Origin of the sequence: Rhodococcus sp. AQ5-07 (genome assembly GCF_009707305.1) — a bacterium.
Taxonomy (GTDB): domain Bacteria; phylum Actinomycetota; class Actinomycetes; order Mycobacteriales; family Mycobacteriaceae; genus Rhodococcus_F; species Rhodococcus_F erythropolis.
The window spans coordinates 6,109,674-6,223,262 of the sequence record NZ_CP046099.1; the positions used below are offsets into that span (position 1 = coordinate 6,109,674).

The window sequence follows — 113,589 nt, forward strand, 5'->3', positions numbered from 1 at the left end:
ACGCTGCATCTCTTGTTCAGTCGCCGGAGGGGCACTACTACTTCCCCGGCGTCATCGCCGCCGCTGAACTGCGACTGGCGCAACAAGACCTACCCCCAGTTCATCTCCCATGATTCCCGGGCCCGTTCGTCCTGTTCGGAGCGCTGACGAATCGGTCGGCAAATCCGCGTAGGCGAGGATTTTCGCGAAAGTCTGGGTTCAGTCCAGAAGATTGCGCAATAGTGGAAAGGTGCCTTCGACGCCGGATTATGCAGCCCAACTGCGTAACGCTGAGCTTCGCGTGACTCGTCCCAGAGTCACGGTGCTCGAGGTTGTGCATGCACGCCCACACGCAGCCACCGAGACTGTCTTCGATGCTGTGCGGGCTGTTCTGCCAGGGGTGTCGCGGCAGGCGGTCTACGACGTGTTGCACGCTCTCACCGACGCCGGGCTGATCAGGCGGATCCAACCGTCCGGATCGGTGGCGCTGTACGAGTCTCGCGTCGGTGACAACCACCATCACGTCGTCTGCCGGTCCTGCGGGGTCGTTGCAGATGTCGACTGTGCAGTCGGAGAGGCACCGTGCTTGACGCCGTCGGCGCACAACGGCTTCGTCCTCGATGAAGCCGAGGTCATCTACTGGGGCCTGTGTGCCGACTGTTCGACAACTCAGAGTTTGCGATCACACCCGTGATCGAAGTCCGTTCTACTCGCTCATGGAGGGATTACCGTGTCCGATAGTTGCCCGGTTGCTCACGATGGAAACACCGCGAGCACCAGCGAAAGTGAAAACCCCGCGATCCCGTCTCCGACACCGACCGGGAATCGTCCGAGAACCAACCGGGACTGGTGGCCGAATCAGCCGGATCTCTCTGTCTTGCATTCACATTCGTCGAAGTCGAATCCCATGGGTGCCGACTTCGACTACGCCCAGGAATTCGCCAAACTCGATGTCGAGGCGCTCAAGCGCGACGTCATCGCGCTGATGACGGCGTCGCAGGATTGGTGGCCGGCCGACTACGGACACTACGGCGGACTCTTCGTGCGTATGAGCTGGCATGCTGCCGGCACCTATCGCATCGCAGACGGCCGCGGCGGTGGCGGTCAGGGCGCTCAGCGTTTCGCCCCGCTCAACAGTTGGCCGGACAACGCCAGCCTCGACAAGGCACGTCGCCTGCTCTGGCCGGTCAAGCAGAAGTATGGAAAGCAGGTTTCCTGGGCCGACCTGCTGGTGTTCGCAGGCAACTGCGCTCTGGAGTCGATGGGGTTCAAGACCTTCGGCTTCGGCTTCGGCCGAGAAGACATCTGGGAGCCCGAGGAGATCTACTGGGGTCCTGAGGACACCTGGCTCGGCGACGAGCGCTACAGCGGAGACCGTGAGCTGTCCGGACCGCTCGGCGCAGTTCAGATGGGCCTGATCTACGTCAATCCCGAAGGACCCAACGGACAACCGGACCCGGTAGCGGCCGCCCGCGACATCCGAGAAACCTTCGCTCGCATGGCGATGAACGACGTGGAAACGGCCGCGCTGATCGCCGGCGGCCACACCTTCGGCAAGACACACGGTGCCGGTCCGGCCGACCTCGTCGGACCCGAACCGGAAGGCGCACCCGTCGAGCAACAGGGACTGGGCTGGAAGAGCGCCTTCGGTACGGGCGTGGGTAAGGACGCGATCACCAGTGGTCTCGAGGTCGTGTGGACTCCCACTCCGACGAAGTGGGACAACACTTTCCTGGAGATTCTGTACGGATACGACTGGGAGCTGACCAAGAGCCCGGCGGGTGCGTGGCAGTGGATCCCGAAGGATGGCGCGGGGGCCGGCACGATCCCGGATCCGTTCGATTCGACGGCCGGACGTACTCCGACGATGCTGACCACCGACCTCTCCCTACGCCTGGATCCGACGTACGAGAAAATCACACGGCGTTGGCTCGATCATCCCGAAGAATTCGCTGAAGAGTTCGCCAAGGCTTGGTACAAGCTCCTGCATCGCGACATGGGACCGGTCACGCGTTACCTGGGACCGTGGGTTCCCGAACCGCAGTTGTGGCAGGACCCCGTTCCCTCGGCCGATGATCAACTGATCGGGGACGCGGACATCGCGATCCTCAAGAGTCGACTTCTCGATTCCGGGCTGTCCGTCTCACAGTTGGTGTCGACCGCGTGGGCGTCGGCCGCGAGCTTCCGCAGCACTGACATGCGCGGCGGCGCCAACGGTGCTCGAATTCGCCTGGAGCCGCAGAAGAACTGGGAAGTCAACGAGCCCGCAGCCCTCTCCGCGGTGCTTCAGACCATCGAGCGAGTTCAGCAGGAATTCAACCAGGCTGGTGGAGCCAAGGTTTCACTTGCCGACCTGATCGTTCTGGGTGGTACAGCGGCAGTCGAGCAGGCCGCGAAGAACGCCGGACAAGACATCACGGTCTCGTTCACGCCGGGACGTACGGATGCGACTCAGGAGCAGACAGACGTCGACTCGTTCGAGGTACTCGAACCCCGGGCCGACGGATTCCGGAACTACCTCAAGGGAGGGGAGAAGATTCCGGCAGAGATTCTGTTGGTCGACCGCGCGTACATGCTGTCGCTGACCCCGCCCGAGGTGACAGTTCTGGTCGGCGGACTTCGCGCACTGAACGCGAACTTCGGCAAGACCGGCCACGGGGTGTTCACCGACCGTCCCGAGACGTTGACCAACGATTTCTTCGTCAACCTTCTCGACATGGGTACCGAGTGGAAGCCGTCGAAGACGGATGAGAACGTCTACGACGGGGTTGATCGGGCGACTGGAGATCCGAAGTACACGGCAACTGCGGTCGACCTTGTTTTCGGATCGAATTCGCAACTGCGCGCACTCTCCGAGGTGTACGCCAGCGAAGACGCGAAGCAGAAGTTCGCCGAGGACTTCGCTGCCGCCTGGACCAAGGTGATGGACCTCGACAGGTTCGACGTCAACTGATTCAGCAGATTAGCCGACGGCGCCCCGCGAGCTCTGTTCTCGCGGGGCGCCGCCGTTTCCCGCACGATAGCGTGGTCATGTGGCCGATCAATTTGCGCTGGTACCAGCGGTGTACGTGATGTTTCGTCGAAGCAACCCGGCGCAACGGCCGGAGGTGCTGTTGCAGTTGCGTGAGGGCACCGGTTTCATGGACGGATACTGGGCTCACGCTGCTGCGGGACACGTCGAACTGGGGGAGTCGGCACTCGATGCGGCTGTCAGGGAGGCCGCGGAAGAACTTGGCGTGGAGCTGCTTTCCTCGGAACTGAAGCCACTCACCGTGTTGCATCGCCGACATGCGGAAGGGGTCGACCCGGTGGATCATCGAGTGGACTTCTTCTACGAATGCCGCACGTGGTCGGGTGAACCACGCCGGATGGAGCCGTTGAAATCTGCAGATCTGCGGTGGTGGCCGGTTGACGAACTCCCGGAGAAGTTGGTCGACCACGAGCGTTTCGTGATCGAAGCCCACCACGCCGGTCAGCTCGCACCCATCCACAGTTACGGCTTCTGACCGAGCGAGGATCCAATTCAGGCTTCGCTCGCAACGATGACCGGGCAGTGAGCTTTTCGAATCATTGCACTGCTCGTGGTGCCGAGAGCGGTGTCGTCGAACGCACCTCGGCCGCGCCGGCCCACGACGAGAAGCCTTGCTTCGGTGGAGAGTTGTTCCAGAATGGCAACCGAGGGGCCGTCGAACTCGATCTGTCGGATGGTGACGCCGGGGTAGAGCGTGGCCCAACCTGACAGTTGCCACGTCAGCGGCGTCGAATGCTGGGGCGCGTGCCCGACTTCGAAGTTTCGACTCAGCTCGGCCTCCGGCGGGGCAGCGTGCACGACGACCAGTTCGGTGCTCGCCGCCTCGGCTTCCTTGAATGCAATGGCCAAAGCGCTTTCGCTGTAGGCGCTTCCGTCCAAACCGACGACAACGGGAAGATCAGCCGTAGCCTGGCTTTCACACGAAGTTCCGACTGTTGCGAATGAACATGCCGGGGCGGGTGCAGTGAGATCGTCCTGTGGTGTGACGATCAACGGGTTGACGATCAAGGCAGCCTCGGACGTCAACGCGGTGAGGATTGCGGTGTTCTCCCCGGAGATCAGATCGGTCCGGATCCGAAGATCTGGCGACACCGACTCTGCGATCTGAATGGCTTCCGTGAACAGGCCGGTCGGTGATGCCGAGGTATTCGGATCGCCGGTGTTCGGATCTGCGGAGTTCGGAGCTACGAAAACTATTCGCATCCAGAGACTGTGGCGATGCGCGAACTCGGCCGCCCACGTGATCACGTCGGTGCGCAGCGGGGATCCATCGATGCACACGACGACGGCTCCGTCTGCGGACCACTCCGAGGTGAAGACGTCAGTCGAAAGTTGGGAGGTCATTCCGAGCTCCTCGCGTTATGTCTGTCGAAGGTTCTGCTGAATGCGAACTGGCTTGCAGGACAGTGCCGAACAGCAATCCTGCAACTACTATCGAGCAAGCGGCAGTTGTCAGTGGCAACCACACGAGCGTCGTGACTGCGAACATGAGGAAGAGCAACGGCATCAGGAGATGGCCGGGTTTCGCTCGGCGTTCAACCTGCTGACTTTCTGCCCAAGCTCGATACTTCGTGCCGTCATTCATGTCGTTTCACCTCTGTGCTTACCGTGGAAACCGGCTTGTGACCAAGCAGTCCGACGTGCGCCTCGTCGCGCATCCTCTCGACCATGTGGGGGTAGTGCAGTTCGAATGCAGGCCGCTCACTGCGGATTCGGGGGAGTTCGGTGAAGTTGTGTCGTGGTGGCGGGCAGGACGTCGCCCATTCGAGTGAGTTTCCGAATCCCCAGGGATCGTCGACCGTCACGATCCGTCCGTACCGATAGCTCTTGAAAACGTTCCAGATGAACGGAATCGTCGAGGCTCCGAGCACAAACGCGCCGACGGTCGAGATCGTGTTGAGAAGAGTGAAATTGTCCGATGGCAGGTAATCCGCGTACCGCCGAGGCATACCCTGAGCGCCGAGCCAATGCTGGACGAGAAATGTCGCGTGAAAGCCGATCAGAGTCAACCAGAAATGGATCTTGGCGAGCTTCTCGTCCAACATCCGGCCGGTCATTTTCGGGAACCAGAAATAGATTCCGGCGTATGTCGCGAACGCGATTGTTCCGAAGAGGACGTAGTGGAAATGCGCGACAACAAAGTACGAGTCGGTGACATGAAAGTCCAGGGGCGGGCTTGCGAGAATTACGCCGGAGAGTCCGCCGAACAGGAATGTGACCAGGAAGCCGACGGAGAACAGCATCGGCGACTCGAAAGTCAACTGCCCCTTCCACATCGTGCCGATCCAGTTGAAGAACTTGACTCCGGTGGGAACTGCGATCAAGAAGGTCATGAACGAGAAGTAGGGGAGGAGAACGGCGCCGGTTGCGTACATGTGGTGCGCCCACACAGCGATCGACAGAGCTGCAATTCCCAGTGTTGCGTAGACCAATCCGGTGTATCCGAAGATCGGCTTGCGGCTGAAGACAGGGAAGATCTCGGAGACTATGCCAAAGAACGGAAGCGCCAGAATGTAGACCTCGGGATGGCCGAAGAACCAGAACAGGTGCTGCCACAACATGACTCCACCTGTCGCGGGGTCGAACAAATGCGCTCCCAGGTGCCGGTCCACCCACAGCCCGATCAAGGCAGCAGCGAGCAGCGGAAAAACGAGGAGGATCAGCATGCTGGCGACCAGCGCATTCCACGTGAAGATCGGCATGCGGAACATCGTCATCCCGGGGGCCCGCAGGCAGACGATCGTCGAAACGATGTTGACTGCGCCGAGGATGGTGCCGACGCCGCCGAGAGTAAGCCCGATGATCCACAGGTCGGCACCCATACCGGGGGAGTGGAGTTCGCTGGTGAGTGGCACGTAAGCGGTCCAGCCGAAATCTGCTGCACCACCGGGTGTTACGAACCCGGCGGAGGCGATCAGGCCGCCGAAGAGATACAACCAGTAGCTGAACGCATTGAGCCGCGGGAAACACACGTCCGGCGAGCCGATCTGCAGCGGCATGAGGTAGTTGGCGAATCCGAAGAAGACCGGGGTCGCGTACAGCAAGAGCATGATCGTGCCGTGCATGGTGAACAGCTGGTTGTACTGCTCGTTTGACAGGAATTGCATTCCCGGGACAGTCAATTCCATGCGCATGAGCAGCGCCATCAGTCCGCCGATCAGGAAGAAGGCAAACGATGTCACGATGTACATCAGCCCGATCATCTTGTGATCGGTGGTCCTCAGGATCTCGACCAGTTTCGAACCCTTCGGAGCGGTCCGGGGAATTGCGCCGAGGTGGATATCGACCTCGTCGACCGGCCGGGGCGCGAGATCAACCACGACGGCCGCCTGTGTGCATCGACGTGACGAAATACCGAGAATTATTGGGACTGTGGAACATAAACGCAATGATCGCGGCGGCCACGACCTCGGACGAGGGGAAAAGGTCCCGAGGATCGGACAGGGCGGCATGGCGTAGATCACGTGGTCCGGTACGGTCGAAAGACAGTTGTCCTTGCGGATGGAAGCGAGTTGTCATGGCATGTCGTATCAGTGAATTGGTGCTCGGTTGCCGGGATCCTGAGGTTCTGGGGCGGTTCTGGTGCGAGGTCCTGGACTTCGTCGTGCTCGATCGAATGCACGACGGTTCTCTGGAGATCGGCCCGCGCGAAGGGTTCGGCGGTCCGCAGCCGACGATCATCCTCAGTCGCAGAGACGAACCGGAGAAGGGTAAGCCCCGCCTGCATATCGACGTCAACGCCACCGACCGCGATCAGGAAGCCGAACTGGAACGCCTATTGGGCCTTGGTGCGCGGCCGGCCGACATCGGCCAGACGGGGCAGGAACAATGGCATGTCCTGGCCGATCCAGAAGGTAACGAGTTCTGCCTGCTCAAGGCCCAACTGGATCCGCTCTGACGCTCAACCGTGCTGGATTGACAACGGACTTCGCCTGGGGCTCAGCGGAACTCGCCACACCAATTCGGTGACGCCGTTCTCGCTGGTGATGTTGCTCGAGCCGCCGCACTGACGAGCGCGGGTCGCCAGGTTGTCGAGACCGTGGATTCTGGTTGCCTGGTCGATTCCCACACCGTCGTCGACGATGCTGATGACAAGATCTTCCGTTGCCCGGATGGTGACGTCGATGGCGTTGGCATGGGCGTGCCGCAGAGCATTGCTCAACCCTTCGCGCACAACGGCTTCGGCGTGCGGGGCGAGTCGAGCCGGGACGGAACTGTCGATGGTCCCCTCGAAAGTGACGCTGGGAGTGATCGACGAGTGACCGGACAGACCGTTGACGGCGTCGAGTAATCGGCGTCGCAGGCTTGTGGGAGTCGACATCTCGCTCGTGTGGAGGTCGAAGACTGCGGTGCGGATTTCGCGGACCGTTCGATCGAGTTGATCAACGGAGTTGTCCAACACCGTGCGAATGGTTTCCTCGTCGCCGGGACGTTGCAATGCCCCCTGCAAACTCAATCCGGTGGCGAACAACTGCTGAATGACGTGGTCGTGAAGATCACGCGCGATTCGGTCTCGATCTTCGAGGACGTCGACCAGTCGCTCTTTTCGTTGCTGTTCGGCGAATTCGACAGTGACAGCGGCGATGTCGGCCATTGCCGTCAGCTGCTCGATCTCATCGACGCCCCACGGACGATCGCTGCGGCGTGATGCGAAGAGGACGCCGCCGCCGAACGAGGTTCCCGACAATGGGAGTGCGACGACGGATTCCTCGCTGGAAACATGCAGTGCCGGAACAGCACTGGCGCTGGGGGCGGAAATCGTTCGCCGGCTGCGGGCAGCTTCGTCGATCACGGTTCCGGAAAGATCGAGAACTGTGCCGTCCGAGGCGGTCGTCCCGCGAGTCCGGGATTCTGCGACGTGAACACCCGGCCCTTCGCCGAGGTCGTAGCGAACTATGCACACCAGATTGCCGTCGGTGAGACGGCGCGTCGTGCGAACCAGTTCGGCCAGTGTCTCGTCGCGAGATCCTCCACTGAGCAGGCGTGCGTTTACGGCGGCGACGGCCTTGAGCCACGCTTCCCGCGTTTGGGATTCCTCGAACAGACGCGCATTGTCGATGGCGATGCTCGCAGCGTTTGCCAGAATCTGGAGTACGGCCTCGTCACGGTCGTCGAATGCAGTCCGTTCCGAGCTGTCCGCGAGGTAGATGCTGCCGAACACCTCGCCCCTGACGAAGATCGGAACACCGAGAAACGTGTCCATCGGTGGGTGATTGGTTGGAAACCCCGCCGAGGACGGGTGTGAGGCGATTCGGTCGGTTCGAACCGGACAAGGTTCTTGAACGACCAGGCCCAGCAGTCCGTGACCTTCGGGAAGATGCCCGATCTTGGCAACCTGCCCCTGATTCAAACCGGAATGGATGAAGCGGGACAAGCGGCCGTCGGGAGACTTCACGCCGAGCGCACCGTAGTCCGCTTCGAGCACATGTCTTGCGACATCGACTATCTGTTGCAGCGTTTCGTCGAGTTGGAGGGTGGACCCGACGGTCAGTACGGCACTGAGCAGCTTGGGAATTGCAGTCGGGTTGAGGGCAGTCAGCTCTGCGCTTCCGGCGATGTCGCCGAAAAGGCTGAGCATGAGCGCGTCGCGGCTACCTGGCATGGTGTGTGCCTGTAGTGGCGGAGAATGGTGAACCGGACGGCGTCAGCAGGTGAGTGGTCGCCTGGCCCGAAGGATCCGGGTGAGCAGTGCCCGCACGAAGCTTTGTCGCCAGAACTGCAGCCTGAGTTCGACGTTCGAGACCTAATTTTTCGAGGATGCGTGAGACATAGTTCTTGACTGTTTTCTCCGAAAGTTCCGCGTGCGTGCTGATCTCTCGATTGCTCAGCCCCTTGCCGATCAACTCGAAGATCAACAGTTCCTGATCGGTCAACAGTGCTGCCGCAGTGCCCGACTCCTGCTCGGATCGGATGCGCCGGACCAAACCGATCACCGCCTGAGTGTTCAACAGCGATTTGCCGGTGGCGACCGTACGGATCGCGGATACCAGGTCGTGGCCGCGGATGTTCTTGAGGACGAATCCGCGTGCGCCGGCGATCAGGGCGTCGAGTAGGGCGTCGTCGTCGGAGTACGACGTGAGCATCAACGTGGCCGCTTCCGGACAGGTCGACGCCAGTTCCCGGCACAGTTCCACACCGTTGCCGTCGGGAAGTCTGACGTCCATGACGACCACGTCGGGTCGGCATTCGGGTATTCCGTCCGAAGCTTCGCGAACACACGACGCCTCGCCCACAACGTTGAATCCCGATACCTGATTCAACAGGTCTGCCAATCCACGACGGACGATCTCGTGGTCGTCGACCAGATAGATGCCGATCGTCACGGTGGTCACCTCTTCCAGCTCGCGCCTGCCATCGATGTTACCGGACGGTAATGTACTGGCAAGGACGGGTTGTTCGTCAAACGGTCGACAAAAAACCCGCGTCGAACGGTGCGAGACCGAGTGTCGATTGCACAGAGTCAAAGGTCCCGATCGCGACGAGATATGGATCACCGAGGTACGGCTAGGCGATCAGTGTGAAGTGAATGTGATTGCGCCGGTGCCGTTTCGATCGTTTCAGTCCGTAGGCGCGAGTTCGACCGAAACGTAAACTCCCTTGCCTTTTCGATGTGCGAGGGCTTCGCCAGGACGATCGATACCGTCCAGTTGGAGAACGATGGGGCCTTGTTCCGGATAGAAATTGCGCCACCAGCTTTTCTTGTCCGGCATGGCAACTCCGATCGTCACATGGTCGCCTTTTCTTTTGTAGGACACGGGCGCGCTGAAGGTACGTCCCGATTTGCGGCCGACGTAGGTGATGACGGTCATTGAACGGCCGAGTAATTTGCCCACGATCGGAGCGCCGATCAGTGGTTGGACCACTACGTTGACGGCGGCGGATACATGTTGGAAAGTGTTCACAAGAAGCCCTTTCGCTTCGGATGCTGCACGGATTCGAACGCTGCACGGAAATGGTGCGTGCTGTAGTTCTATCCTGCTCGACGGTGATTGTCGTGTGGCAGAAATTGGTACAAACCGGTGCGCCGAAGCGAGTAGCGTGGGGGTACGTCGAGGGTCATTCGTATATGCGCGGTCAAGCCATGTCGTCCTCGACGCCAACCCGGTCTGTGGTCGAACGGCCGAGAACTGGAGCGCCTGTATGGCGTCGAACCCGTCCGATGTGTCGAATGCACCAGGGCAAGCCGAGTCGACAGACGCGGATCAGAAAACGCCGTCCATCTGCCCTGCGTGTCAGCACAGTATGGAATCCCACGATCCGCTCGGCGTTCGGTTCTGCGCAGTGACAGCCGACCGCGGTCTCGATCGAAAGTGCATCTGCGCTGCCGATCGTGAGGAGATGCAGCACTATTCGCGATACTGAGCTTTCGGGCTGAACAGCGCCCGAGATCCTTCAATTCGCAACGCCTGAACCGCTATTGACGGCGGTACAAACGCGGTCTAGATTAATCGAATCAAATTCGATTAATTGCGGAGGTGCTGGAAGTGGAGGCCGAACTTCTGTTCGTCGGAGGCACGATTCGTACGGGGGACTCGGCCCGCGGTGTCAGTGACGCATTGGCCGTTGCAGGCGGCAGAGTTGTTGCTTTGGGGGATGCGGCCAGGGCGTTGGAGTCGGCCCGTACGGAAGTTGTCGACTTGGCAGGGGGAGCGCTTCTACCGTCGTTCGGCGACGGCCATGTTCACCCGTTGATGGCTGGCCTGGAAATGCGCGGCGCCAAGATTCGTGATTGCGACAGCATCGACGAGGTAGTGCGGGAAGTGCGTCGCTGGGCGGACGCGAATCCGGACGCCGAGTGCATCTTCGGAGAGGGCGTCTCTCCCACTCTGGCGCCCGGCGGACTGTTCGACGCCCACTGGCTCGACGATGTAGTGCAGGACAGGTCCGTCGTCTTGCGCACGATGGACTATCACACCGCGTGGGTCAACAGCGCCGCGCTTCGGAGCGCCGGTCTGACGCGCGATACCCCGGATCCGGTCGGCGGGGAAATTGTGCGAACAGCTGACGGCGAGTTGCTGGGGACACTGCGTGAATGGGGAGCGATCAACCCGGTACTGGCTCTTCTTCCCGAAGTAACACTTCACGACGGAGTCGATTCGCTTGCTGCAGCATCGAAAATGCTTGCGGCAGCGGGTATCACTTGGGTTCAGGATGCATGGACCGAGTTGGACGATGTCGAGATCTGGCTGGCCACCGCTGAAAGCGGGCGCCTGTCGACGCGAGTGAATCTTGCCTTCCGAGCAACACCTGAGAGCTGGAAAGCCGACCTACCGGCGTTTGTCGAGGCTCGGCAGAAAGTTGCAGAACGGGGCGGTGACACAGTCAGAGCCGAAACGGTGAAATTCTTCGCCGACGGTGTCATCGAGGCCGGCACGGCAGCGCTCCTTGCGCCGTACTCGGACTGCCCGCATTCGCACGGAATCAGTAACTGGACGACGGATGAACTCGGTCGGGTTGCAGCTGAAGTGGACCGGTTGGGCTTTCAGATCCATATCCATGCCATCGGTGATGCAGGTGTACGCATGGCGCTCGACGCGATCGAATACGTCGATCGATGTAATGGCCCGCGTGATCGGCGCGCCACGATCGCGCATCTGCAATTGGTTGACGGCGACGACCTCGACCGGTTCGAATCATTGGGCGTGATTGCCAATTTCCAGCCGCTCTGGGCTCAGCTCGATCCTCTGATGACGGAACTGACCATTCCGCGTATCGGCGTCGACCGCGGTGAGCTGCAATATCGCATCGGAAGTCTCGCCGAGCGAGGCGCGCGAGTGGCATTCGGCAGCGATTGGCCCATCACGGCCCACGAACCGATCAAGGGAATTGCCACCGCAATTCACCGCCAGACGTCTGCAGGAGTTCCGAGCGAAGGATGGCTGCCTCGTGAACGCGTCGGCCTCGACTGGGCCCTCGCGACATATTCGGCCGGTATCGCCTATCAAGGGTTCGAAGAGAACTCGTGGGGTCGCCTCCTTCCGGGCATGCGAGCCGACATGATCCAGCTGCCCGTCGATCCCCGCCACCTTGCTTCGTCCAAGGAGCTCAGTGACCTGGTCGTGTCCCGAACCTGGTTGGCGGGTAAGCGCGTTCATTGACCTCCCGGCCGGATTCGCGAAGGCTACTCGTGCACCTCATGCAAGAGGCGTCGAAAACCTGAAAGCAATGCCGTCCAGCCGAGTTCGAAGGCTTGCTCGGCCCTGGCCGGTCCCCTCGGTGCCGCGGCAAGTGCCCGAGTCAGGGCGTCGTCGGGTGTTGTCGCGTCCGCTTCGATCATGACCTCCGGTGCGGCCGCATCCAGTGCCGCTCCGAGCAGAAAATTCTCCGATGCAGTGATGACGGCCAAGATGTGGTCGTCCGGGAATCCCGCCTCGCACAGACCCGCAGCGGGAGCGCGGTACACCGACAGTGACGTGGGGTCGCGCACCGTCTCCGTGGCGAGGAGGCGGATGGAAGTGGGGTGGCGACTGAACGCGGCTCGATACGACCTCGCCCACTCGGAGAACGCTTCGTCCCATGGCAAGCGCTCGAACGCCGACCCGTCGATTTCACGTACGACGCGATCACGAACCAGGTCTACGACCGCGGCGCGGCCCTTGGCGTGGTGATAGATCGACGAGACTTGAACATTCAGGTGTTTCGCCAGGTCAGGCATCGTGAAGTCGCCGTCGCGGTCGACTAGTTCCAGTGCAGCCTTTGCGATCCGTTCGCGGTCCAGGCGTGCGATACGAGGTCTACCCACGGTCCCACCTCTCTAATCGAAGTTGATTCGATTATGCCCTTGTGGCGCCGGTCACAAGGATCTATCATAATCGAAACTGATTCGATTAATCCGGTCGGTGATTCCCGTTCCTGTTTTCTCCTCGTCATGCCCCCTTCCTTCACTGGAGAAGTGCCTCATGAAGAAATCTGAAACCTTGCCCACCGTGCAGCTGCAAGGAGGCGTCCTGGGCACTGCCGGGATCGTTTTCTTCGTCGTGGCCGCCGCGGCTCCATTGCTGGTGATGGCAGGGGTCGCGCCGCTGGCCTTGAACATTGCAGGCATCGGGGCTCCGGGCGGATACATCTTGGCGGGGCTCGCGTTGGGAGTGTTCGCAATCGGTTTCACTGCGATGAGCAAGTACATCCACAATGCAGGCGCCTTCTACGCCTACATTTCAGTTGGACTCGGGCCTCGCTGGGGGCTCGCCGCAGCAGTACTCGCGTTGGTGTCCTACAACGCTCTCGAGATCGGAATCTTCGGGGCTCTAGGATATTTCGCCCAAACCACTATGGCGGACCTGGTCGGGGTAGATCTGCCGTGGGGATTGTGGTCGCTGTTGGGTGTTGGATTGGTGTGGTTCCTCGGATCTCGATCGGTACACCTCGGGGCGCGATTTTTGATCCTTTTGCTGACCGCGGAGACAGGGATTCTGGTTCTGCTCGCAGGAGCGGTCCTCTTTCAAGGCGGAGCCGTCGGAATCGATGTCGAATCCTTTGCTCCTTCCAATGTTTTCAGTCCAGGCCTCGGCGGGGTGTTGACTCTGGCCTTCGCTGCGTTCATCGGATTCGAAGCCACCGCCCTGTATCGGGAGGAAGCTAAAGATCCCGCTCGGACGGTTCCGCGGGCAACGTACATTGCCGTCGCGTTCCTCGGACTCTTCTACGCATTCATGGTGTGGATCATCATTCAGGCGTACGGCCCGGATCAGGCTCTCGCGCTTGCTGCTTCCGACCCCGCCGGCATGTACTTCAACGCGATCGAGCAGTACGTCGGCGGTTGGGCGAGCACCTTGATGGAACTGTTGATCATCACGAGCATTCTCGCCAGTCTGCTCGCGTTCCACAACGCGATCACCCGCTACGTCTTTGCGCTCTCGCGTGAACGCGTGCTGCCCCGAGCGTTGGGCAAACTACATCCGGTCTACAAGTCGCCCTACGTTGCCAGCGCAGTCCAGAGTTTCCTCGCGATGGTGGTGATCGTCGTGTTCGTGATCATCGGCGCAGACCCGTACCTCGAACTCCTGCTGTGGGTGAACTCGCCAGGCATTGTCGGCATCGTCGTGCTTCAGGTCATGGCGGCCGCGGCTGTCATCGCTTTCTTCTGGAAAGATCGCCGTGGGCATTCGGTGTGGAGAGTCTTGATCGCGCCCGCATCCGCTCTCCTGATGTTGGTCTACGCAACGTATTTGATCGTTGATCAGATGGAGCTGATCACTGCCGCCGGCACGGCAGTGAACGTGGTGCTCGTTGCCGTCACACCGGTCAGCTTGGCTGTCGGCTGGCTACTCGGCTCCCGACTCGAACGACGTGACCCGGCGCAGTTCGCCCGGCTGGGAACTACCGACGTCGACGCCGGTCCTTCGGCCTGACTCGGCCTTTACTCCACCAGTGGTGTTCTCCTATTTGTTCGTCTTCGGGAGGCCAGGGGGATTGACCAGCGACTTGTCGACTGCCTCGTTGGTGATCTTCCATCGCTCGAGAACTTGCTCGTATGTGCCGTTTTCGATGAGATGATCTATCGCTTCGCTGATCGGTTGTACCAAGCCGTTGTCTTTCTTGACCAGTACACCGATCTGGCCCAACGCGGCCTCACCGGCCCCGGAGAACTGGCCGATCACTTCGTTCTCGCCAGTCTGTGCAGCGTGAAACTGCGATGACGGGTTGGGGCCGAAGTAAGCATCGATTCGACCGGAAGACAGCGGCAGGTAGTAGTCAGTGGTCTTCTGGTACACGGTGATTTCAGCGGGAGCACGCCCGGCCGCGACGTTGTCCTCGTTCCACTTCACAAGCAATGCCTCCTGATTGGTGGCAGCGCCGACTCCGATCTTCAGTCCGGCGATGTCTTCCGGCTTCTCGAGTGAGAGATTCTTGTCCTTTCTGACTTCGAATGCGAGAGTGTCGAGGCGGTACGTCGCGAAGTCGTACTTCTCTTTACGCTCTTCGGTGACCGTCACGTTGGAGATGAACGCATCTGCATCTCCCGAATCGATCCGCACTGAATTCTGCGCCCAATCCGCGACCTGAAGGTCGATTTTCAGCCCGAGCACCTCTGCAATCAAATACGCGAAGTCGGTCTCGGAACCGATGACCGTCTTGTCGTCGTCGGCATAGAAGCGCAACGGCGGCGCGGTTCCAGCGTTGCCGGTGATTCGGATCGTGCCCCGGTCGCGGAACTCCTGAGGGACCTTCGCTGCGATCGAATCAACCTTGTCGGTACTGATGCGGTTCTGCTCGGCCGACAAGTTGATACCGGATGTTGTTGCACCGGAGTGTTGCTCGGTCGATTCTTCATCTGGGCTTCCGCAAGCGGTACCAAGGAGGGCAACTGTGGCCAGGGCAGAGATCAGAAGCGTCGCGGTGCGAGGACGGGTGAACATCGGGTTCCTTCCGAGAAAAGGGTTTGTCGAAGCAGGTTGTCGAGTTGAGGAAGTGTGAACTAGCTCTTCCACGCATCCACGAAGTCCACCGAGTAGAGATCGGCTTGGATGCGCAGGTCGTGAACCGCGGGAGTCGTCGCGTAGATCAACGAAGAGGCGTGCAACGGGATCGCCAGTGCCTGATCGGCAATCAGCTCCTGAATCTCCTTCAACACTTCGTTTCTCGCATCGATGTCAACGGTCTGAGATTGTTTGACCAGCAACGCATTCAGCTCGGGAGTCGAGGCGATGCCTTTGGTCGAGCCGAGAGTGGGACTGAACACCAGCAGTACGTCACCGTCGGCGCGCAAGCTCTGGAAGTAGATCGATTCCCACGTGCCGTCGGTTCTCGCGGCGTTGTCCTCGGCAGTCGAGCGAGGTTGCAAGTTCACCGTGACTCCGATGTCGCGCAGCTGAGATTGGATCAGTTCGAACTGCGATTGTGGGAGGTGGTTGCGGTAGGCCAATTCCACGGTCAGTTTCTCACCATCCTTGGTTCGGAATCCGTCACCGTCGACTGTCCATCCACTGGTGTCCAGCAGTGACTTCGCACCCGACGGATCATAGGTGTACTCGGACGAGAGATCGGTGTAGCCGGGCGCTTTCACAGACAGGATGCTGCGTGCTTTCTCGTCACTCGGTGTGTAGGTGGTATCGATGATCTGTTGGGTATCGATGCCCTTCACCAAGGCGCGCCGCACGTTCAGGTCCGCAAGTACCGGCGCGAACGTGGGGTTGAGCAAGAGCGAGTCGTTGATGCCGGCAGCAATGGACGGGATGACAGTGAGTCCGGCGCTTTGTGCGCGGTCGACGTCTGTGCTCGGAATGTCGATCGCGGCGTCCAGTTGTCCTGACGTCAAACCGCCGATTCGCACCGAGGATTCGGGGACCACCAAAAAGGTGATCGAATCCAGATATGCCTCTCCCTTGTTCTTGTTGAGTGAGGATCCCCAGTGGTACCCGTCCCGACGGGCGAGTACGACCTTCGCGTTGGTCTCCAGTTCTTTCTGTACGAACGGACCTGAAGCGATAACGCCCTGGGCGCAGCGTTCTTCGGGCGTCTTCTTCAAGGATTCCGGTGCGATGATGGCGAGCGTGTCGGAGCGGGCGGCTTGAAGGAATCCTGCCGATGGTTCCGAGAAATCGAGTGCGACGGTCGAGGGGTCGAGTACCTCGGCCCCGATGAAGGTCGCGAGATGAGATTTCGCAGTGGTTGCGAAACCGCTGTCTCCCAGTCTTTTCTGGCTCTCGAAGTTATCTGCCACGACCTGTGCATCCAGACGTTCGCCGTTGCTGAAGGTAACTCCGTCCTGGAGAGTGAAGACGAATCGTCGACCGTCGTTCTGGACCTCCCAGGACGTCGCCAACCAAGGAACGATCTCCCCGGTGTCGAGATTCTGGTCGACGAGTTTGTCGTAGAGGGGATGGAACGCCGTGGCGGTTTGACCGTTCAGGGTCTTGTCGATGCACGGTGGAAACGTATTGATGGCAAAGGTCAGATCGCCCCCGGACGCGGGCTCGGAGTCCGCGCTGGCAGTTGGTGTTGCAGTGCTGCAACCAGCCGCAACTGCAAGCGTCGACGCCAGGATGGCGACTCGGATCGGTGTGGATGAAAGCCGCGACGTCGTCATGGACTGAGTTCCGTTCATCGTGTGGAAGTGCGAGTGGAATCGAAGATGTTGGACCGCAAGGTCGTTCCGGTGTATTCGCGCCGGAACACGCCCCGATCTTGCAGAAGTGGCACAACGGAACTGGCGAAGTCGTCGAGCCCCCTGGGGAAGTGGGTAGCCGTCAGGATGAAACCGTCAGCTGCTCCCGATTCGAAGAGATGGGTCAACTCGTCCGCTATCTCTTGCGGCGAGCCGACAATCTCGGGAGTGAGATCGTTACGCGCGAACAACTGTGCGGCTTCGGCGATAGTGAGATCCTGGGCGTCGATCAGCCGCGCCAGACGACGCGACGGACCTTTTCCCTGATCGACGACGTCGTTGATCGGAGTTGTCGGATCGAACTGCGACAGATCGAGTCCGGCGGAGTGGGAGACCCACTCGATTGCTGCATCCGGATGGATCAGGGATCGCAGATACTCCTGCCGTTCCTTCGCGATGCTCGTCGTCTCGCCGACTATCGGTTGCACGGCGGCGACGAGGCGCACCGAATCAGGGTCGCGTCCAGCCTCTTCCGCGTAGCCGCGAATTGCCTGGCGCTTCGCTCGAAGATCTTCCTCCAACGGGTCGATCGCAAAGACCAGATCTGCCCACCGCCCACCGAACTCGCGCCCTCGCGCCGATTCACCTGCCTGGATGAAGACCGGGCGGCCCTGAGGTGATTGTGGCAAGGTGAGTGGACCCTGCACCGACAAGTATTTGCCCTTGTAGTCGGCCGCGTGAATCTTGCTTGTGTCTGCGTAGATTCCGCTGTCGCGATCGGCCAACACGGCGTCGCCGTCCCACGATGACCAGAGTGCGGTGGTCGCTTCGAGAACCTCGTCGCCGCGCTCGTACAGTTCTTCTCTCGGAAGCCGATCGACTTCGGGAAAGTTGTCGTTTGCCGGACCGGGCGCCGTCATCACGATGTTCCAGGCCGCGCGCCCACCGCTGAGTATGTCGAGGCTGCCCAGAGTTCGCGCCAGGTTGTACGGGCTGTTGAAGCTTGCCGAAAGGGTTACGCCGAGACCGATACGATTTGTTACGCCGGCCACCACTGCAGCCAACTGCGTCGGATCATGTTGAAAGCCGGTCAGCAGACCGTATTTGGTGTGGCCGTCGACGTAGTGCACACGCTCAGGTATCAGTACCAGGTCGAATTTCGCTCGTTCCGCGGCTTGCGCGTATCGCTCGTAGAGCGCTCTGTCCTCGAAGGCATTCTCCGAGTACGAATGTCGCCACATTCCGGCACTGTGCATACTCGGAAACACCATGTAGGCGCCGAGGATCATCTGTCGTGTCATCGCTGGTCCGGATTCCTTGGTGTGTGATGGATGTCAGTGGAGACGGGTCGTTCGGGGTCGGCGCTCCACCCCGACCACGACGCGACGTAGACCGCGGATCTGATGCCGACCGCTGCAAGCGCCAGTGCGTTGTGCGACGCGGCAACTCCGCCGACGCAATAGGACACGACGGTGCCACCACGCTCTATTCCGAACTGGTGGAAGTATTCTCGTAACTCGCGGTCGGGAAGTAGGAAGCCGTTGTCGTCGAGTAGGTCAGTTGCCGGCGCTGAGATAGATCCGGGGATGTGGCCGGCGCGGAAACTGCTCGATCCTCGGGCGTCGAGCAATCTGCCGGCCGATGCCGCGCGCAGGGCGCCTTCTGCGTCGGCGAGTGTCGTGCTAGCGGTGGAAGGTGGTACGGGCATCGAATCGTTTGTCGATATGGGTTTTCGGGATGAAGCCCATGCGGACGATCCGCCGTCCAAGTACCGCACTGAACGTCCCGCCCAGCGAAGCGTGAACCACGCGCGGGCCGCAAGCAGGGGGCTGTCCGAACTGTAGACCACGATGTGAGCATCGGCGGGTACTTTCAGATCGTTCAGTGTTCTTCCGAATGCGTCGAGATCTGGCAGCGGTCGATTCCCTTCAGTCCCGCCGCCACTGCTTTGAAAGTTGTTGATCGACAATGTGATGGACTGCGGCGCAGTAATGATTCCGGCTCCGCCCTCGCTGTTGTCTCGTACCACGTTGACGACGACGAGCGTCCGATCGGAACGAATGAGTTCGCGGAGTTCGGTTGCGGAAACAATGACTGCGCGACGCTCGATTCCCCCTGCTTCTGACATGAAAGATATTGTGTAACAATTGCTTCAGTCAAGAAAGAGATAAGATCGTGGCAATCTTTACTCATGGCGCCACGGCTGCCAGCACTTGTCCGGCATCGATGACATCTCCCACCGTTACTGTCACCGCCGAGACGATTCCGGGTGAGGAAGCACGAAGGGCAGTCTCCATCTTCATTGCTTCTACGACCGCGACGACATCACCTTCCGACACCCGCGTTCCAGTCTGCAGCACTGCCAGCACGGTTCCCGGCATCTTCGATGTGATCTCTCCGTCACTGAGATCGGAATCCTTTGCTGTATAGACTTTCTCGATTACCTTCACGGTCCAGCCACCAACGCACACCCATGTACCGGTGCCGACTCCGAGGCGTCCAGCGGTGGTTGTCAAACCATCGGCGACCAGGCTGAGTGTCACTTCGTCGGTTCCGCCCCTGACGACCACCGAAATGTTCCGGCCGTCGGCGGCGACAATCCAGTGGTTGCTTCGTTGTGAGATGACCGTGGTCGGCACGACGCGGCCGTCGGCAATGAGTTCGCGTCCGATCGGGTCGGATCCCACCTTGCGCAATGTCTCTCGATGTAGTCCGTGGGGGCCGGTCCATGACGACCCGGTGACCGGCGATTGTTCCTCGACGGAAGTCCACACCATCGCAACAGCAGCGGCGGTGGCCTGGAGCTCTGCAGAATCCGGGATCAACCGAGGGAGGTGCTCGTCGACGAAGGAAGTGTGAATGTCATCCGCGCGCACAGCCGGTGTCGCCAAGAGAAGTCGGAGGAAACCGATATTCGAGGTTCCACCGAAGTAACTGGAGTCGGCCAAAGCTCGGTCCAGTGATTCCAGTGCGGTTGACCGCGTCGGACCGCTTGCTATGACCTTTGCGATCATCGGATCGTAGAACGGCGGAATGCTGCCGGCACCCTCGAAAGCACTGTCGATGCGAACCGTCGACGGCCAGGCTACGTCCACAGAATGTGAAGGTGCGGGCCGAAATCCGTTCGACGGATCCTCGGCGTAGATTCTGGCTTGCACCGCGAAACCCCGCAGCGCGATATCGCGCTGCTGTAACGGCAAACGGGCGCCGAGGGCGATGTCGAGTTGCAGTTCGACGAGATCGACGCCGGTCACTTCCTCGGTGACCGTGTGTTCGACTTGCAGGCGCGTGTTGACTTCGAGGAAGTAGTAGCGGTTTTCGGCGTCAACCAGAAATTCGACGGTTGCCGCATTCACGTAGCCGACGCCTCCGAGTAGTCGCAGAGCGTCGTGCTGCATGGCTCCCAGGACCGATTCGGGGACAGAACTTGCCGGTGCCTGCTCGATGATCTTCTGGTTCCGACGCTGTAGGGAGCATTCACGGGTGAAGAAGTGAACTCCTGTACCGAAGGAATCGAAGAGGACCTGAACTTCGATGTGACGCGGACGCTCCACCAGCGTTTCGATCATCAGGTCGCCGCGGCCGAAGTTCCTTTCGTTCAAACCGATTGCAGAGGTGATGACCTCTCGTGCGTCATCACCCGGATGTAGTCGAACCATCCCCTTGCCGCCGCCCCCGAACACCGGTTTCAGCAGCACCGGCACGTCGAGAGATCGAACGTGACCGAGGACGGTATCGGGATCGGCGCTTGCCTCGCCCCACGCGGTGAGAGTCGGGATGCCGGCGTCAGCGGCGGCCTTCTTCGCTCTTGCCTGGTCTCCGAGTAGAGCGATGGATTCAGCGGCAGGACCGACGAATGTCAGACCTGCAGCGACGACGGCTTCAGCGAAATCGGAGTCTTCGGAGAGAAATCCGTAACCCGGGTGCACGGCGTCGCAATCCGCGGCCAGCGCGGCCGCAATGATTTGATCCGAATTGGTGTAGGACTCCGAGGGGATGTCTCCGTCCAGAAGCACGGTGTGATCGGCGAGGCGATGCCACTGTGCGTGTGAATCGACGGGGGAGGAGATCGTCACTACCGACATGCCGAGACGACGGGCCGTGCGCGCGATGCGCGTGACGATTTCGCCCCGATTGGCGATGAGAAGTCGAGTCATGTTCTCACATCCTGAAGACGCCGAAGCGCGTAGTTCCGTGATTGCGGGGAAGCATGGACAGCGCGAGTGAAACCCAGGATCGCGTGTCGACCGGGTCGACGATCGCGTCCACCCATAGCCTGGATGCGACGTACACCGACTCGCCCTGCCGGTCGTAACCTTCGCGTATCGGCCGTTTGATTTCCTCGATTTCCTCTTCCGTGAGCGGAGTTCCGCGTGTGCGCGCAGATTCGATCTTCATCAATGCCATCACCGACGCTGCTTGCTCGGAACCGACCACGGTGGTCTTCGCGTTCGGCCACACGGCCATGAAGTCAGGACCTATCGAGCGTCCGCACATCGCGAGGTTTCCCGCCCCGTAGCTTCCGCCGATGACGATGCTGAGCTTGGGAACCCTGGCGCAAGCAACGGCATTGACCAGTTTCGCTCCGTGTTTGGCGATACCTTCCGCTTCGTACTGCTTCCCGACCATGAATCCGTTGACGTTGTGCAGGAACAACAATGGGATGTCTCGTTGTGAGCACAGTTCGACGAAGTTCGCGGCCTTGAGGGAGTCCTCCGAAAAGAGCACACCGTCGTTCATGATGACCCCGACGGTGTACCCCTCGATGTGGCCGGTCCCGCAGACGATGGTTCGGCCGTAATTCGCTCGGTACTCGACTAATTCGCTGGCATCGAGCAGGTGGGCCAGAACGTCGCGCGCGACGATCGGGGTTTTCGAGGAAGCCGGGATCACCGTGTCGAGCGATTCGGGGGAGTGAAGAGGTGGTCGCGGAGATCGTGACGGCGCCCGTACCTCCCGTCGATCACCGCGGGCGACGATGTCGGCGATCATGCTCAGAGCCTCGATGTCGTCGTTGGCGATGTGATCGACGACGCCGCTGATCACCCCGTGCACGTCGGCGCCGCCGAGCTCTTGCGGTTCGACGTCGACACCGGTTGCAGCCTTGACCAACTGAGGGCCGCCCAGATAAACGGTGCCGGTACCGCGGACGATGACGGTCTCGTCGCACATCGCTGGGATGTATGCACCTCCAGCCGTGCAGGAACCCATGACCGCTGCGATCTGAACGATGCCGTCCGCCGACATTTCGGCGATGTTCTTGAACATCTCGCCGAAATGGTGCTCGTCGGGGAAGATCTCGTCCTGCATCGGAAGGAAAACACCTCCGGAATCGACGAGATAGACACACGGCAGCCTCAGCCGACGAGCGACGGATTGCAATCGCAGTTGCTTCTTGACGGTCAGCGGGTAGTAGGTGCCGCCCTTGACGGTGGCGTCGTTCGCGAAGATGGCGCAGAGTGAGCCGCGGATGAGCCCTACGCCCGTGACCAGACCAGCCGACGGGAGTTGCTCGTCGTACACCTCGAATCCGGCAAGTTGTCCGATCTCGAAGAACGGGGACTGCACGTCGAGAAGAGCATCGATGCGTTCGCGAGCGGGCAATTTGCCGCGAGCCCGGTGCTTGGCGACCGACCGCTCGGGTGCCCCGTGAACGGACAAGTGTTGCGCGTCCGCAACTCGCTCGCGAATTTCCTTGTATGCCAGTAAGTTCTGCTCGCGGGTACCGGGGTCGAGTTGTGCGGTGCGTTCAATGACGGGCATGGGACGTACCTACTGTCGGTTCGGAGGAAGCTGTGCGGAGGGAGAATACGAGCGCAGTCGCTGCTGCAGTGATCAGTGCGACGATTGCCGACCACACGTGTTCATCGGATGCGAGAGGTCCGACTACAGAGGCGATGCCGGCAATCCCCTGCTGTACGAGTCCGCAGTACGCGACGGCGATGGCTCCGCCTTCAGCAAAATGCGTCACTGCTGATGCTGCCGAGTTCGGGAAGAGAAGTGATTGCCCAAATGTCAGTGCGATGTATCCGAGCAGGAAGACCGCGAGCAACGGCGTGGAACCGAGTGGGGCATACCAGCAGAGCATGAGGACGAGGCCGGCAAGCAGCATGCACAGCGCACCTCGACGCATTAACTTCTCTGAACCGACGGTTGTGGCCCTTCGATTGACGTAAAGCGCGCCGCTGAAGTAGGCGGTTCCGTAGAGGATTCCGAAGGCTCCGAATGCCCACGGTTGCAAGTCGAATCGATCGCTGAACAGGAAGGGGCTCGATTGCTGCACAAGGACTATCGCGCCGAAACCCAGGCCCCCCGCAATGGCTGGTTTGTAGAACTGCGGTGTCAGGACTATGGCATTCCACCGAACAACGCGTTCGTTGTTGTCGCGGACTGTGGTGTTCTCGGTCCTCAGTGCCACCGCAGCGAGTGCTGCTCCGAATACTCCGAGCACGCCGAAGCCGGTTCGCCACGAGGTGAACGACGCGAGAGCGCCGCCGATCAGTTGGCCACCGCCCAGTGCCACCACAAATGCCATCGACAACAGCGACAATCGACTAGCCAACTCCGAACCGGTGAACTTGTCCTTCACCATCATTCGCACGATGATGGCCGCACCCCCTGCTCCGATGCCTTGAACGATCCGGCCGATCAGTAGTACGGCGGCGCTCTGGACCAAAGCCAATGCAACGCAGGCAATCACGAACAGTATTAAGCTGGACAACAGTGCCGTCCTGCGTCCGAGTCGATCTGCCAACCGCCCCCACACGACCACCGGAAGTGCGGCACTGATCACGAAGAGTGTCACAGACCACTTCACCACGGAATCTTCGATGCCCAGATCCGTCGCGATCTTCGGCAGTGAAGGGAGGTAGATGGTCGTGGCCATTTGTGCTGTCAACACGACGGCACAAGCCAGAGGTGTCACTGCGACAGTGCGGTCGTCGCTCATTCCGTGACTCTTCGTAGGACGTCGGCGAAGCGCTCGATCGTTGCATGTGGAAGGTCCGCCCGAAGCATCAGTCTCAGCCCGGCTTTGCCCCGGCCGATGACAGGGAAGAAGACCGCCGATGTGTAGAAACCGCTAGCCAGCAGTTTCTGTGCTGCGGTGATGGTTTGTTCTTCCTCGTGGAGCGTGACGAAGCGGATCGGGAGTCCATCGCCCGATGCCGGCGTGTCGACGAGCGAATCGAACAGTTCGACAACCGTGCGGAGTTGCCGCTGCCGCTTGTCGACCTCTCCGCTGCGGTGGAGCTCCACGGACGCCGCAATAGCACCCAGCCCGGCTACGTTCACACGCTGCGACCACGTCAACGGGCCGCCGTAGCGAAGTGCGAGATCACGATTTCGGCTGCCCCCGTTCCGACCGAGTGCGATCGCGCCGCCGGAAGCACCGAATCCCTTGTTCAGTGATGTCAGCAAGAATGTTCGATCATTGAGGCTGCCGATGAGATCCAGGACCGCGCCACGCCCGTTGTGTCCGATGACCGAGGTGCTGTGCGCCTCGTCGAGAACGAGAATCAGTCCGTATTTGGCCTGTAATGCAAACAGTTCGTTCAGCGGCGCCTTCCCGCCTGTGCTGTAGACGGTGTCCGCCACGTATGCCACCTGAGAATTTGTTCGGCAAAGACTTTCGAGTTCATCGACGTCGTCGTGCCGAATGGTCACGATCGTCGTTTCGTCGGCGACGCTCGCCTTCATGGCATTGAGGCAGAAGTGTGCGTTCTTGTCGAACACCATGAGGGGAGGTTCACCGCCGGTGAGCAACCCGGACGCGACGAGGGGGAGCAAACTCCACGCAGCGTTTGCGGCGGATCCGAGGGTGAGCACATGTGCGTCAAGCAGTTCGCTCAACGCGGCCTCTGTGTCGTCGAGAAGGCTGGAGTGGACTCTCATCCGCGAGATGGAACTGTTCAACGTTCGTTCGCGCTCGAGAGCGGCGATCGCACCCGAACGAATTCGGTCGTCGGTGTCGAGCCCCAGATACGAGTACGTGGAGAAGTTCTCGAATTCGTATCCTTGGATCGTCCGGTGTTCGAAACCTGCGACGCGATCGGCGGTGATATCGGCCAGACCCTCACTGACTGCGCGATCCCAGAATGGGTTGCTCAAATCAGCAGCACGCCTGAGGTTGGAGTACAGATTCCTATCTTTCAAGCTCTCGGCAACCGTCATTTCGCGGCTGGTCCCTTCACTGGATTCGATAGCGGAATTACTGCGTTGATGCACTGAGATGCATCATCGTCAGTTGACATCGCTCATTGAGAACGAAAGACAATTCGATGTCAAGCATTACGGAATCGAGACGCCGAGAAAAAGGAAGAAACCCTATGGTTTGGAACTAGTTGAATCTGTAACTTAAGGCGTTGTTGCAGTTCAGTGACGGTGATGATTTATCACGATTTCCCGTGATAAATCGGATAATGCCGTGAGTCACAGACTTGTGTGCACTTCCGCGTGATGTTCGAAGAATATTATGATCCGCATGCGTCAAAGGGTTGGCACGGAAGCGATAAGGCTTCTGTCTCATATTTTTCGAGGATCTCGTGGAGGTTCGGCAATCAGGCGATCCTGTATCTGGAATCGATTTTCTTCTTAATGAATTTCAAAACGTGTTAGGTCCGCTTATCGAATTCTTTACTCGGAGGATGGATGATCCGGCAATGATTCATCCTCGTCGCGACCACTTGCCGCGCAGAAGCATCAGTGCGGTAAGGGTGAGGCCCCATCCGATCGTGGACAGTGCGACGCCCACGCCTGCCTGTCCGGTGACATCAGTACTGGCGTCGATACTGAATGCTGTGGTGAATCCCGCAGCCGTGCCGGCAGCTGCAGTCAGGCCGCCTGCCTTCATCCATCGCGACCGATGCGCGGAAACGAAACACGCGAGGATCACCGTTAATCCGCAGGCAAACACCTGCCAGGGAGGAAACTGCGTCGGGGCAGGCAGGCCGGGGCCGCGGAATCCGCCTTTGTAGTCGGCTGACCAGCTGAGCCAGCCCACACAAGACAGAAAGCCCAGCGCAAAGGCCAACAGACCGGTGCGCCACAGTCCGAGTGGGCCCGATCCCGTGCGCCCGGCGTCGAGGGCGGTCGTGGAGTGCTCCACGCCAGTTCGTTCCGAACGCCAGATTGTCCAGATGATGCTTGCGCCGATAGTTGTGGGTACGCCGACGAAGATGAATGCAATCCAGAGAAACTGCGGCCAGGAAAACTCGAGATCGACAGTCATGATCGGAGTATGCGCGAACTTCGAATCCTGTGCGCCCATCTACCGATCTGGCGAGTTGCGGGTCAGCCTTCCTCGACCTTCTCCACATGTGTACTTGCCGGGTCCAGGTCGATATTCCGTGCGTTGATCAGTCGAAGCCTGGGCACCGGATCGCCCGTGGTGTCGTCGATCAAGATCGAGTGTGGCTCACCGTCATCGAAGGCGTGGCGCTCTCCCCATTGCCGCAGGCTCGTGATCACGATGAACAGATCCATACCGCGTCCGGTCAGGATGTACTCGTTGCGGGTCCCTTGTTCGTTCGGTCGGACTTCGAAAATTCCTTGCTCGACAAGGGTTTTCAGCCTGTCCGTCAAGATATTCTTTGCGATGCCCAGGTTTCGCTGAAACTGACTGAACCTCGACGACCCGTCGAAGGCGTCTCGCACGATCAACAGCGACCATCTGTCGCCGATGATGTCGGCCGCTCGGGCCGTCGGGCAGTGCGGGTCCGTCCATTGCGTGCGATCAGGCATCGGGTTCCTCATTGGTTGCGTTTTGAAACTGTATTGACATAGTCTTCAAATGGTATCAAAACGCAACCAAATTGAGGTAGAAGTGACTGCACGTCAATCTGTCGAGAACGCACGGGACAAGTTCAAAATGCCTCGTGGACTTCGCCTGTTGCTCGCGGTGCTCTGCGGTGTCTCGGTAGCCAATATCTACTACGCACAGCCGCTCCTCGGGCAAATCGGTTCAGATCTTTCCATCCCTCCGGCCGGCCTCGGCTTCGTAGTCGCACTCGCCCAAATGGGTTACGTGGTGGGGTTGATCGTGTTGGTGCCACTGAGCGATCTCGTGAATCGCAAAAAATTGATCGCAATCCAGATCGTCTCTGCTGCAACAGGAACGATGCTTGTTGCTCTTGCAGCCACGAATCTGCAACTGCTGATCGGGATGGCTGTCGCAGGCACGTTCTCGGTCGTCGTTCAAGTCGTAGTCGCCTACGCTGCGGCAATCAGCGACCCAGATGAGCGGGGCGCAAACATCGGTGTGATCACCAGCGGCGTTGTCGTCGGCATCATCCTCGCTCGGACTGTCGCCGGCGCAGTTGCGGATCTGGCAGGCTGGCGGGCTGTCTACGCGGGATCCACCTTGATTTCGGTCCTGATCGCGGCGCTCGCGTTGACGATGCTGCCGAAAGACCCTCGTTCGCAATCGGATCGGGGTTCGTACGTGGGTGCAATGGGATCGGTCGTGACATTGACTCTTACGAACCGACTATTTCGCACGAGGGCTCTGATCACCCTGTTCCTGTTCGCGTCCTTCGGTGCGCTCTGGAGCGGTATGGCATTACCACTGAGCGAGGAGCCATGGCGATTGTCGACCACACAGATCGGGCTCTTCGGAATCGCCGGATTGGTCGGAGCATTGGGCGCGATCGGTGCCGGACGTTGGGCCGATCAAGGCAAAGCCCAACGCGTCACCGGGGCGTCGTTGGTCGTTCTCTTGCTGTCGTGGGTTTTCAACGCGCAGGCGACGCACTCGCTGGTGTTACTCGTAGTCGGTGTTGTTGCTTTGGACTTCGCCGTGCAGGCTGTTCATGTCTCGAGCCAGAACCTGATCGTCGCGGATGAACCGGAATCGGCCGGGCGGACCATCGGTAGTTACATGGTGTTCTATTCGTTGGGCAGCGCGGCTGGGGCGGTTTCCACCACTATGGTTTTCGACGCGGCAGGGTGGGGCGCTGCAAGTATTCTCGGCGGCGCCTACGCGTTTGCAGCCTTGATCGTGTGGACGGTCGATCGATTGCGGACCCGCAACACCCTAGGGAGTTGGGAGCCACGTCCTGGCCGCGACGACCAAGGCGTTCACACCGATGGTCAGGGTCGGCTCGATCACGGGAGCGTAGTGCGGGGAGTGGTTCGACGGCACGGTTCGCAAAGCCGGATCGGTCATGTCACCTGTCGTGAACAGTGAAGGGTCGGTACCGCCCAACAACCAGTACGACAGTGGCGCACCGGCACTGGTCGCGAGAATGCCGACGTCTTCACTACCTGCTCCCGCACCGGGATCGAGAATCTTGTTCGTCCCCAACCATTCGGCGAAGGCATCGAGTGTCTTGTCCAGCGCCGCCGGGTCATTGACGACGATCGGAAAGTGCTCCGTCTCGGTGATGGTCGGTGGGGTGGGAGCGCCGGCGGTGGCCGCTTCGCCCTGGACGATGCGGTCGACGCTGTCCAGGATGCGCTGACGCACAACTGCGTCGTAGCTGCGGATGTTGAGTTGCAGTTCTGCTTCGCCGGGAATGACGTTGGCGGCATCTCCAGCATGGATGGAGCCGACGGTGAGGACAGCTGTTGCAGTACTCGGGACCTCGCGTGAGATGACAGTTTGCAAACGCAACACGGTTTCGGCCGCCATGACCACGGGATCGACCGAGTTCTCCGGCATAGATCCGTGGGCGCCCTTTCCGACCAGTCTCACACGAAGTGAGTCCGATCCCGCATACGAGGGGCCGGCGTGCCCGGCGATCGTGCCTGCCGGTAGCGGCGATACGTGTTGGCCGAGAACGATGTCGGGCTTCGGGAATCGCTCGAACAGTCCGTCGTCGACCATGGCTTGCGCACCCGCGCCAAGTTCCTCCGCCGGTTGGAAGACGAGGACAAGAGTGCCGGACCAGGTCGTCGTGTCCTGCGAGAGGATCCGGGCTGCACCGAGTAAGCAGGTCGTATGCAGGTCATGGCCGCACGCGTGGCTGACCGAGACGGTCTTCCCCTGGTCGTCGGTCGTTGTCACGGTGCTGGCGTAGTCCAATCCGGTTTCTTCCCGAACCGGGAGGGCGTCCATGTCCGCACGCAGCAGCGCTGTGGGGCCCGCTCCGTTCTTCAGGACTCCGACGACTCCGGTTGTCCCGACGCCGGTAGTCGTGTCGAATCCCAGTGCTGTCAAATGTCCTTCCACCAGACTGGATGTTCGATGCTCGTGAAATCCAAGTTCCGGGTTGCCGTGGAGGTCTTTGTACAGGTCGATCAAATCCAGATCCACTGCGATCGTTTCGTGCACTGACGAGGTCATGAGAGTCCTCTCGGTAGCGTCTTTTCAGGCTAACCGGGATGACGGGTCGGTAAACAGGACCTTAGGCCCCACCGCGTCCGCGATGCGGAGTTCTGGTGCTACGGCACGTAGAACGATGCGACACCTGGGGTGATGATGGATCCGGCCACAGACGTCACGGCGACAGCGACTTGACCGGTCCCGGTCTGCACGATCGCCCCTGCCGGGACTCCGTTCAGACCGTCCGAGAGACGAGCGGAGCCGGAGACCCCGGTCGAAAGGTTCAGCCAGCGCACTTCGGACGAGAGCAGGCATCCCCAGCGGTCTTCCTTGCCCCCGGTGATCGTCACTGTGCCGGGTAGTTCGCCGACTACAGCTACACAGCGGACCGCCGGCGCGTCGAAGCTGCCGTTCGGGTTGCCGTACGGCGCAGGGTTGATCTGGAATGGAATGGTCACCGCAGCGGATGCGAGTGCTACCGACGTCAGAGCCGACGTGATCACGACGGATGTGCAGACGCTCAGTCGGCGAACGAGATTCATCACGGAGGCCTCCAGCCATATCAAGGCGATTTGCTTATTCCCCGACATAACGTCTTGGTCGTAACTTCCCTTCTTGCACCGCCGCATTGAAGACGACAGCCTCACCATATCCGGTTGCACAGGAGAATTCAGGTACTCGTCGCTATTCGATACCTGTAGCGGCCTCAGATGCCGTCCGTCGAACCGCTCGAGGGGATCAGAACGCGCGGATTCAAGATGTTGTTGGGGTCGACAGCGTTCTTGATGGTCCTGTTCAGTTTGCTGACGACGGGATCGAGCGAGTTCGACACGCGATCTCGTTTGTCTTGTCCTACACCATATTCTGTTGCTGCGAATCCGCCCAGAGTGCTCACGAGTTGATAGATTTCTTGTCGTGCCGCGGAGGCGGATTCAGCGGCGGCCACGTCTCCGATGGGGTAGTTGAGGACTGGGTGCGTGAGTTCGTCGGCGGCATGGGTGTAGCTGACGATAGTGGTGCTGTAGCGCTTCGCGATGTCGGCTATACCGTCGGTGAGCTCGGGGAGTCTGTCGATGGGTACCGCGACGTCGTCGCCGATGACCACCCCTTTCTGCTCGAAGGCTTCGTAAACGGCATAGCGGGGGCGGATGAACAGTTCGCCTTCGTGAGGGTCGTCGGTAGCGTATGTAGCTGTGGCTCGATGCTTTTCGCAGAGAGTGCTCATCAAATTCATCTCTGTCTCTGCGCCGTTACCGGCGTCGGATCGCCCGATCAGGAGTGCTCCGGCATCGGTGTCCAGTTCCATGTTGAGGAATTCTTCCGCCACCTTGATCGCTGCGTTGTCGAGGATTTCGAGTTCTGAAGGGCGTATAGAACTTGTGATATCTCGGGCAGCGGCAACTGCGTCGGCCATGAGTGGAAAGAAGGCCACCAATGTGTGGGGAGTCGGAGGCTGAGGGATGAGTCGCAGCGTCAGTTCGGTTATCACACCGAGCGTTCCTTCACTGCCGACGAATAGCTTGGTCAACGCAAGCCCTGGGGTGTCTTTGATCCGTTTTCCGCCCAGTTCGGCGACGGATCCATCAGGCAGCACAACCGTCATACCCAGGATGTAATCACTGGTGACGCCGTATTTTATGCAGCACGGTCCGCCTGCGTTGGTGGCGGCATTACCGCCGATGGAACAGATTTCATAAGACGACGGGTCTGGTGGATAGTACAAACCTTCGCGCGCGGCAACAGCCTTGACGTCATTGGTGATTGCCCCTGATTCGACGATCGCGGTTCGTGACGAGACGTCCACTCGAATAGATTTCATTCGCTCGAGGCTGAGGGTGATAGCGCCGTCGACGGCGGTGGATCCGCCGACGACGCTCGTGCCGGCGCCCCGTGGAATGACCGGGACATTGTGACTGTTGGCGAAGCGCAAGGTCTCCTGGACATCTGCCGTCGTCGAAGCACGTACGACGGCGATCGGAGTGCCGGCTGCGGGATCGAAACTCCAGTCCTGCCGATAGGACTGGAGTAGATCTGGATCTGTGATCATCGCACCCGGCGACAATCGTCGGGCGAGCGTGTTCAAAGCGTCGACATTGACCATGATCTGGCTTCAGCCTTCCGATCCGAGATGTGAAACTCATTGTGTCCAGGGCATGTCTGTGGACCTAAGAGTTGAAAGTTAGTATCTCGAGTGCGGTTGAGATCCACCGAATGTGGCGTACGTCATATGTTGCTGAGGTCGGTCAGTACCTGATCGAAGGCACCGGTACGTCCAGGTGTCACTACCTTCTGAAACAGTGTCAGGACACATTCGTCAAGGGCGTCGGTTGCCGTGAGGGTTCTTCTGGTGACGATACTTCTACCGGACCATCGCCCACGTTCCATGTGTGCCAATACGATTCCGTCACGCCGGGCTGTTGCCTTTCGGCCCGAGGAATGAACGAAGAGGTATCTTCTGCCCGCGATATCGACTTCGCACAGCTTGTTCTTGCGGCGCATGGCCTTGGGTCTCTGGTCGATCAGAGTCCCGATCGTTCCGTCGGACAACCGAAGTGATGCAGGTCGGCCTTTGCGGAATGTGAGCCTTGGTCGATCCTGCTCGGCTGTTGACGATTTCCTCTTCCGCCCGCCGGAAACGCTTACTAATTCGTCGTCTGGTGCGGGAATCAGTTCGCCTTGGACGCTCCCCGACGGATCGAATATCGATACGGCCGAACCACCTTCGGCAAGGTTCACGAACCAGCCGGTCTCTGTAGGGGTGTTCCATTTCATGTAGATGATTATTCTTCATCGGTGCCGAGGAACGTCAGCAGATAGTCCGAGACGAGGATCGCAGTTGTCGGGAAAGACCTCGACGGACTCGAGCACCAAATCGCGCAGTGCATCGATCACTTCGCCTCGTGACGGAGCTTCTTCGCTGAATTCGTTGACAATCGCTTCGACGGCCAGACGATGAAGAGCCTGGTGCTGGTCGACGACGTGGCGTAGGCGGGGAAGCATGCCGCGTACGGTGTCAGGCTCGAGTGAGTGGGCGATAAATCCGACGGCTCGCCCGTCGAGGTTGCAGGTCAGGCTGTAGTAGTCGTCGTCCAATCGCTCACTGTCGGACAAGATGTAGTGCCCGCGGACAAGGGTGCCGAGCGCTTCGTCAGTGATGCCGAAGCCGGAGTCTGTCGTCACGAGAGCAGCCTAAAGGTCGACGAGGGCAAGGCGTAGTTCTGCTGAGACGGCCACAACGTCCGAACCGTGGCAGGAGCTGTTTTTCGCCAATCCACTCGCAATGTCCCGCTGACTGGGCATCCGGAACCTTCTGCGCCGCGACTGCCTTAGCGTTCTACGTCGATAACCACGTGAAGGGATTTGTTCAATGGCTAAGAATCAGGCACCCCCCGCGACACAAGCCAAGGACATCGTTGTCGATCTACTGGTGATCGGGTCCGGTACCGGCATGGCTGCCGCCCTCACCGCGAACGAACTCGGCTTGTCCACGCTGATCGTGGAGAAGACGCAGTACGTCGGCGGTTCGACGGCGCGGTCCGGTGGTGCGTTCTGGATGCCTGCCAACCCGATCTTGGCGAAAGCCGGTGCGGGCGACACCGTTGAGCGAGCAAAGACATACGTGCGTTCGGTGGTCGGTGATACTGCCCCTGCCCAACGAGGAGAAGCATTCGTCGACAACGGTGCGGCCACTGTCGACATGCTCTACCGCACGACGCCCATGAAGTTCTTCTGGGCCAAGGAATACTCCGATTACCACCCCGAACTGCCGGGCGGTAGCGCCGCCGGACGTACCTGCGAGTGCCTGCCGTTCGACGCGTCGGTACTGGGAGCGGAACGCGGTCGCCTGCGCCCAGGTTTGATGGAAGCCGGACTGCCGATGCCGGTGACGGGTGCGGATTACAAGTGGATGAACCTGATGGTGAAGAAGCCGAGCAAGGCTTTTCCCCGCATCATCCGCCGCCTGGCGCAAGGCGTTTACGGCAAGTACGTCCTCAAGCGTGAATACATCGCGGGCGGTCAGGCGCTCGCCGCCGGACTGTTCGCCGGTGTGGTCCAGGCCGGAATCCCGGTGTGGACGGAAACGTCGTTGGTTCGGCTCATCACCGAAGATGGCCGCGTAACGGGTGCAGTTGTGGTGCAAGACGGACGTGAAGTGACGGTGACCGCTCGGCGCGGTGTCGTCCTGGCAGCCGGCGGGTTCGACCACAACATGGAGTGGCGCCACAAGTACCAGTCGGAGAGCCTCGGTGAGCATGAGAGCCTGGGCGCAGAGGGCAACACCGGCGAAGCGATCGAGGCAGCACAAGAGCTCGGTGCAGGTATCGGATCGATGGATCAGTCCTGGTGGTTCCCCGCGGTGGCAAGCATCAAGGGCCGCCCGCCGATGGTGATGCTCGCAGAGCGTGCGCTGCCCGGCTCTTTCATCGTCGACCAGACCGGTCGTCGATTCGTGAACGAGGCGACGGACTACATGTCGTTCGGCCAGCGCGTGCTCGAACGGGAAAAGGCTGGCGATCCGGCCGAGTCGATGTGGTTTGTTTTCGACCAGGAGTACCGCAACAGCTACGTGTTCGCAGGCGGTATCTTCCCCCGCCAGCCGCTTCCGCAGGCGTTCTTCGAGTCGGGCATCGCGCACCAGGCGAGCAGTCCGGCCGAACTCGCCCGAAAGGTCGGTCTCCCCGAGGATGCGTTTGCCGAGTCCTTCCAGAAGTTCAACGAGGCCGCTGCTGCAGGTAGCGATGCGGAGTTCGGTCGCGGCGGCAGTGCATACGATCGGTACTACGGCGACCCGACAGTGTCTCCGAACCCGAATCTGCGCCAGCTCGACAAGAGCGCCCTCTATGCGGTGAAGATGACGCTCAGCGACCTGGGCACCTGCGGCGGTGTGCAGGCGGACGAGCATGCACGCGTGCTTCGTGAGGACGGCAGCGTCATCGACGGCCTGTACGCGATCGGCAATACCGCGGCCAACGCATTCGGTCACACCTACCCAGGCGCCGGCGCGACGATCGGCCAGGGGCTGGTTTACGGATACATCGCGGCCCATCACGCAGCAGAGAAGTAGCTCAAACCGTAGATGCACTAGCTAGTAGATCGACCTGACGGGAGATCAGCGCGCGTTTCCGATGCCGGAACGTGCACTGGTCTCCCGTTCGGCGTGTAGCAGCAATGCCAGCTGTATGTCCCATCTCGGTAACGCTGACGTGCCGGGTGACCGAGGCGCGGTATCGTCTCCAGAAGTGATGTGAGGCACTGATTTTTTCACCAGATGCCGTGGAATGAAGTGGCGCCTGATATCGACCGGTCGGGTCGAAAGCGCAAAAACAGGTACGTACCCAGGTAATTCAACCGTGGCGTGGAGCGTCGTGAAGCGACAGCGTATGAGGTGATTCCTCATCCGCAACGCAAGGATCTCCATGTTCCACCCCATTTCCGACCATCCGGGTAGACACCCACCCTGTCGATCTTCGAACGAAATGCCCTCAGTTCGGTCCGGCATTCGTAGTCCTCGATCAACGATCGATTCAGGCACTGCCTCGATGTAAAACCCGTATCTCCTGTGCTGTCACCAGGAGATACAGACCTGCGGGTCTATGCGCGCGATCGCGTTCGAGAGTGGTCACCGTACTTCTCTCCATGGCGCAATCCGAAAATTTCACTCCAACGGAGTCTCGGTGCGATGCACCGCGTAGCTCAGCACGTACTGAGTGCTGTCTGGCGGTAGAGCCTGCGCCGGCTCCGAGCACATCAGTCAAGGAAAATATGAGTAAGCACAGAAAACACAAGCCTTCCAGCACAAAACGATTCATCGCCGTAACTGCAGGACTGGGCGCCCTTGTGGGGGCCGGAGCAGTTGTCAATGCAGGTACCGCCGGTGCGCAGGGCTGGTCGGCGAGTTGCAGTTGGGAGTGGCCGGTAAGCGGATCACTTTCGCAGGGGTACCACGCGGGACATGACGGAGTCGACTTCGCTGTCAACGTCGGCACCGCGCTTCACGCGCCGACATCGGGCACGATTTCTGTTGCCGGACCCAATGATCCGGGTGGATACGGAACGTACATCCAGTTGGAAGCGGACAGTGGCGAGCAGATTCAGATGGGCCACCTCTCCGAAACCTGGGTCGGTGTGGGGCAGCACGTCGAGGTAGGCGACCAGATCGGGGCAACGGGTAACACCGGTAGCTCCACCGGTCCACATCTGCACCTCCGCATTCACAGTGGTGGCGCCGTCGATCCCATGTCCTTCCTGAGTTCGATCGGGGCGTGCGATACCGGGTCGAGCATCGTGCCCGCACCCGCGCCCGTGCCGGCACCGGAAGTAGCACCCGAATCCGCACCGGAACCGGCGCCAGTTCCCGTCGTCTACTCTGAGGCAGCCGAATCTGCACCGGTAGAGAGCATTCCGGAGTCGAAGGCTCCAGCGTCTGGCGAAGAGGTAGTCGTTGCGGCCGGTGATACATTGTTCGGCCTCGCTGCAGAACGAGGTCTCACCTGGCAGCAGCTGTGGGACATCAATCCACAGATCGCCGATCCCGACCAGATCTTTGTGGGCGACGTAGTCAATCTGTGAGAGTGGATAATTCGATACTGATCCTGGGGTGAGTCAAAGATTCGTATACGACCGGTTCCAGTACCCGAGTTAACTCCGAGTTCCAGTTGGTGCGTGTGAGCGCTGCAGCCGGGCCGTGTATTTCACGGTCCGGCTGTTTGCGCGCTCCGAGAAGTGATTCCTACCGAAGTGCTGATGCGTGGCGGTTCGCTTCTTGGGCAGCCACGGCCAATCGCGGGGGATCTTGCCGATACTATTGAGCCCGTGAACCGGTCCGCGATCACCTCCCTACGTCGACGTTGGTCAGATGAGGGCGTCGACAATTTACGGGCGCAGCTGCTCGATCAGTCGCGGATCGTCAAGCCGCCCCACACTCTCGTCTCCCCCTGGGCGGAGACCGATGACGGGCTGATCGACGTGCGTGGCCTGACAGCGGGTAGCGGTGGATTGGACATCCGGTATCTCACGTTGGAACGGATTGATCTGAGTTTCGCTCGGGGTGCGATCTCCGTCTTCGAATCCGAATTATTCGACTGTCGTTTCGATTTCGTGGCACTGACCGGACAGACCCGTTTCAATCGCCGATTCGAACGGTGCAGTTTCCGGGGTGCCACGCTCTCGCGTCTGGCGCTCGGACCGAGGGTCGTCGATTGCGATTTCACTGGAGCCAAAGCACGCGGGCTCCGCTCCGTGCACAATACTGTGTTCGAACGATGTGCATTCGACGACACAGACCTGCCTGGTGCGCAGTTCGCCGATACCTCTTTCGTGGAGTGCACTTTCGGCGGCGCACGATTCTCGGCGGCCACGAGTTTTGTGCGGTGTTCCTTCACCCGGACCGCTGTCGAGTTCTCCGAGGCGCGAGTGTCGCGAACAACATGTGACGGCACCGCGATTCCGGATCAATGGGCAGGTGAGGCTGATTCAGCAGTCGCACTGGAGCGGTATGCCGGTCGATATGCCCGAGCACTCGGCGTGGGGGACACAGAGGGTATGGCCCTCGATCCTGAAATGGATGATTCGTAAAGGGGGCAGATCGATGACCCGCGGGGTCACGTTCAGAACAGTATTCGGTGGACCGTCGGTGCCGCTCGACTTCATTGAGGAGTTGACTCGGCTCAGACACCGGCTGAGGGGCATCGCGATGCAGTACGACTTCGATCTGTTTGTTGTCGTTGGTGGCGACATCACCGTGGTGACCGATCCGACCGGGATCCGGCTTCCACGTGTGTTTCTGGGCAGGCGTACCGCTACGGCGCAGGTTCAGATGAACACTGACGACGTGATGGGGGTGTCCGAGCCCCGCACATTTCTGTACACGACGATCCATGCGGCACTGACGGAGCTGATTGCGCGTGTCTCATACCGCGACAACGACTTCGATGCGGACGGGGAGCGGGCGAAGATCGAGTTCTTGATCCTCGATGACAGTGGCGAGCGCGAATCAAAGCTGTGATGGCAATGACAAATGCTGCGCTCCCAAATTCGTCAGGCTGTTGTCGCTCTCTGGCATCAAACACTGCGGTGGGCCCAATGAATCCGGACATTCCGGCTAAACGATGTGTATATACGTTGTAACCGTACGTGTCACGGGTGGCCGGTGTCGGCGCGCTTCGTCCTTGTTGTGTGAGTGTTTCGTCCCGCTCCGCCCATTTCGGGCGATTCTTCATCTAGCTGAGGTTGGTGAATCTTCGGCTTGCGTCGTGGAACGATCCTCAGGCTTCGCCCGGGCTTGACGACTGAATACGGCCTTCCGTCCGCCCGAATAGACGGACGGAAGACCTCAATTCAGTTGCGGGTGAACGCACTCGGCGATCGCGGTCGGGTCTTGTCAGGGTTGAAATTCGTCGTTGGATGAATTCTCCGGCGAGCCGGCCGCGAGTATGCGCGTCCACCACCTTTGTCGCTGCGGATCTTCGTTCCAGACGACCGGTTCAGTCAGAGCTGCGGTGGGGGGCCATGATTGGCGCGGGCATAGTGGACCTCCTGGATGAAAGGTTCTTGTACAGTCGATTTCGTGCCAAGCCGTTCAGGTCAGGCTTCGATCTGTCCCTGAGTTTCTGCCTCGGAGTTGGCAGTGCTGGACGGCGGCCCCGACGCGATTTCGATCCGCCGCGGTTTCGCCTTCTCTGCGATCGGCAAGCTCACGGTCAACACGCCGTTGTCGTACGAGGCGACGATCCGCTCGGAGTCGATGTCCTCACTGATGGACAGCTGCCTTCTATACGTTCCCGTGAAACGCTCACTGGCCAGCCACGTCACTCCATCTTCGGAGAGAGCACTGCGGTGCGCGGTCAAGGTCAGGGTCGAGCCGTCTACCTGTACGTCCACCGATCCTGGGTCGACGCCGGGAAGATCGGCGTGAAGGACGTAGTGATCATCGATCTTGTAGAGGTCCATCGGCATGAAACGTGGACTTCGGTTGCTGCCGGTTCCGGTAGCAAGCAAGGACTTGGTGATCGCGTCGATGTCGGTGAAGGGATCGAAACGAAGCACAGCAACACACCTCCCGTATCGTCTAAGAAAGGCCACCGTCACCTCGACGGCGACCGAACTCACTGTGCGAGAACATGATAACCAACCGATCTGGCACTCTGCAACCTTGAGTGCCAGATTCTTCGACTGAACTTCGGCTAGATTTTCGGGAGCATCTGGGGGCGTGACTGTTCGGTGATCACGCGATCACTCGAGTCCTGCTGGATCAGGACACCTGGGTTGAAGAATCCGCAGATGCCTCGGTTCGATCCGACTCGAACGAGTGTGATGAAGTACCAGTCAGCTTGTGGTGCTGGCTATTTCGTCGAGAGCTCGTTCTACGGCTTGCGCGATCTTGCTTGCCGGAGGGAGATGCTCGGTATCGGTCTGGATTCCGATCCAGAATTTGTCGTTGTAGGACGCTGCTGTGAAGCCGATTCGAACATTGCCCGCCAACGGGCCGAGCGGCCAGAGTTGGACGAGCGCTGCCCCGTCGAGCGTGAGCGGACCGCGTGGTCCGTGAACATTGGACACCACTGCACCGATCATGTGCTGTCGCTTCGCGAATTTGTCGAAGATGCCGGCTACACGCGGCGACCGAAATGTTGTTCCTGCCGCACGTGCGGACGGTTTTGCGGCCGCAGTTTGCTTCGCGACGATTGCGACGGCACGTTCCAGGTCTGTTTCTTGAAGTGGGAGGTCGATGATCATGAATCCGACGGCGTTGCGTGCGTCTCCGATTGCTGTGACTGCGACGGGGACCGATACGGCGATCGTTTTCGGAATGGACTCGCCACGATCTTCGAGGATGAATCGCAGTCCGGTGCCCGCTGCAACGAGGTAGGCATCGTTCAATGTGCCTCCCACACTTTGCGCACCGCGCACGACCGGAGCGGTCCGGGTGCTGACGGAAGCGATGGATCTCGTGGTGCCGATTGTGCCGAGCAGTACCCGTGATCGGATCGGCCGATGTAGGAACGTCCCGATTCGAAATCGGAGGAGGTCCAGGGAACTGGCCTTCTGGGGGATGTGTGGCTCGGGGGAGTGGCCGGTTTTCGCCGTTGGTGGCGCCCCTGGGTCGGGTTTTTTCGAATCAGGCGAGGCGAACAAGCGCTCGAAAAGGTCGCTGGCACCGGCGCCGTCGAGAACCGCATGATGCACTCGAATGACGATGCCGCACTGACCAGTTCGAGCTACAGGAATCAATGCGATGTGCCACAACGGTCGGGTGGTGTCAAGGGGTTGCATCACAAGTCGACCACAAACCGCTTCGAAGTCGGGTTCGGTGGGACCGCGTTCCTCCAGTGAGACATGGAGGTCGACCTCTATGTTGCTTTCCGTCCACCACCATGACCCATGCCGCACAATCGGTCGTTGCCGCAACAACGGTTCCTGCGCGATCTGCGCGGCGAGTGTTCGGTGAAGATGCGCTAGATCCGGTCGACCGTCGCTGTCGACAAAGCCGCCCGGAGAGAGCAGACCGGCAATAGTGACCAGGTACGGCTGGACATCCACACCGAGCTGAAAGCTCGCAGCGTCGACGGGTGATATCGGCACGTCGGGTGTGGTGTCGACCATCTGCTGAGCCTAATCGAGGCGACACGGTGGACGGCGCTGGTTTCGGCTAGCGGATCACCAAGTCGTGGTCGGTGGCGCTGAGCGTGATCGCGGCAATGGGGTTTCCGCGCATCCAGTCCTGCACGAACGCGTTCAGAGCGGGGTTCGATGCCCGATCCGCGTACGCGTCCGACGGGATCTCGATTGCCCCGACGAGGTGGCGCGGATCGGCATCGAGGCCGGATGCGCGGGGAGTCATCCGTAGTCCGTCGGCGGTGTGCAGGATGACCGGAAGAACCGTGCCATCCGGTGCAGTCACGGTCGCGGTCCGGGTGGTGGCGACCGGATCGAAATGGTCCACGTCCAGTCGGTATCCGGACGGTTGTGCGTACTGGCCGATCGCGTCCAGCATGCGCGGATCCACCACAGAGTACGGAAACCCGATGTCGATCAGAGTCTGACCGTCGATGGCGCCGTCGCGGGCGGGCAAGGTCGTGGACAAGTGCCAGGGGGCAGCGGGGGACAGGGTATCCGTCGACCGGTCTGTCGGCGCGTTTTCGATCAGTGTGCCGAGGAGGGACGCGCCAGTCGGCGTGAACTCCCAAGCATCCCCGACGAGATCCTTGTGCCAGAAACCGGATTCGGCGCCGCGGCGGCCCTCGACACGCAACTCCCGCCGGTTCGGGCCGGAGCCGAGTGAGTGCACACTGATCGCGGATGTGACTTCACCGGGAATCTTGGGCTGGTGCACCCAGTCCGGTGCCGGAAGTTGGATCGCGGCGGTGCTGCGGTCCAGCGTTTCGGCCACGAGGTTGGGTGCCGACGGCTTGTCCGACTGATCTTCCCAGCTGTAGCGGAAGAAGATCGAGTCCGATCCCGAAGAATCGAAATCAAATGTGCGGGTGTACATGTCGCCGTACTTGTTCATCACGAAAGTGGTTGATCCGGCCGCCGACAGCGAGTCCGCCTGGAATCGCCCGCCGAGCGGGCCGCCGATCTCGTAGCTGTCGTCGTTGGGCAGCCACGGGTCTGCGTAGGTTATTCGGCTGCCGTCCGCGGTCAGCGTGGGGATCATCGTCATCTTGGCGAGTCCGACGAAGTGAATCCGTCCTGCGATGTCGATGAAAGTTTGATTGTCCCAAGGCGACGAGACGCTCAGTGCCCACCCGTTCGGCCGGTCTCCTGGAAGTTGTCGGCCTGGACCACTCCACAGGGGCGCACCCCACGCGGAAGTCCAGTTCCACAGGAGCGGGTCCTGGGAGGCGTTGTCCGTCGTGTAAATCCAGCCGTTGTCGTCGACTGCGACGAGTTCGTCGTCGTCCAGTGATATCCCGACCAGTCGTCCACGTAGGCATTCGGGCATCGGCACGAAACGCCATGGCTCGGTCGTTGGTTCGCCGGGTGCCCGCGGACGAGCGAGTAAGTCGTGGTCGACCAGTGCAAAGTCCCAGAATCGATTGAATTGGGTTGTTGGCGTGCGAATCTCAATGGAAGAGGGGGCGGCCGTGCCGTTGAACAACGGAAGGTTTTCCAACCCGACTCGTCCGCCTCCCGAGGGTGCGCCGGGTGGCAGTTGGGCGGTTCCGAATGGTACGCAACTGGCCGGCCCGGTTTCGGTGGGCGTGGCTGCGGAGAGGGGAGTGGACCACAGCAGGCCGGCGGCGAAGAGGATGCCGACGGTCGACAGTCGCGATCGGTACGGGTGCGAAACTCCACTCGCGGTCTCGTTCACCGTCCGATTGTCGCATGATCGGCACGTTGAATCTGCGGATTGTGAGGTTTGTCCATCTGTGTCGGTTGCGGCGAGAGTGCCGATCGCTGCGTTGGTTGTTGTGAGTGGAACGAGAGTGCTTGTACTGCAAAGGTATTCGCCGTGTATCTGAGTTTGCCGTGACCTGCAGATATGGTGGGGTGATGAGAAGGCCGAAGTCGCTGGGTGAATGGTTGGTAGCTGACCCTCCGGAGTCGTCCAAGCCACCGGGGCCGATTCTTTTGGCATTCACCGTTGTTCCGCTTATTGCGTTGGTCTGCCGGCATTACGGGTGGTGGCCTTCGCCATTCGGTGACTTCAGGTGGTTCGATCCTCTCCTCGTCAGCGCTGCGGCTCTGCTCACCCTGATCGTTGTTGGTCTGGTGTGGGCGGTTCGTACGCTCTACGTTCTCGGCCAGGACCGACGGTGGTCGTGGTGGATCCTGCCCTCTCCGGTTGCCGTTATCGCCGCGGTCGCTGCGGTGTTGTTGATGCCGCCGGCAACTTTCCTCGACAAGAGCGGAGAGTTCGAGACCATCGCGATTGCTCTCCTGGAGCAGCCTGGATCGACTGTGGAAGAGCTCGAGATCGGCCAGTTCGAGATCAGCAGTGCCCATGTCGTACGTCCCGATGAGGTCTACTTCATCGACAACGACAGCATGTTCACCACCACGAGTGGATGGGTGTACTCGCCCAGCGGCGCACCTACGGGGTTCGACGATTTCTCCGCAAAGCACCTCGGCGGACCTTGGTACGAGTTCACGGCGGTCTGGCGTGACTGATTCGCGCCATTTCACGCATGAAGTGCGTCGATAAATCGAGTGGCCCGTGTCGAGGACCTGTGGCTACCATCGGGGTGTGGACATCGTGATGCCCCATGGGCGTGAGGAGGTTGTCGGCGTCGTCTTCGCCGGCAGCAGATAGCGCATTTCGGACCCGACAGCACTAGGTGCTGGTCGGGCCATGAGCTGTACCCACCTTCACCGATCCACGATTGGCATACACCCATGATCATTTTGACCGATACATCTGTTCGTTCCAGCCTCGTCAACGCAAGTCGTAAGGAGAAGTCCGACCTCACCCTGCCGGATGGCTTCGACGCCATCGACTTCGACGCTCTCGACTATCTGGGCTGGCGAGATCCCAAAATGGGCCGACGCGCCTACGCGATCGTCCCGACACTCGACGGGGAGATCATCGGAGTCTTGCTCGTTCAAGCGCAAGCCACTCCACGGTCGCGTGCCCAGTGTTCCTGGTGCCGTGACACGCGCCTTCCCAACGAGGTCGTCTTCTACGGCGCCAAGTTGGCCGGGCCCGCTGGTCGACGTGGCAGCACAGTCGGAACACTGATCTGCCGAGACTTCCAGTGCTCGGCCAATGTTCGTAACGACCCCCCGCTCCCGTATGCCGGCTACGATGCCGCCGCTGCGCGCCAGGACCGGAAAGATGAACTGGTGCTGCGTGCTTCGAGTTTTGTCGAGCGAGTGGCTCGGCAGTAGAGGGGACCCCGGGGACGCGATATCCCTGTTGTGAAGTTCGGCCCCTCACTGGGCTGAGGAAGGGGCCGAACTGCCTGGACGGTGTCGATCCGAGGGGCACTCGGACACGGTGCGACATCTGGCGTCGCACATGATTACTCGGTCAGGGCGTTGCTCGACGTAAAGTGACCCAGGCTCCGGCTATGCAGGCGATGGCCAGGGCCAATGGAAGTAGTGCCATCGGCACCACTCGGGAAGTATCGGCAAACCACGAACCGATCGCCGGCCACCAGCTGGCCCAGGTGATTACGATCGCTGACAGGCCGAGCACACCGAAGAGACCGGTGAGAGAGGCGAGCAGACCGGTGGTCCTCCATCGCTGGTAGATCGCACCTGTCAGCATTGCGATCGAACTGGTCAGCAGCAGCGTCGCGAACAGCGCGAGCAACTGAACGGCTGCGCTGTCGGTGAAATAGCGTGCGATGCCGAACATGCGCATGTGCACACCCCAGCCGTTGGTGGCGGACTCCACCACTGACAGCAGTTGTAGCGCGATTGCGAAGATTGCGGACTGTGCCAACGCCATTATCGTGGTGGCAGTGAAGAACTCGCGGCGAGTCACGCTCAGCCCGAGCGCGAACGGGAACGTCTGGGTCATCGACTGGAGGTAGAACGCCAGCACGAAACCGTAAACGGAGAACACACTGCCGGTGAATCCCTCACCCTGCTCGTTTCCGACGATCGCGTAGATGGTGAAGCTGATGAGGAAAGAGATCAAAAGGATGCCCACCGGCCAGGCGATCAGCAACGGCCACGCGACCGTGTGCAGTTGGAGGACGGAACCGATCCTGGACCGGGTGGGCGCCTTCGGGACCGTCCGGGGCGCTGTCGTTGCGATGCTCATGCGGTGATCTCCTTGCGCTGCGTCGAAGTCGCGATGACAAGTTCCTGCAAAGATGCCGGTTCCACTTGGACTCCCGCCTCCCGCAGTCGGATTCGCTCGGTCTCGGTCACATCGGCCTGCAACATGATTCGGCTGTGGGAGCCTAGTGTCTCCCGGCGCAGGACCCTGCCGGACGCGGCAACAGCATCCACCGCATCAAGGGGGCCGGATACCACTACGGCGCGACCTCGCAGTGCGTCTGCGTCCTCGTCGACGACAATCCGGCCGCTGTCTACGACGATCACGTGCTCGAGCAGATTGGCTACCTCGTCGATAAGGTGAGTCGAAAGCACTACAGTGCGAGGATGTTCGGCGTAATCGGCAAGCAGACGATCGTAGAAGAGTTGGCGTGCAACGGCATCGAGGCCGAGATACGGCTCGTCGAAGAGCGTGAGCGGTGCACGGGAGGCAAGTCCGATGATCACTCCCAACGCTGACCGCATGCCGCGCGAGAGCTTCTTCACCTTGCGGCACAGTGGAAGTTGGAAATCGTCGAGCAGTGTCTCGGCGAACGCGTGGTCCCAATTCGGGAGCAGATGGCCGGCGGCGACGAGTACATGCTTGACCTTGAGGTCCTCGGGGTACGTCTGGCTTTCCTTGACGAAGCACACGTTCGCCAAGACGTCGGCATTTTCGAAAGGGGCAGCGCCGAATACCTCGACGTCGCCGCTGGTGTGCAGGTCCTGTCCGGTCAGTATCTGCATGATCGTGGTCTTGCCTGCGCCGTTACGTCCGAGCAGGCCGTAGATTTTGTTCTGGCCGATCTCGAACGAGACGTCCGAGAGCGCATCGACGTCCCCGTAGCTTCTGTTCACTGCTCGCATCGAGGCGACGAGTTCAGTTTCGTCGAAACGCCTGACGTGCGACTTGGTCGTTGTCGTGCTTGAGTTCATCGGTCCGCCTTCCTGTCGTCCAGCATGGATTTGAGTTCGTCGAGGGAAATCTGAAGGCGGTCGGCCTCCATGACCAACGGCTCGATGTATTGGCGCGCGAACGCTTCTCGTCGTCTGAACCTGAGTGCGTCGCGGGCGCCGACGGTGACGAACATTCCGATTCCCCGTTTCTTGTAGAGGAGCCCCTCGCCTACGAGTTGATTGAGGCCCTTGGCTGCCGTCGCCGGATTGATTCGGTGGAACGCCGCCAGTTCGTTGGTTGAGGGCACCTGCCCGTCTTCCGGCAGTGAGCCGTCGATGATCGAGCCTTCGATCTGCTCGGCGATCTGCTGGAACAGTGGTCGTCCGTCGTCGATCACGATGATCGACGCCCGGTGTTCACTGGTTCATTACTCATGTAATGAACCATAGAACGTCGTGGGGCATGTTGGCAATGAGATCGCGGAATCTGGCACCGATGCCTTGGGTCTCCGAGCGCTACCCATCGGGATATTCATCGCAGAGGCTGATGGAACAGCTTGGATGCAGACCAGCTACGACTTCCAGATCCCCGGGGCGCTGCGCACAGGCATTGAGCTTCTGCGGAACCGTGGAACCGCCGATCTAGGTGGTCGACCACGGGACGGGGCACCTTCGGGTGGCCGGTAGTTATCGCCTCAATGAATTCGGCCACCTCTTCGATGACGGCAACTATGTCGCGGGGGTCATTCTGCATGGGCGTTGTAGCTTGGGGAGTTTGCTATGCGTTGACGCAAACACCCGTCAGCATCGGCAGTTCGCCACCCAACGTGAAGCAGGCGAAACCGCAGCCTCGGCTTCGGGGCGTAACCCGGAGTCGTAGAACAGAAGCCGGACCGCACGCCGCGGTCGGGCCCCTTTCGTCAACCCAAAGACGGAATCGCATCCACCGCAAGTAGGGACTTAGCGCCCCGTTTTGGTGTTTCTGTACTGATTCGCAATCCCGATACGTACGCTTCCGACCAGGGAATCGGACACTCGACCAACAGGGGTATTTATGCCGAATGTGACAGTGAAGTTCGGGGGTTCAGACCCGGAAACAGCAGACCTCGCACGCCGGGCACTGCAACCAGTACTCGACAGCATCTACCGCACATACCGCAGGAAACCGCTCCCATTCGTCGAAGCCGCACTGAAACGCGCAGGCCGAGGGAGCTTCTCACAAGCAGGAATTGAACGATTCGCCAATTACATTTCAAGAGGCGACCGACCGATCCTCACCAAATAGTGCGGCCGCCCGTAATCAGGCCGAAGACCGAAGCGTTTCCACCGGCTACCTGGTCGACGACTAAATTTATCGGTGCCAACTAGGTACAGGTCCATCGTGGTCAACATCGGAGACAGCTCCCGCTCGCGTCCGAGATCGGTAGCTGCCTCAACGTGGCAAGGGCACTCGCGCCAGCAGACGTATTCGATCACCTGGAGCTGAGAATGCTGTTTGAGCAGATGCACATTAAATCGACCTCTGTGTGAATTCTGCTCACGGTGCATACTCGCGTGATCAAACCGGCGTCGCTGTGACATTTGGTTGCTGATCCTATTCGGGGCGGCCTCCACCGACTATTTGGGACCTGTCAAACACAATCTCCCCTTCCTGGACAGTTAGGGGAGATTGTGTTTGTGACCACCGCACGATCCACGCATCTGCTGATATGCAAGTTTCAGGCAGAGCTGAAACTGTCATCCACATGCGGTCGGCCGATCTTTTCTACAAGTCGGGTGCGGTTAGTGGCCCTGCGCCTTCTACAGAGAAGGGGATCGTGGAACCGTTCGCCATCGCCACGATCACGTTGACGATAGCAAAGAGGACGTTATTCATTTCAAATTCACCTCCTCTCTCCGTCTAGGGCCCGGCAGCATTCGCTACTGCATACAGGGCAGAGGTCCTGCTATCGAAATTGGGACCTGCAATGTAAGCGGGCGAGCCTGGACCGAATGAGGTGACTGTCCTGATATATCCGAGGCCATTCGAGGAGTTGTAGTCCACCAACCAAGGTCCACCAGAATCGCCTCCGCCAAAGTTGCCCGGTTTGGGAGTTGCGTGAGAAGCCGTAGCTCCGAACGTCATAACCAAGGAAGACGCTGCAGTGCTTGCGAGGAATAAGGTTTCGACTCTGGGCACCTACGGCCTTCTATCGAATTGGGGCCAACCTGCCGGTTTTTAAGATCTTCGGGAGGTAGCGCGACGCTAATGTGACAGTCCTCCAAACTGGGGTATTTCTTCGAGCTTTATCCGGCTCTTTCGGATCCGGAGTGTATGAGTCGAACCACGGATGATCCGAGCAGGCACAAGATGTAGGTCGGTGAGGGTTTTTAATGTGCAGGCCGATGGTCGTGCATTGGGGCTTACGGTTAGGGCTGTCCGATACTGAGGAAGAATACGTACTTGATGCTTTTCGAAGGTGATTTTTGACGGACTTGGGTATTTTCACAGTTGTGATTGTGAGAAGACCTGCATTCTTGCGTGAGTTGTGGTTCCCGGCGTCCGGGTGCGCTACGGCAGATCGGTTCTAAAAACTTCAACTGATAAGCACGCGGAGCCCGAGCAGTGAATCGGACCGGAGTTTCCGGTACTTTATTCTTTGGGAAAGATGGAGTCATGTCGTCAGCAACGAACAAGAGGTACCCGCCCGAGTTGCGTGAGCGTGCGGTGCGGATGGTCGCCGAGGTCCAGCACGAATATCCGTTGGAATGGGCCGCGGTCGAATCCGTGGCCGACAAACTCGGTATCGGAACAGCGCAAACATTGCTCAACTGGATTCGGAGAGCGCAAACTGATGCCGGCGAGCGGCCTGGTGTGACGAGCGAAATGGCTGCGGAGATGCGCAAGCTTCGCGCTGAGAATCGGGAACTCAAGCGTGCCAACGAGATTCTGAAGTCGGCATCGGTTTTCTTCGCAGCGGAGCAGGGCCGCAACAACAAGTGATCATCGACTACATCAACCGAAACAAGAGTGAGTACGGCGTCGAGCCGATGTGCAGGGCGCTCAGCGAGCACGGCTGTTCAATTGCGCCGTCCACCTACTGCGAGGCCCGCAACCGTTCCGCTTCGCGGCGGGCCGTGCGCGACGAAGAGCTGAAGATCGAGGTCAGCCGTGTGCATGCCCAGAATTATTCGGTCTACGGCGCCCGCAAGGTGTGGCTGGAAATGCGTCGAGAGAGCATCGACGTGGCCCGGTGCACGGTCGAACGGTTGATGGGTGTTCTCGGGCTCGAAGGCGCCCGTCGAGGCAAGCCTAAACGCACCACCATCGCCGATCCACAAGGTCGTCGCGCGGAGGATCTGGTGCAGCGAAAGTTCAACCCGGTTGCGCCAAATATGTTGTGGGTAGCCGACTTTACCTACGTTTCGACGTGGTCGGGCTGGGTGTACGTCGCATTCGTGATCGATGCGTATTCACGCCGAATCCTCGGGTGGCGAACCGCGACGACGATGCCGACACCGCTGGTGCTCGATGCGATCGAGCACGGAATCTGGACCCGCCGCCGAGAAGGGATTACCGACCTGTCCGGGCTCATTCATCTTTGGCGATCGCGGGTCGCAAAACACGTCAATTGTGTTCACCGACAGTCTCATTGAGGTCGGAATCGATGCCTCGATCGGGGCGACCGGGTCGAGCTACGACAATGCTCTCGCCGAACGATCAATGGTCTCTATAAGACCGAGTTGATCAAACCGCGCGGGCCGTGGCGAACGGTCGAACATGTGGAAATCGCCACGTTGGAGTGGGTGGACTGGTTCAACCACCGACGTCTCTACGAGCACTGCGGCGATGTGCCGCCGGTCGAACTCGAGGCGTTCTACTACTGTGAACCTAACTCGACCGGAGAAGTCTATTCATCGACCGACCAGAACCCTTGAACTCGCAGGTCTCCAGCTCGGGGACGTTGAGTTGCCGGCCAAGTCGCTCAACCCGAACGCAGCGCCGAAACCGGGGTTATTGCGGGTGGATCGGACGGTAATGGTGATTGACGGCGTTCTCTCCTACGACACGCCGAAGACGAAAGGCTCGCGCCGTAGAGTCCCGTTGCCGCCCGCGACGGTACGAATCCTTCGGGACTATCTCGCAGCTCACCCCCGTCGCGATGAGCCGGGCGCACCGCTCTTTCCCGCGTCCGCGCTCGTCGCGGCTAAGCCGACCGGGAAGCGTGCGATCGACAAGGACGGCAAACGAATCGTCCCCAAGGCCGAAGAGGTCTTGGCCGCGCTTTCGGTCGAGGAGGCGGAAGCCCGGTTGGCGCTGGATTGGTCGGTCCCGTTGCGCCACCCGAGTTTCTACAAAGCGATCTATCGGCCTTCTGTGCTGCGGGCGAACCGACTCGATCCTCGCGCGGCGTTGCTCCCGACGCTCAAGTTCCACGCGCTCCGCCACACGTACGCGAGTTTGTGTGTGGCGGCCGGAATCTCGCCCCTGGAGATTGCGCGGTTCATGGGCCACGCGAAGGTCACCACCACGCTTACGGTCTACGCGCACCTCTTCGAGGACGACCACGCCGACGCAATGGCCGCCCTCGGGGCGATGGGAACTACTCCGGTCGAAACCGGCAATGTGGTTCCCATTAGGCTGCGCGGGTAGGTGGAGAACTAGACCGAGTCCGATTCCGTGAGCCCCTCAAATCCGGTTCCCTCGGCAGTAATTTCCTCATGTTTCGGCGGCCAACCCGGAATCGGAACCGCAGGAAAGGTATTGGCAATCTTCCACTCGCCAAATCTGCGACGAATCACGAGTGTCTTGCCTTCAATCCTGCTCGACGGCTCCCAAATTAGAATGTCGCCGTCCGTCGGAGTGAAAATCACAACTTCGAAATCGAGTCCGTAGCGTCGTGGCTTCTCCGCCTGGCCCCAGGAGTCGTCGAAGGTCTTAGCGAATGACGTGAGCTTCGTGAACTGAGAAAAGAGGAAATGCTGAGCAAGCTCGTGAGTAGGGTCGGGCCTACGTAATTCTGCCGCGAGCTCTTCGCGATCCAACGCAGAGATGTTGGGGTGTTCTTGGTTTGCAAGAATCCAGTCTTGTGCGAGTACCATCCTGAAATCTTTGTCCATCGCTTGCCAAGCGAAAGGAAAGTCGCCACTATTGATGGCACCGAGCCACTTGCGTGCGAACGCCCCTGGGCTGTTTGGCCCGAAATGAGCATCCATTTGCTGGTGAACGGCGTTCAGTTCTTGCTTTGCAGCGTCAAAAACCGACGTTTTAGGTCCGCACTGCACCGCACGGAGGAGTGCCTCAACTGACCGGCTGTACTGGTGCCCCTCGTAATAGTGCGTGCCGAGCGTGAACGCCGCTCGCGCTGCCGTATCTGGATTCGGACTCCCTGCCAATTGGTTCAGGATCCGCATGCCCTCGGTCGGGTTGTCGTCCAGAAGGGCAGCTGCATTAGCGATTTCATCGTTTGTGGTCAAGAAGTTTGGTGTACCAAGAGGCGCAGGAATCGTAGCGGGTACACCGTGAATCTGACGAAGTAGGGGAATCAGATTTTGTTGGGAGATGGTTTCTACGCTGTGGATCGTTGTTTGATTGAGGACTGTAGGAACGATCCCGTAGTGTTCAGGGGCAGTGATGACCGGAATGAACTTCACTCGACGGTCGTTATTGTGGTATAGCTCGCCGGTGATAATGACGCCTTCCCAGTCGGCTCCCTTGCCGCGTGTCGGGTCGGTGCGCCCCCAGAATCGCTCTGTGTAGGTCGGCGTAACGACAACCAGGACAACGTCAGAGTCTTCGATTCGTGCCTCCATCCAGCGGGGCCACGAGCGGGGCGGTTCATGCTCGATGTATTGGTCAAGGGCGACATCAACCCCGTTCTGACGCAGACTATCCGCCAATCGCAGCACATGGGCGCGATGACCCTCGGAGTCATGGCTGTACGAAATCAGGCACTTAGGAGTGCGTTTGGGAGTCGTCACCGGCAGATTATCGCACTGGTCTCAATGTTCTCGGCTGCCGCCGGGGTGTCGAGCCGTTGCTGGCAGCGGCTGATCCGATCGTTCGCGGCGTATTCGCGGCGTCGTCGGGCAAGAAAAAGGCGCTGCCGAGACCGGAAACGCCCTCTATCTGCGAGAATCTGTGGAGCCGATGACGGGAATCGAACCCGCGTATTCAGCTTGGGAAGCTGATGTTCTACCATTGAACTACATCGGCGTCGCAGCCGACCGGACGTGTTTTCACCGCCGATCAACGTGCTTTCCGAACATTATCAGACGAGCATTCGAGCAGACGTATCACTGGCCGTCGTTGAAGAGAAGGCGCGTGTCGAAGTCGGCACAATTGGTGGATCTTCGTCTAAAAGTTATGCGCGGGAAAGCCTGTCGGGATGGAGAACTCGCGACAGGTGGGGCTGGGCTCTGCCGTGGGAGTCCAGAACCCGCGCATCGTGTTCGGTAACCACGGTGTGATCGCACCCATCGATGGGTCGGCACTGCCCGCAGAACCGGTAACCTCTACCTGTGCTGCTCTCCGATCGTGACATCCGTGCCGAAATCTCCGTTGGACGTCTGGGTATCGACCCTTTCGACGATTCCATGGTGCAACCGTCGAGCGTCGACGTGCGCCTGGATGGTCTGTTTCGGGTGTTCAACAACACGCGGTACACGCACATCGACCCGGCACTGCGCCAGGACGAGCTGACCAGCCTGGTCGAACCAGCAGAGGGCGAGCCGTTTGTGCTTCATCCCGGCGAGTTCGTTCTCGGTTCGACTCTCGAAGTGTGCTCACTGCCGAACGACCTGGCCGGCCGCCTCGAAGGTAAGTCGAGCCTCGGGCGCCTGGGCCTTTTGACGCACTCCACTGCCGGCTTCATCGACCCGGGTTTCAGTGGCCACATCACACTGGAGCTGTCCAACGTCGCAAACCTGCCGATCACGCTGTGGCCGGGAATGAAGATCGGGCAGCTCTGCCTGCTCAAGCTGTCGAGCGCTGCAGAGTTCCCCTACGGAAGCTCCGAGGCCGGATCCAAGTACCAGGGTCAGCGCGGCCCGACTCCGTCGAAGGCGTACCTGAACTTCAACCGCAGCTGAACGAACCAACTTCGGGGGGAGTCGCATGATCGGAATTTTCTACGGTCTGGTGTTCATGAACTTGTTGTTCGTGACCAGCACCGTGTGCTTGATGAAGCCGTCGAAGGCCAGTGTTGTTGCGACCGTCTGCGCAGGAGTGGCGTGGCTCTTCTTCAACGGCCCGTTGGAAGGTCAGGTCTTGTGGTCGTTGAATCGAGAACACGGTCTGACGGTCTCGGATCTGATGTCGCTTGTTGCCTTCGGCATCGCCGCTCGTGGTTGGAATCAGGTCCGTAAGGTCCGCGAAACCGTCGACGCCGATCGTTACTGACCTGCGAGCTCACCTCAATTGAACGCCACGATTCGGGCAGAAGTTTCGACCTGGAGCACAACGGTCGGCGAATCGGGCACAATTACTGAGTATGTGGTGGATTGTCGGAGGCGTACTACTCGTATGGGTCGTGTGTTCCATTCCGATTGCCATCCTGGTCGGACGCGGTATCGCGCGCCGGGACCGCGCAGAATTCGACGGCCGAAATCAACAGTGGGCCGACGAGGTTGTCAGGTCGATAGAGAACCAATCGGATCAGGACAATGCCGATCGGCGTAAGCCACCACTGATCAGCTGACCAGCTGGACTTTCCGGAGGTGAGTGGGCGTGGAACTTCCATCCGATACTCCCGACGACGTCGTGGCCGCAGCCGCCGGAGGACCCAGGATTCCGCAGTTCGATCCCACAGTCGGGATTCCGGTAGTTCCGCCTGCGGGAGATGCTCCACACCGGTTGGTGGTCATCGGCGACTCGCTGTCGCAGGGATTTCAGAGCGGGGCGGTCTTCAATACCGAGCTGTCGTATCCGTCGATCATTGCTCACCAGTTGGGCTGGCTCGATCGGTTCCGCTTTCCCCGATACGGCGGTCCGGGCGGGCTCCCACTCAACATCGAACTGCTGCTCCGCACCCTCGAAGAGCGCTTCGGCCCACGGCTCGACCTCTGGGAGGTTCCGCTCGCACTCTTTGCTGCACGCGAGTTCATGGACCAGGTGGAGGACTACTGGGAGCGTGGGCCGGGCAGCGAAGCGCCGACGTTCTCGGCGATCAATCACAGCCTTTCGGTCTACGGGTGGGATCTTCGTGACGCTCTGACCAAGACCGCACATGGGTGTGAGGCAGCCCTGCACGAACCGCACGACGACCTGATCAGCCAGATCGTCGAGAACAACGGCGAACGCGCCGCACTGAGAGTTCTGCCGCGAGGCTCCGAGGCAGAGAAGCGCATGACGGCGTTCGACGCGGCAGCGGAACTGGGCAAGGAAGGCATCGAAACTCTGATCGTCTTTCTCGGGGCCAACAATGCGCTCCGCACCGTCACCGAACTCCGAGTCGAGTGGAGCGGCAACAACTTCCGTGACCCGGACGGCAAGCGCGAATACACGGTGTGGCAGCCCGAGCACTTCGCGTCGGAGTACGCCGAGGTGCTGGCCGCGATCCGCAAGATCAACGCCCAGCACGTCATCCTCTGCACCGTCCCACACGTGACCATCGCACCGATCGCCCACGGGCTCGGCGGCAAGATCGAAATCGGATCCCGCTATTTCCCGTACTACGCGCGACCGTGGGTGCGCGACACAGACTTCGACCCACAGCGCGATCAACACATCACCGGCGCGCAGGCGTGGGCCGTCGATACCGCAATCGATGTGTACAACGACGGAATCGAGCAAGCCGTCGCGAATGCCCGTCGGGTGGGGAAGGACTGGTACCTCTGCGATATTGCCGGGTTGCTCGAGCGCGTGGCCTCACGGCGCTACGTCACCGACGTCAATGCGCGGCCGTCATGGTGGACGCCGTACCCCCTCCCCAAAGCACTGACCGACTTGCAACCCGTGCCGGACTCGCTGTTCCTCTCCGCCGACGGTCGCGGCGGCCGCGCGTCGGGCGGCCTCTTCTCGCTCGACGGCGTTCATCCCACGACAGTCGCGTACGGGGTGATGGCGCAAGAACTGGCGAACATCATGGTCACGGCCGGGGTCCAGTTCGACCGCGCTCAGGTCGATTTCGACCGACTCGTCCGACGCGACACCTTGGTGCGCACTCCGCCGCAGAATCTCGATTCCACGCTCGGCGTCATCGGCTGGGCTGACGAGCATCTCGGCTTTGCCAAACGTGTGTTCGGCCTCTGATTTTCAGCTTGCCTTCGACATCGTCGGTGCAACGATGCGTTCCGCGTACTCCCGCAACAGCACGACCAGGTCTACGTCGTCGACGGAAAGTCTGCCGGTCGGACCTATCGCAGCCAAGGCACCGACGACACACCTTTCCGCGTCGTGGATCGGGACGGCGACGGCGGAGCGTCCGACACGGATCTCGTCGACCTCACGGGCGGGCTCGCCGCGCCGGATCCGAGAGAGTTCGAGTTCCAACTGGTCGCCGTCGGTGATGGTGTGTGCGGTGACCTTTCGCAATGGGGCCTCGGCCAATTCGGGTCGGCTGGCGAGGAGCAGCTTCCCGATAGCCGACGCGTGAACGGCTGCGACCAGCGTCCGTTCGCCGCTGAGCTCGTGGTCTGGATCGCGATCGACCAGTCGAATTCTGTTCTCTGCAAACGACGCGAGGTAGACGCCGAACCGTAGCTGTTCGCGGAGTTCTTCGAGGAGCACCGAATTGTCGACGGGGGTGGGTTCGGCGGCAGCCCCGGCCAATTCACGGGTGCGTCGGCCCAGCGCGAAGCCGGAGAGGTCGGCGATCCGAACCAGGTAACCGTCGGCGACAAGGATGTTGAGCAACCGATACGCAGTGGCAGGTGGGATGTCGGCAAGGGCGGCAATGTCCTTGGCGGTGGCTCCCGATCCGAGCCTGGCCGTCGACTCGAGGAGGGCAAGGGCGCGCTGAACCGCTCGGGGTTCGTGCCCACCGAGGTCGCGTGGTCGGCCCACCATCAGCGGGCGCCGGCAGTCGGCTCGCCCACCAGCACGATGTTTCCGGCTGCGTCGGTGGCGAACACCCCAGCTCCTGGTAGTACGTCCTCGGTTTCGGGACTGTCGAACGCGCCGACGTGCAGCAGGCTCTTGGGGCTTCGGCGTCGCAGGTAGAACTGCCAGAGCGTGCCCGAGGTCAGGATCACGAGCACAGCGATCGGTGCAACGTACGCATGGTCGATCGTGTTGGCGTAAACGAGGTAACCGAGAACTATCGCACCGGCACCACTTCCACACGACGCGGCTGCGAGAACGCCGGGAGTGTGCTCTCCGATACGCGTCAGGAAGACAACCGATGCGATCGCCACCAGTGCATAGGCAACGATGACGGCACCGCGAACCGTCAGTCGAACGTCGTCGAAAATCTCTCCGCGTCCAAGGATGGCAAAGGCTCCGCCGCCCACCAGAACTGTGCAGACGACGACGGTCAGCGCGAAGTAGGGCGTGCGAAATGCGCTGTGAACCGAGGCGAACCGGCGGGGGAGTAGGCGTTCGACGCCGAACGAGTAGACCAGTCGCGACGCAGCATTGGACGACGCCATCGACGACGCCAGCCACGAGCACCCCAGACCGACGTTGAGCGCGATGACGACACCTGGACTCACACCCGTCGCTGTTCCGTGGAGATAGGCGTTGACGAGGGTGTCGCTACGTCCCGACCAAGCGGCCCAGCCCGCAAAGATGAAGAGCGATCCACAGATGATCGGGGTGAGAAGGACTGTGCGGGTGACGGTTACCAGCGGACGACGAGCTTCGGGGCCGAAGAAGGCCGCGCTCTCGAATCCGGCGAGAGCGAACACGGCAGCCAGGGCGGTGAGTAACAGCCCGTGGCCGGAGGTAGGCGGAACGATCTGTGCTTGTTGACTTCCGGAACCGCCCACAATCATGAGCCCGACGATGAACAGAAGTGAACAGCTTTCGACGACGAGGATCGCGAGAGCAGCAAATCTGACACTTCGAACTAGGGCACCGAGAATCAGCAGGGCTATCCCAAGGTAGAGCGCGATGACGTGAAAAGTCTTGTCCACGTGCACACCCGCGAAGCCGAGCAATGCGATTGCGGCCTGTCCTCCGTGATAGAGCGTCATCACCGCGCTGCCGACGTACTTGACCAGCATGGCGATGCCGGTGGTCAATGCTGCCCGGGTGCCCAGGCCACGAAAGACGAAGCTGTGCAGCCCGCCCGATGCTGCCATTCGGCGCGTGAACTGCGAAACGCAGAAAGCGATGAGCGTCACCAGCACGGTGGCCGCGATGATGGTGATCATCCCGCTCAACAATCGGCCGTGTGTCAGCATGGTGACGGGCAGAACGACCATCGACACAGCAGGGGCGGTGGTTGCCACCGACTGGGCCAGCACTTCGGCGCCCGAGAGTTGCCGACGGCCCAACGCGCGCAGCGGTGATCGCGCCGGGGGCTGCTTCTCGCGCGTGGTGAAGGACCGCGCGATAGCTTCGGTGAGAGCGGACATGTCGCGTCACGCTAGTCCGGTTCTGTAACGCGGATATTGCGGACATGCTTCCGCTGATCGCACTCGGGTGAGAGAGCCCGATGCTGATGCTCGCAGGTTTCTCACTCGGTCCCCATTGACTGTTTCCTGCGCGTCAAGTTCCGGACCCAACGCTCCTGAAGTCTGTGTTCAACACCAACCACCCGGGTCACCGGGAGCACACTGGGGAGCTCGAATGCCATACACACGTAGATCTTTCATGCGCAGTCTGGGAATCACCGGCGGCGCCGGCCTGGCACTCGGTGCTATGTCGTCTATCGGCCTGGCGCCGGCGGTGGCGTCGACGCCGAGGCGATTTCAGGCACCTGCCGCGGGTGACCTGATCGGAAAGGTCAAGGGAAATCACTCCGTCGTGATCCTCGGCGGTGGACCGTCCGGTCTGTGCTCCGCCTACGAACTGCAGAAGGCCGGATACAAGGTCACTGTCCTCGAAGCGCGCAACCGGCCGGGTGGTCGGGTGTGGTCGATCCGCAACGGCACCGAAGAAACCGACCTGAACGGTGAGACACAGACCTGTACGTTCTCCGAGGGGCACTTCTACAACCTCGGTGCGACGCGTATTCCGCAAAATCACAACACCATCGACTACTGCCGCGAACTGGGCGTCGAACTGCAGATGTTCGGAAACCAGAATGCGAACACCTTCGTCAACTACACCGGCAACAAGCCGCTGGCGAATCAGTCGATCACCTACCGAGCAGCCAAAGCCGACACCTACGGATACATGTCCGAGCTGCTGCAGAAGGCCACCAATCAGGGCGCTCTCGACCAGGTCTTGAGCAAGGAAGACAAAGAAGCACTCTCGTCCTTCCTCACCGACTTCGGCGATCTCTCCAGCGACGGCCGCTACGTCGGATCCTCGCGTCGAGGACACTCCGCCGAGCCGGGCGCCGGCCTCAACTTCGGAACCGAGATCGAACCATTCGGGATGAGCGATGTCATCCAGGGCGGCATCGGACGTGCATTCTCCTTCGAGTTCGGTTACGACCAGGCCATGACGATGATGACCCCCGTCGGCGGCATGGACCGGATCTACTACAAGTTCCAGGACGCGATCGGGATGGACAACATCGAGTTCGGCGCCGAGGTCAGCGGCATGAAGAACGTGCCGGAAGGCGTCACCGTCGACTACGTCGTCGACGGCAAAACCAAGTCGATCACCGCCGACTACGCAATCTGCACGATCCCACCGCACCTGATCAAGCGGCTGAACAACAACCTGCCCTCCGACATCCTGCTCGCGTTGGATGCAGCCAAGCCGTCGTCGTCGGGCAAGCTCGGTATCGAATACTCGCGTCGGTGGTGGGAGACGGAGGACCGCATCTACGGCGGCGCGTCGAACACCGACCGCGACATCTCCCAGATCATGTTCCCCTACGACCACTACAACTCCGACCGCGGCGTCGTGGTCGCGTACTACAGCTCGGGTAAGCGTCAACAGGCTTTCGAATCGCTCACCCACCGTCAGCGGCTGGCAAAGGCCATCGCCGAAGGCGCAGAAATCCACGGCGACAAATACACTCGCGACATCTCGTCGTCCTTCTCCGGAAGCTGGCGTCGCACCAAGTATTCGGAATCCGCCTGGGCATCATGGGCCGGCGCGGGAGATTCCCACGGCGGCATGGCAACTCCCGAGTACACCAAGCTGCTCGAACCCGTCGACCGGATCTACTTCGCCGGCGATCACCTCTCCAACGCCATCGCCTGGCAGCACGGGGCCTTCACGTCCGCGCAGGACGTCGTCACCCATCTGCATCAGCGTGTTGCGCAAACTGCCTGACGTGCTTCGTTTTCCATCACTTTTTCTGGAGGTCACATCGTGAAATCTCGCAGCACCAAGGTCCTTGCAGCGGCATTCGCCGCCACCGCGCTACTGGGCTTCGCCACGGCCTGCTCGTCTGATGAGGCGGACGCCGAGACCACATCGAGTTCGTTCGTCTCCAAATCGATTCTCGAAGCGGGGCAGGCAAACCCGATGATCGCTCAGGGTGTCGCGATCGGCGGCGACACCGCGATCTACAAGACCAGCGGCATCGGCCCGTCGGCAGGAAACAAGGCGGCGCCGGAAGGTTCGCCGGAGTCGTACATCGACGGCCAGTTCTCCGGCGGAGTTCTGCCTGCCGGGGTCACCGTCACCGAGGCGCAGGGCATCAACGTACTCAAGAAGATCCGCGACAACCTCGAAGCCCAGGGATTGAGTCTCGAAGACGTCGTGACGATGCGCGTCTTCCTGGACAACGCGCCGGGGTCGGACAAGGCCGACTACACAGGATGGAATCGCGCGTACCGTCAGTTCTTCGCCAATACCAATCTCGACACCGGTGATACGGAGCTGGTGCCGATGGGCACTGCCGAGCCGATCGCTCCGATCGAGCGCAACAGCGCTCGGCCCACCCGCTTCGCCCTCGAGGTTGCCGGACTGCCCGTTGCCGGTTGGCTCGTCGAGGTAGAGGTCGACGCGGTGTACCCCGATGGCAAGGAACCCGCCTGATGGGCGCGCTCAGCCCGACCCACTGGGCAATCGTCGCAGTAGTGCTCGTGGTGCTGTTCGGTTCGAAGAAGCTGCCCGACGCGGCCCGCGGCCTTGGCAGGTCGATGCGGATCCTCAAGACCGAAGTCGGTGAACTGCACTCGGATACGGACCTCGCGTTGGAGAAGCGAGACTGACCCCTGTGCGCGGTTGAGGAGTCCCCACACTCCTCAACCGCGCACAGGTCTTCTAGATCAGACCTTCGGAACGCGCTACCGATGGTGGTGACGGCGGACCCTTCACGAAGACATCGATCAGCACGTCCTCGTCCTGGTACGACGCGAACTGCGCCAACCCCGGTGTCTGGCGCACAGCCGAATGAACGGCGTCACCGTTCTGCGGATACTCCGGTACGACGTGACGCCAATGGGCGCACAGCAGCGTTCCACCAGGCTCGAGATGCTCGACGACGTGCAGCATTGCCTCGATCAGCTTTTCGAAGGTCAGGTAGTAGCCGACCTCGCTGATGACGACGAGGTCGAAAGTCTCGTCGGGCCAGTCGTCACCCAACGCCCACAGACGAAATTCGGCATCACGTCCGGTAAGCCGCGCACGGGCGCTCTCGAGTGCGGCCGGGACGATGTCGGTGGCGAGAACGCTGTCGCAGCGCTCTGCCAACTTCTCGGTGAGAACCCCGATCGAGCATCCCGGTTCGAATGCGCGACGGTATCGAGGTTTGGGGAGCATCGCGACGCTGAGCGCGTACTTTCGCTGCTCGTACCACCGGGATTCGAAGTCCCACGGATCGGATTGCGCCGCATACATCTTGGCGAAGTAGTCCGCGGGAAGCTCACGATCGGTCATACGAACACCGTTTCGTACGGTCGCAGTAGTCGTTCCATCGCATGTCGGGGGAGGATGGGTGCATCCGCGGGATGGTCGGAAAGCGGGGCGATCTGTGAAGTGAACTCATTGGCAGCAGCCGATTTTGCAGCCTGAACGTCGGAGGGCAAGGCCACTCTTCTGGCCCTTTCCCACGGGACTGCTGCATGATCCGGCTCAGCCCAATGCCACGCCCAGATGGGGTACTCGATCAATCGTGATCCAGTGTCCGCGCAGGCCTTCGCCGCTGCCTCCCCGGTGGCTTCATGGTCGGGGTGGCCGTCCCCGCGCCATGTCGAGGCGCACCAGGTACCCGTCGAGGAATCACCGAGAATCGAGCTGAGACGGTCGGTCAACTCCTGTCGGTTCTCGCTGATCTTCCCGTCTGGAAGGCTCAATCGAACCGGTGCGGGAATTCCGAGTACACGCGCTGCTCGATCCGACTCGGACCGCCTGAGATGTTCCATCTCAGGCTGAGTCACTGTTGGTGAATCGGGATGTGAGGCTCCACCGTCGGTGACAGACACCACGTGAACGTCGATGCCGGAAAGCGTTGCGATAAGAGCAGTTCCACCCAGTCCGAGTATTTCGTCGTCGGGATGGGGAGCGACGACGATCAATCGCGAGCACCCGGTGAGATCCAGTTCCGGAAAGCTGCGTCCCCACTCCTGCCATGTCGATTCGGGAGTGCCGCCATCGTCGACAGGCTTCTGCGCGAACAGTTTCGAGTTCACCACGGCCGTTTCCCCTTGGCCGCAATCCGGCCCAGTTCGGCGAGATCCTTCTCGGCGTGGCTCTGCCGCAAGTAGACGGTGAGGTCGGCTACCCGCGCGGCATGCTCGGCGTCCATGCAGAGCGGTGCGGCGCCGAGAGCGCGTCCCACCCGATCCAGGGTCTCGGTGGCGGCGCGCTCGACAATTGCCCGCACACGGAGTGCCCGCTGCATGGCCTCGGCATTTTCGTCGAAAGGATCGGCGTCGATCTCCGCCGCCGCGACTGCGAGCGCGTTGCGCGCTGCGGCCAGCGCTGCATCGACCGCGCCGAGGTGGGCGAGTAGGTAGGGATCGTCGCTGCTTGCAGCCTTGTCGTACAACGGATCTGCAACGCCGCAGGCACCGCCGTACCAACATGCAGCCACGCCTATCGCGCCGTGCCAGAACCCCGGCCTGCTCAGGTAGTCGCCTGCCGTCCCGACCGGTATCGCCGGAACCATGTCGAAGTCGACCGCGCTGGAGTCGCTTTCGGCCATACCGACGGCCTTCCACGAATCGGGAACGGGATGCACCCCAGGTAGTCCGAGCTCAACTGCGAAGAGTGAGGGTACTCCGTCGACCAAGGCGGTGATCAGTGCATGCGTGCAGGTGTTGGCGCCGGAACACCACAATTTGCGGCCGGTGAGCGTCCAGATCCCTACGTGCTCAGACGCATTCACCACAGGTTCGGGTGGCTCGGCCGCCCACACTCCCCACAGCTGCCCGGGTTCGGGATCCGGCCCGTCGAGTTCGGTGAGTATCGCGACGGCATCGGTGTGAGCCTCAGCCATCCGCCCGAGAACCACATTCTCGCGCGTGAGCTCTGCCAGGGAGGTCCACCGCGCGGCTGTCGCGCCGCCGCCGGGAAGCGGCAAGTACAGTCCACCTGCGTCCAGGAGTGTGTGTAGTCGTTTCATCGTGCCAGCTCCGCTTCTTCGTTATCGGCGGTCGTACAACCCAGGTTACGGATATGTCCGGCAAAGCCGCCCGGAGTTCGGCCGTCGAGACGCGCAGACGTGGTGACCGCAATGTCTTCTGCCCACGCGATACAGGCACCAGCCTCGCTCAACCGCCGGACGAGATCGACGTCCTCGTCTTCTTCGAGATCGGAGAATCCTCCGACGCTCCAGTACATATCCGCGCGGACACCGAGGTTGGCCCCGTGGACGTGACCGTGTCGACCATATGGATGTGCGTGGTACATACGTTCGTATCGTTCGCGAACGGAGTGTGGATGGCCTTCCCAATCCGCGATGCGTACGGTTCCCGCGACGACGTCCGCAGTACGCGCATACTCCAATTGGCGCGCAATCCAGGTGGGGCCGACCACCGAATCTGCATCGGTGGTGGTGAACCACGCCGAAGCTCCCAACCCTCGGCCGAACTCGGAAAAGCCCGTCGCTCGCGAACGTCCGACGTTCTGGTGCTCGACGCGGAGTACTTCGACCCCGTCGGGGATGACACCGGCGGTTCCGTCCGAACAGTTGTCGAGGACGGCAACCAGTCGGACGGGAACAACGCAAGCCGACGCCGCTGTTGCGAGTGCGCGAAGGCAATTGGGGAGGTCTTCGGCTTCGTTGTGGGCGGGAACTACGACAAGAACCTGGTCGATTGGCACAGTGACGATCCTTTCCTCACCCTGGTACGGTCGGGTCTTCTTTCGTCCCGGTTCTCAACAGATAACCACATTTCGGACGAGGGCCGCCGCTCGACCGCCAGCAGTCACGTAGGTCGAAAACTGTTTCGGTGAAACATCTCTGGATGCGTTTGGGAACTGTGACTTCGGGGTACAAGACGAGGTTTTGCGACTGTGCTTTAAGGTGCAAAACGGGGTTTTGCACCGAAGAATCTTCAGAGCCGGCGGTGGCGCACCGAATCGATGAGCATCCGGGCAACCTCGTGCAGTTTCACGTTGGTGTTCTGCGATTGCTGCACAAGACGGCTGAATGCTTCCTCGGCGTCGATGCCGTGGACGGCGATCAGGACACCTTTGGCTTGTTCGATCTCGGCCCGAGATTCCATGGCGCAGTGCAACTGTTCGATGTGCTCGTGTGCTTGACGCCAGCGTCGTGAATCTGCGATCGCCGCGCCCGCACCGGCGGTGAACAATTTCATCAACTCTTCGTCGAAGGCCTTGAACTCTGTCGAGGCGAATCCGTAGACGTTGAAAGCGCCGAGCAGTTCGGTGTTCCCTTCGCCCATGGTGATCGGCACGGACAAGTAGGACCGGACGCCTTGTTTGCGGGCTTCGTCGGTGAATTCCGGCCATTCGTCGACGTGATCACCCACCGTTGCCCGAACCGAGGACACCGTGCGCGCGGCGTCAACGCACGGACCACGATCAGCGGAGTGCTGGGCGTCATCTATCTCGGAAAGGTAGTCCGCGGTGGACGCAGCAGTTCGTGGGCCATCGGCGGACAACACCGTCACGCTGACAGCATCGGCGTCAGGCAGTGCTTTGACCGCCGTCTCGGCCAGACGTTGGAGCATGGAGTCGAGATGCTCGTCCGTGTTCAGATTGGACCGGAGTCCGGCAATCGCTTCGGCGAGTGTGTCGAGCGAATCTGCTGCGGAAGCAAACGCCGCGGCTACCTGAGGAGCGTCCGCATTGCCTGTCATGACTCAGGTCTACTCCGCAAACTGCGACGATGTAACCGTTCCGGGCAGTCGATGCTGCGATGTTCGCATGAAATCCGAGGTTCCTGGGTAGCCGCACGCAGCGATGTGCGATGTCGCCTGAAAAAGAGGAGCCGATGATGATCCTGCGTCTACCTGGTGTGTATCGACCGCAACACGACACGTCGTTACTGGCGGATGCGCTGCTGTTCGAGCACCTCACCGCTCGCAGCCGGGTCCTGGATCTGTGCACGGGGACCGGCGCCCTCGCCGTCGCGGCATCGGCGGCTGGTGCAGGCCACGTCGTCGCGGTCGACATATCTCGCCGAGCGTGCGCCAATGCTCGTCTCAACGGAATCCTCAACGGAACCTTGATCGATTCCCGTCGCGGCGACCTCACCGAGGCGGTACACGGCGAACTCTTCGATCTGGTGATCTCCAACCCGCCGTACGTCCCTGCACTGGCAGACGATCTACCTACCGCTGGAATCGAACGGGCTTGGGACGCAGGCAAGGACGGACGCGCCCTCATCGACAGGATCGCGGCCACCGTTCACGAAGTGCTCGTCCCCGGCGGCACACTACTTCTTCTGCAGTCGGTACTGTGTGGGGTCGACAAGACCGAGGCGATACTCGAGGAACACGGTATGGCCGTGGAGATTTCGGCCCGGAAGTACATTCCCTTCGGGCCCGTGATGCGCGAGAGGCGCACCATGCTCGAGGCACGAGGGTTGATCACCACCGGTCAGGAAATCGAACAACTCGTGATCATTCGCGCAACGAAGTCTCGCCCTTCTCCCAACTCGATGTGAGGTGATCGCCGAGAAGATCGTCGAACGCGAGGCATGTTGCAGCGCCGAACAAGATGTCATCGGTGCGGTGCGGCTGCGAAGAAGCAAGACCGCCGGCAAGTTCCCGAACGGCGATCTGTTCGTGAACGGAATCCGCTTCCACGTGCTCGTCGTAGAACAGTGTCGCGTCCGAACCGAATCCGAGTCGGCGCAAGCCGGCACTGTACCGTTTGCTCGGCAGCGCCGACGTGGTCTCGACGGCGCACAGGTGCCCGACCAGCGCTCCGAGATGTCGGCGATGAAAGCCGAAGAGCGAGAGAGCATTCAACGACGCCAAGGTTACCGCGGGAACAACATCGATGTAGTGCCCGTAGCGGTCCGAAAGGCCGACAGCCCGCATGGTGTCGGCAAAAAGACGCGAATGCATTCGCTCTGCGCTGCCCCCTCCGTACTCGTCGCTCTGCACTTCGACGAGGGCTGCTTTGACGGCACCGGAGAGGCGCGAAATTCCAAGGGTGTGCACATCCGCTTCGCGCAGCTGATTGAGCGAACGGTGAATCAGCACCTCCGCGAACTGATCGATTGTGGCGTCCTTCGCCATAAAGGACGCCAGACCGGGGCCTGCACTGGGAGCCGTCATCGCCCACAAATCGGCTACGACGTCACCGGACGACGGAACTTTTCCCACGAGTTCCACGATGGCGGCCTCGAAATGCGTCTCGAGACGCGACCTCGCCGCGAGCAGGTCCAGATTCCACTCCCACGCGTCCGAGACGTTCTCGATTCCCTGCAAATGAAGCTCGTAGAGGAGCGTCAGAGTCAACTGAGCGTCGTCGTCTCGAAGAATGTCGAAGGTGGGGTCGATGGACCGTGCAACCTCGTACGCGTCAGCGGCAGCCGTAAGCTCCCTCGGATCGGCCGAGGAGCGCAGAATGGAAACGAGAGTGGCGCTCAATGGGCCGCGAGCCTGTGGAACAGGCATGGAAGTGGGCACGCCAGTGGCCGAATCGAGAAGTGAAGAGGACATATGACCGCGTTTCCCGAATCGTCATCTGCCGAAACACCGAGTGTTGCCGGTAACAACACCACCATAATCGCCTGCTCGGACGGCCCGCTGCTGGTGCGTGGTGACTTCGAGTTGCTCCGTGACGACGGCACTCCGATAGAGAACAAGCGCTCTACGGTTGCTTTGTGTCGATGCGGGCGGACCGGCATCGCGCCGTTCTGCGACAGCTCCCACAAGAAGAAGCGGGCGCGAGCGACGTAACCGGGGCCAACTCGGAACGAGCCGGACCCGTAAACCAAGACGGCCCTGAAACCAAGAAAAGGCTGGATGCCGGCACCGTGCGGTGCAGCGTCCAGCCTTTTCAGTCTGAAGTCAGACTGGGATCGAACTCAGATGGCGCGAACGTTCTGAGCCTGGGGGCCCTTCTGGCCCTGTCCGATCTCGAACTCGACCTTCTGGCCCTCGTCGAGGGACTTGTAGCCGCTGCCCTGGATCTCCGAGTAGTGAACGAACACATCCGGTCCGCCACCTTCCTGCTCGATGAATCCGAAGCCCTTTTCACCGTTGAACCACTTGACACTGCCCTGAGCCATAACCAAATTCTCCTGGATCCATCGAGCCGAGCCCTCCCATCGAGAGTCCGGTCTCACACCTGATCCTGCCATGCTCTTCTTTTTCTGTCTCCAATTACATGCATGGCGAGTTGCAGTATTTGACGGGTTTGTCCCTTTCCGGGACCACGTCGGAAGCAGGTGATTGTTCAACTATGCGCGTTTACCTGCTGTGATGTATTCGTCGCTTCGATGTAGCGCGAAATGACAACACCTGTGTTAAATCTGGATTCGCGGCGCAGAATGCCACCCCGATACCCAGGAGGGGACCAAATACCCAACTCGATCGGGGTCGAGATCAGTCCGAATCGTCGGGTTTGGTGTGCCCGTCGAACGTCACATGGATGTTCTCGTGGGGAACCGCGCGTTGGGCTTTTGCTTGATCGGCGAAGGTGCGCCGATCGCCTTCGATGAGTTCGGTGTTGTCGGTGAACGGAGCCAACAACGCCCGCGGATGGAGTTTGTCGACTCGCACGACGTTGATTTCCGCGCACATGACGATCGAGGCGGCAGCGAGGAACAAGAAGGCCAACAAACCCAGAACGATGGCAAAGACGCCATTGGTGGTGGAGGCACCCCGCACCACGGAGGTCACGTAGAGGGCACCGAAGGACTGAAGTGCTTGCCAGAGAACAGCAGCGGCGATCGCTCCAGGCGCCACATCGGCTACCGAGAGCGGGCGGGCGCAGGTGAGCCGGAAAGCGACGATGAAGATGCCTGCATTCAAGACGACTACCGCAAGGGTCAACAGGAAGCTGAACGAACCGCCCAGATGAAGCGCACCGCCGATGTTGGAGACAGCGGTGGTCCCCAAGATCGCGAGACCGATGGTGCCCAGGAGCAGTAACCCTTGAAGACGCCCGCGGATGGGATCCGGTCGCATGTTTCGGGGCACCGACCACACCGTGTTCATCGCATTCTGGCAAGCCAGAGCGACACCGAGGCCACCGTAGAGACCACCGACGATTCCGATCACCAGCCCTGTGACACCGCCGCCGATCTGTTGCGCATTGCCCAGATCGTCACCGATCACCGGAAACTGATGCAGAGCGGAGTCCAAGATTTGTTGCTGAAGCTCGGGGTTGCCAGAGAGCACGAAGCCGAGAATGGTCGAGAGCAACAGAAGAAGAGGGAAGAGCGAGACGAAGCCGTAGTACGCGATCAGCGCGGCGAGATAAACACCTTGATCGTCGAGGAACTTGTAGAGGACCGCTATCGGGAACCCCAGGGCCGGATGCTTCTGTTGCAAGGCATCGAGGCGCTTGGCGATTGTCATTCTCGGTCTCTCTCAGCTCGTCGGACAGCCCGACGAACCTTAGTCGCTGCGAGCGCGCGGCGCTCGACGCCGGTGCAGGCTTGGCGTCAGGAGGCTTCGAGTGACTTTTCTGCTTCGGCGAGCGCGCGCATTGCTCCCTCGACAGAGTTGGTGACCGGAAATTCCTCTTCCGCCCGTGCGGCCCGAAGCAAGCGTCGAAGCGGGTGTGACCCGATGACGGACCACTGGAAGTCGTGCGCTCGTGAACGGGAGTTCAGTTCGGCAAACAGTTCGAGGCAGACCGCACCGACGAACAGTGAGTTTGACAGGTCGAGAATGACGCGGGACCACTCCGCAGCGTACGAGTTGAGAAGTTCTCTCAGTTCTGGGGCGGACAGTTTATCGAGGTCGACGTCGACCTGGATCAGGACTGTCGAGGGTGCTATCCGCCAGGCCGCGAAGCCTTGTGTGTCCACGATCGGACCCAATTGTGTTGAGGGATCGACGAAATCGATCGCTGTGTGGTCGAGTTCATTCAGATTCATGGCAGATCCGGTCTGTGTGCTTTTCGTCGAAAGGCTGACGACCGACCTGGCGGCACGGAAAGTGGAAGAGTCCAGGTGTGGAAAGCATTGAGCCCAATGGATGTACGCAGGAAGTTGTGACCTGAATCCAGAGTCCTGATGCGAACCGAGCGCCAGCGGCTTCAGCCCCGGCTGTATTCTCAACCTCGGTATCGCTCAGTGTAGCTCGAGGGCTTGGATCGGTCCAGGCTTGTAGTCGAACATTAAGCGGTGCAATGTTTTTGGCTCGACACTTCGGTATGGTTGGGGATCAGCGCCACCTGACGAAGGGATTTCAGATGAACGACCGCGATGCACTCACGGCCATCTCGACCAAGCTCGACACACTGATCGGCGCGGAGACCAACGGTCTGCAGGACGAGGTTCCGCCCGGTTCCAGTGTTCAGCGCACCGAGCAGGACGGCGAGCACGGCCGGTGGGGGCACGATTACCGCCTCGCCAACAAGTATCTCGAGGCTCTCGACATCGGCCAGCCCGGGCTCATTGACCGAGACGAGATGGAACGTCTTGCGCAGGAATACATCTGATCCTGGGGACCTACTTCAGAAGATTTCACCCATCTCGGTGCGCAGCTGCTTCAGTGTCTGAGTGAGGATTCTGGATACATGCATCTGAGAGATGCCGATCTTTTCGGCAATCTGGGACTGGGTGAGATGACCGAAGAATCTGAGAACCACGATCGTGCGCTCGCGCTCCGGTAGTGCAAGGAGCGCGGGTCGCAGGGTTTCGTGATTGTCGATCCGACTGATCGCTTCGTCGTACTGTCCCAAAGTATCGATCAGAGTCAGTCCGCTCCCGTCGCCGGCTGACGCGGTGTCGAGCGGTGTGGTTCGATACGAATTTCCGGCGGTCAACCCCTGTTCGACCTCGTCCGGCTCGATGTCGAGCTCCGTGGCAAGTTCCGCTACCGTCGGTGCACGGCCGAGCGTCTGCGACAACGACGTGAGCGCCCGGTTGAGGGCAAGATGTCGTTCCTGAAGGCTGCGAGGTACGCGTACGGACCAGCCGTGATCGCGAAAATGCTTGCGTACCTCACCCATTACGGTGGGGACTGCGAACGACAGGAAATCCGATCCTTTGTCTACGTCGAATCGCTGCACAGCCTGTACCAACCCCACGCGCGCAACTTGTTCCAAGTCCTCGAAAGGCTGGCCGCGCCCCTGGTAGCGACGTGCAACGTGGGTGGCGAGCGGTAGGCACAGTTCGATGATCGAGTTGGTGATCTTTTCCCGGGTCGGATCATCCGGCGGAAGCGAGGCCATCGAGACGAACAATTCGACAGCTAGTTCGTACTGGTCCTTCTTGTCCGGTGGTACAGCCTTGCCCGGTAGGACAGTATCGTCCGGTGGGACAGCGGTCACGCACGCTCCTGGAGCAAGCCCTTTTCAAGCGTCATCGTCAGGGTGATGTGACCGTCCGCGTCGATTTCCGATTGCCCCAAACGGACCGAGTCGACCAGTGCTTCGAGAACGAACCATCCGAAGCTGTGGGACTTGTCGGGTATTTCGGAGTGTGCGATCACCGACACGACGATCCGAAGAGTGCGACCGTAGGTCTCGAATCGGCAGGTCAAGTCGCTGGACGGTATCGCATGGCCGATGAGGATGCTCGCGACTTCGTCCATCGCCAGAGCAAGGTCGGCTGTCCCGTCGACGTCCAATCCGGTGTTGTTGGCAACCGTGCGGGTGATTCCGCGCAGAGTCGGCAGTTGAGAGTACGACGCTCGGACGCGGAGCGAGGCAATGGAGTCGTGAGTAAGTTCGGCTTCGGTCGGACTCGACAGAGGAATCAAGGGGCTTCCTGTAGGTAGATGTGGCGTAATTCCGGCGGACCGAGGCAAGGAACGGTACCGGCCATGCGTGCCAGCCATCTCTACCCCGGAAGTATTCATGGCCTTCGATTACCCTTCGCCCGGCGAAGTAATCCTCTTTACCCGAACTAGAGGATGAATTGTGAGACACATCACCTGTGGTGCGCTCGTACCGATTCCCATCTTTCATTTGTGACCCGTTCGGGTACGTCCATTTCATGGGCACTCAGGCGGACAGGCAGATCCCTGTACACACACGACCGGAAGGCGTCACGGACGACGAGGTGAAGGCAGCGGGGGTGTTGTCGAACGCCCTCGAAACGGTGGAGCGGGCGCGCGGCGCTCTGTACGACTTCCATCAGCTGATCGGACATGCGGATCTCATGCTCGACGAGGTCGTCGAGTTACTGCGATCCAGCGGTAACGACGAGCTGGCCGATCAGGTCGAGAAAGAGTTGATGGGCCGGAACGTGGTCGAAGGGCGCTGGACCTTCCAGCTGGTCGAGGAGTTCGACGAAAACTACTGGTCCTTCTTTCGCGAATGCGAACAGGTGGTGCGTGACAAGCTGGCCGGTGGAGTGCCGCACCTCTTCGAAGCCGAGATGAAGGAGCGACGCCGCACGCACGGTTTACGGCATCACGAGGCCAGGCCATGAGGTTGCCACCTACTCCGGTGAGTTCGCAGCGGCACTGATCAGTGGTTCAGTTCGACCTTTACGCAACGATTCTCGTTCGGTCGCGGTCATGCCGCCCCAGATACCGTGGGGTTCCCCGGTCTGGATGGCGTGCACGAGGCATCTCTGAACGACAGGACACCTGGCGCACACCAGCTTCGCCGAACTCTCGCGTTTCGCTCGCCTGGAGCCGCGCTCGTTCGTGTCGTCGTAGAACAGGGCGGGGTCGGTGTCGCGGCAGGTGCCGGACAGCTGCCAATCCCACTCGTCGGCAAGGGGCCTGGGAGATGTGTAGGAGCGCATGAACATGGACGTTCCCTTCGCTGCGTGACGAACTCGACTCGGATCGGGGATCCGGGTCGGGTGTTAAGGCAAAGCTCGGTCCCGCCGGCCTGAACCGGCGGGACCTTCGAGGCTCCTCCCTCGAGGGGAAGATTTCGGGGGTACCTCTGGTCGGTCATTACCCAGCCGTACAACCTTTGAATCCCGGTCGTCAGGAATTCTTTTGATCGACGGCACGTCTCTCTGCTGCGGCGACAAGACCACCAGCGATGTCGCGCACCTTGACGTTCCATTCCTGCGACATCTCGACCAGAAGGTCGAAGGCTTGGTCGGCCGAGCACTCGCGCTCGGCCATCAGTAATCCCTTGGCCTGCTCGATCACGGGCCGAGAATCCAAAGCTCTTCTCAGTTCGTCGTTTTCCGCGCGAAGGCGGGTGAGGACGTCTGACGCTGAACTGGACTGCTGAGCCTGGGGTCGTTGAACCTCGTACACACGATGAAGCACTCCGATCACCCTGCCGTCATCATCGGTGACGGCGGAATTGACCGTATTCCAATAGCGCGTGACAAACAGCCCACTACCTCGCTCATCGCGCACGTCGTAACGCTGAGTCGGCAGTGCGTCCCGAGTTCTGGAGTGCATCGTGCGCTCGAATGACGCTGTCAACGAGAAGATTCCGTCGGCAAACGAGTCGTCGGGATTGTCGGGGAAGGCTTCGAACACTTCCACTCCGTGCAACTGATCGAGGCTGCGGCCGGACACGGCAAGGTATTCGTCGTTTGCGCCCTGGATACGGAAATCGCTGTCCACGAGCAGAAGAGAAGAAGTGCTTGCCGCAAATCGATCGCTTCGAACGATCGAGCGGAGAGTGCTCGAACTCATGATTGTGTCGTTTCTGTCCTGTCTTCGACGGCTGCGGCCCCTGATATTTCAGAAGTAATTGATCGCGAGAACTCCAAGGGCGGTGCCTGCCACGATCGATCCGAACAACAAACGCTGCTGCAACACGAACATCTGATACTCGCGACGTGTTTGTGCCGACGTGCCGCGCGAGTCCGCAGACATGCTCTTGCCCTTTCCTGTTGTGGGGATCGCGATTTCGGCCGACCCCCGATCGGCCGAAATCGCGGACGGTGCGTCAGCTCTGACGCGCCTCGTTTGCGGCATCCTGCTCGGTGGACGCGCCTTCGTGTACGAGGCTGCCGCCGGAGTTCTCGAGGTGCGCACGAACGAACCACTGGAACTTCTCCAACTGTGCCGTTTGGCCGATCAGCATGTCTTCTGTGATCGGATCGATCTTGCCGACGTTGTCGATTGCAGTGCGGCTGTCGGTGATGACCCCGGTGTAGACGAGGTCGAGCGCAGCCAGATGGGCGCGAGCGTCGTCGCGGCCGACGGAGTAGTCGTCCCAAGTCCGATCGCGCTCGATCGCTCCCGCTGTGCCCTTGGGGGAGTTGCCCAGTGCCGCGATACGTTCCGCCACATCATCGGCGTAGCCGCGAACCAGCTCTACCTGTGGGTCGATCATCTCGTGCACGCCAATGAAGTTGGGTCCGACGACGTTCCAGTGGACGTGCTTGAGCGTCAGATGAAGGTCGTTGTAGGCGCTGAGGCGTTCCTGCAGAATATCGGCGACGGACGAACCGTCTGCGCTGCTCAGTCCCGGTACGGTGAACTCGGACATATGTTTTCCTCTCGTCTTGATGGGGATCGCCCGCGAACGGGGCGGTCTCGCGCCATCGTCAATCGGATCGCGTGTCGGTCAGGTTCAGTGCGCGAGTGCTACTGGCTCCTCTGTCACCGGGTCGCCGTACATCATCGCGATTCGGCGCTTGACCTCTTCGGTTGTCAAAGTCGCGCTTGCAACAGTGATTCCGATGCCGGTGGTGCTCTCGCCCTGTGTGGGCGGGATGTCGATCGTCGTCATCTTGCTCCCGGTGAAGAGTGTGCCGTGAGGGAGTCGGCTGAACCACCGACTCCGACGTCTGGGTGTTCTACACCTTCGAGTGCCGGTTATGGCGCTTTCAAGTGCTACAAAATCTATATCAGCCGATGTAGATAATTGGCAAGGCTACTTCGATTCGACGGCTAAGGGAAGCTCCCTGTGCGATCTTGCCGAAATCGGCTTTGATCTGCCATTACATGCCTTCTCGGCTCGACGATTTTTGTCATGAGTGGCCCTGGACACGCTTGAATCTATGTCCTGGGCGTCAGATTCACTGCGTGATGATGCTAAGGTCGGATGACGCCGATTGAGACAGCCGACACCGAACTAGGAGGTTCCAGTGACGTCGGAATCCCAAACCCGGGCGCTGCGCGGCGTATACGGGATCTCAGTGATGTCAGAACTGTCCGGGGTAGGACCTCAGACGCTGCGCCTTTACGAGCGAAGGGGCCTGCTCACACCAACCCGCACGGATGGCGGTACACGCCGGTACAGCGAGGCCGACCTGGATACGCTCGGACGAATCACCGCGCTGATCGACGACGGAGTCAATCTTGTCGGTATCCGTCTGATTCTGTCCCTGGAGGCCGAGAATGCAGTCTTAGCGGCTCGAATCAGCCAGTTGACCGACGAGGGTGACTAGTAGCGTTGCTCCATACGATGCCGTTCAGGATGGAGTTTCGGTACGGGTAGGGTCGCCGAAGTCCGCGTCGGCGGAGATCTTGTTGCCTGCCGCTTCGATCTGTTCGAGCACGGCGTCCAAAGCATCGACCAACCATTGATGCGACGCTTCCGCGAGGAGGCGATCCGGTGTGTCGGTGTTTTCGGATTGGAAGAACCGCACCAGCCACGATTCTCCGTTGTCGGGTCGATCTGAGAGTCCGGCCGCGGTATTGGTCGCCAGAAGATAACGGTTGTATTCGAGATCGACACGAATGGCGTACTCGCCGAACAGGTTCACCACATTGGCCGGCCGATGAGTAGCAGCAGCGAGCGCGATGAGAGCGTCGTTGTAGGTTTCGGAGTACTTCACCGTGAGGGGCATGGTCGGCCTGTCTTTCTGGGCCGATGCAGCATTGCACGGCTATGTTGAGGAGATCAGTTCGCAGCCGCTGCTTGACGATGAACTGAAACCAATCCTAGCTCGAGTCTCCGCTCACCCTTGACGCAAGCCCACGGGGTCAGTTGTTGCGTGCAAAGTCAGACTCGCGCTCCGTGACGAACTGACTGTCCGGGCGCGGTTCGGGCGGCGAAAGTGCAGTCAGGAACGACTCGGCCCACTGATGCACATCATGCGTCATGACCTGGCGATGCAGCGCAGCCATACGGCGACGGCCCTCTTTCGGATCCTGATGAACTGCGGTCAGGATTGTATTCTTCACGCCGTCCAAATCGTGCGGGTTGACCAGGTATGACTGTCGTAATTCCATTGCAGCACCGGTGAACTCGCTGAGAACGAGAGCGCCTCCGAGGTCGCCTCGGCAGGCCACGTACTCCTTGGCCACCAGATTCATCCCGTCACGCATCGGCGTCACGAGCATGACGTCGGCAGCGACGAACAGTGCGATCAGTTCTTCGCGGTCGACCGGCTGATACAGGTAGTGAACTACGGGGCGGCCGATCTGACTGTGGTCGCCGTTGATGCGGCCCACCTGTTCCTCGATGACACTGCGAAGGTCGATATAGTGTTGCACGCGTTCACGACTGGGCGTGGCGAGCTGCACCATCGTGTACTTCTCCGGATCCAAGCGGCCCTCGTCGAGGAGTTCCTTGAGGGCTTGCAGTCGCAGGTCGATGCCCTTGGTGTAGTCCAGGCGGTCGACTCCCAGCAGGATTTTTTCGGGATTTCCGAGCTCTTCCTTCAATTCGCGTGCGCGGCGCAGGACCGATTCGCTCTTCGACTGGCGCTCCAGCTCGGCCGAATCGACGGAGATGGGAAATGCCCCCACCTTGACGACGCGAGAGTCGAAATCCACATGCCCGAGCGCACTTCGAACACCGACGCCCGCGGTCGTTGTCTTGAGTCCGAGTAGTTTTCGGGCCAAAAACAGGAAATTGTTTGCGCCACCAGGCAAGTGGAAGCCGATCAGATCGGCGCCCAGCATTCCCTTGACGATCTCCTTGCGCCACGGAAGCTGCATGAAGAGCTCGACCGGAGGAAACGGAATGTGAAGGAAGAACCCGATCGTCAGGTCCGGGCGCAGTTCGCGCAGCATTGCCGGCACGAGTTGCAATTGATAGTCCTGCACCCAGACGGTGGCTCCGTCCGCGGCGCAACGGGCGGTTTCCTCGGCGAACCGCTGGTTGACCGCGACGTACGTGTGCCACCACGACCGTTCGAACGTCGGTGCCACCAGGACGTCGTGGTAGAGCGGCCACAGCGTGTCGTTGGAGAACCCCTCGTAGTACTCGGCGAGGTCCTGAGAGGTCAGCTCGACGGGAAACAGACGAAGGCCGTCAACCACTATGGGATCTACCTTCTCGTCCGCGACGCCCGGCCAGCCGACCCAAGCGCCGTCTCGCTGTCGCAGGATGGGTTCGAGAGCAGTGACGAGTCCACCCGGACTTCGCTTCCAGTTCTTGCCACCGTCCTCGTCGGTTTCGAGATCGACGGGTAGTCGGTTTGCGACGACGACGAATTCGGAGAGCTTTTCGAGATCGGTACTCACGCCGACATCGGCTCCGCCAGGGTCTCGTCCAGCACGGTGGTCGAGGACAGGTATGTGACCGCCTCGGCTGTCGAGTCGGTGAACACGATGTCTGCGTCCATCTTCAGAAGAGACAGCGGGCGCCTGACGGGGTGCGCTGCGACGAGCGTCCAAGGAACGCCGAGCCTTCGTGCCTTGGCCGACAGAGTCTCGATGATGGAAAGACCTCCGACGGAGATGAACTGGACGTCCGAGCAGTCGAGTACGAACGGGTGACGCTCACCGATCAGGTCGTCGACGCAGGCAGCGAAATCAGCTCGGGACCGGACGTCGATCTCGCCGCTGACCACGAGTGATTGAATGTTTTCCGCACACGTCGTGGTGAATGTGGGGGGACTGTCCGTACGCTCATCTGTAGTTCTCGAAAACTCGTTCATCGAAACTCCTGACGGATTGCTCGAAACGGTTCGTTCGAACGGTCTGGTTCGAAACGGTTTCGTTCGAAACCGGGAAACGGCACGGGAAGCAACGCACGAACCGTGCTCGTCTTCAACGGCTGGGTACTCAACCGTGCTGAGTGCCTACCTTACCGCATCGCGAAAACCCAGGTGAAAAGCGTTAGATCCGTAAGGATTTCAAGGACCCGTGAGCGTCGGCCCACGGGACCTTGGTCCCGATGACTGAGCTCTTGCGCGATCAGTCGGTGTCGGTTGCCGGGCCGGTACTCGAGGCTCCACCCTCGTCGGCCCACGTACGCTCGCCCGACGGATCGGTCTGAACGTCCTTGTGTGCGGCATCGGCCCCGGTTCCGGGACCGTGGTCGGTGCCGGTGGTCTGCGGCTCGTCCGTCTGATCAGTGCGGTCGGTGGAATTTCGTTCACTCATGGTGGCTGCGTCTCTCTGAAGGTTGGTGTTCATGTACTTGTCGTTTCTTGCTCACCCGCGAGGGGTACTCAATAGGGGTAGTACGTCACGTCGAGCCAGTACGTCACGTCGAGCCATACCAGCAAAGTCAGCTGTCACCGAAGCAGGAGATTTCACGTGAACCATATGACCGTGACGACCGAACACCTGCGTGCACTGCTGGGCAGCGGGCCCCATTCGGAATTGGTAGCGGTTGGGGGTGAGATCGAGATCTACGTCCCCGATGAAGAAGGGTTCGGCCTCGATGGTATCTCGCTTGTCACTCGCGAGCAGTTGGCCGAGCGCCTACCGTCCTCGCCCGACAACCCCGACGAAGGTGAACTACGTATCGCCGCAGAATCGTTGAGCGAGATGATCGCCGAACTCGGCGGCTGAAGTCTGAAGTTCGGGGCAGCTGACTTCAGATCTGCGGGATCGGATCCGGGGGATACGGGTTCGGTGGCGTCGGAGTCGGTGGCACGGGCGGGGGATTCAGCGGATCGGGTGGTGCCGGCGCGGGTGGTGTCGGCGACCCCGGGTCGGGGACGGGGCCCGGATCCGGTGGTGGGGGAGTGGTCATGAGTGCCGGGTTCCCAAACACTTGCCGAACAAACACCTAGTGCTCGGAGTGGCTTTTGGTGTTCTCCTCGGCAGGTAGATCATCCACGATGTCGACTACGGCGATGTGGACGTTCTCTGCAGAGACGGGTGGGTCCATGTCGCCGAGGATCAGGTGAACGACATCGACGACGGTGAATCGAACCCGGTCCGACAGTTCGGCCAGATCCACTCCGTATGGCGCTGCCAGTTCGATACGTAGTGAACGTATTTCGTGGCCGTCGACGAAGAACTCGATACTGCTCGGCGAGCAGTGGTGTCGAGAACGTATCTCGGCGGCCAAATGGGTGCGGAGTACGTGATCGCTCACCGACACCGTGCCTAGACGTGGACCTTCGGACGCGTGTGCGTCGAGCGGCCAACCGGACGCCGAGGTCGACCGTAGCGCCCGGATCACCTTGTCGCTGATTCGATCCCAGCCTGGCTCGGGAGCGTTCCGCAGGACGTCGGATGCGTGCGCCATCAATGCGTCGGTTCGTGATTCAGTCATCGCCACCTCGTCATTCGTTCACTCAGGTTAGCCCGTGCACGATGGTGATGCCCTCGCACTGCATCCGGAGTGAGTCTCAGAATCTTGCCGATTTGAACGAACGTGAGCATCTCCACCTCTCGCAGCGTCCAGGCCGCACGCTGGCGATAAGGCAATTCACCCAACGCTTCTTCCAGTGCCTCCAGGAACGCGGCGTTCGAGGTCGTGTCGAACGGGCCGGCCTCGGGAGACGGCACGAGAGGATCCAGCAGCTTGTCGTCGATCGGTTGCGCTCTCTTGATTCGATAGCTGTCCACGATCTTTCGGGAACAGATCGCGAAAAGCCATGTTCGCATCGACGATTCGCCACGAAATGAATCGAGTCGGCGCCACGCGGCCACGAAGGTGTCCTGGACTACCTCGAGAATGTCGCCTTCATCTGCGAGCATTCGACGCGCATAGCGGTGAAGTGCAGGTCCGTAGTAGTGCACCAGTGACTCGAATGCTTCTCGGTCGCCGAGTATCGCAGCGTCCACCGTTGCGGTGTCCAAGCCGTCAGGTGCTTCGGTGAGCCCCTGTGTGTGCGGTAACGCCACAGTCGCTCCTCTCGCGGGAATGCGGAAAACTCGGCTGCGTTCGAAGATTGTTCGCCCGGCCGGGGCGTTGAATGTTACGGACAGTAACTAACAAGTGTCAGTGATGCACGTCACCTGACTGGGGCATTCGGTTTTGCCTTCGAGTGACGACTACACAGGTAGATCGATCAACAGGAGGAGATGACAATGGTCAGCACACAGGTTGCGACAGCATCTACGAAGGATGTTGCATCATCGAACGACTCGGCTCTCGTGAGCTCTCAAGGAAAGACGTCGATCGCCGACACCGTTGTCTCGAAGATTGCCGGCATCGCCACGCGAGAGGTGAGCGGTGTGTACGACGTCGGCGGCGGAGCGTCCCGGGTTGTCGGGGCACTGCGCGAGCGGATCCCCGGCGCGAGTGTCAACCACTCCCAGGGAGTATCGGTCGAGGTCGGCGAAAAGCAGGCAGCGGTCGACATCGACATCGTGGCCGAGTACGGCGTATCGCTCGCCGATCTGGCCACCGGCATTCGCCGCAACGTCATTGCGGCGCTCGAACGGATGACGGGTCTCGAAGTGACCGAGGTGAACATCACAGTTCACGACGTCCACCTCGACGAGGGCAGCGACGACGAAACCGGCGAGCCCAAGACTGCACGGGTGCAGTGAGTTCCGAAATCGCTGACACCATCGCGGCGGCTGTGACGGGGGTACCTGGGGTCGCCTCGCTTCATGCCGGCATGTTCGGCGAGGTTGGCACGTACCTCCCCGGTCGCCGCGTCGTCGGCGTGCGGGTGACGGAGTCGTCGACAGACATCCATGTGTGCATCTTCGCCGACGCCGCCGTTCGAGACACGGCTTTACGTATCCGCCAAGCGGTTTCAGGACTCGTCACAGGCCCCGTGAACGTGACAGTGGAAGACGTAGTCGGTCGTGGACGCGATGCCTGAGCACTCTCGGGGTTCAGTTCCCGATCGACGATCCGCACGCCGAGAAGCGATCAGGAACTACCACCCCGACGTGGGCGGATCTGCCGACGCGCTCAATCGAGCACTCGCACGCGTCGACCGGGACTTCGCATCCCCGATCGGTGTGGTTGTGCGCACGTCGCTGCGCGGCACGATGCGACAGATAGCCAAACCCGTTCGGGCCCAGTACACGCGGGTGCGCGCTCGGTTTCCGGGTGCAAAGACCTACACCGAGATCTGACAGGCACCATCGAACATCATCCACAACGGAGGATTCACATGACCACCTCGACTGTCGGCCTACTGGCAGGACTACTTCTCGGAGTCGCAGCTGCTGCAGGCGGTTTCACCGGATTCCTCATCGCTCTGGTTCTCGGTGTGATCGGATACCTCGTCGGTGGTCAGCGTGACGGCGAGTTCGATCTCGGTGTGATGCTGAAGGGTCGCGGACGTGGCTGAGACAGCTCGACCGGAGTCGTCTGTGCTTGGTGAGCCGGGCGATCGCGGAACGCTGACGATTCGAGACAGAGTCGCGCAGAAGTTGGTTCTCGAGGCGACGCGCGGAACCCCGGGGGTGCGCCATCACGCCGCCGGCATGGACAAACTGACCGGGCGCGAATTGCCGAGGGCGCGAGTGCTGGTATCCGGCAAGCGGGTACGGGCCAAGGTGGACATCGCGATCGAGTGGCCCGGATCCTTGTCGGTCATCGGTACCGCGGTGCGAGAGAACGTGACAACCCAGTTGCAGTCTGTATCGGGCCTGGACGTAGACGGCGTGGACGTGGCGATCGTGAGCGTTCTCCCGGCATCGACCAAGCGTGACGCGGGAAGGAAAGTGCGATGACCGCCGACAAGGTCGCACCACCCACTGCCTCGAGGGCTGCTGCTCCTGTTCCCCTTGCGGCGCCCGGATCGGCCGTCACGGGATTCCTCATCGCCGCGGCGCTACTTGCGCTCGGCGTGGTCGGCGTCCGCGACGCGCTGGTAGATATCGGCGTGATCACCGGGTCGCAGTGGATACCAAGTGCTGCCGCATATGTGGACGGGCTCGCGTACCAGGGTTGGATGTTGCCGGTGGGGATCGCAGCCGTCGTTCTCGGCCTGTGGTTCGTCATCCTCGGACTCAAACCGCGACGAAAGACTGCCAATGCCTTGGTCGGAGTCGCGAATACATGGATCGATCCCGCCGATGTAGCGGCGATAGCGTCTGTTCGCGTCGAGTCACTGGCCCAGGTTCGATCCGCTTCGTCACACGCGACCCGGCGCAAGCTGGAAGTGAAGGCCTCGGTCACGCCCGATGGAGCCGCCACCGCTGAATCGGAAATCCGTGCGGTGCTGGGGGACTTGGCCGGGTCGCTGTCACCATCGCCGCGAATCAAGGTTCGTATCCAGACGGGATCGCTGTCATGACTCGGACGGCGACGGCGATGGATCGCGTGGCGACATGCGTCGTGGGGATGCTCGCGGTAGCGCTGGGAGTTGCAGCGATCCTGTGGAATCTCGACGTGATCAAGGATTTCCCGGCGCGTATCGAGATCCCGTGGGCTGAAGATCTTGTCGATCACTCGTGGTGGCCATGGGCTGTCGGAGCTGGGGGAGTATTGCTAGTCCTCCTCGCGTTGCGGTGGTTGATCGCGCATGTGCCGCTGCGTCGGGTGAAGGAGATCACGGTCCCTGGGTCGAACTCACACAATTCCATCACCGCGGATCTGGGTGCGGTGGCGGAAGGGGCGAGCGCATCACTGGAGGACTTCGACGAAGTGTCGCGTGTCCGAGGAAAAGCGTTGCTCGATCGTGGAGTTCGCACGATCGATTTGCGAGTGACATTGAGACGTAGCGTCGTATCCGGATCGGAAACGTTGTCCGAGTTGATTGCTCGCGTCACTGACACGGGGGATCAAGTCGAGTCGATGGTCGGTGATCCATCCGTCGCGACCAGAACTCACATCGCCGTGGAAAGCGCGAAACGCGATGAGCCGAGAACTCTCTGATCAATCGAGGTTTGAGCCTCCCGGTGACCGGGTATTGGTAGACCTCCCGATCGTGCACAGAGTCATGGATGTTGCTGTGGCACTGTGTGTCACGGTGCTCCTTGCGACCGTCACTTCGATGGCGATCGCGATCGTAGTGACGCTGATCATGTGCGCGTCGGTGAGTGTCGTTTCTCGTATGTGGTGAATCGCCAGTCATTTTGGTTCTGTCGTGAACACCTGATAGAAAGGTAAGCAGACAATGTGGCTGCTACTGAGTGCACGATCCCCCGCGTCGTGCGGCGGAGAGTCCGGTTGTGTGCAAACACAACCCGCGATCACGGTCTAGTTGCGCGGGCCGATCGCTCGGAACTCTCCCTTCACCGGCAGTCACTCATTGCGCCGTCCCTCTTTACTCTAAGGAGTTCAAATGCTTCCTCTCGGTATCATCGCCTGGATCATCATCGGTGGGCTGGCGGGTTGGATCGGCAGTAAGATCATGAAAACCGATGCGCAGCAGGGGATCTTCCTCAACATCGTTGTCGGTGTGATCGGCGGCCTGATCGGTGGTTTCCTGCTTCGAGTCTTCGGCGTCGATGTCGAGGGTGCAGGCTGGATCTTCAGCTTCCTCACTTGCCTCCTCGGCGCCGTCATCTTGCTGTTCCTGGTCAAGGCAGTCACCGGAAAACGCTGACACATTTGTCCACGCAGTTCGAGTTCGACTGAATCCCACGGCCGAATCCCACGGCCGAATCCCACGGCCGAACGCACGACCGAATCCACACCGAATTCAAGAAGGAGAAACACATGTCTGACTTCATCGACAAGGCAAAGCACCGCGCTGAGGATCTCATCGGCGAAGCCAAGGAAAAGATCGGAAATGCCACGGGCAATGACGATCTGGCTGCCGAAGGTGTTGCCGATCAGGGCGAGGCAAAGGTCAAGAAGGCCGGAGACACTGTCAGTGACAAGGTCTCGGATATCAAGGACAAGTTCACAAGCTGAATGAGTTTCGGCGCGGTTGACCGGGATGTCCGGTCAACCGCGCTTTTGTGTGTCTCCTCGGCCGTCGCGGCTACCGCGATACGCTAGCTTCCGCGTTTCCGCGAGCCACTCCGGAAGCATGCGCATGTGTGCCGGCCTGTTCAGGATCGGATCGAAGGACGGCTGGAGGCAATCCGGGTGGTCCTCGACTTCGTCGAGACAGAGATGTCCGATCGGTATCAACTGAAGTTGAATTCTCGCGAGGTACACGGAGAAGTGCAGCGGGGAATGATCGACCGCAGCTTTTAATGCAGACAAAGAAGTGCCGGCCGGGTGGACGCCGCGCGGTGTCACGATCAGCCACGCCGCGGCCCCGCCCGCGCGTGAGTAAGGGACCAGTGTGCTGTATCTCGCGCCGTTCCACGAGAAAGCCGGAGCTGGAAACATTTTCGAGAAGGTAGAAAGTCCTGATGTTGCGAGAAGAATGTCCCACGGGTTTTCATCTGCGCCGACATCGTGCAACCGAAGCGCCAGGCCAAGTATGTCGGGTAGGTCTCCCGGAATTCCGAGTGCTTTCGACATTCGAGCGGTGACGGTAATCGTCGACGACTCCGTTACCGGCCACCACGGGGTGGCCGGCTTCAATGTTCCCTTCAGTTCGATCCCGTGCGGGTGAAAAACCCTGGCCATGCGCAGCGATGATGCGAAGTAGAACGGTGCGCCGACCAGCTTTCCGATCGCGCTCTTGCCGGCGGGGATGATCGAATTGAGCGTCACAGCTTCCTTATCTGAGAATTCTCCGCCCCCCGAAGCGCCCAGACTGGACGGACGTTCAGGCGTGTTGACGGGCTTGCCGACGGTTTCTTTCGGCTTCCCAGCGGCAGCGATTGCTAATCATGTGACGCGCCGTAACAAAAGTCTCGCCGGTCGGGATAATTAGCCAAACGCACAAATTGGTCGTTATGGTTCGTTTGTCCGTAACGGTGCGATCGGACCTGCGACCGTCGCGAACTGGCGAGATTGCTACTCGTGATTTGTGTTTGGTGATTGCGCGGAAACAAGAAATGTCGAGGAGACACGCTGATGGGCCACTCTCGAACCTGGCTGACGCGCGCGCTGGCAATGCCGGTGGCTGTCGCGGTGACTTTGTTGCTTCCTCTCGGCAGTGTCGCCTCGGCCCAGGATTTCGAGGACGACGCAAATACTTCGGTGGTTGCCGCAGCCACAACTCCGATCTCCTTCACCGAACTCGGCCGAGGAACGGACATCGTGTTCTCTTCCGATGACGCACCAGTGTTGGTGACCGTGCCGGTGCCGGACGGACTCACTGCAACAGCCGTGACCGGAATCCTGACCGCCCCGACCGACTTCAGTAGGGGCTGGCTCGAAGTGACTTCGGACGGCAGATTGGTGAGCCGCGTCGACTTCGACGCCGGGCAGGCCGGGACCGGGTTACCGATTTCGGTTCCCTTGCAAGGTCTCGAAGTGGTCGACCGTAGCGTCACCGTGTCGATGATCGCTCACCTCGTTCCCGTCGACGACCGCTGCTACGACCGAACGAGATACCAGCCCCTCGCGCTCCGGGATGCCTTTGTCGCCTACGACGGTGCAGAGCGGCAGCCCACAACTGTTGCAACCTTCTTCCCGCCGATTTTGAGGAAGGCAACCATCTACGTCACGGATGGTTCGTCAGGGGCGCAGCAGAGTGCGGCTTTGCAACTGAGTGCAGCGATTGTCAACAAGTACGGAAGTCAGCCTGACGCCGTGGTGGTGGAGCAGCTGCCGAACGGTCAGAGTCTGCCCTCCGCTGAGCCGGGACTGTTCGAGAGAGCTGTAGTGCTCGGTAACAGTGGGGACGCCGGCATCGATCTCGCGACGGCGCCGAATGGTTCACCCGTGCTGCGGATTTCAGGGGATGACAAGACTCTCGTTCCTCAGGTCAGTCTCTTGGCGGCGAACTTCGACGGCTACTGGGCGGCGAGCAGAGCGCTGGCGTCACCGGACAACACGGTTGCCCAGATTTCCCAGGACGCCATCACCGTCGGTGAGCTCAAGCTCGGAACGCTGACGACTTCCGGTCTCAATCACATCGAGGTCGACGTCCCGTTCAGTCAGTCGCAACTGGGGCGCCCGATGAAGGATGTCTCGGTGCGAATGATTGGTTCCTATGTCCCGCTACCGAATTCGCGTAACGGAGAACTGTCGATCTCACTCGGGGATAGACGACTCGCCTCGCAGACGGTTAACGAGACAGGGCGCTTCGACATCGGCGTCGATGTTCCGAACGAACTCCTGCGTCGCGACTTGACGTTCGAGGTCTCGATGGATGTGACCGGCGACTTCCAGTGCGGCACTAGTAGCCCTTCTTCGCTCACTGTCGATCCGGCCAGCACCATCACGTCCACTACCGGATTCCCGCCGACGCCTGGAGGATTCCAGTCATTGCCTCAGTCGATGCTGCCCACACTCGATGTCGGTTTGAGTCACGGTGATTTCGCAGATCTCGTTCGAGCCCAGCGCCTCGTTGTCGCGATGCAGCGGTTGAGCTATCTGCCGCTGCAACCGCGCGTGCTCCCGTTCGGCGACGCGGCGACCAGTTCGCTGCCGGCGTTGTTGATCGCAGCGGACGGGACGCTGCCCACTCCGGTGGCTCTACCCATGGACACGGCAGATCAAGGACTCCTGCGCTTGCAGGGTCTGGAATTCGGTGGACAATACGGTGCCTTGCAGGTGGTTTCGGGTTCGCACAACGAAGTAGTGGCGCTGACGTCTGAGGGTGATGCGGCCGATGCCGACGGTCTGCTCAACTGGTTGGAAGGTGGGAAAGACCGGTTCGCAGAACTGACCGGCGATCTACTGGTCGCACCTCGCGGAGGTGAGCCGTTCGACGTCGGAGTCGACGTCGCCCCGTTGGGCACTGCGACCTCGGCCGAAGAAGAGACCGGACTGAGCGCGGTCACGATCGGCTGGATCGGATTCGGGACCGTGGTTCTGATCGCTGTTGCCGTCGGTGGTGTGCTCGTGGCTCGGCGTCGCGGACAGTGACCGTCACCGATCGCCCGGCCCTGTCCGTCGCGGTCCACGACCTACCGGGCCGGAAGCCATGGCGGATGTTCGTCGTGCTCTTCGCGATCTACACCGCGTTGGGCGTATGGATGAACGCGGGTATCGGGTTCATCTTCACCGATTCGCTCAGTCGTGTCGCCGCGGTGTCGGCGATGCTGCTCAGCCGTGATCCGCACTTCGCGGCGATCGGATTCGTGTTCACCCCGTTGACGGCGGCAGTCCAGATTCCGATGGGCCTGATGGGTCATTGGTGGCCGGATCTGCTGCGGTGGAACATCACTGCGGTCGTGATGTCCGCGGCCTTCATGGCTGGCGCGGTGATTCAGATACGCGGGATCAGCCGCGACCGTGGGTGTCCGCGATGGGTCACCGTCGTCCTTACCGTGCTGTTCGCTGTCAATCCGATGATCGTCATGTACGCGGCGAGCGGAATGAGCGAAGCTCCGTTCCTCTTCTTCGTTCTGTGGGCGACACGTCGACTGATTCGGTGGATGCGCAGCGACGACGTACACGACCTCATCGGTGCGGGCCTCGCGTTCGCTCTGGCGTACCTCACTCGATACGACGCATTGGCACCTCTGTCTGTCGCGGTGGTGCTGGTGACCGTGGTGAGTTGGCTTCGTTTTCAACCGACAGCGGAGGAGCGGGGCGAGGGCGCAGGACCTGGCTTGCGGCTCTGGGCAGCGGCGCTCGACGGCGCCGTCGTGCTGATGCCGGGTTTCCTGGCCTTCGCCTTGTGGTCGTTTGCCAGTTGGCTCATCACGGGTCAAGCGTTCCAACAGTTCTCGTCGGTGTACGGGAACAGTTCCATCCTGGAACAGGCTGGTGCCGGAACCGACTCACCGGTTGCCCGCCTTGCGTTCTCGATCACCGAAATGGCGGTACTCGGGCCGGCGCTCCCGGTGTTCGTGGTCCTGGCAGTCATCTACGCACTTCGGCGGCGCGACACCGAAGTGGTGGTGCCTCTTGTGCTGTTCGGCGCCATCCTCGGAGCGCAGACGTTGCTCTACCTGATGGGATCGACGTTTCCTCTTCTGCGCTTCTACATTTCGATCATTCCGCTGTGTTTCGTATTGGTCGTCCTGATCGCTCCTCGCGGAGCGCCGGTCATCACGCGTCGACCAGGGGCTGCTGCGTCGCGCTCGGTGTCGACGTACCCCGAGCAGGCGGGACCGTCTCTACCTCTTGTGATCTCCCTGTGCTTGCTGGTCGGGTCGACGCTGGTCACGTTTGTCGCGATGGGTAGTGCGCGGATCGCAGTGCTCGAGCATTCCATTGCCAGCGCGATCATTCCGGGCCGCCAGAACCTGGAGGAGCAGACGAATCTACGCACGTTTGCGGCCGAGCGTCGCATCGCCAGGTACCTGGACGACTTGGCTCTGCCGGAGGGGTCGGTTCTGCTCGACACCGTGCAGAGCTATGCCGTCGTGGCGTCGTCGAACAACCCTCGGCAATTCGTCGTGCCTTCCGATGCGGACTTCGTGCGCGTACTGAACAACCCGGCCGAACATCACGTCGAGTACATCCTGTCGGTTCCGAACACCGGTCGCGGTGTGTCGGACGCGGTCAATCGGCGTTATCCGACGATGTACGACACCGGTGCCGGCGGTGTGGGAGCACTGGTGCTCGAGGTGCCCAACGACGGCGGCATGGACCCTTCGGCCTGGCGTTTGTATCGCGTGACCGGTGAACGTCAAACGGGTCGATGAGGGAATTCGTGTGGGAGGATTGTCCGTATGACGTGGATGGTTGTAGATGTCTTCTGAAGAAGCGCGTCCGCGTGTGCGTGGCACAGTGCGTCGCCGTATCGCTGCCGCTGTAGTCAGCTTTGCAACCGTCGCGGTCGTGACAGGAATGTTCACGACGCCGGTGGTTGCCGATTCGCCCAAGACGGTTCGGGTCGGAGCGTCGTCGAGCGGACTGACACTCGACGGACAGCCGTGGTGGCCCACCGGGCTCAATGCTTATCAACTGGCCACTGATTGGTCGGTGAACTTCGGCTGTGGCGCGATGGTCGATCTCGATGCCTACTTCGGTTCTCTGCCACCGAATTCCGTCACGCGTTTCAACGCCTTCCAAGCGCTCGCGGTGAACAAGGTGTCCGGGGAGATGGATTTCGGACCGATGGACGCGGTGTTCGACGCTGCGGCGCGACACAACCAGTTCACGATTCCGGTGCTCTCACCACAGGACAGCGGGTGTGATGACGGGCTGTTCAAATCCAGGGACTGGTACACCGACGACTGGAAGGTTGCGAACCTGATCCCAGGTCGAGCCACCATGAGCTTTCAGGACTGGATGCACACCGCCGTCGACCGTTGGAAGAACGAGCCTTCCGTCGCGGCGTGGGAATTGGTGGGGGAGCCGGAACCGAGCCTGTGTACCGACGCCGCCTGCAATTGGTGGACAAGAACGTGCCCGTCTGATTCCGCGCAGGTGTTGCGGGAGTTCTTCGACACGGCAGGCGCCGAACTTCGGGCGATCGATCCGAACACCCTGATCACGGCGGGATACGTCGGGGGCGGTCAGTGCGGCACTGCTGGTGACGACTACCAATACGTGAGCGAGTCCGACTTCGTCGACATTCTGCAGTATCACGACTACGGAGCAGACGGGGTTCCGCTTCCGGGCGACCAGTGGAACGGACTGGCGCGTCGCATCGAACAGGCCACGAACGTCTCGAAGCCGTTGTTGGTCGCTGAGACAGGCGAATTGGCGGGCAGTTGTGAATCATTGGCAACCCGAGCCACGAATATCGAGACGAAGCTGACGGGGCAGAAGGCGGCCGGCACGGCCGGAGCTCTCCTGTGGGCCTTCGTACCGGATCCGCGGCCGAACGAGTGCACAATGGACATCGGGCCCGACGATCCACTCTTCGACGTGATCGCTTCACTGGCAAGTTAGGACACTGCTGGTAGTCCACTAGGAGTTCCGCCCAGTGGGAGTATGGTCACGATCTGATAACAACCTGAACCTGGCGTTGTGACGTGATGACCGTATTTCGTTTGCATCCAATGGTATTCAGTGGCATTCACCTGCGGATAACCGAACTTGAAGGCCCGCGGGACCAAGCAGGACTATCGACGTGGCACCCGCAGGACCTACGTCCGGTTGTGCGAGGACGGTCCAATCGAGACGCCGGCAACGGAAGTTGCGCTGTACCTGCCCCTTTGGTTGACAGAGCAGTCCCTTTCCGATTGACGTCGAAATGCGGGCACGACCGTTCGCCGCGGTAACGGGTAGTGAGCGGAGTTCGGTGCGGCCCTCGCGGAAGTGACAATGTGGGGTGGTGTGTAGCTCTCGCGCGCAACGAATTCCGAGTTCGAGTCGACTTGCGACGGCATCGGCTGCCCGGTAGACCTTGTGCGCAGGCTGTACATGCGATGTGAGCTTTCGGTCGTCGAAATGAGGGGACGACCGCTGCATGCGCGTAACGGTAAGTGTGTGGAGCATCGCGTGAGCGGAGAGGTGAACGATGACTGGATACTCTGAACGGCCTTTCAGGACTGCGGTGGTACCGGCTGCCGGGATGGGGACCCGCTTCCTTCCGGCCACCAAGACGATCCCGAAAGAGCTACTCCCCGTCGTGGATACGCCCGGGATAGAACTGGTTGCCAGCGAAGCGGCTCAGGCCGGTGCAGAACGCTTGGTGATCGTCACCGCGCCAGGCAAGGCATCGGTGATCGGTCACTTCGTCGAGGACCTGGTGCTCGAGGGCAAGCTCGCCGCGAGTGGAAAGCACCATCTGCTCGAGCGTGTGCGTCGAGCACCTGGCCTCATATCGGTGAAGCCTGTCGTCCAAGAAACCCCGCTCGGCTTGGGTCATGCCGTCGGTCTTGTCGAGTCGGTGTTGGATGCCGACGAGGACTCGTTCGCGGTGCTGCTTCCCGACGACCTGGTTCACCCCTGCGGCGTTCTCGATGCTATGGCGAAGGTCCGTGCCGAGCGTGGTGGTTCTGTGCTGTGCGCGTTCGACGTCGCGCCCGATCGTGTGGGTGCGTACGGAGTATTCGACGTCCAAGCGCCTGAGGAAGGCGATGACCCCGATGTGCTCGCGGTCGTCGGCATGGTGGAGAAGCCGGACCCGGCGGATGCTCCGTCCACCCTCGCCGCAGCCGGACGCTATCTGCTCGATCGCGCCGTGTTCGATGCGCTCCGGCGAATCTTGCCTGGGCAAGGTGGTGAGCTGCAGCTGACGGATGCGATAGCGCTGTTGATCGCGGAGGGGCATCCGGTTCACGTCGTCGTCCATCACGGAACCCGCCACGATCTGGGTAACCCGGGAGGCTTTCTGCGAGCATCTCTCGACCATGCGCTCAGTCGCACCGAGTACGGTCCGGAGTTGCGAGTCTGGCTCAAGGAACGATTGGATCAGCCGGATCCGCAGTTGACGTACTGAAGAATGCCGTCCATGACAGCTGAGATCGGAATATGTTTTGGTGCAAGAGAATCCGCACCATTTTCGGTTAGTGCGTATGTGAATGTCGGTAGCCCGGATTCATTCGCTGCATTTGTCGATACCGCGTCGGGTGAGTTCGTCCACCAGGGACTGTGTCGCAATCGTCGCGACGACCGACGGTGGAGTCGTTCCAGGCTCCGCCTCCTCAGAGGTCAGATAACCGGCGGCTACGAGGACCTCCATGATCGGAGCGTCGAAGACCTGACATGCCGTCCGCATCGTGTCCTGCGTGGGAGGGCGCTTGGCCGACAGCCATCGACTCAGCTCGGAAGGTCGAATCTTCAGCGCACGCGCAGCTTCCTGGATGTCGCCGAACGAGCGAAGTTCCAGTTGATTCTCGACCCATGCGGAGAAACCACTCATAGCGGTCATATTGCCTGAGCCGAGAGGTATATGCCACTTCCTTTCGGCCACGAGTCGAGGACAATTGGATATCTGCCATGTCGTGGCAAAGTTTTACGTCGACGATTCGCTTATTTGCAGTTACGCGACGTCGCCGACTGAGGCTGACTTCTGCGCTGAGCGGGGATTATTCAGCCCGGCGTTGGCGAAGGGTGAAATTGAGGGTGAAATGCATAAAATTCGATTGTCGGAAGCAGGAACTCAATGACAACGCCGAGTCAAATCAGACCTGAAGGCCTTCGGGATGATGCCGCTCCGACGGCAGGGCGAACAGGCAGAATTCCTTTGTCGCCGACTACCGCCGTCTGGATGGCGATCGCGGTCGTAGTTCCGATATACCGCTCGTTGCCCGGCGCCGTCACGCAGTTGTGGGCGATGGCAGTGCTTGCGGTCATCGTGGCGTCAGTAGCACTGGGACGAGTTGCTCGGCCGCAGTTTGTCGGCGTCTGGTTGATCGCCGGCTACGCCGCTCTTGTCGCCACGGTAACAGCAACGCGTGGCAGTGACGTCACCGGAAATCTCTACGTTGGAATCCAACTCTTCATTGTTCTCGGGCTCGGAATATTTGTGATGGTCGCCAATGTCCGGCGCGATCCGGAATTTGTCAGGCGTGTATGTATTGCGTTCATAGCAAGCCAATCGGTTTCTGCTCTGGTCGCCGCTATCCAATTGGCAGGTTCATCCGTCTTCGGTTTCGGTGTTGTGAACGGTCGTGCTCCAGGTCTGGCAGGTCACCCGAACGTTCTGGGCATCATGTCCTCACTTGCGCTGATTCTGTGCCTGGGGGCTGCAGTGCAAAAGGTCGGAAATCGGGTCGTTCTGGTGCTGATCTCGATTGTGAACGCGGTGGGACTGCTGGCAACCGGTAGCTTGAGTTCGTTGTCGGCGTGCGCGATCGGATTGATCGTGGTGGCGATTTCTTCGCGAGTGAAGATCGCCACCATCGTCAAGAGTTTTGTCGGTGCCTCCGTCCTCTTCTGGATCGCAATCACCTACACCGAGTTCGGAAAGCACCTGGAGACGCCGGCCGATCGATACCTTCAGGTCACAGGGCAGACCAAGGCCGTCAGCACTCTAGAGATCCGTAACGATACTTACGGATTCGCTTGGGACGCTATTCGTGCGCATCCGCTGTCCGGGGTGGGTTTGAACGCGGCCAATGCGGCCTCGTTCGACAACGTCACAGTCGTCCACAATGTGTTTCTACGATCCTGGTACCAAGGCGGGGTGGTGCTTGCCCTGGCTGTGGCACTGATCATCTGCGCGTCGGCATTGGTTGCGTTCAGATCGATGAAGTCCGGCAAGAACGCCGCCGCGGCCGGCGTTCTGGTCTCGATGATGACGTTCGCTCTGACATCGGCATTTTTCGAGCAGGCATACTACTGGCTACCGGTCGTACTCGCGTTTGCGTGTCTTTCGACCGACAGCGATCGGACCGCGAGCTCCAAAGCTCAACCGGCGCAACAATCTCCGATCGGGAACTGAGGCTACGTGTTCAGTCCGTGGAAGGTTTTCTCCCAGTACGACGGATTGCGTATCAACTGATAGGTGCCTTTTATGGCTGCGATGCTCATCAGTACCCAGTAGAGCGGAGCGGTGAGGCAGGCAATCAGCAGCATGGGATTCCGCGTCTCGCGGCACGCCACCAAGTTCATGTAAAGGACTGCAGCGTTACCGAAGACGAGTGACACGAGTGCCGGAAAGTAGACGTAGTTGGGAAATACGTCGTGGATGACCTCAGGCTGGCCGAGGATCCATCCGAGACTGATCAGCCAGAATGCCATGTTCAGCGTCGCCACGACGGGTGTACCCGCCATCAAGATCGTGAAGCGTAGAAATCCGACCGTGCCGAGTCCGCGCCACAGTTTCACGGGTTGACGCATGTGAACCAGCCAAGTCTGCAGGTAGCCCTTGTACCAGCGTGAGCGTTGTCGGATCCAGTTGATCGTGTCGCTGTTGGCCTCCTCCAGCGTCGTCGAGTTCAGAACAGCGGTCCGGTAGCCGCTCTCGGCGATGCGAACTCCGAGATCTGCGTCCTCCGTGACGTTGAAGGGATCCCAGGCGCCGATCTCGTCGAGCACACTTCGCCGAAGGTGATTGGACGTGCCCCCCAAAGGAATCGGTGACTGACTGCGCATCAGCCCAGGGAGGATGAAATTGAACCAGAGGGCGTAGTCGGCCGTGAACCATGCGGTCAACAAATTCTGAGTTCCGTTGTGAAATGCGAGTTTCGCCTGAACGCACGCAGTATTCGATGGAAGTTTTGCGAAAGTTGCTACCACACGACGTAACTGGAGCGGATCCGGAGAGTCCTCGGCGTCGTAGATGGTGATTATCTCGCCCGTAGAGAAGTGCAATCCGTAGTTACAGGCTTTGGGTTTGGTGCGCGGATCTGCAGCAGGGACCTTCAAGATACTCACCACAGCATCGACTCCGGCGGCAGTCGCAGCTTCGATAGTGACAGTGTCATCCTCTTCGAGGAGCAAGAGCACCTGCAATTTGTCCGAGGGGTAGTCGATCGCGCGCATAGCGGAAATCAGGTCTCCGACTACTTCCGGCTCGTTGTATGCCGGAACAAGGATTGTGTAGTGCGGGAGTTCTTCGTCCGAAAGCGAGCTTGCCTCTTGATCGCTGATCGTCATGATCGAGGAAGCATCCAAACCTCTTGTGAACAGCACGAGTCGATCAACCATCGCCCACACGTAACCGAGAGTGCACGCCAATGTGAGAACGATCAGCGTGGGAGTAAGGAAGAAGACCAGACACACCATGGTGATCACGAGAATCAGGAGCAGGATGTTGCGCTGCCACGGATAGAACGCAACTGATGCCGATGAAATCGGTTTGCGTTCACGCAGTCCGTTCACAGCGTCGTGGAGTGCGGTTCGTTTGAATTCTTCGGAGCTTTCGCCCTCAACCGAGAGATCGGGATCTACCACTTCTGTGCCTCCACGACGAGCCTTCCGAGTGACTGGAGCATACCTAGATCCTTGTACTGAGATTCGCTGTCCACAGTCGATATCCGGCCTCTGAGTAGAACGGCCAAGGTGTTGCTTCCATTCGAAGCCATTGATGGTTTCGGTTCGGGGAACAAGGCATTCGGTTCATGATTGTCCACTGTCAAGAGTGTGACGCGTTGTGCGGCACCGTCGCCGCGTGTCCACACGAAATTGAGGTTGCTCCAGGTGAGTAGGAGGGAGTCGTCGACAACTGTGTACATTTCCGCGACGACTCCACGACTCAACTCGACTCGTACGGTGGGGCTGACACGTGCGTTCTGGAGATCATAAGTTGTATTGCTCGGATAGACAGACAGAGTAGACGGGCGACGCACTTGAACAACGTCCATTTGGACAGTGCGTGGGCGCATCTGGGTGTCCCAGGCAGGATTGGGCGTATCAGCACGAATCGTCTGGCGAGTGAGTGCCGAAGTGGAACCGAAGTATTTTCTCGGCCAATCGTATTCGTTGGTCGAGATTTCACGCCAACCAGCGGGGACGATGAGGCGTGGATCAGCAGTCGCCGGCGGGCCTACCGAGACCGGAACGCCCTGAGCGGTGGGCACCGGCGTAAAGAACATCACGATCGCCGCGGCGAACACCACCAGGATCGTCCAGTTGCTGGTCGACGTCGAAGGATTCCGGAGCGGACGCTCGAACGGCTTCCATGACCTTCCACGTCGCTCGTACAGGTAGAAGAACCCGCCTACCAGTAAAGCGCTACCTAGTGCTGGTAGCAGCTGGATGCTGAACAAGGGTGCAGTCGGGTACTGACGGGAGAGATAGTAAACCAAGGCGGCACCCAGGACGGACGAGCCGACGAACCCGGCGAATCCTCGTCTCCAGGTCCTACTGACGGCGATCGTCGTTGCGGCCGAAGCGACCAGCACCATGATGATGCTGTAGTCGAATCGAGTGCCGCCGAGTTCAGTCGCCAGCGTGCGGTAGATGAGCGGCGCCAGGACGATCGGAACAACCCAGATTGCCCAGTAGCGGTTCACCGGACGCAGCCCGAACATGAGAACCGCTGCGCTCCAGACGAATACCCAAGCCGCGATTACATCGATATGCATCAGTTCATAGTTCTCGGCAAAACGTGGCATGAGGAGTGCCTGTAAACCCAGAGAGACAAGTAAGCCGATACCGCCGACAATCTTGTCCGTCTCGCGGTCGTGGATCGGAAGGTCCGGGCCTCGCCGCAAATCTGTTCCGACGGCGGCTATCAGGCAGAGCAAGGGGAGGATAAAAACGTATCCGATGGCGGTACCGCTCGCGGTGCTCCTCCACAAATTGGTCCAGGTAGGCCAGAAAGCAAAGATTGTCGCGGCTGCAATCATCAGCCAACGTACTGTGAGGCGGGGGATAATTCCCGACTGCGTGCGTAGGTCGCGAATCTTCAAGATATGTAGTCCTATTCGAACTGGTCGTCTACTCCGGCCGTGTCGGCTGCAGCGAGGTTGTGTCAGCGAACCCGACTTTTGTCGACCTTACGTGATCGATTGCAAGGTGCGAATCCGCACACCGGCCGATGCGGAATGGCCGAAGCCGGGTAAGAATCTCACATATTGAGACGAAGGAAAAATTTCTTTTCGGGGCCGGTTAGTTGCGAACTGGACGAGCGACCTGTTCTTGTTCTGATGTTGATGCCTGTATCAGCAAGGGCTGTAGTGCTATTCGCCTTCGAATTGCACATCGAATCGGCAATAGGGACCAAGATCCCTGTCGGGGACGTAGGTCCCCAACGGCGCAGGCACCTTCTGTCGGCGAAAGTCATAGCGTTGGTTACCAATGGAAATGATCCTCTGTTCAGGCGGTATCTCTAATGCGGTGCCCTGTGGCAACCGCCTACTGACGAGTAAGGTCCTCCCGTTTGCCACACATTCGTTGAAGTAACGCGATAGTTGCTTCTGAATCGATCTCTCGTCCAGTTGTTCCAGTCGATCCGCCTCCGAAGGGCGATAGGCAAAGCGCTTGCGCTGCGGCCATATTGGAATAGGTGGGGGTGTGGGCGGCTACAGGCCTGAACTGGGATGACTTTGCGTTTGATCCTGCGCTCGGACAGTGCTGCAATGTAATCCAATCGGAGCGTGAGAGCGTTCCGATTCTCGAACAATTGCACTCTTCGGATCGAAGCGAGCAATTTGCTGTTCCAGTGGATTGCTCAAATCTGGTGAATCACGCTCAACACCTGTCAACGACACACGGATTCAACGACACACGGATTCCACGAATGAGGAAGGGACTGATCACGTGACGGCGCTCGACGTGTCCACACTGGGCAAGACCAAGCACACGCTTCCCCGCGCAGTGCCCGACCTCCGCCGCGGATCGACTTCTCGGAGGGAATGGGAAACGGCATACCGCAGAAGGCTGTTCCTGGGCGATTCGGTGATCATCGTGGCGACGGTTTTTCTGGCTCAATGGCTACGATTCGGCGGAGACGGCCGTGCGGTAAGCCCCGGAATCCTCGGGCAACTCAGCTACACCGGTGTGTCAATTGCATTGGCGGCGATGTGGTTATCGTCTTTGGGGATCTTCCGCACTCGCTCGATTCGTGTGATCGGCAGCGGCCCCGAGGAGTACAGACGAATCTTCGTCGCGACAGTTCGCCTCTTCGGTCTCATTGCGATTGTCAGCTTGCTGTTGCAGTTGGACATCGCACGGCTCTATCTGGCCTTCGCATTTCCGGTCGGTCTGACCGCACTGATGGCGAGCCGCTGGATCTGGCGAAAGGTGATCGCGCGGAAGCGGTCTCGCGGCGATTTTCAGACGTCCGTCTTGGTCGTGGGAAGCCCGGTTGCAGTCAAGAAAATGGCCCAGACCTTCGAACGAGCTCCCGGTGACGGGTACCGGGTAGTGGGCGTCTGCCAACCCAGTCAACTAGGACGTCGCGACAGAGTCATAGTGGTCGACGGCAACGAAATACCGGTCCTAGGCGACGAGCACGACGTGACCGACGCACTCGATTTGGTCGGTGCCGATGCGGTGGCGGTTACGGCGACGGAACACCTCGGCTACGACGGTATGCGGAAACTGGCCTGGGATCTGGAGTGTAAGGACGTCGATCTTGTTGTGGCACCGGGAATCCTGGATGTTTCCGGTCCGCGACTGTCGATGCGGCCGGTGGCGGGCCTTCCACTGATTCACGTCGAACGTCCGCGATACCATGGTGCTCAACGGTTCGCCAAGACAGCCTTCGACGTCGTTTTCGCATCTGTCATTCTCATTTTGATCAGTCCCGTTTTGATCGTGACGGCCTTGGCAGTCAAGTTCACCAGTCGGGGTCCTGTGCTCTATCGGTCGGAGCGAATGGGATTGGACGGGGTTCCCTTTCCGATGCTGAAGTTCCGATCGATGGTTCAGAACGCAGATACGCAGGTCGACAGCCTGCTGTCGGATAACGAGGGCGCCGGCGTCCTGTTCAAGATGCGTGACGATCCTCGGGTTACCAAGGTGGGGCGCGTCATTCGAAAGTTTTCGATTGACGAGTTGCCTCAGTTCGTCAATGTGCTCCGTCGCGAGATGAGCGTAGTTGGCCCGAGACCGCCGTTGAGGCGTGAGGTAGAGGCATACGACGGGGCCGTCAAAAGGCGACTGCTGGTCAAACCGGGTATCACCGGTTTGTGGCAGGTGAGCGGGCGCTCGGATCTTTCGTGGGAAGAAACCGTTCGGCTGGATCTGTCCTATGTCGACAACTGGTCGATGGTCGGGGACGTGATGATCGTCGTGAAGACGCTCAAAGCCGTAATGGCTAGTGACGGCGCATACTGATCCGTTCAGTCAGTCTTTCGTATTCGTATCGCGAATCCGATTCGCCATTCCCGGCGAACTCTGCCTGGGATCCGAAGTAAGGGAACTGCGCAATGCACACTGGCCAATCGGTGGTGCTCGATGAGAACTTTGGGGGAGCAGGCTCGATGTCGTCAACAAAATACTCGATGTATTTGGCGGTGATTCCAACCTATCGGAATCCGTGCATCGAGGTGTTGCGTGAGATGGAAGAAGGAAATCTCGATATTCTCGCTTCGGACTACGGGCTGGATTCCACGGTGCGAACTGGCATCGACAAGGATTTCTACGACCGCGTTCGACGGATCGGAATCTTCGGTGACAAGGTTCTTCTTCAGGTGGGTTCTTGGAAAAATCCGCTTTCCGCGTCCGTGACTATCCTGGATTTGAATCCCCGTAGTCTCACATCGTGGAGTATTTTGGTCCTTCGGCGAATAGCGCGTCGCCGTACTCTTCTTTGGGGCCATTTGCATCCCAGGCAAGGTTCTTCGTCGAAGACGGCTTTCCTTCGGCGAACGATGCGCCGCTTGTCTCAGGGGACCATTCTTTACGGGTACGCCAGTGTGGTCCCAGCCAAGCTCGAGGTTCCAGGCCAACCAGTTTGGGTTGCACCCAATTCTTTGTACAAACGCGCTGACATCAACGCTGGTAACATCGGCGAATCGCGTAGATCAATTGTCTATGTCGGCCGATTGGTTGCCGAGAAGAACGTCGATCAATTGGTTCCAGCTTTCCACCGATCGGGCCTCGTAGACGAGGGTGCCGTGTTGGAAATCGTGGGTTTCGGCAATGCGGTGGAAACGATAGAACGGCAAATTCTCGAATTAGGTCTGGAAGAGTCCGTTGTGGTACACGGTCGCATTGAAAGTCCGATCGAACTTGCTGAAATCTACGCACGCTCAATCATGTCGATCTCTCCCGGATACGTCGGGTTGAGTGTCACTCAGAGTTTGGGATTCGGAGTCCCGATGCTGTACCCCGAGGACGCCCCGCACGCCCCCGAGATCGAACTTGCTGCTGTCGGTCCTATGCAGAGTTACTCACCGACGACCGAGGAGTCGCTGGCTGCGGCGCTGCGAGACTACTTCCTGCATCTTGTCTCCAATCCCGTTCCAGCGGAGGAAGTTTCAGCGAAGGTCGGGGATCTCTATTCCGCCGAAACCATGGCATCGGGGATCTCTGCTGCGTTGCGAGGTCAGGTCGTCGAATTCGACAATGAGGGATGGCCCAAGGAGATGGTCGTACGATGAGCAACCGATCACGCCTACCGTCAGGTGTCAGGCGAGCCCTTCGCGGAATTATGAATGGACTCGCAATATCGAACGGGAATGTTTCAGTAGGGCGCGACTTCAACGCCGGCCGTGGAGCTATCATCAGTGCGCCTCACCGACTGAATATCGGCGATAATGTCAGTGTCGGACCCCGAACCGTTATTCAGGTAGATGGCTCCATCGGATCCCACGTCATGATCGGAATGAACGTCTACATCGTGGGGCGCGAAGACCACGCGATCGACGAGGTGGGTATTCCGATGCTCGCGTCGACGTGGGTGGGGGACCGTCAGCCTGGTGCCCGCGATTCTGTCGAAATTGGAACAGACGTATGGATAGGCGCCTGTTCGGTGATATTGAGCGGTGTGAAGATCGGTGACGGTGCGGTTATCGGAGCCGGTTCGGTCGTGACGAACGACGTCGAGAGTTTCTCGGTGAATGTCGGAGTTCCGGCACGGAAAGTCGCCGAACGATTCGAGAGTGACACGCAGAGAAGTGCACACCTGCAAGCTGTGCACGGACTGCCGTCCTGAGTTAGCTGAAAAGGGAAATGAGCACGATGGATAATCAGGGAAATAAAATCCTGATCGTGGGAATAAACTATTCTCCTGAGCCAACCGGTATCGCTCCGTACACGGAGGGTTTGGCAAATGCGATAGCGGATGCCGGTGCTGACGTCAGGGTAGTGACAGGCTATCCGCACTATCCATTCTGGCGAAAGATGGATGGCTTCTCAGGTCTGTCCTCCGTAGAGCAGTCGGAAAATCTGACGGTTCAAAGACTTCGTCATTACATCCCTCGGAATCCCAGCTTCCTGCGAAGAATTCTGATGGAGGCAAGTTTCGCTTTGAGAGCGACCTGGGCGACTCTTTTCCATCGAGCAGACCTCATACTGTGTTTAAGTCCTACACTTTTGTCCTCGGCGGCATTTGTCATCAGGACCAGGCTCCTTCGGTCGCGCACACCCGTGGTGCTGTGGGTGCAGGACTTCTACGGACTGGGCGCGTCCGAGACCGGTCAGCTGAGCGGAGGCCTGTCGTCTCTCGTTGATCGAGCCGAATCCTGGATCTTGCGAAAGTCCGATCACGTCGTCGTGATCCATCCGCGGTTCGCGAAGCATGCTCAGGACAACCTCGGAGTCGACTCGAGCAGCGTCACAGTCATCAGGAACTGGACCCACCTGGATCTCTCCCAGTCTGCCTGCACCCGAGAAGATTCGCGAAAGCGATTGGGCTGGGGGCCGGAACAGAAGATAGTTCTGCATGCCGGCAATATGGGTGCCAAGCAAGGGCTCGAGAACGTAGTGGACGCCGCGCGTTTACTTGGGCCGCGGCAGTCCGACATCAAATTCGTGCTGATGGGGGATGGGAATCAGCGGGCCCATCTCGAAGAGCTGTCCGAGGGATGCACCGGGATCGAATTCATGGATCCTGTTGGCGGCGAGGACTTCACCGATGTGCTGCGAGCAGCGGACGCATTACTTCTCAACGAGTTGGCCGATCTTCGCAGTATGGCCGTTCCGAGCAAACTCACATCGTATTTCGCTTCAGGGGTACCCGTCGTCGCGGCTACGTCTTCGGACAGTGCCTCCGGCGAGGAGATCGCCCTGTCCGGGGCGGGAGTACGTGTTGACGCCGGAAATCCGGAAGCATTGGTACGTGAAATAGAGATGCTGGTATCCGACCCCGTCCGTGCCGCTCAACTCGCGCGAAGCGGGGGGGAGTACGTGCACGAAACCTTGTCTCCCGGCTCTGCCACCACGGCGTTCGGTGACCTCTTCGACGGACTCATCAATCGAGACAGTTTGCCGACTCGACCGACGCAAGCCCGAGCGCGATGACACACCCGCAGCTCTCCCTCGGTGAATTCACCGGGGCAGGATACGACAAGGGACGTCCGGCATCAGTGCAGGTCGCCTGGCTCGCGGTGGCACCACTGTTCCGGGCCTGGTTCGTGCCGGCACGCATACGAGTTGCCATTCTCAGACTGTTCGGCGCTCAGATCGGTGATGCAGTCCTGATTCGGCACGGCGTGAAGATCCATTGGCCGTGGAAACTGTCGATCGGTGATAACACTTGGGTGGGTGAGGGAGCATGGATCCTCAATCTCGAACCGGTGAGTATCGGGTCGAACAGTTGTGTCTCGCAGGACGTCTTTCTGTGCGCGGGCAGTCACAGCAGAAAGTCACGGACTTTCGAGTTCGACAACGGACCGATCGTCATCGGCGACGGAGTGTGGATTGCGGCCAGGTCCACAATTCTCCGTGGCACGTCGGTCGGTGACCACTCGGTTATCGGCGCAAATTGCCTTGTTACATCTGATGTTCCGGCGAGTTCGATCGTCCGCGCCCCGGCTTCGTCGATCGGACGACCATGAAGGGCGCACGACCGCGCTGCGCCGGGGTTCCGCACTCGTTCGAGTGCCCGGGTGGTGGAACATGAAGGTGATGACGAACCCCCTGGTGGTTCAGTTCACGGGAATCGCCGGCGGACGTCTTGTCGGTGCGTTGATTCAGGCACTGAGTATGGTCCTACTCGCGCGTATCTCCGGTCCGTCCGGCTTTGGAATCTTCGCTGCGGCTTATGGTGTCGGACTGGTGCTTCAGACCATTCTGAACTTCGGGTTCACCCCATTTCTGGTTCGGATCCGTGCGTTGGGTGACCAGGACCCCCTCATCGCGTCGACCTTGGAGTTCTCGCGCCGCGCCAACCTGGCCGTTGGTGCATTGCTGGCATTTACCGCGGCGGTAGCCGCGGTCTTCGAGCCGAAGCTTTGGTTCGTAGTGCCGTTGACAGCTTGGGTTGTTCTGGACAATTACGTCGAGACGCTGCTCTCGCTACCACTCGCTGACGGGAATACCTGGCAGAACGCGGTGTCGTTGCTCCTCCGGCGAGCACTTGCTCTCGTTTTTGTTGCGGCGGCTTGGCTCGCAGGAGTCGACGCAGTGTTCTGGTATTCCGTGGGCCTCGCGTTCTCTTCGATGATCGCTGTCTTCGTGGCCATTCGGCTCGGACCGGCGATCACTCGTGTGAGATCGAGACGCTCGTACAAGTCGATCATCGGCAAGTCTTCGCACTTCTGGTTGAATTCCGTTGCTACTCAGACGCGCAACTTCGACGTACTGCTGGTTGGACTTGTCACGTCGCCGGCCGTCTCCGGAATCTACGGCGTGACGAGTCGTATCACCACGCCGTTGCGGCTGATTCCCACATCATTTGCGGCAGTTCTCATGCCGGCGGCGGCGCGCTCGACGACCGGGCGAATCACCCAGGGCATTCTGCGACCCGCGATGTACGTATGCATCGCAAGCGCGGTGATCTTCGGTGTGATCGCAGCTGCCATACCTGTGCTCGTTCCACCGATTTTGGGCGATGCGTACGTAGACGCAGTACCGGTAATGCAGGTCGTCTGCTTCAGTTTGATCTTCGCAGCGATCTCGTCCCAATTGAATGCGATTCTGCAAGGTACGGGCAGAGTTGAAATTGTCTCCTACATAACGGTTGTGAGCACCTTGATCTGCCTCGTCGGAATCGTGCTTGCTGCCCCCCGTTACGGGGCGCTCGGAGCGGGGTGGTCGCTCTCGCTCAGCTATGTACTTCAAACCGCATTGCTGACCTGTGTCGTTGTCGTTGCAATGAGGAGGGATCCCCATGCGTAGGTTCTTCATGAGTATCGCAGCAGCTCAGGGCAATCTGGGTGACATCGAGATACGGCGAACAGCAGTCGACTACATGCGTGAACTGGGGTTCAAACCCGTTGTCTTTTCCGGCAGTATGAGCGCGGAGTACGTCGATGCCTTCGATTGGGAACCAACCGACGAGGTCATGGATTCGGGTATCAGCTTCTGGCGAGCGATTTTGTCCGATACGGTGCGCCGAAAGCGGGCAGTGATCGTGATGGCACCTGGGCCGGCGGTTCTGGGGGCTTCAGCAGCAAGCGTCGTCAAGCACTCGTTGTTGGTGACAGTCTTTGCGGTGCTGCGCATTTTCGGTACACGAGTCCTCGTTTTGGGACGGTCGATCGAGGTGCGAAGCTCGATGGCGGCAGTACCCGAGAAGATCCTCGTCGGCGTAGCCGACGTCTACGCGGCACGTGACAAAAGGACGTGTGAGTACCTGCGAGGCAAGAGTCGGTTCTATCCCGATCTCGCGTTCCGGGCCGGCGTATCCGACGGAGCGAAGTCTGCAGGCCGAGAATCTGCGAGCCGAGAAATAGCCTTGCTTTCACTTCGGCATGACCGACCGGTGAACTACGCGGTTCTTCGGTCGATCCACAGTCAGGTCGAGGCAATCGGCTTGAATCTGGTGGCCTGCTGCCAAGTTGCCGAGGACGACAACCACAATCGTGAAGTTGCTGCAACGCTGGGTATTCAGTACGTGGGATGGGACGATGACGTGACCCATCGGCAACAGGAGTCCGCTGTCCGCGCCCTGTACGAGCGCGCTGCCGTAACCATCAGTGACCGCCTCCATGTTTTGATCCTGAGCGCTCGAGGCGGATCGATACCGGTGATGGCGGGCAGCAGTTCGGTACCGAAGCTGAGGGATTCGCTGGAACCGGTACTCGCGCCGCAGGCCTCCTGGATGGACGATGCGACGGGTGGCAGCTTGAATCTCGGGCACGACGAATCTACCCGTATCTCTCGCGGAATGGATTCCGCTGCCGCGGAACTGGAGGATTTGAGATCGCGGATCAAGGGGGCAGTAATGCCGTGAGGGTTTCTCAGTTCTGGTTGTGGGTTCGTTACTCCCACACAACACAATTCGGCCGATGACTACTCGCAGACAAGTATCTGCTTCGAGGACGGAGTTTCAAGTGAAACGTGCACTGATTACCGGAATTACAGGCCAAGACGGTTCATACCTGGCCGAGCTGTTGTTGAGCAAGGGATACGAGGTCCACGGACTTATTCGTAGGTCGTCCACGTTCAATACAGCTCGAATCGATCACATGTATGTGGATCCCCACACGCCGGATGCAAAACTGTTCCTTCACTACGGAGATCTCAGCGACGGGGCGCGTTTGGTCACTCTTCTCGCACAGATACGCCCGGACGAGGTCTACAACCTCGCAGCGCAGTCCCACGTGCGGGTGAGCTTCGACGAGCCAGAACATACCGGTGACACCACGGGAATCGGGTCGATCAGGTTGCTCGAAGCAGTCCGGATGGCTGGTCTCGAATGCAGGTTCTACCAGGCGTCCAGTTCCGAGATGTTCGGTGCGACACCGCCTCCGCAAGACGAGCAGACTCCCTTCTACCCGCGATCGCCGTACGGTGCGGCGAAGGTGTACTCGTACTGGATCACCAAGAACTACCGCGAGGCGTACGGGATCTTTGCCGTGAACGGAATTCTGTTCAACCACGAATCTCCCCGGCGAGGCGAAACATTCGTCACTCGCAAGATCACGCGAGCGGTGGCGCGGATCAAGGCCGGTCTGGAAAGCCATTTGTACATGGGCAATCTCGATGCAATCCGCGACTGGGGCTATGCGCCGGAGTACGTGGAGGGAATGTGGAGAATGCTTCAGGTCGACGAACCGGACGATTACGTGCTCGCGACAGGCGGTAACTACTCGGTCAAGGATTTCCTGACGGTGGCCTTCGAGCACGCCGGCCTGAACTGGGAAGATCACGTGCGCTTCGACGAGCGCTATCTGCGGCCGACGGAAGTAGATGCGTTGATCGGAGACGCCGGTAAGGCGGAGCAGAAGCTCGGATGGAAGGCGACTGTACATACCCCCGAACTGGCTCGAATCATGGTCGATGCGGACATCGAGGCTCTGACGTGTGAGGGCAAGCCCTGGATCGACCGTCCGAACCTGGTGGATTGGGAGCACGCTCGATGACGGGGGAGTACACGCAGAAGTCCCTCGATCGAAGCGACACGGTATACGTTGCGGGCCATCGTGGACTCGTTGGTTCAGCGATTTGGCGTCGTTTGGAAGCCGACGGTTTCAATCGCCTTGTCGGTCGCACGTCCGCCGAACTCGATCTTCGCGACCGCGGTGCCGTATTCGAATTCTTCGCCGCTGAGAGGCCGAAGAACGTGGTCCTCGCGGCAGCCAGAGTGGGCGGGATACTGGCGAACAGCACACTGCCGGTGGACTTCATCTCCGACAACCTTCGCATCCAGGTGAACGTGATGGACGCGGCGGCCGAATTCGACGTAGATCGCCTTCTATTCCTCGGATCATCCTGCATCTACCCGAAATTCGCGCCTCAACCGATTCGCGAAGAGTATCTACTGACCGGTCATCTGGAACCGACGAACGATGCATATGCCATCGCAAAGATCGCGGGAATCCTGCAGGTACAGGCTGTTCGCAAGCAGTTCGGGCGACCGTGGATCTCCGCGATGCCGACGAACCTCTACGGCCCGGGTGACAACTTCTCTGCCAAGGGCTCTCATGTGCTGCCGGCCCTCATCAGGCGCTTCGACGACGCGCGCCGTGATGGAGCTGCGTCAGTCGTGAACTGGGGCAGCGGGACGCCGAGGCGCGAGTTTCTCCACGTCGACGACATGGCGGATGCCTGCCTTCATTTGCTCGACCACTATGACGGAGCAGAACACGTCAATGTTGGTACGGGCGAGGACCAGAGTATCGCGGAGATTTCCGCGATCGTGGCGGACGAGATCGGGTTCGACGGCGAGATCGAATGGGATCACTCGAAACCTGACGGGACGCCGCGGAAGTTGCTTGACATCGGGAAGCTTCGAGATTTGGGGTGGCAGCCCAGGATTGATCTTCGTGCGGGGATCGCATCGACCGTGGAGTGGTATCGACAGAATGTCGATTCGATCAGGACATGAAGTACTACAGCATTATTCGACGTAAACCCGACTTCGACAGGCAGACATCGTTATGACTTCTCGTATTGCGGTATTCGGCACCGGCTACCTCGGGGCGACACATGCAGCTTGCATGGCCGAGTTGGGTCACGAGGTTCTCGGGGTGGATGTTGATCCGAACAAGCTCGCTATGCTCGAAGCCGGGGAGGTTCCCTTCTACGAACCGGGCCTCGAGGAAGTGCTGCGCCGCAACATAGCCGCGGGACGTCTTCGATTCACGGCTTCCTACGAGGAGGCCGCAGAGTTCGCCGACATCCATTTCCTCGGCGTCGGTACGCCGCAGAAGAAGGGGGAGTTCGCGGCCGACATGCGTTTTGTCGATTCGGTGATCGAGACGCTTGCACCCCTCTTGACCAGGCCGACCGTCATTTTCGGGAAATCAACTGTGCCAGTGGGTACAGCAGAGCGATTGGGTTCGCGGGCACGGGAACTGGCCCCTGCCGGACAAGACGTCGAGGTGGCGTGGAACCCGGAATTTCTCCGGGAAGGCTACGCGGTGAAAGACACGCTTCACCCGGACCGGCTTGTGCTCGGGGTCGACCGTAATCGACCCGGACGTGCGGAATCGGTTGCGCGTGAAGTGTACGAGCAGCTCTTGAACGAAGGTATTCCCTTCGTTGTGACCGACCTTGCGACTTCGGAGTTGGTCAAAGCGTCAGCCAATGCATTTCTGGCGACGAAGATCTCGTTCATCAATGCGATCTCGGAGGTGTGCGAGGCGTCGGGCGCGGATGTGACCGTTCTTGCCGATGCCATCGGCCACGACGAGAGAATTGGTAGGCGATTCCTCAACGCCGGAATCGGTTTCGGTGGTGGCTGCCTACCTAAGGACATCCGTGCTTTCATGGCACGTGCGGGTGAGCTGGGAGCAGACCAAGCACTCACTTTCCTACGCGAAGTCGACAATATCAACATGCGTCGTCGTACTCGGATGGTCGAACTGGCTCGAGAAGCGTGTGGTTCTCTACTCGGAGCCAATGTGGCGGTTCTCGGTGCAGCCTTCAAGCCTGACTCCGACGACGTGCGCGACTCACCTGCGCTGAACGTTGCCGGCCAGATTCAGCTCCAAGGCGCTGCCGTCAATGTCTATGACCCGAAGGCCATGGGAAACTCGAAGGCGTTGTTCCCCACCCTCACTTACACTTCGAGTGCACTTGACGCGTGTGCAGGGGCTGATGTCGTCTTGGTTCTGACCGAGTGGACCGAGTTTCGAAAGTTGTTGCCGTCGGATCTCGAAGCGGTCGTCCGCAAGAAGGTCATCATCGACGGACGTAACTGCCTGGAACCGACCACCTGGCGCGACGCAGGGTGGACCTATCGAGGTCTTGGAAGGCCGTAGATCGGTGAAACCCTCAGCGAGGGATGGTTATTGCACGGCGTCGAGGGGAGTGCCCGCGTGTCTGGGACGAAGGTCCGTCAGTAGATGAACTGTTCCGGTGTGGAAACTTCGATCGCCGCCCGTCGATTTCGGGGCGAGTGGTGTTTGCCCTGTTCGATTGGTGTGCACCGGCTTCCGGTGGCGGCGGGCGTTGTTCGATGTTCGCGGACTTTGGTCCTACGGCCGGCTGAGGGTGTGTGATCTTCGCGTGGTCGGCACATTCGGCTGGCGAAATCGAGGGGTTTCGATGCTGCGTTGCGGTGGTGAAAAGAACCACGACACAGTAGAGTTCAGCCTGGCTGCACGTTACGTCCGCTCTCTTCGATGTGCAGTGAACTCCAGGTGGCGGTGTCGGCCGATGAGGCTGACGAAGAGAACTGGACCCGATGTCCGTGTCGCAGGTTCGCCGCTGCGTCAACATGTAGTCGTGCCGTCAAGTGTGGACCACGAACTGAGATGCGTGAGATGCCACGAAGGTTTCTTGTCCCTGCCTGTTTCGGGATCGACCACTCTGTGACGCAGGGACGCGCGATAAAAAGATTGGCTGCCTCGTTCAGCCTGGATTGAGTGCAGCGGCTCGACAAGCGGCTGTCGATTACTACTCGAATACGTACTACGTGCTCGAGCCGAAGGAGATTCGACGATGGATGTACGGGACTACCTGAAGATCTTGCAGGCACGGTGGAAAATAGTCGTTGTCGTCACCGTGGTTGTGATCTTGGGCGCTTTGGGTGCCTCGTTGATTGCGACACCGGTCTACCAGGCTTCCACGCGCCTGTTCGTGTCGACTTCCACTGGAACGACCGTGAACGAGGCTTACCAAGGCAACCAGCTTTCACAGCAGTTGGTCACCTCCTACGCCAAGCTCCTCACTGGGGAGACGCTCGCGCAGCGAACAATCGATGCAGTGGGGTCAGATCGATTGGGTGGGCTGTCCGCGGCGGAGATCTCGTCGAAGGTGACCGCCACATCGGCGCCGGATACTGTACTTCTCGATTTGAGCGTGCAAGATGCGTCGCCTGAACTGGCACGCGAAATCGCAAATGCGCTGTCGGACGAGTTTGTCGTGATGGTCAAAGATCTGGGTACGCCCGCGAATGGTGGCACAGCGCCGGCGCGCGTCGTTGTCGAGCAGCGAGCACAAACTCCCGCGGAACCGGTGTCGCCGAAGACTTCGCGGAACGTGGCGCTCGGTGCCGCGATCGGGCTTCTGCTGGGGATCGGATTGGCTGTCGTGCGTGATCGCCTGGACAACACCGTCAAAGAGCGCAAGGTGGTCGAAGACATCGCCGGCGCGGCGATGGTGGGAACAATTCCGTTCGACAAGGAACGCGAAGTTCATCAAGCGATCAACTTCCACGAGGGCAACTCCGCAAGTGCCGAGGCGTACCGCGAACTGCGAACCAATCTGCAGTTCCTGGCCGTGGATCGTCCACCGAGTGTCATCGTCGTCACGAGTTCTCTTCCCTCCGAGGGAAAGACCACGACCGCGGTGAACATCGCACTCGTGCTGGCCGAGGCAGGCAAGAAGGTGTGTCTCGTCGAAGGTGACCTCCGCAAGCCTCGCGTTTCGAAGTACCTTGGACTTATCGGAAGCGTCGGTTTGAGCTCGGTCTTGGCTGGGCAAGCAGAGCTCGACGACGTACTTCAAGTCACGAGCAACGCTGACCTGACGGTTCTTGCTTCAGGTCCGATTCCCCCGAACCCGAGCGAACTGCTGGGGACTGACACTGCCCATGCAGTCTTTACCGATCTCCGCAGAAGGTTCGACTACGTCATCATCGACGCCTCGCCGTTGCTTCCGGTTACGGATGCTGCAGTGCTTTCAGCGCTGGCGGACGGTGCGCTCGTGATTGCTCGTCACGGCTCGACGAAGAGGGATCAGCTGAGCAGGGCGGTCGGCAATCTCCACAGTGTGGGCGCGACAATTCTCGGCACTGTCATCACGATGACCCCGCTGAACGGTCGTGGTGTCTACGAGTACAAGTACTACTACGATTCCGATCCGGTTGTCGCAGACGTGGCCGTGGGAGGTTCCGTGGACAGCAATCCAGTCGGCGAACGAAGGGTAACGTCGACAGTCAACTGATCTGGTCGTACGTTAAATCCCGACGCCTCACAGGGCCCTCGAGCAATGCTCGAGGGCCCTTCTCTATGTGGTGAATCGGACGCAATTCACTAGTCGGGTCCTCTGAGTCTGCGACGCTGCGGTCTGACCTGTCCTACTTGACCGGTGCCGCTGTGGCTTTCATCTGGTTGCGCCTGACGTGCCGTTGTGGGCTTCCTGTTGGAGTCGTGTGACGAGTATGGCGGACCGCAGGCGGACCAGCACGGTTCGGCGATTGGAGTTGCGCAACGTCTAGATCTCGGTTTGGCATCCCGTGCTGGATTCAGGCAGTGGGTGCAGTAGCTGTTGGCGCAGCCAGAGTCGTGGACGGGGCCCGACATTGTCCCGGCAACCAACTGGTGGATCGCTCGCGGCGGCCGGTATCTCGGTGCTATCCAGATGCCGCACAGCATGAACGAGATCTTGGCCGATGTCGGTGGTCATATCGGCTATGGAGTTCGGCCGCCGGAACGCCGGCAAGGTATCGCGTCGACGGCTCTGCAGGAGATGCTCACGTATGCCACACAACCGGTGGGCCTCGGTCGAGTCCTGATTGCCCGCAACGAGATGAACGTGGGTTCACGCAAGGCCATCGAGGTTTGCGGGGGTCTACTCGCGAGCGTGCGCCCAGCTGATCAGTCGACCGCAACCTCGGCTGTTCGAGAGACACGCTCCGCTACTGGGCACCAACGAGCATGTCGAGCGTCAGTTGACCTATACGCGGCCGCGCACACTTGCCATGGCCGCGCACGCTTGCCATGGACATAGCCGTCGGTAGCGGTCGCCCCGCTTTGTAGTCGAACGGCTGCACAATTCCCCCTTCTCGAATTGGATTGTGCTGCAAATCTTTCTGCACCGCATAGACGGTCAGTGGCGGTCCAGGCTCCTCCTTTCGCATGTCTGAATTCTCGGTGTCGCCCGATCGTAGGTTCGCGCATTGCCGGCCAGTCGTAAGTAAAGCGCGCAGAGGCCAAGTGCCGGACAATCGTCCAGGTCTGAGGCGACGCCGAACGCATCAAAGTATGGTTTGCAGAGCGATTACCAACTGCGTGCGGGTTTCCGTCCAAACGTGGAGTCCAATTGGCCAAGCCAATGAAAACTATAGGTACGCAATGGTAATGGCGATGAATGGTCTCACCTTCCTGATTGGAGGGTGAATAACTGATCTCAATGCTGGCGACCGGAAGAAGTTCGGGAAGCGCTATTGCCACACTGTCCGGAATGTGGCAAACTCCTCACTGGTACTGACCAGCTAGCCGAAAAATTGCCAAGGCGTGAGTCCTGACAATATCGAGGCTGGCGACGTCAGCGGGCGAGGAGAAATCGCCGATCGTCCTGTGTTTGGGTCGTTAGTGGACTCTGCTTCAATCATGGGGTGTGAGCTGCGGCAATGCCGCATAAATCGACAGTTGGGCCGAGGCCTGACAACAGTCGCCGGGTTAACTGCAAGGCGCACGTAATGCGACCATTCGCACTGAACGCAGCAATGCGGAGCAGTTGCTTCGCTGTCGAAGTTTCGGGATTCGGCAAGGCGGTCCGACGGACCTCGGCCGGCGAACAGCTTCAGGCCGAATTTTGTGCATGGGGAAAGGTTTCTGAACACATGACGGTTCTCGAGATGGCCGCGCCCACGAAAGAACGGCCACAACAACACCGACGAGTAGCGCCCGAGAGGGCTGGTGGAGTTTCCGCACGCAGGAAATGGCAATCTGCGTATCTTCGTTGTCTGGCGATCACCGACACGATCATTGTTGCGGCAGTTGTGTTTCTGGCTCAATGGTGGCGATTCGGTAGCGACGCGGACGTCGTCGACGGTGAAGCATTCGGCCATTTCAGCTACACCGCACTGTCTTTCGCCCTGATTATCGGCTGGTTCGCCGTATTGAGAGTATTTCGCACCAGATCTCCTCGCGTGATCGGAAGCGGCCCTGAAGAGTACCGATTGATCGCTGTCGGAACGCTCCGCCTGTTCGGACTGATTGCGATTGCCAGCCTTCTCCTTCACCTGGAGATCGCGCGCCTGTACCTCGCCGTGGCGTTTCCGATGGGATTGACCGCCTTGATCGCGAGTCGTTGGATCTGGCGACGGGTGATTGCTCGTGAGCGAGCCCGAGGTGAATTTCGAACTGCCGTACTTGTGGTCGGTGTGCGAGGGGCGGTTGTCGATCTTGCACGCAACCTCGAGCGCGACGATGCCCATGGATACCGAGTCGTCGGAGTCTGCGTACCTGGCTACGGAGGAGACGTGGGCGAAGTTGTCACAGTGAACGGTCGGGACATTCCGGTGCTCGGAGACGAGCACAGTGTCGCGGACGCAATCGATCAGGTCGGTGCCGACACGGTGGCAGTGACGGCGTCGGAGCGATTCGGACCGGAAAGGCTGCGCACGTTGGCCTGGGATCTCGAGCGCGATCATGTGGACCTTGTTGTTGCACCAGGGATTCTGGATGTGTCCGGACCGAGGCTGTCGATGCGCCCGGTCGCTGGATTTCCGCTGATCCATGTCGAGCGTCCGCGCTATCACGGCGCGCAGAAGTTCACGAAGACGACCTTCGACATCGTCTTCTCGACCGTGGTACTCGCCGTGATCAGTCCGGTGCTTCTGGCGGCTGCGATCGCAGTCAAGCTCACGAGCAAGGGGCCGGTTCTGTACAAGTCCGAGCGGATGGGGTTGGACGGGCAGCCGTTCCCCATGCTCAAGTTCCGCTCGATGGTCCAGAACGCGGATTCTCAAGTCACGGCGCTGATGAAGGAGAACGAAGGCGCCGGAGTGCTTTTCAAGATGCGAGATGATCCGCGTGTGACGACGGTCGGTCGCTTCATGCGTCGGTACTCGATCGACGAGTTGCCCCAGTTCGTCAATGTTCTTCGGCGCGAGATGAGCGTCGTCGGACCGCGGCCACCGCTTCGGCGCGAGGTCGAGATGTACGACGGTGCGGTCAGTCGCCGGCTACTGGTCAAGCCCGGTGTCACCGGTCTGTGGCAAGTCAGCGGACGTTCTGATCTGTCGTGGGAAGACACTGTCCGCCTTGATCTTTCCTACGTCGACAACTGGTCGATGATGGGTGACGTCATGATCGTCGCGAAGACGCTCAAGGCGGTGGTGGGAAGTGATGGCGCCTACTGACAAGAATGCGGCACCGGCGCCTTGCGAAAATGAGGCACCGAACAATCCGCTGATCTTGCGAACGGCATTGGTGATCGCGGTCATCGGCGCGACCGGAGCCTTTCAGGCCTACACGCAGAAGACAGCGCTCGGATCGTTGCTCGTACACGGTTCGGCTGTTCTCTCGGCGACACTCGCGTTGGTCTACTTCCTCGACCGGCGATACTCACGCAACGCGTCCTGGCCTGTCTTCACGCTTCTGATCGCGGCCGGCGTTCCGGCAACCAGCTGGTACTGGTCGACGTTGCCCCGGAACTCCGTCGTCGCCGGCATCGTCATCGTGTGCCTGGCGATCACGGGAATCATGGTCGCCCGCGAGTTGACCTTCCCGGTGCGAGTGCGGACTGTGGCCGTCACCTTGCTGGTACTACTCGTGCTGTCGCTGATGGTCGTGGTCCTCGACCCTTCGACCGGCATCGATGTGGACACCCGCACTGTTGCCTATCGCGGAATCTTCACGCACAAGAATACTTTGGGCCGAATGGCTGCGATCGAAGTTGTCCTTGTTGCTGTCATGCTCATGCTTCCCGACGTCAAGCGTATTCCGTGGGTGGCGGCGTTGGCTGTTGCCGGCATCGTGTTGTTCGAAGCCCGGAGCCAGACCAGTCTCGTCGCTGCAGGGATTGCGCTGGCGACAGTGCTTGCTCTGAAGTGCCTTCGACGGACACCTAACGCTCGCCTCGCCTCGACGGTGATCATCGGGCTGTACATCGGGGTGTCCGGCGCGATGAAGGTGCTCGGACCCGATGTCGCAGCGCTACTCTCGCGAGATGTCACGTTGACCGGCCGGCTGCATCTCTGGACGGTATCCGAGTACTACGCCGAACAGCGGCCCCTGCTCGGATGGGGCTTCGGCTCGGTCTGGGCACCTGACAGCGTTGTCGGACAGATGATCCGGTCCAAGCTGTCCTTTCCGGCGACCAGCGCGCACAACGGAATGCTCGACATTCGTCTCCAGATCGGTTGGATCGGATTCCTGCTGCTGTTGGCCGGCTATTACCTGCTTCTGAACACGGCGCTCGGGCGAGCTCGCAGCAGAACGGAGTACATCGCCGTCGTCGCGACCATGGTTCTCGTCTTCTCGATGGACTTGACGGAGTCGACGCTCTTCTTCGGCGCCATGTGGCTGATCGCATGGGTCTTCCTGGCGCCGTACGGACCCTCGACGCACCGCTCTCACAGTGCAGGCAACGCCGAATTGTCGATCCGTAGGGGTCGTGCGTACGGGTTCGCTCCGGAGCGAAGAGGAGGTCAGTGAGATGTACAAGTCGTTCGATGTGGCGCGTTCGAAGCCTGAAGTGAACCCGACGTCCGCCGGTGGATCCACGCCGCCGAAAGCCTTGATGTTCCATGCGATCTATCGGAATCCGGGTGGTGAGGAGCAGAGCTTCGCGAACGAATCCAAGCTCCTCGAGTCGATCGGATACGAGACGGTTCAGTGCACCACCGAGAATTCCAAGATCTCCCGGGGACCGTGGGCGGCAGTCACCGCAGTGTTCAGTCCTCGAGTACTCGTCGATGCGTTGCGCATCATTCGTTCGGAGCGACCGGACATCGTCTACGTGAACAATCTCTGGCCGGCGTTCTCGGCTTCGTTGCTCGTGGCCGCACGAACCGCCGCAATTCCCACGTTGCAGGCGGTTCGGAACTATCGCCTGGCCACACCGTCAGCCAAGTTGCGCGCAGATGGCACGTGCACCGAATGCGGTTCCACCAATTACTTCACGAGTTGTGTCCGCAACGGATGCTACGGAAACAGCCGACTGCAGAGCCTTGTCTGCTACCTGAGCGCTGCGGCGGTCAAGCTGAGCGTCTTGGGGTGGAAGCAGCACAGGTTCGTCGCAACGAGCGCAATGACAGCACGTCTGGTCGAGGGACGACTGATCGATTCTGGTCGCGTCGTGGTTCGTCCGAACTTCGGATTCGAAGAAAATGAACCCGAGTTCCGGAGCACTGATTCGGTTGTGTGCGTCAGCCGACTGACACCGGAGAAGGGCGTCCTGGACTTGGTGCGCAACTGGCCGCAGGGCGCTGGAAGTCCCTCGCTCACAGTTCTCGGTGACGGACCGCAGTACGGCGAGATCTCCAGCATAAGCGCAGCTCTCGACAACGTCACGCTGGCCGGATTCACTTCACACGAAGATGTGATCGAGATACTCCGCGACAGTGCGGCGTCCGTGGTGCCGTCTCAATGGGCAGAACCGTTCGGGCGGGTTGCGATCGAGTCGATGTCGGTTGGCACCCCGGTCATCTACGCAACCAGCGGTGCACTCGCGGACATCGTCGGACCGGGCGGAACGCCTCTCCATACCTTGGAAGAGTCGTCGATACGCGAGGCCCTCGACCGAATCTTCGGAGCGGACGACCGATCGGCGATGCGCAGATCCGCTTATCGTCACTACTCGAATCGCTTCACATCGAGCAAAGCGGCGACGTCGATGCGTGAGCTCATCAACGAGGTGAGATCGTGAACGATCGCACTCGGCATGTGACATTCATGGCCGATCAAGGGCTTTCGAGCGTCCTCACTTTTGTCGTTCTCACCTCGGTGGCACGACTCGGTGGTCCGATCGAAGTCGGCCAGGTTGCCGTGATTCAATCGGCGGGTCTGTTGGCACTGGCACTGGGGAGAGCGATCGGCGTCGACGTCTGGCTGTCGCGAGGGGCGGGGTCCGACGAGCGTGGACCGGCGTTGGCACCCACGATCGTGCTGGCGGCGGTATCGGTGACATCGGTGTGGGCACTGTTCCTGATCGCCGGCTCGGACTCGATGAATCTCACGGTATACGCCTTGGCTGCAGCTGGTTTCGTGGTTTTGGAC

Annotated in this window: 114 protein-coding genes, 1 tRNA gene and 2 pseudogenes (2 of these 117 running past the window's edge); 60 read left to right on the forward strand and 57 right to left on the reverse strand. The window is 60.1% G+C overall.

Going from position 1 to position 113,589, the window contains the following annotated elements; genetic code table 11:
- The 4 genes from GJB56_RS31765 to GJB56_RS28330 form a co-directional block, all read left to right on the forward strand.
- Window positions 1-113 carry the 3' portion of a hypothetical protein gene (locus GJB56_RS31765; protein WP_225989345.1) on the forward strand. The gene continues 49 nt to the left of window position 1, outside the view, so only the last 113 of its 162 coding nucleotides appear in the window; its start codon lies beyond the left edge, outside the window; it ends in the stop codon at window positions 111-113.
- Window positions 114-229: 116 nt separating this feature from the next.
- Window positions 230-673 (forward strand): Fur family transcriptional regulator, encoded by a 444-nt coding sequence (locus GJB56_RS28320; protein ID WP_020906505.1) that lies wholly within the window; start codon window positions 230-232, stop codon window positions 671-673.
- 36 nt (window positions 674-709) lie between these two features.
- Entirely contained in the window at window positions 710-2,932 is a 2,223-nt protein-coding gene (katG, locus tag GJB56_RS28325; protein ID WP_113682246.1) for a catalase/peroxidase HPI, read from the forward strand.
- 79 nt (window positions 2,933-3,011) lie between these two features.
- Entirely contained in the window at window positions 3,012-3,485 is a 474-nt protein-coding gene (locus tag GJB56_RS28330; RefSeq protein ID WP_020906507.1) for an NUDIX domain-containing protein, read from the forward strand.
- 17 nt (window positions 3,486-3,502) lie between these two features.
- Here the strand turns inward: GJB56_RS28330 and GJB56_RS28335 are convergent, their stop codons facing one another.
- Entirely contained in the window at window positions 3,503-4,354 is an 852-nt protein-coding gene (locus tag GJB56_RS28335) for a universal stress protein (RefSeq protein WP_113682247.1), read from the reverse strand.
- Window positions 4,355-4,587: 233 nt separating this feature from the next.
- Window positions 4,588-6,330, reverse strand: a complete 1,743-nt coding sequence (gene ctaD / locus GJB56_RS28345; RefSeq protein ID WP_113682248.1) for an aa3-type cytochrome oxidase subunit I — start codon at window positions 6,328-6,330, stop codon at window positions 4,588-4,590.
- 197 nt (window positions 6,331-6,527) lie between these two features.
- Between ctaD and GJB56_RS28350 the strand changes: the two genes are divergently transcribed.
- The gene (locus GJB56_RS28350; protein WP_020906510.1) at window positions 6,528-6,908 is read left to right on the forward strand and encodes a VOC family protein; all 381 of its coding nucleotides are present in this window, start codon (window positions 6,528-6,530) and stop codon (window positions 6,906-6,908) included.
- Between the two features lie 3 nt (window positions 6,909-6,911).
- On the opposite strand, the gene GJB56_RS28355 is transcribed toward GJB56_RS28350, so the two are convergent.
- From GJB56_RS28355 to GJB56_RS28365, 3 genes are all read right to left on the reverse strand, one after another.
- Window positions 6,912-8,612, reverse strand: coding sequence for a sensor histidine kinase (locus GJB56_RS28355; RefSeq protein WP_113682249.1), 1,701 nt, complete (start codon window positions 8,610-8,612; stop codon window positions 6,912-6,914).
- Complete coding sequence (locus tag GJB56_RS28360) at window positions 8,602-9,333, reverse strand: response regulator transcription factor (protein ID WP_113682435.1); 732 nt, start codon at window positions 9,331-9,333, stop codon at window positions 8,602-8,604. The genes GJB56_RS28355 and GJB56_RS28360 overlap by 11 nt, the downstream gene beginning before the upstream one ends.
- Before the next feature lie 234 nt (window positions 9,334-9,567).
- Window positions 9,568-9,912, reverse strand: coding sequence for a nitroreductase/quinone reductase family protein (locus GJB56_RS28365; protein ID WP_113682250.1), 345 nt, complete (start codon window positions 9,910-9,912; stop codon window positions 9,568-9,570).
- Between the two features lie 238 nt (window positions 9,913-10,150).
- On the opposite strand from GJB56_RS28365, the gene GJB56_RS28370 reads away from it, so the two are divergent.
- The gene (locus GJB56_RS28370; RefSeq protein ID WP_019747515.1) at window positions 10,151-10,372 is read left to right on the forward strand and encodes an RGCVC family protein; all 222 of its coding nucleotides are present in this window, start codon (window positions 10,151-10,153) and stop codon (window positions 10,370-10,372) included.
- A 122-nt stretch (window positions 10,373-10,494) separates the two neighbouring features.
- Entirely contained in the window at window positions 10,495-12,108 is a 1,614-nt protein-coding gene (locus GJB56_RS28375; RefSeq protein WP_113682436.1) for an amidohydrolase, read from the forward strand.
- Between the two features lie 23 nt (window positions 12,109-12,131).
- Here GJB56_RS28375 and GJB56_RS28380 read toward each other — a convergent pair whose 3' ends face one another.
- Window positions 12,132-12,752 (reverse strand): TetR/AcrR family transcriptional regulator, encoded by a 621-nt coding sequence (locus GJB56_RS28380; protein ID WP_020968683.1) that lies wholly within the window; start codon window positions 12,750-12,752, stop codon window positions 12,132-12,134.
- Between the two features lie 157 nt (window positions 12,753-12,909).
- On the opposite strand from GJB56_RS28380, the gene GJB56_RS28385 reads away from it, so the two are divergent.
- Window positions 12,910-14,361 (forward strand): APC family permease, encoded by a 1,452-nt coding sequence (locus GJB56_RS28385; protein WP_113682251.1) that lies wholly within the window; start codon window positions 12,910-12,912, stop codon window positions 14,359-14,361.
- A 30-nt stretch (window positions 14,362-14,391) separates the two neighbouring features.
- On the opposite strand, the gene GJB56_RS28390 is transcribed toward GJB56_RS28385, so the two are convergent.
- From GJB56_RS28390 to GJB56_RS28435, 10 genes are all read right to left on the reverse strand, one after another.
- The gene (locus GJB56_RS28390; RefSeq protein ID WP_020968685.1) at window positions 14,392-15,369 is read right to left on the reverse strand and encodes an ABC transporter substrate-binding protein; all 978 of its coding nucleotides are present in this window, start codon (window positions 15,367-15,369) and stop codon (window positions 14,392-14,394) included.
- A gap of 59 nt (window positions 15,370-15,428) precedes the next feature.
- Window positions 15,429-17,039 (reverse strand): ABC transporter substrate-binding protein, encoded by a 1,611-nt coding sequence (locus tag GJB56_RS28395; protein WP_162793405.1) that lies wholly within the window; start codon window positions 17,037-17,039, stop codon window positions 15,429-15,431.
- 14 nt (window positions 17,040-17,053) lie between these two features.
- Entirely contained in the window at window positions 17,054-18,358 is a 1,305-nt protein-coding gene (locus tag GJB56_RS28400; protein WP_046378075.1) for an NtaA/DmoA family FMN-dependent monooxygenase, read from the reverse strand.
- Window positions 18,355-19,185, reverse strand: coding sequence for a sulfurtransferase (locus GJB56_RS28405; protein ID WP_046378076.1), 831 nt, complete (start codon window positions 19,183-19,185; stop codon window positions 18,355-18,357). Before GJB56_RS28405 ends, GJB56_RS28400 begins: the two co-directional genes overlap by 4 nt.
- A gap of 61 nt (window positions 19,186-19,246) precedes the next feature.
- The gene (locus tag GJB56_RS28410) at window positions 19,247-21,214 is read right to left on the reverse strand and encodes an acetyl/propionyl/methylcrotonyl-CoA carboxylase subunit alpha (RefSeq protein WP_113682253.1); all 1,968 of its coding nucleotides are present in this window, start codon (window positions 21,212-21,214) and stop codon (window positions 19,247-19,249) included.
- Between the two features lie 4 nt (window positions 21,215-21,218).
- Window positions 21,219-22,820, reverse strand: coding sequence for a carboxyl transferase domain-containing protein (locus GJB56_RS28415; protein WP_020968690.1), 1,602 nt, complete (start codon window positions 22,818-22,820; stop codon window positions 21,219-21,221).
- Window positions 22,807-24,006, reverse strand: a complete 1,200-nt coding sequence (locus GJB56_RS28420) for an MFS transporter (RefSeq protein WP_097387752.1) — start codon at window positions 24,004-24,006, stop codon at window positions 22,807-22,809. Before GJB56_RS28420 ends, GJB56_RS28415 begins: the two co-directional genes overlap by 14 nt.
- Entirely contained in the window at window positions 24,003-25,166 is a 1,164-nt protein-coding gene (locus GJB56_RS28425) for an aminotransferase class I/II-fold pyridoxal phosphate-dependent enzyme (RefSeq protein WP_230091095.1), read from the reverse strand. The genes GJB56_RS28420 and GJB56_RS28425 overlap by 4 nt, the downstream gene beginning before the upstream one ends.
- Before the next feature lie 556 nt (window positions 25,167-25,722).
- Window positions 25,723-26,325 (reverse strand): hypothetical protein, encoded by a 603-nt coding sequence (locus GJB56_RS28430; RefSeq protein WP_113682254.1) that lies wholly within the window; start codon window positions 26,323-26,325, stop codon window positions 25,723-25,725.
- Between the two features lie 23 nt (window positions 26,326-26,348).
- Entirely contained in the window at window positions 26,349-26,798 is a 450-nt protein-coding gene (locus GJB56_RS28435) for a winged helix-turn-helix transcriptional regulator (protein ID WP_046379802.1), read from the reverse strand.
- Between the two features lie 127 nt (window positions 26,799-26,925).
- Between GJB56_RS28435 and GJB56_RS28440 the strand changes: the two are divergent.
- Window positions 26,926-28,032 (forward strand): annotated as a pseudogene (locus tag GJB56_RS28440) (MFS transporter); the annotation flags it as partial.
- Window positions 28,033-28,089: 57 nt separating this feature from the next.
- Here the strand turns inward: GJB56_RS28440 and GJB56_RS28445 are convergent.
- From GJB56_RS28445 to GJB56_RS28465, 5 genes are all read right to left on the reverse strand, one after another.
- Complete coding sequence (locus GJB56_RS28445; protein WP_019747511.1) at window positions 28,090-29,340, reverse strand: amidohydrolase; 1,251 nt, start codon at window positions 29,338-29,340, stop codon at window positions 28,090-28,092.
- Window positions 29,341-29,438: 98 nt separating this feature from the next.
- Window positions 29,439-29,861 carry a hypothetical protein gene (locus GJB56_RS28450; protein ID WP_029537826.1) on the reverse strand — a complete coding sequence of 141 codons (423 nt, stop codon included), beginning with the start codon at window positions 29,859-29,861 and terminating at the stop codon, window positions 29,439-29,441.
- Between the two features lie 164 nt (window positions 29,862-30,025).
- Window positions 30,026-31,420, reverse strand: coding sequence for an FAD-binding oxidoreductase (locus GJB56_RS28455; protein WP_113682255.1), 1,395 nt, complete (start codon window positions 31,418-31,420; stop codon window positions 30,026-30,028).
- 122 nt (window positions 31,421-31,542) lie between these two features.
- Window positions 31,543-32,091 carry a hypothetical protein gene (locus GJB56_RS28460; RefSeq protein WP_020968698.1) on the reverse strand — a complete coding sequence of 183 codons (549 nt, stop codon included), beginning with the start codon at window positions 32,089-32,091 and terminating at the stop codon, window positions 31,543-31,545.
- 15 nt (window positions 32,092-32,106) lie between these two features.
- On the reverse strand, window positions 32,107-32,499 hold the full coding sequence (locus tag GJB56_RS28465; RefSeq protein WP_113682256.1) for a hypothetical protein: 393 nt from the start codon (window positions 32,497-32,499) through the stop codon (window positions 32,107-32,109).
- Window positions 32,500-32,686: 187 nt separating this feature from the next.
- Here GJB56_RS28465 and GJB56_RS28470 point away from each other — a divergent pair, with 187 nt between their 5' ends.
- From GJB56_RS28470 to GJB56_RS28485, 4 genes are all read left to right on the forward strand, one after another.
- Window positions 32,687-34,384: a 3-ketosteroid-delta-1-dehydrogenase gene (locus GJB56_RS28470; RefSeq protein WP_020906521.1), complete on the forward strand. Its 1,698-nt coding sequence runs from the start codon at window positions 32,687-32,689 to the stop codon at window positions 34,382-34,384.
- Window positions 34,385-35,082: 698 nt separating this feature from the next.
- Window positions 35,083-35,889, forward strand: a complete 807-nt coding sequence (locus GJB56_RS28475) for a peptidoglycan DD-metalloendopeptidase family protein (protein ID WP_020906522.1) — start codon at window positions 35,083-35,085, stop codon at window positions 35,887-35,889.
- 243 nt (window positions 35,890-36,132) lie between these two features.
- Entirely contained in the window at window positions 36,133-36,894 is a 762-nt protein-coding gene (locus tag GJB56_RS28480; RefSeq protein WP_113682257.1) for a pentapeptide repeat-containing protein, read from the forward strand.
- Window positions 36,895-36,907: 13 nt separating this feature from the next.
- A complete protein-coding gene (locus GJB56_RS28485; protein ID WP_019747503.1) occupies window positions 36,908-37,324 on the forward strand; it encodes a hypothetical protein in 417 nt (138 codons plus the stop codon).
- 578 nt (window positions 37,325-37,902) lie between these two features.
- On the opposite strand, the gene GJB56_RS28490 is transcribed toward GJB56_RS28485, so the two are convergent.
- The 3 genes from GJB56_RS28490 to GJB56_RS28500 all read right to left on the reverse strand — a co-directional run bounded on the left by GJB56_RS28490 (window position 37,903) and on the right by GJB56_RS28500 (window position 41,632).
- Window positions 37,903-38,364, reverse strand: a complete 462-nt coding sequence (locus GJB56_RS28490; RefSeq protein WP_029537818.1) for an Hsp20/alpha crystallin family protein — start codon at window positions 38,362-38,364, stop codon at window positions 37,903-37,905.
- A 279-nt stretch (window positions 38,365-38,643) separates the two neighbouring features.
- Window positions 38,644-39,921 (reverse strand): wax ester/triacylglycerol synthase domain-containing protein, encoded by a 1,278-nt coding sequence (locus GJB56_RS28495; protein WP_113682258.1) that lies wholly within the window; start codon window positions 39,919-39,921, stop codon window positions 38,644-38,646.
- 46 nt (window positions 39,922-39,967) lie between these two features.
- Complete coding sequence (locus GJB56_RS28500) at window positions 39,968-41,632, reverse strand: hypothetical protein (protein WP_230091097.1); 1,665 nt, start codon at window positions 41,630-41,632, stop codon at window positions 39,968-39,970.
- A gap of 182 nt (window positions 41,633-41,814) precedes the next feature.
- On the opposite strand from GJB56_RS28500, the gene GJB56_RS28505 reads away from it, so the two are divergent.
- Window positions 41,815-42,432 carry a hypothetical protein gene (locus tag GJB56_RS28505; RefSeq protein ID WP_029537817.1) on the forward strand — a complete coding sequence of 206 codons (618 nt, stop codon included), beginning with the start codon at window positions 41,815-41,817 and terminating at the stop codon, window positions 42,430-42,432.
- Window positions 42,433-42,657: 225 nt separating this feature from the next.
- Complete coding sequence (locus GJB56_RS28510; protein WP_020968707.1) at window positions 42,658-43,149, forward strand: FBP domain-containing protein; 492 nt, start codon at window positions 42,658-42,660, stop codon at window positions 43,147-43,149.
- A gap of 142 nt (window positions 43,150-43,291) precedes the next feature.
- Here the strand turns inward: GJB56_RS28510 and GJB56_RS28515 are convergent, their stop codons facing one another.
- Genes GJB56_RS28515 through GJB56_RS28525 form a run of 3 tightly spaced genes read right to left on the reverse strand, consistent with a single transcriptional unit; the run spans window position 43,292 to window position 45,323 of the window.
- Complete coding sequence (locus GJB56_RS28515; protein ID WP_020968708.1) at window positions 43,292-44,032, reverse strand: hypothetical protein; 741 nt, start codon at window positions 44,030-44,032, stop codon at window positions 43,292-43,294.
- Complete coding sequence (locus GJB56_RS28520) at window positions 44,029-44,964, reverse strand: ABC transporter ATP-binding protein (protein ID WP_020968709.1); 936 nt, start codon at window positions 44,962-44,964, stop codon at window positions 44,029-44,031. Before GJB56_RS28520 ends, GJB56_RS28515 begins: the two co-directional genes overlap by 4 nt.
- Window positions 44,961-45,323: a GntR family transcriptional regulator gene (locus GJB56_RS28525; RefSeq protein ID WP_019747490.1), complete on the reverse strand. Its 363-nt coding sequence runs from the start codon at window positions 45,321-45,323 to the stop codon at window positions 44,961-44,963. The genes GJB56_RS28520 and GJB56_RS28525 overlap by 4 nt, the downstream gene beginning before the upstream one ends.
- 2,258 nt (window positions 45,324-47,581) lie before the next feature.
- Between GJB56_RS28525 and GJB56_RS28530 the strand changes: the two are divergent.
- Together GJB56_RS28530 and GJB56_RS31770 are read left to right on the forward strand one after the other, a co-directional pair.
- Window positions 47,582-48,843 (forward strand): annotated as a pseudogene (locus GJB56_RS28530) (IS3 family transposase).
- A gap of 100 nt (window positions 48,844-48,943) precedes the next feature.
- Window positions 48,944-49,558, forward strand: coding sequence for a tyrosine-type recombinase/integrase (locus tag GJB56_RS31770; RefSeq protein WP_230091098.1), 615 nt, complete (start codon window positions 48,944-48,946; stop codon window positions 49,556-49,558).
- A gap of 8 nt (window positions 49,559-49,566) precedes the next feature.
- Here the strand turns inward: GJB56_RS31770 and GJB56_RS28540 are convergent, their stop codons facing one another.
- Both GJB56_RS28540 and GJB56_RS28545 read right to left on the reverse strand, forming a co-directional pair.
- Window positions 49,567-50,886 (reverse strand): SEFIR domain-containing protein, encoded by a 1,320-nt coding sequence (locus GJB56_RS28540; protein WP_162793406.1) that lies wholly within the window; start codon window positions 50,884-50,886, stop codon window positions 49,567-49,569.
- Between the two features lie 161 nt (window positions 50,887-51,047).
- Window positions 51,048-51,121, reverse strand: a tRNA-Gly gene (locus tag GJB56_RS28545).
- 305 nt (window positions 51,122-51,426) lie between these two features.
- Between GJB56_RS28545 and dcd the strand changes: the two genes are divergently transcribed.
- The 4 genes from dcd (at window position 51,427) to GJB56_RS28565 (ending at window position 54,157) form a co-directional block, all read left to right on the forward strand.
- On the forward strand, window positions 51,427-51,996 hold the full coding sequence (gene dcd / locus GJB56_RS28550) for a dCTP deaminase (RefSeq protein WP_019747488.1): 570 nt from the start codon (window positions 51,427-51,429) through the stop codon (window positions 51,994-51,996).
- A 25-nt stretch (window positions 51,997-52,021) separates the two neighbouring features.
- Window positions 52,022-52,306, forward strand: coding sequence for a hypothetical protein (locus GJB56_RS28555; RefSeq protein WP_019747487.1), 285 nt, complete (start codon window positions 52,022-52,024; stop codon window positions 52,304-52,306).
- A gap of 91 nt (window positions 52,307-52,397) precedes the next feature.
- On the forward strand, window positions 52,398-52,604 hold the full coding sequence (locus tag GJB56_RS28560) for a hypothetical protein (RefSeq protein WP_113682260.1): 207 nt from the start codon (window positions 52,398-52,400) through the stop codon (window positions 52,602-52,604).
- Window positions 52,605-52,633: 29 nt separating this feature from the next.
- Window positions 52,634-54,157 (forward strand): hypothetical protein, encoded by a 1,524-nt coding sequence (locus GJB56_RS28565; RefSeq protein ID WP_020968710.1) that lies wholly within the window; start codon window positions 52,634-52,636, stop codon window positions 54,155-54,157.
- Window positions 54,158-54,160: 3 nt separating this feature from the next.
- Here the strand turns inward: GJB56_RS28565 and GJB56_RS28570 are convergent, their stop codons facing one another.
- Together GJB56_RS28570 and GJB56_RS28575 are read right to left on the reverse strand one after the other, a co-directional pair.
- Window positions 54,161-54,913 carry an IclR family transcriptional regulator gene (locus tag GJB56_RS28570; RefSeq protein ID WP_113682261.1) on the reverse strand — a complete coding sequence of 251 codons (753 nt, stop codon included), beginning with the start codon at window positions 54,911-54,913 and terminating at the stop codon, window positions 54,161-54,163.
- A complete protein-coding gene (locus GJB56_RS28575) occupies window positions 54,913-56,424 on the reverse strand; it encodes an APC family permease (RefSeq protein ID WP_020968712.1) in 1,512 nt (503 codons plus the stop codon). The genes GJB56_RS28570 and GJB56_RS28575 overlap by 1 nt, the downstream gene beginning before the upstream one ends.
- A 238-nt stretch (window positions 56,425-56,662) precedes the next feature.
- Between GJB56_RS28575 and GJB56_RS28580 the strand changes: the two genes are divergently transcribed.
- Genes GJB56_RS28580 through tatA form a run of 3 tightly spaced genes read left to right on the forward strand, consistent with a single transcriptional unit; the run spans window position 56,663 to window position 59,130 of the window.
- Window positions 56,663-58,243 (forward strand): flavin monoamine oxidase family protein, encoded by a 1,581-nt coding sequence (locus GJB56_RS28580; protein WP_041814722.1) that lies wholly within the window; start codon window positions 56,663-56,665, stop codon window positions 58,241-58,243.
- Window positions 58,244-58,282: 39 nt separating this feature from the next.
- Complete coding sequence (locus GJB56_RS28585; protein WP_020968713.1) at window positions 58,283-58,954, forward strand: Rid family hydrolase; 672 nt, start codon at window positions 58,283-58,285, stop codon at window positions 58,952-58,954.
- Window positions 58,954-59,130, forward strand: a complete 177-nt coding sequence (gene tatA / locus GJB56_RS28590) for a Sec-independent protein translocase subunit TatA (protein ID WP_019747480.1) — start codon at window positions 58,954-58,956, stop codon at window positions 59,128-59,130. Before GJB56_RS28585 ends, tatA begins: the two co-directional genes overlap by 1 nt.
- Before the next feature lie 52 nt (window positions 59,131-59,182).
- Here the strand turns inward: tatA and GJB56_RS28595 are convergent, their stop codons facing one another.
- The 5 genes from GJB56_RS28595 to GJB56_RS28615 form a co-directional block, all read right to left on the reverse strand.
- Entirely contained in the window at window positions 59,183-59,797 is a 615-nt protein-coding gene (locus GJB56_RS28595; protein WP_029254681.1) for a class I SAM-dependent DNA methyltransferase, read from the reverse strand.
- Window positions 59,794-60,552, reverse strand: coding sequence for a PIG-L deacetylase family protein (locus tag GJB56_RS28600; RefSeq protein ID WP_113682262.1), 759 nt, complete (start codon window positions 60,550-60,552; stop codon window positions 59,794-59,796). The genes GJB56_RS28595 and GJB56_RS28600 overlap by 4 nt, the downstream gene beginning before the upstream one ends.
- Entirely contained in the window at window positions 60,546-61,484 is a 939-nt protein-coding gene (locus GJB56_RS28605; protein WP_019747477.1) for an acyl-CoA dehydrogenase, read from the reverse strand. Before GJB56_RS28605 ends, GJB56_RS28600 begins: the two co-directional genes overlap by 7 nt.
- Window positions 61,481-62,185: a glycosyltransferase gene (locus GJB56_RS28610; RefSeq protein ID WP_020968717.1), complete on the reverse strand. Its 705-nt coding sequence runs from the start codon at window positions 62,183-62,185 to the stop codon at window positions 61,481-61,483. Before GJB56_RS28610 ends, GJB56_RS28605 begins: the two co-directional genes overlap by 4 nt.
- A 233-nt stretch (window positions 62,186-62,418) precedes the next feature.
- Entirely contained in the window at window positions 62,419-63,186 is a 768-nt protein-coding gene (locus tag GJB56_RS28615) for a GAF and ANTAR domain-containing protein (protein WP_113682263.1), read from the reverse strand.
- A 110-nt stretch (window positions 63,187-63,296) separates the two neighbouring features.
- On the opposite strand from GJB56_RS28615, the gene GJB56_RS28620 reads away from it, so the two are divergent.
- Entirely contained in the window at window positions 63,297-63,995 is a 699-nt protein-coding gene (locus GJB56_RS28620; protein ID WP_019747474.1) for a HemK2/MTQ2 family protein methyltransferase, read from the forward strand.
- Here the strand turns inward: GJB56_RS28620 and GJB56_RS28625 are convergent.
- The gene (locus GJB56_RS28625; RefSeq protein WP_113682264.1) at window positions 63,952-65,001 is read right to left on the reverse strand and encodes an iron-containing redox enzyme family protein; all 1,050 of its coding nucleotides are present in this window, start codon (window positions 64,999-65,001) and stop codon (window positions 63,952-63,954) included. The genes GJB56_RS28620 and GJB56_RS28625 overlap by 44 nt on opposite strands.
- Here GJB56_RS28625 and GJB56_RS28630 point away from each other — a divergent pair, their 5' ends adjacent.
- Window positions 65,002-65,241: a CDGSH iron-sulfur domain-containing protein gene (locus GJB56_RS28630; protein WP_113682265.1), complete on the forward strand. Its 240-nt coding sequence runs from the start codon at window positions 65,002-65,004 to the stop codon at window positions 65,239-65,241. It begins immediately after the preceding gene.
- A 128-nt stretch (window positions 65,242-65,369) separates the two neighbouring features.
- Here the strand turns inward: GJB56_RS28630 and GJB56_RS28635 are convergent, their stop codons facing one another.
- The 3 genes from GJB56_RS28635 to GJB56_RS28645 form a co-directional block, all read right to left on the reverse strand.
- On the reverse strand, window positions 65,370-65,573 hold the full coding sequence (locus tag GJB56_RS28635) for a cold-shock protein (protein WP_003943666.1): 204 nt from the start codon (window positions 65,571-65,573) through the stop codon (window positions 65,370-65,372).
- A gap of 316 nt (window positions 65,574-65,889) precedes the next feature.
- Complete coding sequence (locus GJB56_RS28640) at window positions 65,890-66,867, reverse strand: YihY/virulence factor BrkB family protein (protein ID WP_003943713.1); 978 nt, start codon at window positions 66,865-66,867, stop codon at window positions 65,890-65,892.
- Between the two features lie 86 nt (window positions 66,868-66,953).
- On the reverse strand, window positions 66,954-67,391 hold the full coding sequence (locus GJB56_RS28645; protein ID WP_029254687.1) for an STAS domain-containing protein: 438 nt from the start codon (window positions 67,389-67,391) through the stop codon (window positions 66,954-66,956).
- 317 nt (window positions 67,392-67,708) lie between these two features.
- Here GJB56_RS28645 and GJB56_RS28650 point away from each other — a divergent pair, with 317 nt between their 5' ends.
- Complete coding sequence (locus tag GJB56_RS28650; RefSeq protein WP_020968722.1) at window positions 67,709-67,957, forward strand: hypothetical protein; 249 nt, start codon at window positions 67,709-67,711, stop codon at window positions 67,955-67,957.
- 15 nt (window positions 67,958-67,972) lie between these two features.
- Here GJB56_RS28650 and GJB56_RS28655 read toward each other — a convergent pair whose 3' ends face one another.
- Window positions 67,973-68,692: a SigB/SigF/SigG family RNA polymerase sigma factor gene (locus GJB56_RS28655; protein ID WP_223258034.1), complete on the reverse strand. Its 720-nt coding sequence runs from the start codon at window positions 68,690-68,692 to the stop codon at window positions 67,973-67,975.
- A gap of 95 nt (window positions 68,693-68,787) precedes the next feature.
- Window positions 68,788-69,222 carry an ATP-binding protein gene (locus GJB56_RS28660; RefSeq protein WP_113682267.1) on the reverse strand — a complete coding sequence of 145 codons (435 nt, stop codon included), beginning with the start codon at window positions 69,220-69,222 and terminating at the stop codon, window positions 68,788-68,790.
- 236 nt (window positions 69,223-69,458) lie between these two features.
- Here GJB56_RS28660 and GJB56_RS28665 point away from each other — a divergent pair, with 236 nt between their 5' ends.
- Window positions 69,459-69,896 (forward strand): hypothetical protein, encoded by a 438-nt coding sequence (locus GJB56_RS28665; protein WP_024487397.1) that lies wholly within the window; start codon window positions 69,459-69,461, stop codon window positions 69,894-69,896.
- Between the two features lie 9 nt (window positions 69,897-69,905).
- Here the strand turns inward: GJB56_RS28665 and GJB56_RS28670 are convergent, their stop codons facing one another.
- The 5 genes from GJB56_RS28670 to GJB56_RS31495 form a co-directional block, all read right to left on the reverse strand.
- Window positions 69,906-70,223 (reverse strand): WhiB family transcriptional regulator, encoded by a 318-nt coding sequence (locus GJB56_RS28670; protein WP_020906545.1) that lies wholly within the window; start codon window positions 70,221-70,223, stop codon window positions 69,906-69,908.
- 184 nt (window positions 70,224-70,407) lie between these two features.
- Complete coding sequence (locus GJB56_RS28675) at window positions 70,408-71,079, reverse strand: ANTAR domain-containing protein (protein ID WP_020968724.1); 672 nt, start codon at window positions 71,077-71,079, stop codon at window positions 70,408-70,410.
- A 48-nt stretch (window positions 71,080-71,127) separates the two neighbouring features.
- Window positions 71,128-71,262, reverse strand: a complete 135-nt coding sequence (locus tag GJB56_RS31945; RefSeq protein WP_020968725.1) for a hypothetical protein — start codon at window positions 71,260-71,262, stop codon at window positions 71,128-71,130.
- Between the two features lie 73 nt (window positions 71,263-71,335).
- Window positions 71,336-71,881: a Dps family protein gene (locus GJB56_RS28685; RefSeq protein ID WP_030535923.1), complete on the reverse strand. Its 546-nt coding sequence runs from the start codon at window positions 71,879-71,881 to the stop codon at window positions 71,336-71,338.
- Between the two features lie 84 nt (window positions 71,882-71,965).
- Window positions 71,966-72,124: a hypothetical protein gene (locus GJB56_RS31495; RefSeq protein ID WP_003943664.1), complete on the reverse strand. Its 159-nt coding sequence runs from the start codon at window positions 72,122-72,124 to the stop codon at window positions 71,966-71,968.
- Between the two features lie 358 nt (window positions 72,125-72,482).
- On the opposite strand from GJB56_RS31495, the gene GJB56_RS28690 reads away from it, so the two are divergent.
- Entirely contained in the window at window positions 72,483-72,785 is a 303-nt protein-coding gene (locus GJB56_RS28690) for a MerR family transcriptional regulator (RefSeq protein WP_084325759.1), read from the forward strand.
- 24 nt (window positions 72,786-72,809) lie between these two features.
- On the opposite strand, the gene GJB56_RS28695 is transcribed toward GJB56_RS28690, so the two are convergent.
- The 4 genes from GJB56_RS28695 to GJB56_RS28710 form a co-directional block, all read right to left on the reverse strand.
- Window positions 72,810-73,187: a hypothetical protein gene (locus tag GJB56_RS28695; protein ID WP_084325758.1), complete on the reverse strand. Its 378-nt coding sequence runs from the start codon at window positions 73,185-73,187 to the stop codon at window positions 72,810-72,812.
- 136 nt (window positions 73,188-73,323) lie between these two features.
- Window positions 73,324-74,811, reverse strand: a complete 1,488-nt coding sequence (locus tag GJB56_RS28700) for an alpha,alpha-trehalose-phosphate synthase (UDP-forming) (protein WP_113682268.1) — start codon at window positions 74,809-74,811, stop codon at window positions 73,324-73,326.
- Window positions 74,808-75,227 carry an STAS domain-containing protein gene (locus GJB56_RS28705; RefSeq protein ID WP_019747460.1) on the reverse strand — a complete coding sequence of 140 codons (420 nt, stop codon included), beginning with the start codon at window positions 75,225-75,227 and terminating at the stop codon, window positions 74,808-74,810. The genes GJB56_RS28700 and GJB56_RS28705 overlap by 4 nt, the downstream gene beginning before the upstream one ends.
- Window positions 75,228-75,486: 259 nt before the next feature.
- Window positions 75,487-75,675 carry a PI-type proteinase gene (locus tag GJB56_RS28710; protein WP_228117918.1) on the reverse strand — a complete coding sequence of 63 codons (189 nt, stop codon included), beginning with the start codon at window positions 75,673-75,675 and terminating at the stop codon, window positions 75,487-75,489.
- 165 nt (window positions 75,676-75,840) lie between these two features.
- Here GJB56_RS28710 and GJB56_RS28715 point away from each other — a divergent pair, with 165 nt between their 5' ends.
- Window positions 75,841-76,089: a hypothetical protein gene (locus GJB56_RS28715; protein WP_019747457.1), complete on the forward strand. Its 249-nt coding sequence runs from the start codon at window positions 75,841-75,843 to the stop codon at window positions 76,087-76,089.
- Between the two features lie 220 nt (window positions 76,090-76,309).
- Here the strand turns inward: GJB56_RS28715 and GJB56_RS28720 are convergent, their stop codons facing one another.
- Window positions 76,310-76,801, reverse strand: coding sequence for a hypothetical protein (locus GJB56_RS28720; protein ID WP_202023085.1), 492 nt, complete (start codon window positions 76,799-76,801; stop codon window positions 76,310-76,312).
- Window positions 76,798-77,376: an RNA polymerase sigma factor gene (locus GJB56_RS28725; protein ID WP_020968728.1), complete on the reverse strand. Its 579-nt coding sequence runs from the start codon at window positions 77,374-77,376 to the stop codon at window positions 76,798-76,800. The genes GJB56_RS28720 and GJB56_RS28725 overlap by 4 nt, the downstream gene beginning before the upstream one ends.
- Window positions 77,377-77,562: 186 nt before the next feature.
- Between GJB56_RS28725 and GJB56_RS28730 the strand changes: the two genes are divergently transcribed.
- The 9 genes from GJB56_RS28730 to GJB56_RS28770 all read left to right on the forward strand — a co-directional run bounded on the left by GJB56_RS28730 (window position 77,563) and on the right by GJB56_RS28770 (window position 81,301).
- A complete protein-coding gene (locus GJB56_RS28730) occupies window positions 77,563-78,027 on the forward strand; it encodes an Asp23/Gls24 family envelope stress response protein (protein ID WP_003943699.1) in 465 nt (154 codons plus the stop codon).
- Window positions 78,024-78,308, forward strand: a complete 285-nt coding sequence (locus tag GJB56_RS28735) for a hypothetical protein (RefSeq protein ID WP_021343181.1) — start codon at window positions 78,024-78,026, stop codon at window positions 78,306-78,308. The genes GJB56_RS28730 and GJB56_RS28735 overlap by 4 nt, the downstream gene beginning before the upstream one ends.
- A 70-nt stretch (window positions 78,309-78,378) precedes the next feature.
- Window positions 78,379-78,567, forward strand: coding sequence for a hypothetical protein (locus GJB56_RS28740; RefSeq protein WP_230091099.1), 189 nt, complete (start codon window positions 78,379-78,381; stop codon window positions 78,565-78,567).
- Window positions 78,568-78,605: 38 nt separating this feature from the next.
- Window positions 78,606-78,785: a hypothetical protein gene (locus GJB56_RS28745; RefSeq protein WP_003943629.1), complete on the forward strand. Its 180-nt coding sequence runs from the start codon at window positions 78,606-78,608 to the stop codon at window positions 78,783-78,785.
- On the forward strand, window positions 78,778-79,170 hold the full coding sequence (locus GJB56_RS28750; protein ID WP_019747452.1) for an Asp23/Gls24 family envelope stress response protein: 393 nt from the start codon (window positions 78,778-78,780) through the stop codon (window positions 79,168-79,170). The genes GJB56_RS28745 and GJB56_RS28750 overlap by 8 nt, the downstream gene beginning before the upstream one ends.
- Complete coding sequence (locus GJB56_RS28755) at window positions 79,167-79,736, forward strand: DUF6286 domain-containing protein (protein WP_069146120.1); 570 nt, start codon at window positions 79,167-79,169, stop codon at window positions 79,734-79,736. Before GJB56_RS28750 ends, GJB56_RS28755 begins: the two co-directional genes overlap by 4 nt.
- Window positions 79,733-80,317: a hypothetical protein gene (locus GJB56_RS28760; protein ID WP_113682270.1), complete on the forward strand. Its 585-nt coding sequence runs from the start codon at window positions 79,733-79,735 to the stop codon at window positions 80,315-80,317. Before GJB56_RS28755 ends, GJB56_RS28760 begins: the two co-directional genes overlap by 4 nt.
- Window positions 80,318-80,726: 409 nt before the next feature.
- On the forward strand, window positions 80,727-80,990 hold the full coding sequence (locus tag GJB56_RS28765; RefSeq protein WP_003943661.1) for a GlsB/YeaQ/YmgE family stress response membrane protein: 264 nt from the start codon (window positions 80,727-80,729) through the stop codon (window positions 80,988-80,990).
- Between the two features lie 113 nt (window positions 80,991-81,103).
- Complete coding sequence (locus GJB56_RS28770; protein WP_019747449.1) at window positions 81,104-81,301, forward strand: CsbD family protein; 198 nt, start codon at window positions 81,104-81,106, stop codon at window positions 81,299-81,301.
- Window positions 81,302-81,334: 33 nt separating this feature from the next.
- On the opposite strand, the gene GJB56_RS28775 is transcribed toward GJB56_RS28770, so the two are convergent.
- On the reverse strand, window positions 81,335-82,057 hold the full coding sequence (locus GJB56_RS28775) for a hypothetical protein (RefSeq protein ID WP_020906558.1): 723 nt from the start codon (window positions 82,055-82,057) through the stop codon (window positions 81,335-81,337).
- Between the two features lie 306 nt (window positions 82,058-82,363).
- Between GJB56_RS28775 and GJB56_RS28780 the strand changes: the two genes are divergently transcribed.
- From GJB56_RS28780 to GJB56_RS28795, 4 genes are all read left to right on the forward strand, one after another.
- Entirely contained in the window at window positions 82,364-84,325 is a 1,962-nt protein-coding gene (locus tag GJB56_RS28780; protein ID WP_113682271.1) for a hypothetical protein, read from the forward strand.
- The gene (locus tag GJB56_RS28785) at window positions 84,322-86,055 is read left to right on the forward strand and encodes a glycosyltransferase family 39 protein (RefSeq protein ID WP_046378102.1); all 1,734 of its coding nucleotides are present in this window, start codon (window positions 84,322-84,324) and stop codon (window positions 86,053-86,055) included. The genes GJB56_RS28780 and GJB56_RS28785 overlap by 4 nt, the downstream gene beginning before the upstream one ends.
- A 46-nt stretch (window positions 86,056-86,101) precedes the next feature.
- Window positions 86,102-87,250, forward strand: a complete 1,149-nt coding sequence (locus GJB56_RS28790) for a hypothetical protein (protein WP_020968736.1) — start codon at window positions 86,102-86,104, stop codon at window positions 87,248-87,250.
- A 571-nt stretch (window positions 87,251-87,821) separates the two neighbouring features.
- On the forward strand, window positions 87,822-88,745 hold the full coding sequence (locus GJB56_RS28795) for a UTP--glucose-1-phosphate uridylyltransferase (RefSeq protein ID WP_020968737.1): 924 nt from the start codon (window positions 87,822-87,824) through the stop codon (window positions 88,743-88,745).
- Window positions 88,746-88,844: 99 nt separating this feature from the next.
- Here the strand turns inward: GJB56_RS28795 and GJB56_RS28800 are convergent, their stop codons facing one another.
- Window positions 88,845-89,168 (reverse strand): helix-turn-helix domain-containing protein, encoded by a 324-nt coding sequence (locus GJB56_RS28800; protein WP_230091100.1) that lies wholly within the window; start codon window positions 89,166-89,168, stop codon window positions 88,845-88,847.
- Between the two features lie 348 nt (window positions 89,169-89,516).
- On the opposite strand from GJB56_RS28800, the gene GJB56_RS28805 reads away from it, so the two are divergent.
- The gene (locus GJB56_RS28805; protein WP_051636457.1) at window positions 89,517-90,692 is read left to right on the forward strand and encodes an O-antigen ligase family protein; all 1,176 of its coding nucleotides are present in this window, start codon (window positions 89,517-89,519) and stop codon (window positions 90,690-90,692) included.
- Between the two features lie 2 nt (window positions 90,693-90,694).
- Here the strand turns inward: GJB56_RS28805 and GJB56_RS28810 are convergent, their stop codons facing one another.
- Both GJB56_RS28810 and GJB56_RS28815 read right to left on the reverse strand, forming a co-directional pair.
- Window positions 90,695-92,146 carry a glycosyltransferase gene (locus GJB56_RS28810; RefSeq protein ID WP_113682273.1) on the reverse strand — a complete coding sequence of 484 codons (1,452 nt, stop codon included), beginning with the start codon at window positions 92,144-92,146 and terminating at the stop codon, window positions 90,695-90,697.
- Window positions 92,140-93,279 (reverse strand): hypothetical protein, encoded by a 1,140-nt coding sequence (locus tag GJB56_RS28815; protein WP_230091101.1) that lies wholly within the window; start codon window positions 93,277-93,279, stop codon window positions 92,140-92,142. The genes GJB56_RS28810 and GJB56_RS28815 overlap by 7 nt, the downstream gene beginning before the upstream one ends.
- 1,177 nt (window positions 93,280-94,456) lie before the next feature.
- Here GJB56_RS28815 and GJB56_RS28820 point away from each other — a divergent pair.
- The 16 genes from GJB56_RS28820 to GJB56_RS28895 form a co-directional block, all read left to right on the forward strand.
- The gene (locus tag GJB56_RS28820; protein WP_029254699.1) at window positions 94,457-95,977 is read left to right on the forward strand and encodes a sugar transferase; all 1,521 of its coding nucleotides are present in this window, start codon (window positions 94,457-94,459) and stop codon (window positions 95,975-95,977) included.
- Window positions 95,978-96,087: 110 nt separating this feature from the next.
- Window positions 96,088-97,245, forward strand: a complete 1,158-nt coding sequence (locus GJB56_RS28825) for a glycosyltransferase (RefSeq protein WP_157902085.1) — start codon at window positions 96,088-96,090, stop codon at window positions 97,243-97,245.
- A 215-nt stretch (window positions 97,246-97,460) separates the two neighbouring features.
- Window positions 97,461-97,799 carry a DapH/DapD/GlmU-related protein gene (locus tag GJB56_RS31775; protein ID WP_024487404.1) on the forward strand — a complete coding sequence of 113 codons (339 nt, stop codon included), beginning with the start codon at window positions 97,461-97,463 and terminating at the stop codon, window positions 97,797-97,799.
- 26 nt (window positions 97,800-97,825) lie between these two features.
- Window positions 97,826-99,106, forward strand: a complete 1,281-nt coding sequence (locus GJB56_RS28835) for a glycosyltransferase (protein ID WP_020968745.1) — start codon at window positions 97,826-97,828, stop codon at window positions 99,104-99,106.
- Window positions 99,103-99,642 (forward strand): DapH/DapD/GlmU-related protein, encoded by a 540-nt coding sequence (locus GJB56_RS28840; protein ID WP_080910161.1) that lies wholly within the window; start codon window positions 99,103-99,105, stop codon window positions 99,640-99,642. The genes GJB56_RS28835 and GJB56_RS28840 overlap by 4 nt, the downstream gene beginning before the upstream one ends.
- A gap of 70 nt (window positions 99,643-99,712) precedes the next feature.
- Window positions 99,713-100,924 carry a lipopolysaccharide biosynthesis protein gene (locus GJB56_RS28845; RefSeq protein ID WP_158510647.1) on the forward strand — a complete coding sequence of 404 codons (1,212 nt, stop codon included), beginning with the start codon at window positions 99,713-99,715 and terminating at the stop codon, window positions 100,922-100,924.
- Between the two features lie 7 nt (window positions 100,925-100,931).
- Window positions 100,932-101,981, forward strand: a complete 1,050-nt coding sequence (locus GJB56_RS28850; RefSeq protein WP_162793407.1) for a polysaccharide pyruvyl transferase family protein — start codon at window positions 100,932-100,934, stop codon at window positions 101,979-101,981.
- Window positions 101,982-102,081: 100 nt separating this feature from the next.
- The gene (gmd, locus tag GJB56_RS28855) at window positions 102,082-103,113 is read left to right on the forward strand and encodes a GDP-mannose 4,6-dehydratase (protein WP_172933229.1); all 1,032 of its coding nucleotides are present in this window, start codon (window positions 102,082-102,084) and stop codon (window positions 103,111-103,113) included.
- Window positions 103,110-104,078 carry a GDP-L-fucose synthase family protein gene (locus GJB56_RS28860; protein ID WP_042951021.1) on the forward strand — a complete coding sequence of 323 codons (969 nt, stop codon included), beginning with the start codon at window positions 103,110-103,112 and terminating at the stop codon, window positions 104,076-104,078. Before gmd ends, GJB56_RS28860 begins: the two co-directional genes overlap by 4 nt.
- Before the next feature lie 52 nt (window positions 104,079-104,130).
- Window positions 104,131-105,456: a UDP-glucose dehydrogenase family protein gene (locus GJB56_RS28865; RefSeq protein WP_019747430.1), complete on the forward strand. Its 1,326-nt coding sequence runs from the start codon at window positions 104,131-104,133 to the stop codon at window positions 105,454-105,456.
- A gap of 682 nt (window positions 105,457-106,138) precedes the next feature.
- A complete protein-coding gene (locus GJB56_RS28870) occupies window positions 106,139-107,584 on the forward strand; it encodes a polysaccharide biosynthesis tyrosine autokinase (RefSeq protein WP_113682276.1) in 1,446 nt (481 codons plus the stop codon).
- A 417-nt stretch (window positions 107,585-108,001) separates the two neighbouring features.
- Window positions 108,002-108,370, forward strand: a complete 369-nt coding sequence (locus tag GJB56_RS28875; RefSeq protein ID WP_326839313.1) for a GNAT family N-acetyltransferase — start codon at window positions 108,002-108,004, stop codon at window positions 108,368-108,370.
- 835 nt (window positions 108,371-109,205) lie between these two features.
- Entirely contained in the window at window positions 109,206-110,729 is a 1,524-nt protein-coding gene (locus tag GJB56_RS28880; protein WP_195849570.1) for a sugar transferase, read from the forward strand.
- Window positions 110,716-112,026: an O-antigen ligase family protein gene (locus tag GJB56_RS28885; RefSeq protein WP_113682278.1), complete on the forward strand. Its 1,311-nt coding sequence runs from the start codon at window positions 110,716-110,718 to the stop codon at window positions 112,024-112,026. Before GJB56_RS28880 ends, GJB56_RS28885 begins: the two co-directional genes overlap by 14 nt.
- A 1-nt stretch (window position 112,027) precedes the next feature.
- Window positions 112,028-113,239, forward strand: a complete 1,212-nt coding sequence (locus GJB56_RS28890) for a glycosyltransferase family 4 protein (protein ID WP_113682439.1) — start codon at window positions 112,028-112,030, stop codon at window positions 113,237-113,239.
- Window positions 113,236-113,589, forward strand: partial view of a hypothetical protein gene (locus GJB56_RS28895; RefSeq protein ID WP_113682279.1) — the 5' end (the start) only. The gene runs 858 nt beyond the window's last position; the window shows 354 of its 1,212 coding nt (coding positions 1-354); its start codon is at window positions 113,236-113,238; its stop codon lies off the right edge, out of view. The genes GJB56_RS28890 and GJB56_RS28895 overlap by 4 nt, the downstream gene beginning before the upstream one ends.

Excerpts from the sequence above, each read along its gene's own strand:
- GJB56_RS28335 (WP_113682247.1), bottom strand. The coding sequence starts at position 4,354 with ATGACCTCCCAACTTTCGACTGACGTCTTCACCTCGGAGTGGTCCGCA.
- GJB56_RS28350 (WP_020906510.1), top strand. The coding sequence starts at position 6,528 with ATGGCATGTCGTATCAGTGAATTGGTGCTCGGTTGCCGGGATCCTGAG.
- GJB56_RS28355 (WP_113682249.1), bottom strand. The coding sequence starts at position 8,612 with ATGCCAGGTAGCCGCGACGCGCTCATGCTCAGCCTTTTCGGCGACATC.
- GJB56_RS28370 (WP_019747515.1), top strand. The coding sequence starts at position 10,151 with ATGGCGTCGAACCCGTCCGATGTGTCGAATGCACCAGGGCAAGCCGAG.
- GJB56_RS28385 (WP_113682251.1), top strand. The coding sequence starts at position 12,910 with ATGAAGAAATCTGAAACCTTGCCCACCGTGCAGCTGCAAGGAGGCGTC.
- GJB56_RS28390 (WP_020968685.1), bottom strand. The coding sequence starts at position 15,369 with ATGTTCACCCGTCCTCGCACCGCGACGCTTCTGATCTCTGCCCTGGCC.
- GJB56_RS28395 (WP_162793405.1), bottom strand. The coding sequence starts at position 17,039 with ATGACGACGTCGCGGCTTTCATCCACACCGATCCGAGTCGCCATCCTG.
- GJB56_RS28400 (WP_046378075.1), bottom strand. The coding sequence starts at position 18,358 with ATGACACGACAGATGATCCTCGGCGCCTACATGGTGTTTCCGAGTATG.
- GJB56_RS28405 (WP_046378076.1), bottom strand. The coding sequence starts at position 19,185 with ATGTCAGAAGCAGGGGGAATCGAGCGTCGCGCAGTCATTGTTTCCGCA.
- GJB56_RS28410 (WP_113682253.1), bottom strand. The coding sequence starts at position 21,214 with ATGACTCGACTTCTCATCGCCAATCGGGGCGAAATCGTCACGCGCATC.
- GJB56_RS28415 (WP_020968690.1), bottom strand. The coding sequence starts at position 22,820 with ATGCCCGTCATTGAACGCACCGCACAACTCGACCCCGGTACCCGCGAG.
- GJB56_RS28420 (WP_097387752.1), bottom strand. The coding sequence starts at position 24,006 with ATGAGCGACGACCGCACTGTCGCAGTGACACCTCTGGCTTGTGCCGTC.
- GJB56_RS28430 (WP_113682254.1), bottom strand. The coding sequence starts at position 26,325 with ATGGGCGCACAGGATTCGAAGTTCGCGCATACTCCGATCATGACTGTC.
- GJB56_RS28435 (WP_046379802.1), bottom strand. The coding sequence starts at position 26,798 with ATGCCTGATCGCACGCAATGGACGGACCCGCACTGCCCGACGGCCCGA.
- GJB56_RS28445 (WP_019747511.1), bottom strand. The coding sequence starts at position 29,340 with ATGACCTCGTCAGTGCACGAAACGATCGCAGTGGATCTGGATTTGATC.
- GJB56_RS28450 (WP_029537826.1), bottom strand. The coding sequence starts at position 29,861 with ATGAATCTCGTTCGCCGACTGAGCGTCTGCACATCCGTCGTGATCACG.
- GJB56_RS28455 (WP_113682255.1), bottom strand. The coding sequence starts at position 31,420 with ATGGTCAATGTCGACGCTTTGAACACGCTCGCCCGACGATTGTCGCCG.
- GJB56_RS28460 (WP_020968698.1), bottom strand. The coding sequence starts at position 32,091 with ATGAAATGGAACACCCCTACAGAGACCGGCTGGTTCGTGAACCTTGCC.
- GJB56_RS28470 (WP_020906521.1), top strand. The coding sequence starts at position 32,687 with ATGGCTAAGAATCAGGCACCCCCCGCGACACAAGCCAAGGACATCGTT.
- GJB56_RS28475 (WP_020906522.1), top strand. The coding sequence starts at position 35,083 with ATGAGTAAGCACAGAAAACACAAGCCTTCCAGCACAAAACGATTCATC.
- GJB56_RS28485 (WP_019747503.1), top strand. The coding sequence starts at position 36,908 with ATGACCCGCGGGGTCACGTTCAGAACAGTATTCGGTGGACCGTCGGTG.
- GJB56_RS28495 (WP_113682258.1), bottom strand. The coding sequence starts at position 39,921 with ATGGTCGACACCACACCCGACGTGCCGATATCACCCGTCGACGCTGCG.
- GJB56_RS28505 (WP_029537817.1), top strand. The coding sequence starts at position 41,815 with ATGAGAAGGCCGAAGTCGCTGGGTGAATGGTTGGTAGCTGACCCTCCG.
- GJB56_RS28510 (WP_020968707.1), top strand. The coding sequence starts at position 42,658 with ATGATCATTTTGACCGATACATCTGTTCGTTCCAGCCTCGTCAACGCA.
- GJB56_RS28515 (WP_020968708.1), bottom strand. The coding sequence starts at position 44,032 with ATGAGCATCGCAACGACAGCGCCCCGGACGGTCCCGAAGGCGCCCACC.
- GJB56_RS28520 (WP_020968709.1), bottom strand. The coding sequence starts at position 44,964 with ATGAACTCAAGCACGACAACGACCAAGTCGCACGTCAGGCGTTTCGAC.
- GJB56_RS31770 (WP_230091098.1), top strand. The coding sequence starts at position 48,944 with ATGGTGATTGACGGCGTTCTCTCCTACGACACGCCGAAGACGAAAGGC.
- GJB56_RS28555 (WP_019747487.1), top strand. The coding sequence starts at position 52,022 with ATGATCGGAATTTTCTACGGTCTGGTGTTCATGAACTTGTTGTTCGTG.
- GJB56_RS28560 (WP_113682260.1), top strand. The coding sequence starts at position 52,398 with ATGTGGTGGATTGTCGGAGGCGTACTACTCGTATGGGTCGTGTGTTCC.
- GJB56_RS28570 (WP_113682261.1), bottom strand. The coding sequence starts at position 54,913 with ATGGTGGGCCGACCACGCGACCTCGGTGGGCACGAACCCCGAGCGGTT.
- GJB56_RS28575 (WP_020968712.1), bottom strand. The coding sequence starts at position 56,424 with ATGTCCGCTCTCACCGAAGCTATCGCGCGGTCCTTCACCACGCGCGAG.
- GJB56_RS28580 (WP_041814722.1), top strand. The coding sequence starts at position 56,663 with ATGCGCAGTCTGGGAATCACCGGCGGCGCCGGCCTGGCACTCGGTGCT.
- tatA (WP_019747480.1), top strand. The coding sequence starts at position 58,954 with ATGGGCGCGCTCAGCCCGACCCACTGGGCAATCGTCGCAGTAGTGCTC.
- GJB56_RS28595 (WP_029254681.1), bottom strand. The coding sequence starts at position 59,797 with ATGACCGATCGTGAGCTTCCCGCGGACTACTTCGCCAAGATGTATGCG.
- GJB56_RS28605 (WP_019747477.1), bottom strand. The coding sequence starts at position 61,484 with ATGAAACGACTACACACACTCCTGGACGCAGGTGGACTGTACTTGCCG.
- GJB56_RS28615 (WP_113682263.1), bottom strand. The coding sequence starts at position 63,186 with ATGACAGGCAATGCGGACGCTCCTCAGGTAGCCGCGGCGTTTGCTTCC.
- GJB56_RS28620 (WP_019747474.1), top strand. The coding sequence starts at position 63,297 with ATGTCGCCTGAAAAAGAGGAGCCGATGATGATCCTGCGTCTACCTGGT.
- GJB56_RS28625 (WP_113682264.1), bottom strand. The coding sequence starts at position 65,001 with ATGTCCTCTTCACTTCTCGATTCGGCCACTGGCGTGCCCACTTCCATG.
- GJB56_RS28630 (WP_113682265.1), top strand. The coding sequence starts at position 65,002 with ATGACCGCGTTTCCCGAATCGTCATCTGCCGAAACACCGAGTGTTGCC.
- GJB56_RS28635 (WP_003943666.1), bottom strand. The coding sequence starts at position 65,573 with ATGGCTCAGGGCAGTGTCAAGTGGTTCAACGGTGAAAAGGGCTTCGGA.
- GJB56_RS28640 (WP_003943713.1), bottom strand. The coding sequence starts at position 66,867 with ATGACAATCGCCAAGCGCCTCGATGCCTTGCAACAGAAGCATCCGGCC.
- GJB56_RS28645 (WP_029254687.1), bottom strand. The coding sequence starts at position 67,391 with ATGAATCTGAATGAACTCGACCACACAGCGATCGATTTCGTCGATCCC.
- GJB56_RS28650 (WP_020968722.1), top strand. The coding sequence starts at position 67,709 with ATGAACGACCGCGATGCACTCACGGCCATCTCGACCAAGCTCGACACA.
- GJB56_RS28655 (WP_223258034.1), bottom strand. The coding sequence starts at position 68,692 with ATGGCCTCGCTTCCGCCGGATGATCCGACCCGGGAAAAGATCACCAAC.
- GJB56_RS28665 (WP_024487397.1), top strand. The coding sequence starts at position 69,459 with ATGGGCACTCAGGCGGACAGGCAGATCCCTGTACACACACGACCGGAA.
- GJB56_RS28670 (WP_020906545.1), bottom strand. The coding sequence starts at position 70,223 with ATGTTCATGCGCTCCTACACATCTCCCAGGCCCCTTGCCGACGAGTGG.
- GJB56_RS28675 (WP_020968724.1), bottom strand. The coding sequence starts at position 71,079 with ATGAGTTCGAGCACTCTCCGCTCGATCGTTCGAAGCGATCGATTTGCG.
- GJB56_RS31945 (WP_020968725.1), bottom strand. The coding sequence starts at position 71,262 with ATGTCTGCGGACTCGCGCGGCACGTCGGCACAAACACGTCGCGAGTAT.
- GJB56_RS28685 (WP_030535923.1), bottom strand. The coding sequence starts at position 71,881 with ATGTCCGAGTTCACCGTACCGGGACTGAGCAGCGCAGACGGTTCGTCC.
- GJB56_RS31495 (WP_003943664.1), bottom strand. The coding sequence starts at position 72,124 with ATGACGACGATCGACATCCCGCCCACACAGGGCGAGAGCACCACCGGC.
- GJB56_RS28695 (WP_084325758.1), bottom strand. The coding sequence starts at position 73,187 with ATGCCCCTCACGGTGAAGTACTCCGAAACCTACAACGACGCTCTCATC.
- GJB56_RS28705 (WP_019747460.1), bottom strand. The coding sequence starts at position 75,227 with ATGAACGAGTTTTCGAGAACTACAGATGAGCGTACGGACAGTCCCCCC.
- GJB56_RS28710 (WP_228117918.1), bottom strand. The coding sequence starts at position 75,675 with ATGAGTGAACGAAATTCCACCGACCGCACTGATCAGACGGACGAGCCG.
- GJB56_RS28715 (WP_019747457.1), top strand. The coding sequence starts at position 75,841 with ATGACCGTGACGACCGAACACCTGCGTGCACTGCTGGGCAGCGGGCCC.
- GJB56_RS28720 (WP_202023085.1), bottom strand. The coding sequence starts at position 76,801 with ATGACTGAATCACGAACCGACGCATTGATGGCGCACGCATCCGACGTC.
- GJB56_RS28730 (WP_003943699.1), top strand. The coding sequence starts at position 77,563 with ATGGTCAGCACACAGGTTGCGACAGCATCTACGAAGGATGTTGCATCA.
- GJB56_RS28745 (WP_003943629.1), top strand. The coding sequence starts at position 78,606 with ATGACCACCTCGACTGTCGGCCTACTGGCAGGACTACTTCTCGGAGTC.
- GJB56_RS28755 (WP_069146120.1), top strand. The coding sequence starts at position 79,167 with ATGACCGCCGACAAGGTCGCACCACCCACTGCCTCGAGGGCTGCTGCT.
- GJB56_RS28760 (WP_113682270.1), top strand. The coding sequence starts at position 79,733 with ATGACTCGGACGGCGACGGCGATGGATCGCGTGGCGACATGCGTCGTG.
- GJB56_RS28765 (WP_003943661.1), top strand. The coding sequence starts at position 80,727 with ATGCTTCCTCTCGGTATCATCGCCTGGATCATCATCGGTGGGCTGGCG.
- GJB56_RS28770 (WP_019747449.1), top strand. The coding sequence starts at position 81,104 with ATGTCTGACTTCATCGACAAGGCAAAGCACCGCGCTGAGGATCTCATC.
- GJB56_RS28780 (WP_113682271.1), top strand. The coding sequence starts at position 82,364 with ATGGGCCACTCTCGAACCTGGCTGACGCGCGCGCTGGCAATGCCGGTG.
- GJB56_RS28790 (WP_020968736.1), top strand. The coding sequence starts at position 86,102 with ATGTCTTCTGAAGAAGCGCGTCCGCGTGTGCGTGGCACAGTGCGTCGC.
- GJB56_RS28795 (WP_020968737.1), top strand. The coding sequence starts at position 87,822 with ATGACTGGATACTCTGAACGGCCTTTCAGGACTGCGGTGGTACCGGCT.
- GJB56_RS28800 (WP_230091100.1), bottom strand. The coding sequence starts at position 89,168 with ATGAGTGGTTTCTCCGCATGGGTCGAGAATCAACTGGAACTTCGCTCG.
- GJB56_RS28805 (WP_051636457.1), top strand. The coding sequence starts at position 89,517 with ATGGCGATCGCGGTCGTAGTTCCGATATACCGCTCGTTGCCCGGCGCC.
- GJB56_RS28815 (WP_230091101.1), bottom strand. The coding sequence starts at position 93,279 with ATGCATATCGATGTAATCGCGGCTTGGGTATTCGTCTGGAGCGCAGCG.
- GJB56_RS31775 (WP_024487404.1), top strand. The coding sequence starts at position 97,461 with ATGATCGGAATGAACGTCTACATCGTGGGGCGCGAAGACCACGCGATC.
- GJB56_RS28835 (WP_020968745.1), top strand. The coding sequence starts at position 97,826 with ATGGATAATCAGGGAAATAAAATCCTGATCGTGGGAATAAACTATTCT.
- GJB56_RS28840 (WP_080910161.1), top strand. The coding sequence starts at position 99,103 with ATGACACACCCGCAGCTCTCCCTCGGTGAATTCACCGGGGCAGGATAC.
- GJB56_RS28845 (WP_158510647.1), top strand. The coding sequence starts at position 99,713 with ATGACGAACCCCCTGGTGGTTCAGTTCACGGGAATCGCCGGCGGACGT.
- GJB56_RS28850 (WP_162793407.1), top strand. The coding sequence starts at position 100,932 with ATGAGTATCGCAGCAGCTCAGGGCAATCTGGGTGACATCGAGATACGG.
- GJB56_RS28860 (WP_042951021.1), top strand. The coding sequence starts at position 103,110 with ATGACGGGGGAGTACACGCAGAAGTCCCTCGATCGAAGCGACACGGTA.
- GJB56_RS28865 (WP_019747430.1), top strand. The coding sequence starts at position 104,131 with ATGACTTCTCGTATTGCGGTATTCGGCACCGGCTACCTCGGGGCGACA.
- GJB56_RS28870 (WP_113682276.1), top strand. The coding sequence starts at position 106,139 with ATGGATGTACGGGACTACCTGAAGATCTTGCAGGCACGGTGGAAAATA.
- GJB56_RS28875 (WP_326839313.1), top strand. The coding sequence starts at position 108,002 with ATGCCGCACAGCATGAACGAGATCTTGGCCGATGTCGGTGGTCATATC.
- GJB56_RS28880 (WP_195849570.1), top strand. The coding sequence starts at position 109,206 with ATGACGGTTCTCGAGATGGCCGCGCCCACGAAAGAACGGCCACAACAA.
- GJB56_RS28885 (WP_113682278.1), top strand. The coding sequence starts at position 110,716 with ATGGCGCCTACTGACAAGAATGCGGCACCGGCGCCTTGCGAAAATGAG.
- GJB56_RS28890 (WP_113682439.1), top strand. The coding sequence starts at position 112,028 with ATGTACAAGTCGTTCGATGTGGCGCGTTCGAAGCCTGAAGTGAACCCG.